We start from the raw sequence: 102,600 nt of genomic DNA on the forward strand, positions 1-102,600 counted from the left end.
TCCGAAGTGGACTTGTACCAGGCCCTGGAGGTCGGCCAGCCTGCGCCAGGCGGACGCTCCGGGCCGCGCACAGGCCTGACAGTCTCGAAGATCGGCAAGGTCACCTTCGTCGCGACGAGTTACCGCGCCGCCGACCTTCCCGCCCAGAACGACTGCGGCGTGCCGCCAAGACAGGTTTCCGCCCTCTCTGGGGAGAGGACCCTCCCCAGCTGCTCGATCCAATGGAGCACGTGGGTTCCACCGATCCTCGACACGGCTCCGGACACGCGGAGCTGCGCGATCGCGTTCTCAAGGCCGACGCCGAGAAGGACATCTCACTCGCGTACGTAGCAGCTGGGGCCCGTGTCGCCCAGCTCTGCGGTACGCGTTGCCACCTGGACGCCACCCCGCGCACCTACGAGTGTCGGGCACACCCGGACGCGATGCCGCTTGCCGCTGGGCGGCGCACGAAGTTGGTGACGCAGCTCGGCGACTGTGGAAAGTGTCGGCGGTCCCGGACGACGGAGTAGCTCCGGGTCATGTCTGCGGGCCGGCCGGGTGTCGCCGGCTCAGAGCTGGGGCCGGGCATGAGCCAGGTGCGTTGGGCGAGGTGGTGGCGCAGGGCGTCGAGCCGGGCGAGGTGGGTGTCGAGGACGGCGTTGACGGTGCTCGTGGTGGCGGCGACTCGTGCTTCGAGGTCGTGGATCCGGTCCAGGAGGTCCTGCCAGCGCTTCTCGGCGGCGGCGACGGGGTCAGGCGCGGCGTCGGGTGCTGTCATCGCGAAGCTGGGTGGTGTGGTGGGTGAGGGCGTCCAGGCGGGTGGCGAGGTCATGCTGGCTGGTGCCGAGGTGGGGGCGGATGGCGGCGAGGGGCTCTATGAGGTCGGCGGGGTCGGTGGTGCCGAGGGCGGCGGTGAGCGCGGCCTGGGCGGGGCGGGCATCGGCTGCCAGATCGGTCACGGCGGTGATCCGAGCGGCGAGGACGCGCAGTTCGGCGGCGTTGTCGCGGGCCCAGGCGACCACGGTGCGGTCGGCGGCGCGGCGGTCGCGGACGGCCTTGACGCGTTCCGTACCGGTTTCGGCGGCAGGGGTGGTGGCATTGGCGGGGCGCAGGCGCAGGTAGCGGTTCTCGGCGGCCTGGCGGCTGGCGACGCCCATGGGGTGGGCGAGGTCGGCCCAGGTGGCGCCGGCGTCGCGGGCGTTCTCGACGAGGCCGGCTTCCCAGCCGGCGAGCTGGATGCGCAGTTCGCGCAGTAGCACCAGGGCGGCCAGCGCCTGTCCGGGGCCGGCTTCCTCGGGACTGTGGGGCCCGGCGCTTGGGCCGGGCGGGGTGGTGTCTGGGGCTTGGGCGGTGCGGACGGCGTCGTCGATGGCGGCTAGAGCCGCGGCGGCGGCGAGGAAGGAGACGGGCTCGGCAGCTCCGGCGGGGCGGGCCACAACCCTCTGACCGCACCGCTCAGGCGACGCCCGGGCCCCGTCCGCTCCTCACCCACAAGGAGGACCCGCGGTGACACTTCGGTGGGAGGCGTTCTTGGACCAGGTCCAAGAACGCGGCGAATACGACACACCCGAAGAGGCCGACCGCGCCGCCCGCGTCGTGCTGGCCCTGCTCGGCGCCCACCTCGTGGGCCAGGTCCGCGCGGAGCTGGCGGCCCGCCTACCCGAGACCATGGCCCTGATCCTGCTCAACCCCCTTCAGGCCGCCGAACCGCTCGATCCCGAGCGGTTCGTGCGCGCCACCGCGGCCTGGATCGAGGGCGCCACCGAGACCACCGCCCTGTGGGACATCGGCGCCGTCCTGTCCACCGTCGCCGACGCCGCCGGCGACCAGCTCATGGACCGCGTCCTGTTCCAGCTCCCGCCCGGCTACGACCTCCTCTTCGGCCGCCCCCGAGCCGGCCACCGCCCCTGACCCCGCCGCCGCGCCGACCGCGCGGCCCCACCCCGGAAGGCCGCCCGCCATGACCCGCTACCGCCGCCTCCTCCAGCAGGTCCGCACCAGCGGCCGCTACCCGAGCGACGAGGAAGCCGAACGCGTCCTGGATGCCGTCCTGGCCCTCCTCGGCTCCCAGCTCACCGGCGACGTGGCGCAGGGCGGCGGGGGTGTTCTGGTGGTTCTCGGGGATGCCGTCTTCGGCCAGGGTGGTGCGGGCGGCGCGGGTCAGGGCGGTGACCGGATCGCTGGCACCAGTGGCCTGGGGGGCGGCGGTGGCGCTCAGGCACCCGTTCGCCTCCGAGGCACTGAACGAAGGTGTGGACGTCTACACCCTGGCGGATCTGCTCGGCCACGAGGACCCGCCTTCACGCTCCGTAGGTACGTACACCGTGTCGCCCGGGTGCTCGACAAGGCCCGGGAGGCGATCGGGCGGCGCTACCGCACAGCGGCGTGACCTGACCCCGGCCGGATGTGCACCGGATGTGCACCGGGTTCGCGAGCACCACCTGACCCGAACGGGTCAGGTGGCAGGGGCCCGATGACTCGGATGGACCACCTGACGGGCGAAGCAAGGAAGTTGGACCTACGGTGCGGTGCGAGGGGGCCACACAAGCGAAAGGCTGTTTCGGCATGGCTGGGAAGTTCGAGCTGTACAGGGACGAGAGCGGAATGCACCGGTTCCGGCTCAAGGCGAGCAACGGGTCGGTCGTGGTGACGGGCGACCCGCAGGAGAGCAAGGACGACTGTCTGAAGAGCATCGAGTCGATCCGCAAGCTCGCGCCGTACGCGGAGCTCAAGGAGGCGGCCGGGTCGGCCTGAGCCGGACAGGGCCTGTCTCTCCGTGGTTCTGGCGGAACCGGCAAGGACCCGAGAGACAGGCCCTGGCGCTGAACACGCGGGTCGGTGGTGCAAATCGCCGACCCGCGTTCGCTTGTGCGACAGATCCCTTTGGCCGGAAGCATGCCGGGCACGGACAGAACACTGGCATGCGCGTCGTCATCGTCACCGAATCCTTCCCGCCCGAGGTCAACGGAGTCGCCCACAGCGTGCTGCGGACGGCCGAGCACCTGGTCCGCCGGGGCCACCAGCCCCTCGTCGTCACCCCCGCGCCGGCGCGGGGCGCCCAATGCCCACCGCAGACCTTCGGCACCGGCGCCGAGGCGGAGCGGATCCCCGTGGTGCGGATCCCCTCGATGCCGCTGCCGGGCTACCCGCAGGTGCGGATCGCGCTGCCGAGCCGGCGGCTGGCGGCCGCCGTCGCCGGGCACCGGCCGGACATCGTGCACCTGGCCAGCCCGTTCGTGCTGGGCGCGCGCGGGATGCAGGTCGCGGCGCGGCTCGGAGTGCCCGCCGTCGCCGTGTACCAGACCGACCTGGCCGGATACGCGCACGCCTACCGGGCCGGACGGGGGCTCGGTGAGGCCGCGGCCTGGCGGCGGATCCGGGCCGTGCACCGGGCGGCCGCCCGCACCCTGGCGCCGTCCACCCCGGCCTCGCAGGACCTGACCGCGCACGGGGTGCCCCGGGTGCAGCTGTGGCCGCGCGGGGTGGACTCGGTGCGCTTCCACCCCCGGCACCGGGACGAGGCGCTGCGCCGGGCGCTCGCACCGGGCGGGGAGGTGCTGGTCGGGTACGTCGGGCGGCTGGCGCCGGAGAAGCGGGTGGACCTGCTGGCGGCGGCCTCCGCCCTGCCCGGGGTGCGGGTGGTGGTGGTCGGGGACGGACCCTCGGCGCCGGGACTGAAGGCCTCGATGCCCGGTGCGGTGTTCCTCGGCCGCCGCACCGGCGAGGAGTTGGCGCGCTGTTTCGCGACGCTGGACGTGTTCGTGCACACCGGCCCGCTGGAGACCTTCTGCCAGACCATCCAGGAGGCGATGGCCAGCGGCGTGCCGGTGATCGGCCCGGCGGCCGGCGGCCCGCTGGACCTGGTCGCCCACCACCGCACCGGCCTGCTGGTGCCGCCCCGGGACGGCGCGGCGGTGGCCCGGACAGTGGCCGAGCTGGCCGCCGACCCGGCCCGGCGGGCCGCGTACGGGAAGGCCGGACGGGCCGAGGTGACCGCCCGGACCTGGGAGGCGGTCGGGGACCTGCTGCTGCGGCACTACGACGAGGTACTCGCCGAGCACCGGGGGCTGCCGCTGCGGGCCACTTCCCCGGCCTCGGAGTCGGGCCCGGCCTCGGCCCCGACGGCGCCGGTGGTGCCCGTACTGCCGGAGGAGCTGCCGGCATGACCGACCTGCCTCGCTCCGAGGGGTTGACCATCGTCCGGCTGGCCAACTTCGTCACCCCGGTCTCCGGCGGCCTGCGCACCGCGCTGCGCCACCTCGGCGCCGGGTACCGGGCGGCCGGTCACCGGCCAGTGCTGATCGTGCCCGGCGAGCGGCGCTCGGTGGCGGACACCGGGCAAGGCCTGGTGGTCACCCTGCCCGGCCCGGTGCTGCCGGCCAGCGGCGGCTACCGGCTGCTCGCCGACCGGCGGGCGGTGGAGGCCGAGCTGACCAGACTCAGCCCCGACCGGCTGGAGGTATCCGACCGGACGACCCTGCGCTGGACCGGCGGCTGGGCCCGGCGGCACGGCGTCCGCTCGGTGATGGTCTCGCACGAGAGCGCCACCGGGCTGCTGCGCACCCGGGGCCTGCCCGGTCCGCTGGCCTCGGCGGCCGCCGACCGGCTGAACGCGGCCACCGCCCGCGCCTACGACTCGGTGCTCTGCACCACCGACTGGGCGGCGGCGGAGTTCCGCCGGATCGGTGTGCCCAACCTGGTCCGGGCCCCGCTCGGAGTGGACCTGACGGCGATGCGGCCGCTGCCGCCGACCGTACGGGCCGAGGAACGGGCCCGGTACGCGGCGCCGAAGGACGTGCTGCTGGTGCTCTGCTCGCGGCTGTCGGCGGAGAAGCGGCCCGAGCGGGCGGTCGAGGCACTGGCCCGGCTGCGGGCACTGGGGCTGCCCGCCGTCCTGGTCGTGGCCGGGACCGGGCCGCTGCGGGAACGGCTGACCGCCCGGGCGGCCCGGCTCCGGCTGCCGGTGCGCTTCCTCGGGCACCTGGGCCGACGCGAGGCGCTGGCCCGGCTGCTGGGCTGCGCGGACGTGGTACTGGCGCCCGGGCCGGTGGAGACCTTCGGGCTGGCCGCGATGGAGGCGCTGGCCTGCGGCACCCCGGTCGCGGTCAGCCGTTCCTCCGCGCTGCCCGGGCTGATCGGGCTCGCCGGGGTGGCGTCCGTCGACACCGGGTCCGGATTCGCTCTCGCCGTCCGGGAGTTGCTCGGGCGACCGGAGGAGGTGCGGCGGGCCGCCGCCCGGGCGCAGGCCGAGCGGTACGGCTGGCCGGCCGCGGTGGCGGCCTTCCTGGCGGCCCACGGGGTACGGAACTCGGGAGCGATGGACGGGGGTTGGGATGAGCCTGCTGAACGCCGGGCCTGACCGGTCGGCGGAGGAGCGGCCCGCGACGGGCGAGCTGCTGCGCTTCGTCGCGCTCGGGGACTCGCTCACGGAGGGGATCGGGGACCAGGTCGGCGAGGAGTGGCGCGGCTGGGCCGCCGTGCTGGCGTACTCGCTGGCGCCCAGGGGCCAGAAGGTCGAGTTCACCAACCTGGCGTACAGCGGGGCACTGACGGCCGATCTGGCGGCTCGTCAGCTTCCGGCGGCGATGGCACGGCGACCGCAGCTCGCCGCGGTGGTGGTCGGCGGCAACGACACCCTGCGGTCGGGCTTCGACATCCGGCGCACCGCCCTGGAGTTGGACGCCACCATGGGCGAACTCTCCGCCCACGGCGCCGTGTTGCTGACCGCCTGCCTGCCCGATCCCGGCACCCTGCTGCGACTCCCGGCCCCGCTGGCCCGCCCGCTGGCGCGGCGGATGCGGGCGGTCAACACCGTGGTGCACGCGCTCACCGCGCGGCACCGGGCCGTGCACCTGCACATCGTCGAACTGCCCTGGTGCGCGCAGCGCCGACTGCTGAGCGTGGACCGCCTCCACCCCAGCGCCGAGGGGCACCACCTGATCGCCCGCCGATTCCACGACCTCCTCACCGAGGCCGGCCACCCGCTCGGCCCGCCGCCCACCACCGAGGCGGCCGAACCCCCGCCGGGCCGGGCCGCCGACCTGTGGTGGATGGCCACCAAGGGCACCCGCTGGGTCGTCGCCCGCAGCACCGACCTGCTGCCGGGCCTGCTCGCCCTGGCGGCGGCCGATGGCCTCGCCCGGTTGCGCGGGGCGAGCGGGCGGCACGACGAGCGGATGGCCCGGGCGGCGGCCCAGGCGCTCGCCTCGCTGGGGTGAGTCGTCAGCCCTCGGCGTGCCGCTGGATGCCGTCGAGGAGGTAGCCCAGGCCGAGGGCGAAGGTGCCGTCCCAGTCGCCGCCGACTCGTCGCCGGTCTGCCAGGTGGTCTGCATCAGCGCCGAGCCGATCACCTCGTCGGACAGCCCGTACGCCGCCGCGGTCGGGTGCGGCTCGGCGAACCCGGCCGCGAGCAGCGTGGCGTGCCGGAACTCACTGCGGGCGAGCACACGGGGCCGAGCATCGGCCGCCCGAGCAGCCCGGCCGACCGGGGAGGGGCCCGCCGGGTACTCGGGCACGGTGCTGGCAGTGGCCCACGACCGGTGGTTCGCGGCGGACTTCGCCCGGTACCTGGTGTTCGGCGCGGGCGGGGAGGTGCACGAGAGCGCGGAGCCGGTGCGGGACGAGGGGCGGGTGAAGCGGTGAGCACGGGGCTCCCGGGGGAACCATGACTGCGGCCGGGGGTGTCGTCCCCGGGTGGAGCAGCGTGCTGGAACGGCTGCTGGAACAGCGTGGCCGAACAGCATGGCGGAGGGAGCTGGGGTGGAAGCGTCTGGTAGGCCGGGCCGGGGGATCCTCGCGGCGGCGGGGGTGTTGTTCCCGGACGTGGACGGGCGGGTGCTGGTGGTGCGGCTGCCGTACGACCGGAAGCATCCGGTGGCGATTCCGGGTGGTGGCTGGGACCCGACCGACCGCTCGCCGAGGGAGACCGCCGCACGCGAGATCGCCGAGGAGCTCGGGTTCACACCCCGGTTGGGTCCGCTGGCCTGCGTCGACTGGGCGATGTCCCGGACCCGGCCGCCGATCGTGGCGTACCTGTACTGGGGTGAGCCACTGACGGCGGAGCAGGTGGCGGCGATCCGGCCGGACGCGGCGGAGGTCGGCGGATGGGTCTGGCTGACGACGGAGGAGGCGGGGCATGCGCTGCCGCCCCGGCTGTCACGGCGGGTGACGGCCTGTCTGCGGGCGCCACGGGCGGCCGGGCCGCTGGAACTGGAGGACAGCCGGCCGGTCGGGCACACGCTGCGGGAGCTGCCCGCCGACGGTCCGGTGCCCGAGTACACCGGGCTGGCCGCCGCGCCCGGTTTGGGAGCGGCGGACGCGGGGGTGGCGCAGGAGCAGCGGCCGGAGCCGCCGATGGACCGGGACACCTACTACGCCACCCGGCCGCGGATCCGGGCGAAGGCGCGGGCGCTGTTCACCGACGGTGACGGGCGGGTGCTGCTGGTACGGCTGCGGCCCTGGGACGGGCCGCGCGGGCAGGTGCCGTACTGGACGCTTCCGGGCGGCGGCGTCGAGGCGGACCGGGAAGGACCCCGGGCCGCGGCGCGACGGGAGATCCGCGAGGAACTGGGCTGGGAGGTCGAGCCCGGGCGGCTGCTGGTGCTGGACTGGCAGCCGGGGATGGCCGCAGACCCGGGGGCCGACCCGGCGACCGGTCGGGACACCGCCGTACTGGTGTACGTGTTCGACGGCGGCACGGTGACGGAGGAGCTTCTCGGCACGATCGCGCTGCAGGAGCACGAGTTGGTCGAGTGGCGGCTCTGCGACCCGGCCGAGGCGCGGGCGCTGCTGACCGGGCCTTCCTGGGACCGTACGGCCGCCGCGCTGGCCGCCCTGGAACGGGCGGGCGGCGGGCCGGTCGAGCTGGTGCGGGGGCGACCCGTCGGCCAGGAGGTGGCCGGTGGAGGACACTGGGGGCATGCCGAAGGGAATGCGGAACGGGATCAGTGAAGTGCTGACCGGTCGGCGGGTGGCCGCCGTCAACGGCGGCGGACGGCTCGACCTGCGGCTCGACGGCCCGGTGACCGTCCGGGTGGCGCACGAGTTCCGCTTCGCGGCGCCGTCCTTCGCCGCGCCGGAGGAGGTCGAGCACTTCTTCCCGGCGCTGACCTTCCGTCCGACCCCCACCCTGCTGGCGCTGGTCGGCCGGACCGTCGACACCGCCCGGATCACCCTGGCCGGCGGCCTGGAGCTGGGCTTCGCCGAGGGCGGGGCCCTGTCCGTCGCGCCGCATGCGCTGCTCGCGCCGTGGAGCGTGCTGACCGCCGACGGGGCGGTGTGCGCGGGGCTGCCGGGCGGCGAGGTGCGATGGACGGAGCCCGGCGGGGCGTGAGCCGCCGCCGGGGCCTCGTCCTTCACGGATGGTCTCAGACCTCCAGGTCGGCCTCGATCTTGGTGAGCTGGTGGCGGGCCATCGCCAGGTTGGCACGCCCCTTGTCCAGCGCGAGGTAGAGAAACAGGCCCTTGCCGGTACGGCCGGTGAGCGGGCGGATCAGGTGGTACTGGCTGGACAGGGTGATCAGGATGTCCTCGATGCCGTCCTGGAGGCCCAGCATGTCCATGGTGCGCATCTTGGCGCGGACCACGTCGGTGTTCCCGGCCGCGGCGACGCTGAGGTCCAGGCCACCGGGTCCGTCGAGGGTGGCGAGCGCCATGCCGCTGTTGTAGTCGACCAGGGCCGCGCCGATGGCGCCCTCGATGACGGTCATGGCCTGCTTGAGCGCGCTGGCTGCGTCGGTCATTTCTTTCAACTCCTGTTGGGTTGCGGGTTGCTGGAATGGTGGGTTTGGTGAGTCGGGCGGTCTCGGGTGGCCGGGCGGTCTCGGGTGGCCGGACGGTTCGGCGGTCGGGTGTTTCGGCGGTCGGGGTCAGATCGCGTCGCGCGGGTCCTTGGGCACCAGGGCGTCGTCGAGCAGTCCGGCGATACGCCGGGCGCAGCGGCGGGCCTCCAGGTGGAGCCGGCCGACGTTGACGTCCGGGTGCGCCAGCAGGGTCAGCACGCAGCTGCCGCCGGCCGCGTAGGTGGCGACGTAGCCGTGCTCGCCGCGCACCAGTGACTCACGGAAGTCCCCCTGGCCGGTGGTGTCGGCGAGCCGTTGGGCCAGCGAGAGCGAGGCCGCCGTCATCGCGGCCAGGCCGGAGGGTTCGGTCCCGTGGGTGTCGTGCGCGACCAGCAGGCCGTCCACGCTGGCCACCAGGCCGCCCGCGAGGTGCGGGACGCGCCGCTTGACGGCGCGGAGTTCGGCGAGCAGCTCGGTCTCCAAGGCGATCAGTTGTCTCCTTCCGACACGCTGCTTGAGCGCCCGCCTCATGGCCGGTACGGCGGGGTCGCGGGCGGAGAACTGCTCAAAGTCGGGCCTCCAGAAGGTCTCGGACCCGGGTCAGCAGCGCGATGTCCGGGTCGGGGACGGTCAGCGGGTGGGCCGCTGCCGTGATGGGCGGGCGGTCAGGGCGGGTCAGCGCGGTTGCTGTCGTTGCCGGGGTTGCCGGGGTTGCCGCGGCTTCCAGGCGGCCGGTGGCCGGCGTTCCAGGGTGACCGGTGGCCGGGGCACCCGGGTGGCCGGTGGCCGCGAGGCTGCGGAGGGTGGCGCCGGGGACTCTGCGGTGCAGGCCCTCGGCCGGTCCCCGCCGTCCCTGCGGGGGGACTTCGGGCGTCGCGGCCGGCGGCGCGGCGTGCCGCGGGGCGTCGGAGCGAGGCGTCGCGCGGCGGGGGGCCTCGGGTAGGAGCGCCTCGGGCCGGTGTACCTCCGGTCGGGCGGCGTCCTTTCGCGGGACGTCGAGCAGTCCGGCGGCGGCCAGACGACGGACGTCCGCGGTCACACCGAAGCCGGAGCGGCCTAGCAGCCGGGCCAGGTCCGCCGGCGTTCTTCGGCCGTCGGCGTGGTCCAGCAGTTCGCGCCGACGGCGGCCGGGCGGGCGGTGGGAGGGGCGCCGGGTGTGCTCGACCGGTCGGACGGGCGCGGTGTCGAGCTGCGGCCAGGGCCAGATCCGATCGAGGAGTCGGCCCCGGCGCTCGACCTCGCGGTGCAGCCGCGCCGGGTCGACGGCCGCCACCGGTCCGAGCCAGTGCCGGACGTCGGGCTCGAAGCGCCAGGTGCCGCCGGCCCGGTCGGCGAGGACGAAGTAGGCGGCGTCGAACAGCGTTCCCAGGTGGCCGAGTTCGAGTTCGCCCCGGGTGAGCAGACCCTGATCGACCAGCACCTCGCCGACCCGGCCCTGGGCGCTGTGGAGGCGGAGGAGTTCCGCCCAGCCCTCGGGGGCGATCCGGCCGCAGCCGGTGAGCAGGTCGGCCAGGCCGGGCGCGCGCAGGGACTCGGCGGCGGTCACCTGACCGTCGACCAGGTGGAGACTGCCGAGCGGGCCGTACAGGGCGCCGGTGGCACGGCGGGCGGCGAGCAGGGCCACCGCTTCACCGGGGGTCCTCGGCGCGACCTGGCCCCTCGGAGCAACGGGGCTGGTCGGTGCGACGGGGCCGGTCGGCGCGTCAGGGCCGGCTGGCATCGCCGGTTCCGTCGGTCCTGTCGGTTCCGTCGGTCCTGTCGGTCCCGCCGGCTCCGTCGCGGGCGGGGCGGTGGTGGGCGGGGTCGTGGTGGGCGGGGCGGCGGAGGGCGCTGCGGTCACGCGGGCCACCGCCGAGGGGCGTCCGTCCGGCGGGCTGGCCGGAATGCGATGCTCGGTGCGGGAGTCACGCTCACCCCAGCACCAGCTCCTCGGCGAGCGCCTGGAGGCGGAAGCGGGCGACGGCGAGGTTGCCCTCCTCGCGGTCCAGCCAGAGGTGCAATACCAGACGACTGTCGAAGACGGTGTCGATGAAGCGGATCAGGTGATAACTGCGGCCCGCGGTGACGATGATGTCCTCCAGCGGGGACCGCCGGTCCTCCGCGACGGTGAACGTCTGACTCTCAACGGCCGCGCGCACCAAGTCGGTTGCCTCGGCAGCGGAGGTCTCGTGCTCACCGGTCGGGCTGTCGCCGAGGCTGCCGAGGGCGAGTCCGCTGCTCCAGTCGACCAGGCTCGCGGCGCGGGCGCCGGCGATCTCCATCGCCCCGGAGAGGCATTCGTCGATACCCGGCACACCGGCTCCTTCGCGGGGTCTGGGGTGGCCGGGCGCAGCGCGGTTCCGACCGGATCGCCACCAGCAGTGGCAGGTTCGACACGGAAGGCTACTGCCGGATTCCGTATGACGAACATTCCAATGGCATATTCACACCAGTAGCAGTGAGTTCCGGCCAAGGTGTGACGATGCATCAGACCGGCCTGGCGGGCAAAGTCGCTGGCCGGCCGGCCGCCGCGGAACGCCATCCGTCGGCCACCTGGCACGGGACCTTGGCCGATACCCGGCCACGCCACAGGGTTTCGGGCCAGAAAGTGCGATAAGAGGACGCACCCCGTGGAGCGTCGCCGTCACGCCGACGGCGGCCCGGGTCACGCGGACGGCGGCCGGGGTCACGACCGAAACGACGAAGGGGCCCGTTCCGTTGGACGGAACGAGCCCCTTCGGGTGGAGCGCCAGGCCCGGGTTGCACGGACTCTTCCTACTGAAAGTAGGACGTGCTCTGGTAGCACCGCTGACGCCTGTTCGAGAGATCCCCTCTGCTGAAGATCACTCCCTCTCGACGGAAGGAACAGTAGCAGGTCATCACCCCTGGTCAGAAATCCCCGCCGGACGGACGGGTCCGGTCCGGTCCGGTCAGGTTCGAGGCCACCACGGTCGGGCTGAGCAGGGGGCGGCGGGGCGACGGCTCATACCTGCCCGACGGCCTCGGCGAGCAGCCGGTAGGAGTCGAGCAGCGCGGTGCGGTCGTAGGTGCTGGTCACGACCAGGAACTCGTCCGCACCGCTGCGCTCCACCAGGGCGGCGAGCTCGGCGGCGGCCTGCTCCGGGATGCCGACGATATGGCCCTTCAGTGACTGCTCGAACGCCGCCCGCTCGCGCGCGCTCATCGCCCGCGCCCGGATCTCGGCGGCCGGGGCCAGCGGCGGAAACTCCCCGTGGGTGCGGGAGTACGCGCCGGCCCAGGCCTCCGGCACGAGCAGCTCGCGCGCCCGCTCCTCGGTCCTGGCCACCGCGACCGTGCCCGAGACCACCACATACGGCTCGGCGGCCTGCGCCGAGGGTCGGAACCGGCTGCGGTAGCGGTCGATCGCCGCGAGCATCCGCTCCTCCCCGCGCGCGGCGGCGATGACCAGCGGCAACCCGGCGTCGGCGGCCAGGTCGGCGCCCGCACCGGTGGCCAGGACGAAGGCCGGGACGTGCAGGCCCTCGGCCGGGCGTGCGTGGACATCGCGGTGCACCTGCTGCGAGCCGTCGAAGTAGCCGAGCAGTTCGGCGAGCTGGGCGGCGAAGTCGTCCGCGACGTCCTTCTCCCGCCCGAGCGCCCGCCGGACGCCGTCGGTGAAGCCCACCGAGCGGCCGAGCCCCATGTCGATCCGTCCGGGGAACAGCGCCGCCAGCACCCCGAACTGCTCCGCCACCACCATGGGTTGGTGGTTCGGCAACATCACCCCGCCGGTGCCGACCCGGATCCGCGTGGTGGCCGCCGCCACCGCCGCGGCGAGTACCGTCGGCGCCGAGCCGGCCACCCCGGGCACGCCGTGGTGCTCGGAGACCCAGAACCGGTGGTAGCCCAGCCGCTCGATCTCCCGGGCGAAGGCCACCGTGTCCCGCAGCGCCTGCGCCGGCTCCTCGCCTCGTCTGGTCCGGGAGCGGTCGAGGACGGAGAGCCTGGTCACGGGCTTGGCGCTGGTCACATCGGTGGACAACACCCACCCGCCGCGCGGGCATTCCCCGCACACCGCCCGCGCATGCGGTCGCCCCGGGTGCCCTCGGCTCAGACGCCCGCCCGGGGCGGCCGGGGTATTCGGCCCGGGCGCTCGGCCGCGGCCTTGCGGCGGCCCCAGGGCTTGTACACCGACAGGATGACGTTGAACAGGTAGCGCGAGAGGGCCACCGCCGGGACGATCACCGCCTCTCGTACTCCCGCGCGCGTACGCGCCCACGCCCCACGCCGGGCGACGGACTCCCCCGGACGTAGCCGCAGTCCCCCACCCCACTCCTCCGCCCCAGCCCGGCCTCAGTCGGTCACCGCGAAGTCCTGTGCCGTGCCCAGCCGGTGGAGCGAATCCCGGCCGGGGATCCCGTCCGCGGCCCCCGCCGTGTACCCGCACCGGCGCTGCCAGCCCGCGTACGCCGTGACCGTACGACTGCCGAAGGAGCCGTCCACCCAGCGCTGTTCGAGCAACCCCTCGTCCGCCAGCGCCTGTTCGACGATCGCCACCTCGGCCCCGTACGTCCGGTGCCCCTGCTCCGCCCCCGGGTCGCTGCGCGCCGCCGCCACCACGTGCGCCAGCGAGACCGTGCGCGGCCCGGGCAGGTAGCCGAGCAGCCGGCGCAGCGAGCCCTCGCCGGGGACGCCGTCCGCCGCCTGCCCCGTGTAGCCCAGGCTCCGCTGGTAGTCCGCGTAGTTCTCGGTGTCCGCGTCCGTCCAGTCCGGCCCGGGCCCGGAGTGGTAGTGGGTGCCGAAGCCACCCGCGACCAGCGCCCGCCCGACCGCGGTCACCTGGTAGCCGTGGGCGCCGTAGCCGTACGCCAGACCATTGAGGGTGACCTGGTAGCGGGCCGGGCCCGGGTCCACCGGCGGCGGCGCGCCGGGGCCGCCGGTGAAGGCGGGCCAGGAGCCGGGGTCGACGTGGTCGTTGAACGGCACGTGGGCGTGCGCGTACCAACCGCCCCGGGTCTCCCACACCCGCTCGTCGCGGTGCTCGGAGAAGTCGGTCGGACGGCCCATCGGCCACACGTCGGGCACGCCCCAGGAGGAGATCCAGGCGTGGATCCGGTCCCAGCCCGCGCACGGGGTGTCGACCAGCCGCGGGTACACCGCCCCCTGGTAGCGGCAGTACGGGAAGAACACCGCCTCGATCTGGATCACCACCCGTCCGGCCCGGTTGGTGCGGGTCGGGCTCTGGGCCGGGCTGAGCAGGCTCTTGGAGCGGGAGTCGGCCGGGAACAGCTGCGCCGTCCGGCCGCTGAACGGGTCCCAGACCAGGTGCGGGGCGTCGCCGGCGCCGCTGCCGGTGAAGTACCCCACCAGGTCCTCGTAGGGGCACCAGTCCTGCGGTGCGGAGGCGGTCGCGTCGCGATCCCAGGTGATGTGCGCGATGGCCTTCGGCGGGTACTGCTGGTCGGTCGGCGCGTGGTCGCCGAGGTCGTGGATCTCGGCACCGGGCAGCCACAGCTCAGGCATGCGGGCTCCTCCGAACGGCGTAATGACGTTGTTACGGGTATCGGCAGATCCGCGGTCCGGAATTACCCCGATGGCATAATGCGCGGCATTGAACCGCCGGAGCTCGCACGGCCGTTCGGAGCAACGACGGGAATTCGTCCTGGCATACGGATCGGTGGCCGCGCCGCGCGCCGCCGGATCCGCGCTCCACCCTCCCCGGAAGGGGGCCCGGGAAACGCCCGCGAGGCCCCGGAAGCCGCCGCGCGGGGGCGCATTCCAACCCGCCGCAGCCGCCCTGCAACCGGGTCTTCCCGGCTGCGGCCGCCCTCGACCGCACCTCGGTGCACCGGTGCGCCGACCCGCGGGGATACGGATGCACTCGTTCGGAGTAGCCAGCGCCGCGAAGATCACTCCATCGGGTGAAACTGCCGGCGGCGGCGCCCTACCCGCGGCCGCCGAGCCCCGCCCCCGCACGGCCGTGACGGGTGGAACCCGTGTGCCTCAGGGTATCCGGGATTCTCCGTCACGTCCGGGGGCGGTTGCAGTTGCGTCTCCGTTCGACGCGATAGGGGTGTGGAGCGGCCGGCGGTCCAGGACCGTAGGGGGCAACGACTCGTGCGGCGGGGGGAGTTGCCATGGGGGACGGTCAGGAGCTGGTACCGGGCGTGGTCGGGGCGCTGGTCCGGCTCGCTCAGGGGACGGCCGGCGGTCCGGGGCAGGCGGTGGCCGAGGTGGTGTGGGCCCGGCTCCGGCTGATGCCGGACGGGGCTCCGGCCGTGGCGGCGCTGGAGGCGAGCCCGGACGATCCGCGGGCGCGGGAGGGCCTGACCGCCGCCGTCACCCGACTGCTGGCCGGCGACGTGGCGTTCGCCCAGTACGTGGCCACCACCGAACTCGGAAGACCCGCCGACCCGACGACCGTCCGGCTACGGGTGGGCCCCATGGCCCCCGCGGACCCGACCACCGTCCAACTCCGAATGGACCCGCCGGCCCCAGCCGACGCGAGCACCGTCCAGCTCCGGGTCGACCCGGCGGTCGCCAACGCGCGGGCCCTGGCCGCCCGGCGCAGCAACACCGGGATCATCGTCGCGCTGGCCCTGGTCCTGATCGCCGCCCTGGTCGGCCTCGGGATCAACCTCGGCTCGCGCCCGCTGCTGCACCCCAACGGCCCCGACTTCGCCCACGCCGCCCGGACCGTCCGCGACCCCGCGCAGCTGCAGGGCGTGCTGCCGGACGTAGCGGCGATGCCGGGCGGCTGGCAGGTGGAGAGCGCACCGGAGTCCGGGGCCGGCTCGGGGTACGCGGTGGCCTGCCTGCTCCCGGACTCGTGCGACCAGCAACTCGCCTACGCCACGGTGACCTTCCACGCTCCACCCGCCCAATCCGTGAAGTTCACCGTGGTCGCCTTCGCCTCCGCCGAGGCGGCCGGCCGGGCCTTCGCCACCGGCCTCGACCGCGTCAGCGGCCCGGGCCCGACGGCCGCGGCGGCGATCCCGCCGATCGGCGACCAGAGCACGGCCCGCACCCGGGGTTCGACGGGCGTGGAGGCGCTGGTCCGGGTCGGCCCGACGCTGCTGTACGTGCGCGACGACGGCCCGGGCGCGGCCGTCGCGACGCCTGCCCTGGTCCTGTTCGCCCGCCTGCTCGTCGAGCGCGCCCGGCAGGCCCAGGACGGCCGCACACCGGACGCCGCCTTCCACGCCGACGTCAGCTGAGCGCCGATCCTGATCGGACGCCCCGCAGGCCCCACCGGCCCACGGGGCGTTCCGTTTGCAGCACCGCACCCCGCCGACCCCCGTCACACCAAGGCGCCCCGCCCCCTGTCGCGCCCGGCGCCCATCCACCCCTGCCACCCCCGCCGCGCCCGGCACCCCACCACCCCCGTCAGCCGAATGCATGTATCGCTCTCTTGACTGGCGTCACGGGCGCGCCATACTGGCTCTACTCCCCGCTCGCACGATGAGGTGCCCGCCCATGGAGCTCTTCCCCTCAGCACATGTGGACACGTTCTGTCGCGACCATCTCCCGCCCATCGATCAGTGGCCCGAACTCCTCTTCGATCTACCGGAGTTGGCCTACCCCGACCGCCTGAACTGCGCGGCCACCCTCCTCGACGACCCGATCGCCCGCTTCGGCCCCGACCGCCGCTGCCTGCTCACCCCCACCGGGCAATGGAGCTACGGCGAACTACGCGACCACACCGACCGGATCGCCCGCCTGCTGACTGACGACCTGGGTCTGGTCCCCGGCAACCGGGTGCTGCTACGCGGCCCCAACAACCCCTGGCTGGCGGCCTGTTGGCTCGGTGTCCTGAAGGCCGGCGGGGTGGTCGTCACCACCATGCCGCTGCTGCGCGCCGCCGAGCTGACCGAGCTGATCCGGATCGCCAGACCCTCCGTCGCCCTGTGCGACCACCGCTTCCTCGCCGAGCTCCACCAGGCGAACGCCCCGGACCTGCGCATACTCCCCTTCGGCGGCACCGGTCCCGAGGACCTGACCGTCCGCTCCGCCACCCGGCCGCCCGGCTTCACCGCCGTTCCGACCGCCGCCGACGACGTCGCACTGATCGCCTTCACCTCTGGCACCACCGGCCGCCCCAAGGCCACCCTGCACTTCCACCGCGACGTGCTGGCCAACGCCGACACCTTCTCCCGGCACCTGCTCCGGCCCACCCCCGACGACCTGTTCACCGGCACCCCGCCGCTGGGCTTCACCTTCGGCCTCGGCGGACTGCTGGTCTTCCCCCTGCGGGCCGGCGCCGCCAGCCTGCTGCTGGAGCAGGCCAGCCCCGAGCAGCTGGCCGAGCAGGTGGCCCGCCACGGCGTGAGCGTGCTGTTCACCGCGCCGACCGCCTACCGGGCGATCCTGGCCACCGGGCTGGCCGACCGGCTGGCGGGCGTCCGCCGCTGCGTCTCGGCCGGCGAGCCGCTGCCCGCCGCCGTCTGGGAGGCCTTCCACGCGGCCACCGGGCAGCGGCTGATCGACGGCATCGGCGCCACCGAGCTGCTGCACGTGTTCATCTCGGCCGCCGACCAGGACGTCCGCCCCGGCTCGACCGGCCGTCCCGTCCCCGGCTACCGGGCGGCGATCCTGGACGAGCACGGCGACCCGGTGCCGGACGGCCGACCCGGGCTGCTGGCGGTCAAGGGCCCCACCGGCTGCCGCTACCTGGACGACGAGCGCCAGCGCGACTACGTCCGGAACGGCTGGAACCTCACCGGCGACACCTACCTCCGCGACCGGGACGGCTACTTCTGGTACCAGGCGCGCAACGACGACATGATCGTCTCGGCCGGCTACAACATCGCCGGGCCCGAGGTCGAGCAGGCGCTCGCCACCCACGCCGCGGTGGCCGACTCCGCCGTGGTCGGCGCGCCGGACGAGCGGCGCGGCACGGTGGTCAAGGCGTACGTGGTGCTGCGCGAGGGCGTGTCGGCCGGGCCGGAGACGGTCAAGGAGCTCCAGGAGCACGTCAAGTGCACCATCGCCCCGTACAAGTACCCGCGCGCGGTCGAGTTCGTCGACGAGCTGCCGCGCACCGCGACCGGCAAGCTGCTGCGCGCCGAACTCCGTAGGAGGGCCGCCTTGCACCCCGCCAGCGTCACCATCGAGCGCCGGGTCGAGTGGTCGGACACCGACGCCGCCGGGCATTACCACTTCTCCGCCGTGCAGCGCTGGGCCGAGGCGGCCGAGGCCACGCTGCTGCGCCGGCTCGGGCTGGCCGAACTGTTCGGGCGGATCCCCCGGGTGCACTTCGAGGCGGACTACCGCGAGCGGCTCTGGTTCGGGGACGTGGTCCGCACCGAGCTGCGGGTGGTCCGGGTCGGCGGCTCCTCGCTGCACTACGCCTTCGAGGTGCACGGCCCACAGGGGCTGGCCGCCAGCGGCCGGATGTCGGTGGTGCACGCCGCCCCGCACACCAAGGGCGCCGAGCCGTGGCCCGCGCCGGTGCGCCGGGCGCTGACCGAGGCCGGGCCGCAGCGGGCGGAGGTGCTCGGATGACGGCCGCGGCCCGCCGGATCGCGGTGATCGGCGCCGGCCCGGGCGGGCTCTACTTCGCCACCCTGGCCAAGCAGTTGGCGCCGCACCGGGAGATCACCGTGTTCGAACGGGATGCCCGGGAGGACGAGTTCGGCTTCGGCGTGGTCTTCTCCGACGAGACCCTGGACGGCATCGCCCAGGCCGACCCGCAGGTCTTCGCCGCGATCAGCGCCGAGTTCGCCCGCTGGAGCGACATCGACATCCGCTTCGCCGGCCAGGTCCGCACCAGCGGCGGGCACGGCTTCGCCGCCCTGGACCGCAACCGTCTGCGCGCGATCCTGCGACAGCGCTGCGCGGAGCTGGCGGTGGACGTGCGCTACCGCACGCCCGCCCCGCCGGTCGACCGGCTCTCGGCCGAGTACGACCTGGTGGTGGCCGCCGACGGCATCCACTCGGCCACCAGGGCGGCCCACCCGGACACCTTCCGCACCGAACTGGACGAGCGGAACTGCCGCTACATCTGGCTCGCCACCGACCGGGTCTTCGAGGCCTTCACCTTCATCGTCGAGGAGTTCGACTTCGGCGTCCTGCAGGTGCACGCCTACCCGTACAGCGCGACCCGCTCCACCTTCATCGTCGAGATCGCCGAGGACGCCTGGCGCCGCGCGGGCTTCGACGCCTTCGCCGCCCGGGAGTCGACGCGCGGCGAGAGCGACCACGAGAGCGTGGACCGCTGCGCGGAGCTGCTCGCCGGGCACCTGGACGGCCATCGGCTGATCCCCAACGCCTCCCGCTGGATCCGCTTCACCACGGTACGGAACGCCAGTTGGCGCCATGGCAACACGGTGCTGCTCGGCGACGCCGCGCACTCCGCGCACTTCTCGATCGGCTCGGGCACCAAACTGGCCCTGGAGGACGCCCTCGCCCTGGCTGCCGCGCTGAGCGAACAGCCCACCCTGGACGGCGCCTTGGCCGCCTACGAGGCCGAACGGCGGCCGGTGGTGGAGTCCACCCAGCGGGCCGCGCAGGCCAGCCTGGAGTGGTTCGAGACCATCGGGCGCCGTACCGGGCAGGGCATCGACCAGTTCGCCTTCAACCTGCTCACCCGCAGCCGTCGCGTCACCTACGGCAATCTGCGCGCCCGCGACCCCGGATTCACCGACGCGGTGGACGCCGCCACCGGCGGATCACCCGGGGTACCACCGATGTTCCGGCCGATGAAGCTCGGCACGCTGGAGCTGCGCAACCGCGTCGTGGTGCCCCCGCTCGCCACCTTCACCTCCCCCGACGCGCTGCCCAGCGCCTTCGACCGGGCCCAGTTGACCGCCCACGCGCTCGGCGGCGCCGGGCTGGTGATCGCCGGGATGACGGCCGTCAGCCCCGAGGGCCGGGCCACCGACCGCTGCCCCGGGCTGTGGAGCGACCGCCAGGAGGCGGCCTGGACCGAACTCCGCGACGCGGTAAGGGCGGTGAGCGACACCCCGGTCGGCCTCCAGCTCACCCACGCCGGCCGCCGGGCCGCGACGACCGTTCCCGGACCGGACGGCATCGGCCGCCCGCTCGCCGAGGGCTGGCCGCTGATCGCCGCCTCGCCGCTGCCCTGGGACACCGACAGCCCGACCCCGCACGAGGCCACCGACATCCAACTGACGGCCATCACCGCCGACTTCGCCGCCTCCGCCGAGCGCGCCGCCCGGGCCGGCTTCGACGTGCTGGAGCTGCAGTTCGGCCACGGGCACCTGCTCTCCTCCTTCCTCTCCCCGCTCACCAACCACCGCACCGACCACTACGGCGGCCCGCTCGCCCACCGGCTCCGGCTGCCGCTGGAGGTGCTGGCCGCCGTGCGCGCCGTCTGGCCCGCCGGCCGGCCGCTGCTGGTCCGGATCTCGGCCGCCGACTGGGCCCCCGGCGGCACCACCGAGGCCGAGGCGGTGGCGATCTGCCGGGCGCTGGCCGACGCCGGGGCGGACGCGGTGGACGTGTCCACCGGCGAGGTCGTGGCGCACCAGCGGCCGCCGTACGGGCGCGGCTACCAGACGCCGTTCGCCGAGCTGATCCGCGCCGCCACCGGTCTGCCCACCGTCGCGGTTGGCGCGATCTCCGGGCACGACGACGCCAACTCCGTCCTGCTCGCCGGCCGTGCCGACCTGGTCGCGATCGGCCGGGCCCAACTCCACGACCCGCTCTGGACCCTGCACGCCGCCGCCGACCAGGGCCACACCGGCCCGGGCGCCCGCTGGCCCGAACCCTGGCGGGCGGGCAGCCGCAAGCCGCCGGGCCCGGGCGCCGACCGGGTCGCCCCGCGGCTGCACCTGCTGCGCGAACCCGCCCCTCCCGTCCACCGCCGCTGGCTGCCCGATCGAACCGAGGAGTGAGCATGCCGGACCTGCCCCGCTTCACCGCCGCCGCCGTGCAGGCTGCCCCCGTCTACCTGGACCCGGCCGCCACCGTCGACAAGGCCGTCGCCCTGATCCACGAGGCCGCCGGACACGGCGCCCGACTGGTCGTCTTCCCCGAGGTCTTCGTCCCCGGCTACCCCTACTGGAACTGGACGATGACCCCGGTGCAGGGCTCGCCCTGGTACGAGCGGCTCTACCGCTCCGCCGTGGACGTCCCCGGACCGCACGTGGACACCCTGCGCGCCGCCGCCCGGCAGACCGGGGTGGTGCTGGTGATCGGCGTCAACGAACGCGGCCGACACAGCCTCGGGGTGCTCTACAACACCCTGCTGATCATCGGCTCGGACGGCGAACTCCTCGGTGTGCACCGCAAGTTGGTGCCCACCTGGGCCGAGAAGCTGACCTGGACCCAGGGCGACGGAAGCTCGCTGCGGGTGCACCGTACGGCCGTCGGCCCGCTCGGCGCGCTGGCCTGCGGTGAGAACACCAACACCCTGGCCCGCTTCACCCTGCTGGCCCAGGGCGAACTCGTCCACGCCGCAAGCTACATCGCCCTGCCGGTGGCCCCCGAGGACTACGACATGGCGGAGGCCATCGCGCTGCGCGCCGCCGCCCACTGCTTCGAGGGCAAGCTGTTCACGGTGGTCTCCTGCTCCACCATCTCGCCCGAGATGGTGGACCTGATCGCGGGCGAGGACCAGCAGGTACGGAAGCTTCTCGCCCGCCCGCGCAACGCGCTGTCCGGCGTCTTCGGCCCGGACGGCCGGGCGGTCACCGAGCCGCTGGTCGACGAGGAGGGCATCGTCTACGCCGAGATCGACCTCGGCCGCTGCATCCAGCCCAAGCAGATGCACGACATCGTCGGCCACTACAACCGCTTCGACGTCTTCCGGCTGCACGTGGACAACCGCCCGCTGCGGCCCCTGGTGTTCCCCGAGGAGCAGGCATGACCAACCACGACGACGACCGGATCGGCCGGGCTCGGGTCAACGACAGCCCGGAACTGCTCGCCTACTACGAGGAGTTGGCCAAACACGAGGCCGGCGCCCTGTGGACGGTGGCGAACGAGATCGAGCCCTGGTACCCGCAGCCGAAATCCGTCCCGGCGCTCTGGCGCTACACCGACCTACGTCCGCTGGTACGCAAGGCGCTCCCGCTGGTGAAGGCCGACGACGCGGGCCGCCGGGTGGTGATGCTGGTCAACCCGGGGCGCCGTGAACTCAGCGCCGCCGTCGGCCTGTTGTACACCGGCCTGCAGATCATGGGACCCGGCGAGGCGATGACCGCGCACCGCCACCAGGCCTCCGCGCTGCGCTTCGTCCACGAGGGCGCCGGCGCCTGGACCGTCGTGGACGGGCAGAAGCTCAAGGTCGGCCCGCGCGACTTCGCGATCACCCCCAACAACACCTGGCACGAGCACGGCAACGAGGCCGACGACAACCCGGTGATCTGGCAGGACGGCCTGGACATCCCGCTGGTCAACACCCTCGACGCCAACTTCTACGAGGTCCACCCCGAGCTCTACCAGCGCCCCGGCCCGGTGGTGAACTCCTCGCTGCTCAGCTACGGCGGCAACCTGCTCCCGTACGGCGTCGAGAAGTGGACCAGGCCGTACTCGCCGCTGCTCGGCTGGCCCTGGGAGCCCAGCTACCACGCGCTGTGCCAACTCGCCGGCGCCACCGAGGGATCACCCTACGACGGCGTGGTGATGGAGTACACCAACCCGGTCACCGGCGGCTCGGTGATGCCCACCATGGGCGCCCACCTGCAACTGCTGCGCCCCGGCCAGGCCACCCGCGCCCACCGGCACACCGGCTCGGTGGTCTACACGGCGGCCAAGGGGCGCGGCGTCTCGGTGATCGCCGGACAGCGCTTCGAGTGGGAGCAGGGCGACATCTTCGTCGTCCCGTCCTGGGCCTGGCACGAGCACGCGAACCTCGACCAGGGCGAGGACGCCTGCCTGTTCTCCTTCAACGACTTCCCGGTGATGCACTCGCTCGGCCTCTACCGCGAGGAGGCCTACCCGGACCACGACGGACACCAGCCCACCACCGCCTCGTAACAGGAGCCCCCGAGCCATGCACCTGCTGACCTACCGCACCGACGACGACGACACCCCGCGCCTCGGCGCCCGGATCGGTACCGACCGGGTCGCCGACCTGACCGCCCTCGCCACCGGCGCCGGGGTACAACTCCCGGGCGACCTACTCGGGTTGATCCGGGCCGGGGTGCCCGCGCTGGCCACCGCCCGGGAGCTGCTCGCCGGAGCGCCCGACACCCGGCCGCTCGCCGAGGTCTCGCTGCGCGCTCCGCTGCGCCCCGGCAAGATCATCGGCGTCGGCCTCAACTACGTGGAGCACGTGGCCGAGTCACACCGCACCCTGGACACCGAGCGCGAACTCCCGGACCGCCCGGTCCTGTTCGGCAAGCCCGCCACCGCCGTCACCGGGCCCGGCCAGCCGATCCTGCACAACGCCGACCTCACCAAGCAGCTCGACTGGGAATGCGAACTCGCCGTGGTGATCGGCGAACCCGCCTTCCGGGTGGCCGAACAGGACGCGCTGCGGCATGTGTTCGGCTACAGCATCGTCAACGACGTCAGCGCCCGCGACCAGCGCCGCTCCGGACAGTGGTTCTTCTCCAAGGGCCAGGACAGCTACGCCCCCTTCGGCCCGGTCGTGGTCACCGCCGACGAGATCCCCGACCCCCAGCGACTCGACCTCTCGCTGAAGGTCAACGGCGAGCTGCGGCAGAACTCCAACACCCGGCACATGCTGTTCGGCATCGCCCGGCTGATCGCCGACATCTCCTCCGGCATGACCCTGGAAGCGGGCGACGTGATCGCCACCGGCTCCCCCTCGGGCGTGGGAGCGGGGATGGTCCCGCCGCAGTTCCTCCAGCCCGGCGACCTGGTCGAAGCCACCATCGAGCGGATCGGCACCCTCGCCAACCCCGTGATCGACGCCCGCTGACCCCGTGACCGAAGCCCGCCGAAGGGAGCACCCGCTGATGCCGACGTACCGGATCGGCCAGATCGTCCCGAGCTCCAACGTCACCATGGAGACCGAAGTCCCCGCCCTGCTGCGGGCCCGCGAGACCGTCGCCCCCGAACGGTTCACCTTCCACTCCAGCCGGATGCGGATGACCAGGGTCACCCCGGAGCAGCTGCGGGCCATGGACGCCGAGTCCGACCGCTGCGCCGCCGAACTCTCGGACGCCCGGGTCGACGTGATCGGCTACGCCTGCCTGGTCGCGGTGATGGCCACCGGTCCCGGCTACCACCGCGAGGCCGAGCAGCGGCTGCACCGGCGCACGGTCGAGAACGGCGCCCCCGCACCCGTGGTCACCAGCGCCGGCGCCCTGGTCACCGGCCTGCACACGCTCGGCGCCAAGAAGGTCGCCATGGTCACCCCGTACCTGCGGCCGCTGGCCCGCACGGTGGTCGACTACCTCGCCCAGGAGGGCATCGAGGTACTCGACCACGCCGCCCTGGAGATCGCCGACAACCTCGACGTGGCCGCCCATGACCCGGCCCGACTGCCCGCGATCGCCAAGGGCCTCGCACACACCGAGGCCGACGCCGTGGTGCTCTCCGCCTGCGTACAGATGCCCTCGCTGTCCGCCGTCGAGGAGGCCGAGCAGCAACTCGGCAAGCCGGTGGTCTCGGCCGCCATCTGCACCACCCACCAACTCCTGCGCGCCCTCGGCCTGCCCGCCCACGCCCCCGGCGCCGGGCACCTGCTCTCCGGCGCCTACGCCTAAGGCGCCTGCACCCGGCACCGTCGCCACCGCTATGATCACCGCCAGTCGTCGGGGAGGAGGGCCCACGCATGTCGGAGACCGCACCCCGGCCCAGCTCCCTGATCCACACGGTCTACGGCGAGTACGTCCGCCGCCTCGGCGGCTGGATATCGATCGCCGACCTGATCGCGCTGATGGCCGAGCTGGACGTCGACGCCCAGGCCGTCCGCTCGGCGATCTCCCGGCTGAAGAAGGGCGGCACCCTGCTCCAGGAACGCCACGCGGGCACCGGCTACCGCCTCGCCCCCGCGATGGACCCGGTGTTCGAGGAGGGCGACCGCCGGATCTTCCACAGCCTGGAGCCCGCCGAACTCGCCGACGGCTGGGTGGTGGCGGTCTTCTCGGTGCCCGAGTCCGAACGCGCCCACCGCCACCAGTTGCGCTCCCGGCTCAGCTGGCTCGGCTTCGGCAACGCCGCCCCCGGCGTCTGGCTGGCGCCCGCCCGGTTGCTGCCGGACGCCCGCCGCCTGTTGGAGCGCCTCGGACTGAGCGCCTACGTCCACCTCTTCCTCTCCGCCGAGTACGCGGGCTTCGCCGAACTCCCTACAGCGGTGGCGAGTTGGTGGGACCTCCCGGCGATCGAGGCGCAGTACGCGGCCTTCACCGACGCCTGGCGCCCGGTCGCCGAGGAGCTACGCGGGCAGGAGCGGACCGACCCGGTCGAGGCGTTCCGGGACTACGTGCCGATGCTCACCGAGTGGCGCCGGCTGCCCTACCTCGACCCAGGGCTGCCCGAGCCACTGCTGCCCGCCGACTGGAACGCCGTCCCGGCCCGCGCCGTCTTCACCGAGTTGCACGAACGGCTCGCCGAGCCCAGTCTGCGGTACGTCGAGAAGGTCACCGGACTGTCCCACTCCTAGGGGCGTGTCCTGCGGATCTTCGCCGGGTCCACGACGCTCCCCCGGCCTCCGGCCGGGAGGTGCCCCCCAGGGCACGAGACGCCTCGCCGCGGCCTGATCCGACAAGACCCGCAAGACACGCCCCAGGAGCCGCCATGTCCACCGGAAAGACCGACCACACCCCCGCCGACCTGCTGATCCGCGCCGCCGCCGTCCACACCCTCGACCCCGGGCGCGCCCCCGGCGAGCCGCCGCAGCGGGCGGTCGCCGTCACCGGCGGCCGGATCACCGCCCTCTCCCCCGAGCCCGACGGCCTGGACGCCCTGATCGGCCCCGACACCGAGCTGGTGGACGCCCCGGACGCGACCGTGCTGCCCGCCTTCGACGACACCCACACCCATCTGATCCTGGCCGGCCACAGCGTCCACGGCGTCCCCGTTCACCGGGCCCGGAACCTCGCCGAGTTCCTCGGACTGATCCGCGAGCGCGCCGCCCGCACCCCCGCCGGGGCGTGGATCCGCACCACGGTCAACTGGCAGGAGGTGCTGCTGGCCGAACAACGGCTGCCCACCACCCGGGAGTTGGACACCGCCACCGTCGACCACCCGGTGCTGGTGCGCCGCGGCGCGTACAACATGGTGCTCAACTCCGCCGCGCTGCGGCTGGCCGGGATCACCGAGGCCACCGAGGCACCGCCCGGCGGGATGATCGAGCGCGACGAGCAGGGGCGACTGACCGGCCGGCTGATCAACCGGGCGATCGAGCTGGTCGAGCGGGTGCTGCCGCGCCCGGACCTCACCGAGCGGATCGCGGGCCTGCGCGCGGCGTCCGAGGACTTCGCCGCGACCGGGATCGGCACCGTCCGCGACTGCCTGGTCCCGGTCGAGGACCTCGACGTGCTGGACGCGGCCCGCGCCGAGGACGCGCTCGCCGTCCGGGTCCGGGTGCTGGTCTCCGGCTTCGCCGCGCGGACGCCCGAGCAGGTGGACGCACTGCTGGACCGGATGGACGAGTGGCAGGCGAACGGCCGGGACGACGACCGACTCCGCCTGTGGGGTGTCAAGTTCGGCATCGACGGCGGCTTCGAGGCGGGCGCGCTGGAGGAGCCGTACCGGGGGCAGCCCTGCTACCACGGGCGGCTGCTCTGGGAACCGGAGGACCTGCTCGCCGCGGTGGACCGGGTGGTCGAGCGCGGCCGGCGGGTCGGTGTGCACGCCTGGGGCGACCGCGGCCTGCGGGTGTTGCTGGACGTCTTCGAGCAGGTGCTGAAGCGCCGCCCCGGCCTGCCGCCCGGCACGCTGGTGGTCGAGCACGGTGGACTGGCCCGGGCCGACCAGCGGGCCCGGGCGATCGCGCTCGGCATCCCGGTGACGGTTCAGCACCCGCTGCTGCACGACGGCGCGCTCACCCAGCAGCGCGTGTGGGGAGAGGAACGCACCGCCGCGCTGTTCCCGCTGCGGGAGTGGCTGGACGAGGGGGCGCAGCTCTCGGCCGGCTCGGACTTCCCGGTCGGCCCGTACGGGGCGATGGTGTCGGTGTGGGGCATGACCACCCGCGACACCACGGCCGGGGTGGTCGGCCCGGAGCACGCGATCGAGCGGGCCGAGGCGATCGCGCTGCACACCGTCAACGCCGCCCGGCTGACCGGCGAGGGCGGCAGGCGCGGCAGCCTGCGGCCGGGCCACCTCGCCGACCTCACACTGTGGCCGCTGGACCCACTGAACTGCCCGGTGGACGCGCTGCGCGGGCTGCGGCCCGTCCGCACGGTGGTCGGCGGGCGGACCGTGCACCGGAGTTGACGGTCCGTCAGGCAGCGATGAGCTCCCGCAGATCGATGCCGCGGTGCAGCGCGCGCAGGTCATCGTGCAGGGTGGACGGCGGGACGACGAGCACGCCGCACGGCGCGTGGTCGAGGCAGTAGCGGCTGACCGAGCCGCGCACCAGTCGGCGCAGCCGCCCGCGCGCCGAGCCATGGCGGCCGGCACTGATCACCAGCAGGTCGCCCGGCCGGTCGGCCATCTCGGCCAATACCCGGCCGGCCTCGCCGCGCATGACCAGCGGCCGCACCGGCACGCCGACCGGCAGGCCACCGAAGGCCTGCTCCAGCGCGCGCTCCAGCCGGGCCTCGGCGGCGTCCCGCCAGGCACGGAGCAGCGGCGGGCACGGCCGGGCGCGGTAGTTGCGCTCTCCGCCGACCGGGGTCCAGGCGAGCACCGGGACCAGCACGGCCCGCCGGGCCCGGGCCTCCTCGGCCGCCCGGTGCAGGGCGGTGAGGCTGTGCAGCGAACCGCTGACTCCGACGATGACGCGCGCGACGTCCGACATGATCCTTCGCTTTCCGATACCGAGGCTGTTCAGTGTCTGCGATTATGCTGCCATCATCTCACCTCAACCTGCAAATCAAAGGCATTAACTGAATATGGCCTTGCATCGCCCGTTGAACGGCTTGGCTTCCCCTACCTCGGCCGGACCTCCTGCAACAGCCCCCAGGTGAAGTCGGCCGTACACGAGCGCACCCGCCCGTCCGCGTCCGGCGCCTCGAAGTCCAGCTGGAACCGGTTCGGCGCACTCCCCTCACGCGGCCGGGCCCCCGGGAAGGCGGCGCCCACGTCGCCCACCACACAGCTCCACGGCACCAGGTCGGCCAGCGTCCGCAGCTCGGGCGCGGGGGCGCCCGCCGCCCGGACCAGCCACTCGTTCAGCAGCGGCACGCCGATCTCGGCCGGGCCGAGCAGGATCTCGAAGCGCAGGTCCGGCCAGAGCGGCAACACCCATTGCCGCGCCACGCACGCCAGATCCCCGATCCGACGCGGCAGGCCCGCCTCCGCCGGCCCGAGCACGGCGGCGTACCGAGCGGCGCCACGCGGGAACCGGGGCGCGCGGACCATCGCCTGCCAGCGCTTGTTCGCCTCCCGCATCGAGGCACGGGTGGCGCCGAGCCGCCGCACCGCGTCCTCGACCAGGTCGGGGCGGTAGTCGGCCATCCGGCGCAGCAGAACGAGCTGGAACTCGGTGACCCCGAAGCCGTTGATCGCCATACCGGCAGGCTAGGACCTGCCCCGACGCTCAGGCCCGGCACCCGGGCCCGGCTCCCAGAACTCCGGGGCCCTCCGAGGCCGGCGACCAGCGTTCGAGCACCTGTTCGATTAGAGGCGTACGCTGGCCCCATGCACAGCACCGTCCACCTCCAGCCCTCGCTGTTCGACGACGCCGACACCGGGGACATCCGCCTCGGCCGGCTCGACGGCCTGCGGCGGCTGGTGCTCGGCGACGGTGCCTGGCTAGACGTGCTGCCCGGCTGGCTGCACGGAGCGGACCGGCTGTTCGAACAGCTGGCCGCAACCGTGCCCTGGCGGGCCGAGCGGCGCGAGATGTACGAGCGGACGGTCGACGTGCCGCGACTGCTCGCCTCCTATCCGGCGGAGGCCGAGCCGCCGCACCCCGTCCTCGGCGAGGCCCGGACGGCGCTGAGCCGGCACTACGCGAAGGAACTGGGCGAGCCGTTCCGCACCCTCGGGCTCTGCTACTACCGGGACGGCCGGGACAGCGTGGCCTGGCACAGCGACCGGATCGGGCGGGGAGCCCGCGAGGACACCATGGTGGCGATCCTGTCGGTCGGCGAGCCGCGCATCCTGGCGCTGCGGCCGCGGTTCGGCGGCGGAGCCGTCGTTCGCCGGCCGCTCGGCCACGGGGACCTCGTGGTGATGGGCGGCTCCTGCCAGCGCACCTGGGAGCACGCGGTCCCGAAGACGGCCCGCCCGGTGGGCCCGCGGATCAGCATCCAGTTCCGGCCGCGCGGGGTCGCCTGAGGCCCCGCTTGCCGCCCGCCGGTCGGACGCGGAGGCTGGCGAGTGGGGCCGACGGCACCAGGAGGGCGTATGCCGAAGGCGGGCAGGTACCGCGAGGGCGTCCCGTGCTGGGTCGTACTGACCACCCCGGACGTCCCGCGGGCGGAGCGCTTCTACGGCGCGCTGTTCGACTGGGAGTTCGTCCCGACCGGCCCCGGCGAGGCGGTCGCCACCCGCCACGGCGCCCAGGTCGCGGCGATCACCTCGTCACCCGTCGCCCCGGCCGCCGCCTGGACCACCTACCTCGCCTGCCCCGACCTGCGCCGCACCACCGCGCAGATCCGGGCCTCCGGTGGCCGGATCACCCGCGAGCCGTACGAGGTGCCCGACCAGGGCCGCGCGGCCCTCGCCGTCGATCCGCTCGGCGCGCCCTTCGGCCTCTGGCAGGGCGAGGCCGTCGAGGGCGCCGGACTGGTCAACGAGCCGGGCACACCCACCTGGAACGAGCACCTCTCCCCCGACCCGGACGCCGCCCGCGCCTTCTACCGCCGCGCCTTCGGCTACGGCTACGACCGCCCCCGCGCCGGCCACACCCTCGCCCGGGTCGCGGGCCTGCCCGCCTGCAGCATCGGCCCCTCCGGCGCACCGCAGGCCACCGCCGCCTGGCGCATCCAGTTCGGGACGGCCGACGCCGACCGCACCGCCGCCCGACTCCGCGCCCTCGGCGGCACCGTCCTCACCGACCCCGCACCCACTCCCTTCGGCCGCTCGGCGCTGGTCCGGGACGGCGCCGGCGCGGAGTTCGTCCTGATCGCCGTCCCACCCGACGAGTCCGCGGAGGCCGCCTGAGACGACCGGCAGCCACAACCGCGCAAGGGCGAACCGGTGCGCGAGCGGCTCGACCCGGCCGCCCCAACTCCACTGCCCCCAACTCGCCGGTGAGGAGCACGCGTTCGCCCACGGCCACCGCCGACCCACCGGGCCCATGAGCAGGCTGTCCGTCACTGCCGCTACGGTGAGCCCATGAGTTCCTTCCTGACCGTGTATCTGACCAACCTCGAGGACAAGCACACCCTGGCCGGCTGCGCCAGCGAGGCCGTGCTCGAAGAGGTACGCGGGTTCTTCGGCACCGGCCTGGACCGCGCCGACCAGGAGTTCGCCGACCAGATCGCGGACGGCGCCCCCAGCGCCTACGAAGCACTGCGCGCGGTGGTGTACGGCGGGCCGTTCGACAAGGAGCACGCGTTCCAGTACGGGTACGCGTACCAGCGCCTCTGCAGGATCGACGCGTCCGTCCTCGACAACCGCTCCTTCGGCCCCTTCCGGGGCCTGTGGCTGGACGAGGTCGACCAGGGCCTGCGCGCGTACGGCGTCACCGCCGTCTCGGTCTCGGACTTCCAGTACGGCAGCGACTTCCCCACCGAACTCCCCTACTGCGCCGAGGTGTCCTGCGGCGAGTGGTCTCCCGAGCAGTGCCGGGGGGCGCTCCGGCAGTTCGAGCTCGCCGAGCGCGAGGGCCGCACGCCGGCGCTGGAGCGCGAGGTGGCCGAGGCCGTCGGGGAGGTCCTCGGCTGGCTCCGCAGGGCGCAGGAAGTCGAGGAGTACGGGGTCATCGGCTTCGTCTCCTGAGCCGCCCGAACCGCGCCGGCTACGCCCTCAAGGCCTTTCGGGACTTCCCGTCTCCGACGGGACCCCGGCTGCCCGCCGACCTCGCCCAGGTCGGCCTGCGGATCTCCCACGAACTGGGCTCCGACCGCCAGCCGTCCTGAACCCGGCTCCGCCCGGGAACGCGCACGGGGTCCGATACCTGAATAGGTACCGGACCCCGTCCGACAGTGGAGCGCCAGGCCCGGGTTGCACGGACTCTCCCTACTGAAAGTAGGACGTGCTCTGGTAGCACCGCTGACGCCTGACGAGGAATCATCTCCCTCGCGACAGGAAGTACAGTAGCAGCTCCGTGATCAGGCACCGAATCGGAGGCGAAACCGGCATGACGAGCGCTCAACCCGAGGTCGTTCCGTATGCGGACGGACGGCTGCTGGACGTCCACCGCCCGACCGCCGGCACCGCCGGGCCCGCCCCGGTCGTGCTGCTCTGGCACGGCTCGGGCCCCGACGAGCGCGACGTGATGGGAACGCTCGCCCAGGAGGCCGCCGGGCTCGGCCTGTTGGTGCTCGTCCCGGACTGGCGCTCCGACCGCGAGGACGGCGGCCGCGCCGAGCTGCTCGCCTCCCTCTCCTTCGCCCGCCGCAACGCCGGTGCGTACGGCGGGGGCCCGGAGCGCTTCGTCCTGGCCGGCTGGTCGCTCGGCGGCCGGGAGGCGATCGCCGTGGCCACCCACCCCGGGACCCCCGCCGAGCTGCGTCCCACCGCCGCCGTCGGCATCGCCTCCGCGTACGGCCGCCCGGCCGCCACCACCGGCGACTGCCCGCTGGACCTGCTCACGGCAAGCCCCTCCCCCGTCCCGATCCACCTGGTGCACGGCACGGCGGACGAGGTGGTTCCGGCGGAACTCACCCGCCGATTGCACGCCGTGGTACCGACGGCCGAGTTGCTCGAACTCCCCACCGACCACGCCGGCGTGATCATGACCGCCTACAGTCCCGAGGCCAAGCGCTGCCTCCCCGCCACGGACCCCGACACCCTGAGCGCCGGCCGCCGCACCGCCGCCGTCCTCGCCCGGGCCGCCGGACTGCCGTAGCCGGACGCCCCGGACGCCTCCGACCGCGCTGCGGGCCACCGACCGTAGGACGGGTCCACCGGCCGAAGGACGCTCCACCGGCCGCAGGGCTCAGTTCCCCGCCACCAACTCCCGCAGCCCGTCACCGCGTTCCAGCGCCTCCAGGTCCCGCTGGAGCGGCGGCCGCGGCACGGTCAGCACCGGGCAGGTGGCGTGCCGCACGCAGTAGGCGGTGACCGACGGCCGGATCAGCCGGGACAGGCAGCCGCGCTCCCGGCTCGCGCCGAGCACCAGGACGTCCCCGGGCCGGTCGGCGCAGCGCACCAGGCTGTGACCGGTCTCCCCGCGGACGGCCTGGCAGCGCAGCCGGGCGCCGGCGTGGCGCCCGGCGAAGGCCTCGTCGAGCGCCCGCCGCAGCCGCGCGACGGCGGCGTCACGGCCGGTGTTAAGCACCGGCGGGCAGACGGAGCGGCGGTATCCGAGTTCGTCACCGGGCGGGGTCCAACAGAGCACCGCGAGCACCTCGACGTCCACGCGCCGGGCCTCGGCGACCGCGTGGTGGAGGGCGGCGAGGCTGCCGAGTGAGCCGCTGACGCCGACCACGAGCCGGCCCCCGTCCGCACCCGTGTCCGCCATGGCCCGCCCCTGCCTCTCCGCCCGCGTCACCGAACCAAACCGATCCGATCCGGACCATGTCGTCCGCACCCGACCGGTCCCTGCTGTGTGACCCCAGCAAAGCCGCCGACACCCGCCCGGCCCCGCCCGTTGACACGGCTCTGACGCCGCGCCCGACGTTCCGTACGCGTCCCTGATGCCCGCGGGGCCCGTCAGGCCTCCGGCGGCTCCGTCTCCCACAGGTCGGCGAACATCCTGTCCAGGTGCTCCTCGCCGATCGGCGGGACCGGCAGCGGGTGGGTGGCCTGCGCGCGGAAGCCGTCCAGCAGCAGGGCGAGGTAGCGGCGCCAGAGGTCGGGGCGCAGCTCGGCGGCGGCGGGCAGGGCGCGGCAGAGCGGGCCGAGCAGGAAGAGCAGGTCCATGGTGACGACGTCGCGCCGCATGGTGCCCTGCTCCTGGGCGCGGGCGATGAGGGCACCGACGGTGGCGGCGTGCCCGCGGCTGATCTCGATCATGCCGGGGATGGTGGGGATGGCCTGGGTGACCAGGTCGTTGATGCCCCGGTCGGCGGCGACGAGTTCGAAGATCCCCCCGAAGTAGCGTTCCAGTCCGGCCCAGGCGTCCTCGGAGGCGAGCGCCTCCTCCCCCGCTGCGGCCAGACCGGCCCCGGCGTCCGCGAAGACCTCGGCAATCAGCGCCTCGCGGGTCGGGAAGTGCCGGTAGAGGGTGGCGTTGCCGACTCCGGCCTCCTTGGCGATCTGGTCCAGGGGGACGTCGAGGCCGTGGCGGGAGAACATGTCGCGGGCGGCGGCGAGCAGCAGGTCGCGGTTGCGCTGCGCGTCGCGCCGGAGCCGTCCCGGGGGGTTCGCGCTGCTCGGTGCCATGCCCCGACCCTAGCAACCGGACGGCCCCCCGGCGTTCAGCGGCTCGACACCCGCGCCGACAACTACCCTGAGGGGAAACGGAGAAGTCAAGTCCGAAACGGCCGGAGGGTACGGGGGATTGATGGCCACGGTGACGGAGTTGCGGTACTACCCGGTGAAGGGCTGCGCCGGGGTGGTGGTGGAGCAGGCGGAACTCACCCGGGCCGGGCTGGCCCATGATCGCTCGTTCATGGTGGTGGACGCGAAGGGCGTGTTCCGCTCCCAGCGCCGGGACCGGCTGCTGGCCACGGTGCGTCCGAGCGTCCTCGGCGACGGCGATCGGCTGGCCCTGGCCGCGCCCGGGGTGGAGCCGGTGGCGTTCGCCGTGGACACCGGGGGTCCGCGCCGCGAGGTGCGGATGTTCGACAGCCCCTATCTGGGCATCGACCAGGGCGAGGAGGCCGCCGGATGGCTCTCCGAGGTGCTGGGCGCCCCCAGCCGGCTGGTCCGGGTGCCGCCGGAGCACGACCGGGTGACCGACGGGCTGACCCCGGGGACCTCAGGTTTCGCCGACAGCTCCGCCGTGCACCTGCTGTCGCGTTCCTCTCTGGACGACTTCAACGCGCGCTCCGGCGAGGCCCCGCTGTCGCTGGACCGGTTCCGTCCGAACCTGGTGGTGGACGGCTGGCCGGAGCCGCACACCGAGGACCTGCTCCGCCGATTCGCCGTCGGCGGAGCCGAGTTGGGGTACACCAAGCTGGCGATCCGCTGTGCGGTGACGCTGGTGGACCAGTCGACCGGCGCCAAGGCCGGCCCGGAGCCGCTGCGCACACTGGCCCGCTACCGTCGGGCGGCGGCCGGCGGGGTGGCGTTCGGCAGCAAGTTCGCGGTGCTGCGGCCGGGCACGCTGCGGGTCGGGGACGAGCTGGCGGTGAGCGCCTGGGGGGCGTCCGAACTGTAGGGCACGTCCTGGACCGTTCCCGGTACGCCCGTGGCCCCGGCGGGGAGGTCCGCCGGGGCCGCGGTCGTGCCGGGAGGTGTCAGCAGGTCTGGTCGATCAGGGAGAACGTGGCGTAGTGGTCGCCGGTGTAGTAGTCCTCCTGGTCCTGCTGGCCGGTCACGATCCGGCGGGCGCCGCGGGTCGGGGCGCCCGGGGTGATGACGGTGTACTCGTGGTAGTACCCGTAGGACTGGCCGGGCAGGACGCTGTCTCTGTTCTGGAACACCACGCCGTCCTGCGAGTACGGGAACGGCCCGCCGGTGGCGATCAGGTTGAGGGTGTCCGTGGCCTCCGGCGGAAGGGTGGACAGGCACACCGTGCCGCTCACGTCGGCGTGCGCGTCGGTGGCGACGGCGACGGGGGCGAGGGTCATCAGGGCGACGGCGGTGATGGCGGCGGCGCGGGTCTTCCACGCGCGTAGAGTGCGGGTCATGCCCATCAGTGTGGCGGGCCACCGACAACTCCGGAAGCCCTCAGTCAACTTTTTACCCACGGGTAACTCACCCGCCCCACCAGCGACTTCACCCGTACGCCCACCCCCAGGAGCCCCCTCCCCGAAGCCGTCCACGAACCGTCGGCACCGCCCTTGGGTCGACCGCCGTCGAACTACCGAGAGCGGCCCTGTCGGCCTGCTCACACCTTCACGGCCCTCCCACAAGGCGTCACCGACGCCGCATAGAGTGGCGCACCGTGTCGGGCCGGAACGATCTCTGACGGGGTGGACATGGGTACGGGAGCGGGCACTTCGCTGACGGCGCACCAGCTGATCGGACTGCTGGTCGACCCGGGCGGCTTCCGCAGCTGGGACGAACCTCCGGCCGGGCCACTCGCCGACCCCGGCTACCGCGCCTCACTCGACCGGGCCCGCGAACGCACCGGCCTGGACGAGGCCGTGCTCACCGGCCTCGGCCTGATCGACGGACGGCCGGTCGCCCTGGTCGCCTCCGAGTTCCGCTTCCTCGGCGGCTCGATCGGCGTCGCCACCGCCGAACAGATCACCCGGGCCGTCGAGCGCGCCACCGCCGAGCGGCTGCCGCTGCTCGCCCTGCCGGTCTCCGGCGGCACCAGGATGCAGGAGGGATCGGCGGCCTTCCTCTGCATGCTCCGCATCACCGCCGCCGTCCAGGCGCACCGCGCGGCCGGCCTCCCCTACCTCACCTATCTACGCAACCCCACCATGGGCGGGGTCTTCGCCTCCTGGGGCACGCTCGGCCAGCTGGTCTTCGCCGAGCCCGGCGCCCGGCTCGGCTTCCTCGGCCCGCGGGTCTACGAGGAGCTGCGCGGCGTGGAGCTGCCGGCGGATGTCCAGCGGGCGGAGACGCTGGCCGAGCGCGGGCTGGTGGACGCCGTGGTGCCACCGCAGGAGCTGCGCGAGCTGCTCCGCCGCACGCTCGCCGTCCTCGGCACGACTCCTCCCCCTCATCCGGACGCCGCCCACGCCGGTACGGGCGTCGCCCACGTCGAGGAGGTCGAGGCCGACGAGCACCCCGACGCGTGGGACTCCGTCCGCCGCACCCGCCGCCCCGACCGCCCCGGCACCCGCGAGCTGCTCCGCCGCACCGCCGAGGAGCTGGTGCTGCTGGACGCGCCCGGCGGCCGCGGCGGTGCGCTGGTCCGGGCCCTCGCCGTACTCGGCGGCCGGCCCGTCCTGGTCGTCGGCCAGCAGCGGCAGAGCCCGGAGCACGAGCGCCCCTTCACCGCCGCCGACCTGCGGGCCGTCCGTCGCAGCGCCCGGCTCGCCGAGCAGCTGGGGCTCCCGCTGGTCACCGTGGTGGACACGGCCGGGGCCGAGCTCTCCGCCCAGGCCGAGCTGGACGGGATCGCGGTGGAGATCGCGCACTGCCTGACCACCCTGCTCGCGCTACGCACGCCCGTCCTCGCCGTCCTGCTCGGCCAGGGCTCCGGCGGCGGCGCGCTGGCACTGCTCCCGGCCGACCGCGTACTCGCCGCCGGGCACGCCTGGCTCGCGCCGCTACCGCCGGAGGGCGCTTCGGCGATCGTCCACCGGGACGGCGAGCACGCCGCCGAGCTGGCCCGCGCCCAGGGCATCGGCGCGCACCAGCTGGCGGAGGTCGGGCTGGTGGACCAGGTGGTGCCGGAGCTGCCGGACGCCGCCGAGGAGCCGAAGGCCTTCTGCGCCCGGATGGGAGCCGCCATCGGTACGGCGCTCGACACCCTGGCCGCCACCGGGGAGACGGACCGGCTCGCGGCCCGGGCCGCCCGGCACCGGCGGCTGGGCGACGCTCGGCGAGGCGACACCTCCGGGCTGTGACGCCGAGGTGTGGCGCCGGGCACAGATCGTCTGCACCCAAAGTGGCGTGACCGGGCCGTCCGGTGACAGCCGCCGTGCCCGAACGGTGAGTGCGCTCACAGACGAATCGAGCCTACGACGGGCGGTAGTGGCGACTCCCCGGTGCTTGACAGGCCATCGCCCGGGACGCCGCCCGACCGATGCTTTCCCAGGTCAGCACCGGTCCGGGCACCCACCACCGCCGCCCCTTCGAATCCACGGCGCCCGCCGCGCGTACGACCGGGCGTCGTAACCAGGGGGTCTTGGCTGCAGCCTCCCCGGTCTGGCAACAATGGCTCTCGTCGTCAGCCGCACCGGCCCCTGTCCCGCCGGTGAACGGCTCACCGCCAAGTCACGCCCCTGCGACCGTCATGGCCCCTGTCCGGCCGCGGTCCTGGGTGGGGCGTGACTCGGCCCAACCTGATTGAGGTCCCGTTTTACATGCCCGCTTTCAAGCTCCGTATGCGCACTTCCGCCACGATCCTCGCCGGCACCGCCGGTCTGAGCGCCCTGGGCGCAGGCGTTCTGCCCGCCACCGCGAACGCCGCCACCGTGTCCCCGAAGACCATCGCCGCCCAGATCGTCCCGGCGAACCAGCTGGCCTCGTTCAGCCACATCATCTTCCACGAGTCCAGCTGGAACGTGCACGCGACCAACCCGAGCTCGGGCGCCTACGGTCTGGGTCAGGCGCTGCCGGCCTCCAAGATGGCCTCCGCGGGTAAGGACTGGAAGACCAACCCGCGCACCCAGATCAAGTGGGCGCTGAACTACATGAACACCCGCTACGGCAGCCCGAACGCCGCCTGGGCCTTCTGGCAGACCCACCACTGGTACTAAGCCGACCGACCACCGGCGTACCGGCTTCCACCCGTCTCCTGACCACTCTCCCCTCACCCCGGGGGTCGGACAGGGACCACCGGGGTGACCCGAGAGGGCCCGGGCCCGCGCGATCCGCGTGGCCCGGGCCCTCCCGTGGTTTCCCAGCCGCTCACAGCTCCCCGGTTCGGGGCTCTCCGGTTCACGACTCCCGGCTGACAGCCCGCCGTTCGCAGCCCCCCGGTTCACCGCCCGCCGTTTCACAGCTCCCCGGTTCACAGCTCGCCGGTGAGCCCGAGCAGCTCGCGCATCCGCGCGTATTTGGCGGCCAGCCGCTCGGCGGTCGCCCGGTCCAACGAGGCCAGCCGGGCCGGGTCGGAGTTGTGCGCCAGATCGGCCCGCTTGACCAGCAGCGCGCCGGGCGTGGCCAGGATGCGCGCGGTGTACTCCTCCACCGGCTCATCCGGGCGGCGGGTGAGCGCGTCCACGATCGCCTTGGTCTCCGCCGGCAGCGCGGCCGCCGCCAGCCACTCCCGGCTCAGCCGGTCGTCCTCGACGGTGTCGTGCAGCCAGCCTGCCGCGATCTGCGCCTCACTCCCGCCGCGTGCGGCCGTCCCGGCGGCGACCGCCACGATGTGCTCGCTGTACGGATGCCCGTTCTTGTCGACCTGCCCCTGGTGGGCGCGACGTGCGACGTCCTCCACCTCGGACAGGCTCAGATACTGCTGCTCCATCGGCTCATCGTAGGCCCGTGATCTTCGCGGTGGCGGCTGCTGGTTAACTGCCCCGGGGCTCCGACGGCGCCTGGGGGCCACCGCCCCGGGGGTTGGCGGCCCTCTGGCGGGCTACCCATGCCGCCGCACCCGGCAGACCCGTCCGAGCGACCCGAGGAACCATGCCATCCCTGCATCCGCTGCTGTCCGGCTTCGCCCCGATCTGGGTCCTGACCGGGATCGGCTACCTCGTCGGCCGCACCGGACTGCTCGGGCCGCAGGCCGAAGTGGTGCTGAACCGGTTCGTCTTCCACGTCGCGATGCCGGCCGCGCTCTTCCTGATGATCGCCCGCACCCCGCTGGACCGCTTCGCCAACTCCTCGATGCTCGCCTTCGCGGCCGGCACCGCCGTCGCGACCGGCCTCGGACTGCTCGCCGGACGCCTGCTCTTCCGACGCAAGCCCGGCGAACTGGCCATCGGCGCGATGGCCTCCGGCTACGTCAACTCGGCCAACCTCGGCATACCCGTGACCATGCAGGTCCTCGGCGACGCGTCCTTCGTCGCTCCCGTGGTGCTGTTCCAGATCCTGCTGGTCACCCCCGCCGTCCTCGCCGTCCTGGACAGCGGCGCGGCCGGCCGCCGGGCCCTGCTCACCCTGCCGCTGCGCAACCCGATCCTGCTCGCCACCGCACTCGGCGCCGTCGTCTCCGCGACCGGGCTGCACCTGCCCGCCGAGCTGAACCGTTCCGGCGAACTGCTCGGCGGCGCCGGAGTACCCACCGCCCTGATCGCCCTCGGCATGTCCCTGCACAACCGCCCGCCCGCCGACGGCCGTTCGCGCCGTACCGAGGTCGGGCTGACCGTCGCGATCAAGACCCTGGTCCAGCCGCTCGCCGCCCTCGCCGTGGCGGGCCCGCTGCTCCACCTGCCGCCCCATCAGCTGCTCACCGTGGTGCTCTTCTCCGCGCTGCCGACGGCGCAGAACGTCTACACCTACGCCCGCGAGTACGGGCAGGGCTCCGTCCTCGCCCGGGACGCGGTGCTCTGGTCGACGCTGATCTCGATGGCGACCCTGTCCGTCATCAGCTGGGCCCTCGGGCCCGCGTAGCCCGTCTCAACTCCCGCCCCGGGCGGCGGCCACGACAGCGGTCATCGCCTCCAGAAAACGCCGGGCCGTCGCCAGCTCCGCCGGGTCGAACCGGCCCATCTCCGCCACCAGGTCCCCGATCAGGCCGCCGAAGAAGCCCTGCCCCAGCTCCATCGCCCGCTCCTCCACCACCAGCCGGACCTTCCGCCGGTCCCGCGGATCGCGCTCACGGCGGATCAGCCCGAGCCGCTCCAGCCGGTCCACCAGCCCGGTGGTCCCCGCCGAGTTCAACCGCAGCGCCTCCCCGAGCCGCCCCGGGGTGACCGCCTCTCCGGCCCGGGCAGCGTCCAGCAGGTGGATCAGCGCCCGCAGATCGGTCGGATGCAGGCCGTTCCGGGCCGCGAACTCGGCCCCGAACAGGTCGAGTTCGACCGTCAGACCACGCAGCAGATGGACCAGCCGCATCGGCTCCTCAACCTCGGACACCCTGTCGTCCTTCCTCGGGCAGTCGCATGCCAGTATTCTCTCGTTCAGCGAGATACTCGCCCAACAAGTGATTCATTATCCGACCCAGTCGGTGATCACACCACACTGCGGAGGCCCATCATGTCCACCCGCACCGCCCCCTTCCTCGCCGCCTACGACGCCTTGCTCGCCCGCTGGCCCGTCCCGGTCGAACCCCTCGCCGTCCGCACCCCGCACGGCACCACCCGGATCAACGCCTGCGGCCCCACCGACGGCCGCCCCCTCGTCCTCCTCCACGGCGGCGGCGCCACCTCCACCATGTGGTTCGCCAACGCCGGCGCCTGGGCCGAGGCCGGCCACCGCGTCCTCGCCGTCGACCTCATCGGCGACCCGGGCCGCAGCATCCACGACGGCGCCCCACTGCGCGACCTCCCCGGCCTGCTCGGCTGGCTGGACGCCGTCCTCGACCAACTCGGCGTCCCCGAGGCCGACTTCTGCGCCCACTCCTACGGCGCCTGGATCACCCTGCAATACGCCCTGCACGCCCCCACCCGGGTCGGCCGCCTCGCCCTCCTCGACCCCACCCAGTGCTTCACCGGCTTCCGCCCCGGCTACCTCCTACGCGCCCTCCCCCTCTTCCTCCCCCGCCGCACCCCGGCCCGCGCGCGCTCCTACCTCGACTGGGAATCCGCCGGCGGCCACGGCCTCGACCCCGCCTGGCGCGACCTGTACGCCCTCGGTTACGCGGACTTCCCCGCCTCCCCCGTCATCACCGGCCCCCGCCCCACCCCCGCCCGCCTCCACAGCCTCACCACTCCCCTCCTCACCCTCTACGCCGCCAACTCCCGCCCCCACAACCCCCACCACACCGCCGAAGCCACCCGCCACGCCGTCCCCCACGCCACCATCGCCATCCTCCCGGGCACCTCCCACCACTCCCTCCCCACCGCTGCCGCGCCGGAGGTCAACCGCCACGTCCTGGACTTCCTGCGCCCCGCCCGCCCCTGAACCGGTGCGGCGCAGCATCACAACGAGCCGAGCGAACGCCCCAAGCCGACGCCCCCACGCCTACGCCTTTCCTTCGCCGCGCCTCGAAGCCCGCCCGGGAAGTCGGCGGGTCCGACTTCCCGCGCAGGAGGACGTTCGGCCGCCCTCGACCGATCAGCGGCTTCGAGCCCATGCCGGTTCATCCGGTGGCTCGTCGAGTAGACCGTGGGGAAGGGGCCACCGTCGGTGTCGGTGTCGGACGACCGGGTTCGAATCCGCCTCCTGCCGTGGACGCGGGGCATCAAGCCGATCGCCGCCCGCCGGAGCATGCCGCGCGGCTCCGATCTCGGAGCCGCGCTACCGCGTACAGCGCATCTGCGACGGCCTCCTGGCCAGTCGCGCGTAAGCGGCCCGCGCGGCCTGTGGGTGCCTTCGTCGCAGCCGCATCCGGGCCGTCATCCCACCAGCCCGCCGACACGGTCGGTCACCGCGTGCGGCCGACCCCGCCGGAGCCGCCGGAGCCGCCGGAGCCCGCCCGCCAGGCTTCCATGTCGTTGCCCGGTTCCGGGGCAGCCGAGCTCACGATCGCCCGTCAAGCCGCTCTTCGACTCCGGGCCGTCCTCAACGGGTCCGTCAGGTCAACGGGTGGACGACGAGCCGGTTCTGCTCCCCGTCGAAGATCTCGGCCAGGACCTGGGCCGTCTGCCGGTTCCCTGCGAAGAGTCCCCGCTGGTCGACGTGCACGGTAAGGACGTCGTGGCTGTCGATCACCTCGGAGATGCCACGGGTCTCGATCGTGTCCGACCACGCGTCCAGGTTCCGGCCGAACCACGTCGGCAGCCCGCACGGCTCGCTCACCGCGTCCCAGAAGTCGTCGAGTGTCTCGATCGGTCGGCCGCGCAGGTCCACGATCAGTTCGCTGTCCGTCATCGCAGCAGACTACTCAGCCCCACCCTGGTGTTGCCGGGTGACCGAGACCACGGCGTGCGGCGGATCGCAGGTGAGTGCTGCTCATGTGACGGCGCCGACGGTGGTGTGCGCGATTCGGGTGCTGAAGTCGGCGTGGACGTTGGGGGCGGGGACGCGGCGCGGGATGCGTTGTCGGCGATGGGGCCCGCCCGTTGGGTCGGTGTCGTCATCGGGACGTTCCTGGCCGAGCCGGTGTTGGCGGCTGTGTTGGCCGCTGTGACGTCGCATGTCACGTGGGCGGTGTCGGCGGCCCGGGGTGGGGCGGCTCGGCATCAGGGCGGGCGTCGCTGGAGACGGCGGCGCGGGCGGCGATCGTACCGGGGGCGCCGGGGGTGGCGCGGTCGGCCGCCACCGGGCACCGGACCGGGCGGCCCGCCGAGGTGATCCGGGTCGCGGCGCTGCTGCTCGCGCTGGCAGCTCGGTGCACATCGGGACCGACAGCCTCAGCAACCCCTACCTCGGGGACACCGGCCCCGGGACCGAACTGCCGGTGCCCTGCAGCCGGGTGAACGGCCGACCGGCCCCGGACGGGATCCCGGCCACCGGCTTCCACAGCTGGGCGGGCGGCGAGGTGGCGGCGACCACGCCGACGGTCGGCTCCGAGCTGACCAGCCGGGAGGTCGCCGACGAGCTGTGCGCGGACTCCTTCGGTGGTGACTGTCGGATGGCCGCGTTCCACGGCGGTGAGGGCTGGTCGCTCCGGCGCCACCGGCAGCCTCACCGCCGACACCCGCTTCTGGACGGTCACCAGCGACCAGCCGGCCAACCCCTGGAGCTGAGCCGGTCCTGTTGTACCCGGGGCAGGGCGGCCGCGCTTGTACGGCCGCCCCGACCCCTTGGAAGGGTCTACGAGTCGACAAGGCGGAGAGCCGCCAGGGTCAGTAGATCAGGTAGCCCGGGCGGTGCCCCTCGTCCTCTATCTCCCCGGTGGCCTGGGCCCGCAGCTTGCGGGACAGTTCCTCCAGCGCGCGGGAGGCCGCGTACTCCTCGCCGATCCTGGCGAGCGGACGGTCCTCCGCACTCTTCACTGCCTCGCCGTGCGCGCTCAGGCCCGGCGCCCTCGCACCGACCAGCCTGGCGTTGCACGCCGTGTGCACGCCGTCCTCCTCGAAGCTCAGCTCCACGTCCCACTGGTTGTGCATGCCACACCTCCTGGCGCCGGCCCCCGTCGCGCCTGTCGGGACCGGCACGGACGGAGGGCCCGTGGCGGCCGCTCACACCAGCGTGCGCCTGCCCCACCCGTAGCGGCAAGCGCGGCCGTTGCGACGCCCGGGCCATCGTGTGCCTGATCCCCGTGTCGCGGTGTCGCCGACCCCCGAAACCGCAGTGTCGCCGGTTCCCGGGCCGCCCTTTCCTCGGCCCCGGGCCACGGTCTTTCCGCGCCGATCGGCCTGGCCCGTGCCCCGGGCGGTACGCTGACGGAAGCGCGCCGCGACCGCCGACCGCACCCGGACCAGCCGGCGCGGCGCGGGGGCAGCGACAACCTGGTGGTCCCTCCGTGGCGGTCTTCCTCCTCGCCCTCAGCGCGGCCTGCTGTCTGGGACTCGGCTTCGTCCTCCAGCAGCACGCGGCGCAGCGGGCCCCGCGTACCGACCTGCTCCACTGGCGTCTGCTGCTGGACCTGATGCGGATGCCCGAGTGGCTGCTCGGCACCGGGTTCATGGTCAGCGGGCTGCTCCTTTCCGCGCTCGCGCTCAACCAGGGCCAGGTGTCCCTGGTCGAGCCGCTGCTGGCGACCAACCTGCTCTTCGCCATGGCGCTCTCCCGGGTGCTGACCCGTCAGACGCTGGGCCGCTCCGGCTGGGCCGGAGTGCTGCTGCTCGGCCTCGGGGTGACGGCGTTCATCGTGGCCGGGCAACCCACCGGGGGCGGGCCACCCGCCGGGGAGCTGCGGCACTGGCTGGTGGTCGGCACGGTGGTCGGGCTGACCCTGCTGTTGGTCTCGCTCGCCCGGCGGCTGCCGTTGTTCGAGGAGGCCACGCTGCTGGCACTCGCCGCCGGGCTGCTCTACGGTCTGCAGGACGCACTGACCCGCACCACCACCCAGCGCCTCGACCACGAGGGCTTGGCCGCGGTGCTGCGCACCTGGCAGCCGTACGCGGTGGTGGCGGCGGGCGTGATCGGACTGCTGCTGGTTCAGAGCGCCTTCGAGGCCGCGCCGCTGCGGATGTCCCTGCCCGCGTTGACCGCCGCCCAGCCGCTGGCCGGGATCGCCTGCGCGGTCGGCTTCCTCGGCGACCGGCTGCGGGTGACCCCGGGCGCGCTGGCCTGGCAGGCGGCCGGGCTGCTGGCCATCGTGATCGGGGTGATCGTGATCGGACGGCACCCGGCGATGCCGGGCACCGTCCGGGAGACCCTGGAGAGCGTCGGGGTGTTGCCGGAGGACGAGCCCGGCGACAAGAGCGAACAGGACCGGGACGCAAAGGACAGGGACGAGAAGGACAGGGACGCGAAGGGCCGGGACAGGACGGGCGAGTAGGCGGACCGATGTCCCGGAGCGCGCAGGCGGACGCCGTGGTCCACGGGTGGTCGCGGGCGTCGGGGTGGCGTGCCTGGTCCGCGCCCGACGGTCCGGCTGACCGCAGCGGGTGGTCGATCGGGTAGTCGGTGGACTATGCGCGAGCCTGCCCGACAGCCGCGGTGTCCCCGTGCCCCCGCGATCGGTCCATCTCCCGCCACTCCGGCCGCAGCCCGGTCAGCGTCGTGGTGGCGAAGTACAGGACCCCGACCGTGAGCAGGCTGGGTATCAGGCCGACCAGTGCGACGGCGCCGCCCGCGAGGAGACCGCCCAGGGGGATGCCGGCCCAGGCCAGGGAGTCGCCGAGGGCGTGGACGCGGCCGAGGAGGTGGCGGGGCACCCGTTCGAAGAGGACGGCGCCGAGGATCGGATTGAGGAAGCCGGAGCCGAAGCCGCCGACCGCGAAGACCGTGACCACCACCCACATCGGCACACCGAGGGCGAGCACCAGGATGCGAGGCGCGCCGCACAGCAGGAAGCCGACGAAGAAGACCGTCCGCCGGGGCAGGCGCGAGGCGACGGCCGCCGCGATCAGGCTGCCGACGACTGCCGTGGCACCCATGACACCGGCGGTCAGACCGATGGCGGCCGGGCCGTTGCCGGACTCCCGTGCCCAGACCGGGACGAGGACGGTCGAGAAGCCGGCGTCGAGCAGATTGGTGATGCCGACCATCACGATCACGGCGAGCAGCAGCGGCTCGGACCGCAGGAAGGTGAAGCCCTCGCGGAACATCCGCCAATAGCCGCCATGCTCCCCCTCCCTCGTCGGCCCGGACGACGACGCGACCGCACCGGGCACCGCCGGACGCCCCATGCCGCGCGGCAGCGCCAGGGCGATGATCAGCGAGCCGAGCGCGAAGGTGCCCGCATTGACCGCCAGCCCGGCCAGCGGCCCCAGCAGCGCGACCAGCCCACCGCCGACCGCCGGACCGACCGTGGAGGCCAGCCGTTCGGTGACGCCGGAGAGCCCGGTGGCACGCTCCATCGGCACGCGGGCGTGATCGGCCGCCTCCGGGACCATGACCGACTTGGCCAAGTCACCCGGGCCGCGCATCGCACCGATCACCGCGACCATCGCGAGCAGCAGCCAGAACGGCAGCAGTCCGCGCGCGTGCAGCAGCGGAACCAGGCCGGCCGCGACGGCGCTCACCGCGTCCGTCGTCCAGGACACCACACGCGGCCCGAGCCGGTCGACCAGGGGCCCGGTCAGCGCCTTGACCAGCACGTACGGTGTCATCTCGGCGAAGGCGACCAGGCCGGTCATGGTGGCGCTGCCCGTGGTCGCCAGAACGAACCACGGCAGAGCGATGGCCGAGACGCGCGTCCCGGTCAGGGAGACCGCCGTGGCGGCGAGCACCCCGGCCAGCGGCCGGAAGCTGCGCACGGGCGGATCGACGGCGGTGGTGGTCATACGGTTTCCCCCTCGGTCGTGGTGGTGCTCGGGTCCGGCAGGACGTGGACGATCACGGCGACCTGCTCGGCGCCCTCCGGGACCGGCTCACCGACGTCGATCCGGCGGTAGCGCCCGATCACGTCGGACAGCTCGCCGGCCAGCTGCTCGGCCTCGGCGGGAGTGAGCTGCAGGATCCGGTCGCTGAAGTCCGTCACCCGGCGCCACTCGCGCGGCATGGTCTCGAAGGCGTCGAGCGTGCGCTGGCCGGTCATGGTGTGCGCGGCCAGGACGGACCGCAGGATGCCGACGGCCGTGTCGGGCTCCTCGTCCGCCATGTCGTCCCCCGTCCAAACGGTCAGCCGGTGGGCCGAACGCCACCAGCGCTCACGGGCGTTGCCCCGCTCCCGGTCCTCCTCGACGAAGCCCGCAGCGGCGAGCTGGCGCAGGTGGTAGCTGGTGGCCCCGGAGTTGAGCCCGAGCTGCGCGGCGAGCCTCGTCGCCGTGGACGGGCCGTGCTTGCGCAGCAGCCCGACCAGCTGCATGCGCACGGGGTGCGCCATCGCCCGCATGCCCTTGGCGGTGATGGCGATGTGCGGGTCCTCGCTGTGCTTCCAGCCGCCTTCTTCGGTCATGGACAGGAGCGTAGGACCGCAAAGAAGAGTTTGCAAAGGTTTTTTGCGAAGAGTTCTTTGCAGTGGAGCGGACGGCCCCGCCGGTCGGCGGGTGCCAGGCCTGCCGCTCGGCGGGGGCCGGTGCCCGGTTTGCGTCCCGAAGCCGGATTGTCACCCGGGCGGACGAGGAGCAGGCTGGCAGCAGGGCCCGGGAGCGGCCCGTCCCGGTCGGCCGCGGAAACGATGACGGCCGCCGGTCAGGCACGAGGGGCAGGGCGATGGCACGCGGGAAGCTCTGGGGCTACGTCGCTTCGGGGGCCCGGGCGCTCGGCGCGCTCGGCGGCGCGGGCGGCACCGAACGCAAGGGCATCGAGGCCACGCCCGAGGGCCTCGGCCAAGTCCCGCCGGTCGCGATGGCCTCACCCCGGACGCTCTCCCGCACCGAGATGGAGCGGCTGCGCTGGACCGGTCGGCACGCCGGGTGCGAGCCCCAGGCGCGACACGTCCAGGTCGCCGAGGTGGTGCGCCGGGTGGTGCGCGGCGGTGGCCGGGCGACGGCGGTCACGGTCCGGGTGGCGCCCGGGCTGCCGGTGGTGGCCGGGGACGCCCGGCGGATGGAGGCCGCGATAGCCGGGCTGGTCGACCACGCGATCCGGCGCAGCCCGCTGGGCGGCCGGGTGCTGGTCCGGGCCGAGGTCGCGCGCACCGGCCCGACGGCACCCCGGGCGGCGGCCGGGCGGGGTACCACGGCGCACCAGCGGGAACGGGTCGAGATCCGGATCTCCGACCGCGGGTCGTACGAGCCGCCCGAGGCCCGCGAATGGCTGCTGGCGGGCGTACGCGCCACCGGGCCGGTGGGCCCGGCGTTGCACAGCCTGGTGCTGGCGGCGGGCGGCCGGCTCGCGGTCGAGCCCACTCCCGGCGGCGGCCTGACCGTGGTCCTGCTGCTGACGGTCGCGCACGACTGACCGACCGATTGCCCGACTGCCCGACCGCACGGCGAGTAGCGGCCACCGAACCTAGACTTGCCCCATGCCCCGGCTCAACGACCAGGTCAGGGAGCTGCTCCAGGAGTACGCCGACCTGATCAACATCACCGGCGGGGACGCCTTCCGGGCCCGCGCCTACGAGAAGGCCGCCCGCGCGGTCGGCGGCCACCCCGAGGACCTGGCCGACCTGGACGTCAAGGGACTGCAACAGATCCCCGGCGTCGGCAAGTCCACCGCCGAGAAGATCGCCGAGTACCTCGCCACCGGAAAGATGACCGCCCTGGAGACTTTGCGCGCCAAGATCCCGTCCGGCGTACGGGAGATGATGGCCGTCCCCAGCGTCGGCCCCAAGCGCGCCCTCTCCCTCTACCGCGACCTCGGCATCGCCTCGGTCGACGAACTCGCCGAGGCCGTCCGCGCCGACAAGTTGTCCGACCTGGCCGGGTTCGGCGAGCGCAGCGGCGAGAAGATCCTGCACGGCATCGAGCTGATGCGGCGGTCCGGCGGCCGGACCCTGCTCGACACCGCCACCGAACTGGCCGAGCAGCTGGTCGAGGCACTCTCGGCCGTCCCCGGCTGCACCCGTTGCGCGTACGCGGGTTCGCTGCGCCGGATGCGCGAGACTGTGGGCGACATCGACGTCCTGGCGACCGCCGCCGACTCCGCCCCGCTGATGGCCGCGCTCACCGAACTCCCGTACGTGACCGAGGTGATCGCGAGCGGACCGACCAAGACCTCGGTCCACACCACCCAGGGCGTCCAGGTGGACCTGCGGGTCGTCCCCGAGGAGGACTGGGGTGCGGCGCTGGTCTACTTCACCGGGTCGAAGGCGCACAACATCAAGCTGCGCACGATGGCGGTGCGGGCCGGGCTGAAGCTCTCCGAGTACGGCCTGTTCGAAGTCGACGGCGGAGCCGGGAAGGACGGCAGAGCGAAGGCGGGCGGCAAGGAGGCGGGCGTCAAGGTCGTCTCGGAGACCGAGGACGAGGTCTATGCCGCACTCGGCCTCCCCTGGATCCCCCCGACACTGCGCGAGGACCGGGGCGAGATCGAGGCCGCACTGAACGGTGAACTCCCCGACCTCATCAAGGAGTCGGATCTGCGCGGCGATCTGCACACCCACACCGACCTGACCGACGGGCTGGCCACCCTCACCGAGATGATCGACGCGGCGGCCGCGCGCGGCTACTCCTACTACGCCGTCACCGACCACGCGCCGGATCTGGTGATGCAGCGGATGACCGACGAGAAGATGCTGGCCCAGCGCGAGCAGCTGCGCCGACTGGCCGACCGTCACAAGAAGTTGCGCCTGCTGCACGGCACCGAATTGAACATCGGCCCGGACGGCGGGGTGGACTGGCCGCCCGAGTTCCTGGCCGGCTTCGACGTCTGCGTGGCCTCCGTGCACTCGCATTTCACCCTCGACCGCGCCGCCCAGACCCGCCGGTTGATCCGCGCCTGCGAGAACCCGTACGTGCACGTCATCGGCCACCTCACCACCCGCCGGATCGGCCGGCGCGGGCCGATCGACGTCGACCTGGACGCGGTGTTCGCGGCCGCGGCGCGTACCGGCACCGCGATCGAGATCAACAGCTCCCCGCAGCGGCTCGACCTGCGTGACGAGGACATCCTGCGGGCCAAACGGCACGGCGTGCGCTTCTCGATCGACAGCGACGCGCACGCCACCGGCCACCTCGCCTACCCGCGCTTCGGCATCGGTACGGCGCAGCGCGGTTGGCTCACCGCCGAGGACGTGATCAACGCCTGGACGTGGCAGAAGTTGAAGCACTTCCTACGCAAGGACGCCCTGCGCGAGTAGCCGGCCCGCCGCACGTAGGCGGCCCGGCGCGCGCAGCCGGCCCCGCACGAGCAGGCGGCCCGCGCAGCCGAACCGTCCACCCCGACAGCCGCCCGCCCCGTCAGCCGCCCGCCCCACGGCTAACACCCGCCGAGCGAGGCCCCCGGCGAGGCCAGCACCCGGGCCGCGCTGCGGTGCCCGAGCCCGGCCGCCAGGTGCAGGTCCCCGGTGTCCAGGAAGCCGGCCAGGAAGCCCGCCGCGAAGGCGTCCCCGGCCCCGGTGAGGTCGCGCACCTCCGCGACCGGAGGCACCGGCACGGTGAACAGGCCCTCGCCGGGCACATCGACGGTGGTCGCCTCGGCGCCGGACTTGGTGACCACGGTGGTGGCCGCCAGCCGGGCGCGCTCGGGCCCGGGCAGGCTGTCCACCAGCAGGCCGAGGAAGGCCGACTCGGAGCGGTTGGCGAACAGGAAGGTCGGCGCCAACTCGTCCAGCAGGGCGAGGAACCGCTCCCGTCCGAACTGCTCCAGCATGCCGGTCGAGGAGGCGTCCACCGAGGTGGTGCCGCCCGCCTGCCGGACCCGCGCGAGCGCGTCCACCGCCGTGGCGCCGACCGGCGCGCCGTCGAAGGAGTAGGCGGGCACGTGCAGGTGGGTGAGGCCGGTCAGCCACTCGTCCGGGAGGCGTTCCAGCAGCGTGGCGGCGCCGCGGTCGGGAAGCATGGTCCGCTCGCCGTCCTGGTCGATGAGGACCACGATGCTGCCGGTCTGGCCGTGTCGCTGCACCCGTACGTCCACGCCGTGGCCGCCGAGTTCGGCGACGATGCCGTCCCCGACCGGGTCCGGGCCGACGCAGCCGAGGAAGCGTGCCGGGTACTGCCCGACGGCGAAGCAGGCGACGTTGGCCGCGCTGCCGCCGCGCCGCCGGAAGACCCGGGCGCTGGAGTCGGTGCCGTGGCGCAGCGGGCCGTCGACCCAGACCACGATGTCCTCGACGAGGTCGCCGAGCACCCCGAGCACGGGTCAGGCCCCGGTCGACGCGCTGGCGGCCAGGGCGGTCGCGATCTCGCCGCCGAGGCGCACGTTGCCGCGGTAGACCTCGACGTTGACCTCCAGGCTGCGGCCGCCGGTGTCGCGCTGGATGTAGTCGAGCAGGAAGGGCGTGGAGGCGTTGCCGGTGACGCCCCGGCGCTCGGCCTCGGCCCAGGCGCGGGCCAGGATGCCGTCCAGCTCCTCCGGTGGCAGCTGCTTGGCCGGGTCGACCGGGTTGGCGATCAGGACGGCCTGCGGCAGGTCGAGCCGGTCGCGGGCGTCGATGACCCTGGCGGCCTCTTCGGGCGACTGGACCGCGTAGTTGATCTCGTGACCGGAGTCGGTGATGTAGAAGCCGGGGTACTTGGTGGTGCGGTAGCCGATGACGGGGATGTTGAAGGTTTCGAAGCGCTCCAGGGTGGCCCGGATGTCGAGGATGGACTTCACCCCGGCGCTGATCACGGTGACCGGGGTGGCGGCCAGGGTGGTCATGTCGGCCGACTCGTCGAAGCTCTCGGAGGCGCCGAAGTGGACGCCGCCGAGGCCGCCGGTGGAGAAGACCCGGATGCCCGCGCGGTGGGCCAGGAAGGCGGTGGCGGCGACGGTGGTGCCGCCGTGCCGGCCGAGCGCGGCGACCACCGGCAGGTCGCGCAGGCTGACCTTGTCCAGGCCGTCGGTGGCGGCCAGTTCGGTGATCTGCTCGGTACTCAGACCGACCGTGGGCACGCCCGCGTGCACCCCGATGGTCGCCGGGACGACGCCCGCCTCCCGCAGCTGCCGCTCGGCCTCCAGCGCGACGGCCAGGTTGCGCGGCCGCGGCAGGCCGTGGGTGAAGATCGTCGACTCCAGGGCGACCACGGGGCGGCCGCCGGCGACGGCCTGCGCGACCTCATCGGAGACCTTGATGGCGGGGGTGCTGGTGGGCAGTCCGGTCATGATGCGAGCTCCCTGTGAGATGCCACTGCGATGGGGCAACGTGCGATCAGCGTATGGACGGTTCACATCGGAATCCAGAATGACTCCTGGGGCTTCTGATAGCCTTTCACCTATCAGTTCGTACTAGACTGACCGGCATGGGTTTCACCTTGCGTCAGCTGGAGGTCTTCCTGGCCGTCGCCGAGACGCTGCATTTCGGCCGGGCCGCCGAACGGCTGCACATCTCACAGCCGACGGTCAGCCAGGAGGTCGCCCGGCTGGAGCGGACCGTCGGCGTCGAGCTGTTCGACCGCAGCCGCCGCTCCGTCGCCCTGACCGGGGCGGGCGAGGTGATGGCCGCCGAGAGCACCCGACTGCTCAAGCAGGCTGACGCGCTGCTCACCCGGGTCCGGCTGCACGAGGAGTCCCGGCTCGGGACGGCCCGGATCGTCGCCTCCCCTAGCGTGGTGAACCGGCTGCTGCCCGCCGTGGTCAGCCGGGCCGAGCAGGAGCTGCCCGCGCTCACCACCGCCGAACTCGCCGTCGACACCGGGCAGGTGTCCACCACGCTGGCCGCGGAACTCGCCGACATCGGCCTCGGCCGGTTCCTGGAGGACGTGCCCGGCTACCGGCTGGAGCGGATCGCCGACGAGCCGGTACGGGTCGCCCTCGGCCGGGATCACCCGCTGGCCGGCCGGACCGGTCTGCGGCTGGCCGAACTGCGTGACCTGCCGCTGCTGTTGTGGCCGCGCGAACAGCACCCCCGCTACTACGACCACGTGCTCGGCCTGTGCGCGGAACACGGCATCGACCCGCCGGTGCTGGTCAGCCCGCCGCGGATCGTCGGCTCCCGGCTCTACCTGCTCGCCCGCAACCGCGCCTTCTCACTGGTGCCCGGCTCGATGACCGGCCACCTCACCGAGGACGTGGCCACCGTACGGCTGGAGGGCCGGGCCACCCTGCCGCTGGAGATGCAGTGGCGGACGGACGACCGGCGCCCGCCGCTGTCGGTGCTGCGCAACCTGATCCGGCAGGAGGCGGCGGCACTGGAAGAGCTGTAGGAGCACCAGCGGCGGCATGGAGGAGCCGCACGAGCACCGGAGGAGCCGTGGGCGCCCCACGAGAAGCCTCCGCGGCAGCTCTTGACGCTCACATGCCACCGCCGAAAGGATGCCCGGATCACCCACCCGGCCCGTCGCGCGCCGACGGGCCGCCCGACCCCGGGGATCCGCCTTGGCCCTGCGCTCGCTGCTCCGCCGCACCGACGCCCGCCGCGCCGACGCCGGCGGCACCGCCGCCCGCCGCACCGTCCTGCGCCGCGCCGCCCGCTTAGTCGGCGCAGCCGTCCTGACCCTCGCCGGCACCCTCATCGCCGCCGGGCCCGCCCACGCCGACTTCGGCACCGACTACCACGACCCGGTCACCGCCACCAAGCCGCTCACCCGCCCCGACACCCGCTCCTGCACCGTCGAGGTGATGCACGAGCGCGAGTTCCGCAACGGGTACGGCAACCCGCCCGACACCCCCTACACCACCACCCTCACCCCGCCCGCCGACTGCGCCGGGCCCTGGTCGGCGGTGGTCATGGACCTCCACGGGCAGGTCGCCGGGCGGCAGTTCGACCGGATCTTCAGCGTCCGCGTCGGCGGCGTGCAGGTCCTGCTCTCCTCCACCCCGGAGCCCTCCAAGGACGGCATCCAGTGGAACGTCGAACGCGACCTCACCCGCTACGCCCCGCTGTTCACGGCCGGGCCGCAGCCCTTCTCCTTCGACCTCGCCAATGTCACCGACGCCACCTACACCGGCGTCTACAAGATCACGGCGAGCCTGACCTTCTACACCGCGAACGACCGCTGGCCCGCCGCCTCCGGCGCCGACCGGCTGCTCACCACCGGCCCGTTCGCACTCACCCAGGCCGCCCCGACCGCCGGTCGCGAGCTCACCTTCCCGCAGAACCTGGAGCGGCTGACCGCCGAGGTCTACGCCCGGGGCGGCGGTGCCTGCGAGGAGTTCGCCTACGCCTCCGCGCCGGACGCCTTCGTCGCCGCCAACCCCTCGATCGGCGCCTGCGGCAAGGGCCCGTTCCGCGAGCTGCGGCTCACCGTGGACGGCCGGGTGGCCGGCGCGGTCTGGCCCTACCCGGTGATCTACACCGGCGGCTGGGACCCGCTGCTGTGGCGGCCGATCCCCGGCATCTTCGGCTTCGACCTGCCCGCCTACCGGCTCGACCTCACCCCGTACGTCGGTCTGCTGTTGGACGGGCGCCCGCACACCGTCGGCATCACGGTCAACGCGAGCGAGGCGCAGAGCAACGACGTCTGGACCGGCCAGGTCAACCTGTTCGCCGAGGTCGACCACGGCACCGACCGCACCTCCGGGCGGCTCACCGACTACCGGGTCGCCCCCGAGGCCACCGTGGGCACCGAGCTCACCGACCACGGCGGCGGCAGCGGCGACTGGACCGTCACCGCCGCCCGGCACGACCTCGCCCGGGGCTGGGTACAGACCTCGCACGGCCGGATCACCACCGAGGTCCGCGACGACCTCGCCTTCAGCTCCGCCCAGCAACTGCGCGACAGCGGCAACGACGTAACCCTGCACAACGGCACCGACCTCACCCGCACCACCGCCACCTGGGGCGGCGGACCGCACCGCACCACCACCGTGCACGAGGGCGAGCCGCTGGACGTCACGTACAAGGTGACCCACGACGCGGCCGGGAACACCGATCAGCGCACCGCGATGGACCTCGGCTACCACCGCGAGGCCACCACGGCCACCGGCGGCCACGTCACCGAGCGTTCCACCGTGGACCACACCCTGCGGCCCACCGCCCAGCGCCACGACGGGGACCGCACCGTACGGACCGGCAGCAGCACCGAGGACTACCGCAGCACCGGGCCGGAGGGGCCGTACCACCGGACGCTGAGCTTCGTGGACGGCTGGTAGCGCCCGACCGAGGCCTCCAGACTTGCGAAATTTGCCCGAATTCGAGCCTTTCACCCCTGGTGCACGCGGCGTAGGAGGCGCATGATGGGAGATGGACCTGCGAGGTAGCTGAAGGAAGTTCGACCGCAGGAGGCAGTGGCGACAGATCGAGACGGATCAGGGTCTGCCGCTGGGCACTACCTCGGTCGACGATCGAACTACCGGCTGGAGGACACAACGTCCGGAAGCCACCCCCACCTCGCAGGTTCCGCGCGTCCACGGAGCATCCCCTCGGCTCCGTGGACGCGCTCTGCGCATGAACCGGGCCACTGCGGCACCGGGTAGCCCCGCTCCCAGGCACACCAGCCGGACATCCGCCGGGTCACCTCCAGCCCGTCCAGCCTCGGCGTCCGGATGCCCACCAGCGCGACGTCCGGCCGCAGTTCGGCCGCCGGCTCCAGCACGTCCTGCGCGTCCGGCACGTCCAGCCACAGTTCGGCCGTTGGCCCCAGGGCGTCCGGCCGACGCGCGGGAAAGTTCACGCCGAGGATCCGGCGCGGTTCACCTCCGTCCGGTGAGGCTGGCCGCCATGAAGGCTTCCAGTGGACGTCCCCCCGTCAGCAGGCGCGGGCTCCTGGCCGGGGCGACCGGCCTCGGCCTCGGCGGCGCCGTCTCCCTCTCCGGCATCGCCCCCACCCCCGCCGTCGCCTCCCCGCTGTTGTGGGAGCGGCCGGACCGCTCCGGCGCCCCGCGGGTGGCCGGACTGCACCTGCAGTTCGGCTCGGACGCCTCGCGCGAGGTCACGGTCTCCTGGCACACCATCAAGTCAGTCTCCAACCCCCGGGTGATGTACGGGACTTCGCACGGCGGCTTCGGCCGCAGCGAGCGGGCCGAGACCCGCACCTACCGGGACGCCGCCTCCGGCACCGAGGTCCAGGTGCACCACGCCAGGCTCACCGACCTGCACCCCGACACCGACTACGTCTACGCCGCCGTCCACGACGGCGCCACCCCCGAGCTCGGCACCGTCCGCACCGCCCCGCGCGGCCGGGCCGCCTTCACCTTCACCAGCTTCGGCGACCAGGGCACCCCCACCCTCGGCAAGCAGACCGCCAACGGCTACGCCAACGACAACCTCGGCAGCCCGGTCGCGGGCGACACCACCGCCGGGGTCGAGCTGGTCGCCCCGCTGTTCCACCTGGTCAACGGCGACCTCTGCTACGCCAATCTCGCCACCGACCGGGTCCGCACCTGGTCCGACTGGTTCGAGAACAACACCCGCTCGGCCCGTCACCGCCCCTGGATGCCCGCGGCCGGCAACCACGAGAACGAGCGCGGCAACGGCCCGATCGGCTACGGCGCCTACCAGGCCTACTTCGACCTGCCGGACGCCGGCTCCGACGACGAAGTGCACGGCCTCTGGTACGCGTTCACGGCCGGCTCGGTCCGGGTCATCAGCCTCAACAACGACGACGTCGCCTACCAGGACGGCGGCAACTCCTACGTCCACGGCTACTCCGGCGGAGCCCAGCAGCGCTGGCTGGAGCGCGAGTTGATCGCCGCCAACGCGGACCCGGGGATCGACTGGATCGTGGTCTGCATGCACCAGGTGGTGATCTCCACCGCCGACAAGTTCAACGGCGCCGACCTCGGCATCCGCGAGACCTGGGTGCCGCTGTTCGACGAGTACGGCGTCGACCTGGTGGTCTGCGGCCACGAGCACCACTACGAGCGCTCGCACCCGATCCGCGGCCAGCAGCCGACCGACACCCGCACCCCGATCCCGGTCGCCACCGACACCGAGACCGTCGACACCACCCGGGGCACCGTCCACATGGTCATCGGCGGCGGCGGCACCTCCGCCCCCTCCAACCACCTCTTCTTCAGCCCCGCCAAGGCCCGCGTCATCGCCGGCGTCGGCCCGGTCGACAAGGCCACCGGCAAGCGGCCCCCGGTCTACGTGATCGAGGACGCCCCCTGGTCCGCCGTCCGCGACGCCGACAACCCCTACGGCTTCGCCTCCTTCGACGTCGACCCGGGCGAGCACGGCGGCGACACGACGATCGACGTGACGTACTACTCCGTCAGCGGCCCGTACGGCGACCTCGTCCCGGTCGACCGCTTCACCCTGACCCGCCCGCGCGGTGCCCGGGGTGGCAGTCGCGAGCGTTGAGGCCTCCGCCGGGCCGCCGGACGCCCCTGTCCGGTTGCGCCGGCCGTGCATGACGCCGCCGCCTCCCCCGCGGCCGACCGACCTTCCCGGCCGACCTTCCCGGCCAACGCCACCAGCCGCCCGGGCAGCATGCAGACCACCCGCCAGCCGGACGGGCTGGTCGGGCCCGAGGTCACAGTGCCGCCGTGGGCGGCCGCCCAGGCCGTGAGGCCGGCCAGGCCGGTGCCTCCGGAGCCGGCGCCAGCGGCAGGAGGGCGGCGACGGCGGCGAGCCCTCGCCGGGACCGGACAGGGCCGGGCTGGGAGTCGGTGCGCACACAGCCGACTACGGGCAGCTCTCCCGGGGGAGGCGGGCTCCTCCCAGCGAGGGAGGCGACTCCCCTCCGAGGCGGGAGGCCTGGTCGGCGACCCTGGGAGCAGAATCGGTGCACGCCCGACGCGGCGGTGCCGGGCAGCCGGGGCGCGGCGGTACCGTTCATGCCCATGATCGGTGTCCGACCGCGCCCCTGGAGGCCCGCCTCGATGCCCCTGCACCGCCGCCCGACCGCAGCCGGGCCGACCGAGCGTGGCGTGGGGTTCAACGACCGTACCGGGGAGGGCCGTTGAACCCCGCGCCCGACGACCACCGCCGACCCGACGACCACCGCCCTGCCGACCGGCGCGCCGACTACGGCCGACTCGCCGCCGTCGGCCCGTACTTCGCACTCGGCACCTCCCCGGAGGGAACCCCGCCGCCCGGCTTCCGACCGCTGCCGGAGCTGTACGGCACCGGGACGGACGCGCCGCTCGCCGCCCGGATCCGGGTGGTGGCACAGCGACTGGGCACCGCCGAACCCCGGGTCGCGGCTTCGATCCTGCACCTCGGGCTGGCCGCCCGCTTCTGGTCGGTGGGCCTCGGCTCGGCCGTCCTCCTGGGGGCGGTCCCGACCCTGGAGCACGCCTGGGTGCGGATCCCCGACCAGGGCCCGATCGACCTCTGGACCCCGCCGGAGCCGGAGTCCGAGTCGGAGCCGGCCGCCGTCACCACCGCGAGTCTCGCCGATCAGCTCCATCAGGCCGTCCTGCTGGGCCAGTTGGAACCGCTGGCAGCGGCGGTCCGAGCCGCCGTCCCGCTCTCCGCCCGCCTGCTGCTCGACAACGCCGCCTCCGCCCTCGCCGGAACCCTACGGGTGCTGGACGCCCATGCGCCGGCCGCCGGTCGGGAGTTGGTCGCGGAGCTGCTGGACCGCCCACCGCTCGCCGGATCCGGCACGCTGCGCACCGGCCCGCACGGCACGGCCTTCCGACGCACCAGCTGCTGCCTCTACTACCGGCTCGGGCCAGGCGCCGGACTCTGCGGGGACTGCTGCTTCACCCGACCACCGACCCCCGGGAAGCGAGACCGCTGAGCAAGACCGTTGAGACCTCACACCACTGACATCCGGACAGCATGAACCGCTTCACAGCCCGCGCCCGACGTGTCCAAGGCCAGGCGCGGGCCGCCGGCCCCCACCCGGCGCCGATGCCCCTGGCGCCGGGTGAAGCGACTTCTCGGTCAAGGTGGTGAATGCAACCAATACAGATGGCAAATGCAACCACCTGTGGATGCGGCCTACAACCATCCGACGTCGATCGAAAGCCGGGCCGACCCCGGAACGCTCAGGACGACACGCCGGGCCCGGATCAGCCCAGCTCGAACACCCCGTACGAGAAGCCGTCCGCCCGAAGCTCGCCGTCCGCCACCCGCACGCCCTGCGCCTCCAGCGGCCGCACCACGCGCTCGCCGTCCACCAGCCGCACCGCCCCCGGCTCCCGCCGCGGGTTGACCGCCACCAGGTACCGCCCGGACCGGGTGTACACCAGCGGGTACCCGGCGTTGCGCACCTCCACCCCGCCGGACGCGCCCAGCCCCGGGTGCGCCCGGCGCAGCGCGATCAGCCGCCGGACGGTGTGCAGCAGCGAGGTGGGGTCGGCGCGCTGGGAGAGCACGTCCGGGCGCTGCGGGTCCGGGTCCAGCGGCAGGTAGAACCGCTCGGGCGGCCCGCTGGAGAAACCGGCGGCAGGACCGGGCGTCCACTGCATCGGGGTCCGCGAGCCGGCCCGGTTGTAGCGCGGCCCGAGCACACTGCCCTCGACGTCCGGCAGTCCGGGCAGGTAGCGCATGCCGATCTCGTCGCCGTAGTAGACCGCGGGCAGGGTCGGCCAGGTGAACAGGAAGGCGAAGGCGGGGGCGAGTTGCTCGCCGCCGCGCGGGCCGGTGGCCAGCCGGGAGAAGTCGTGGTTGGCGGTGGGCAGCACGATGTGCCCGTCGCCCTCGGTCAGCTCGGCGGCCGAGCGCCAGGCGTCCAGGAAGGGCTGCGGGGTGCCGCGCCCCTCGGCCTCGAAGTAGCACGGGCCCTGCTGCCAGAACTCCTCCACCGTCCCGGCGTTGTTGTTCCAGAGCGACCGCAGGGGTAGACCGTCGTCGTTCCCGCCGAAGTGCAGGAAGAAGTCCGCGTGGAACCCGGCCGCGACGGCGGCGGCGGGCTCGCCCCACTCGGCGAGCAGCGCGGCCCCCGGGTGGGTGCGGTCGAGCCAGTCGCGCAGCTCGGTCCAGACCTTGGCGGTCTCGACCTTGCCCGGGTCGTCCTTGACCAGCGAGTACGCCATGTCCACCCGGAACCCGGCCACGCCGAGGCCGAGCCAGTGCGCCATGATCCCGCGCAACGCCGCCCGGTTGGCGCGCGGGCCCTCGGCGTCCACCGGCTGGCGCCATGGCTCCGCTGAACTGCTCTGCGCATAGCCGAAGTTGAGCGCCGGCTGACAGTCGAAGAAGTTCGGCCGGTACCAGCCGGGGCGACTGCCGGGCGAGGCGACGAAGCCGTCCACCCGCCGGTCGGACCAGATGTAGCGGTGGTCGGACGGGTCCTCGGCGGCGGCCAGGAACCAGGGGTGGCGGTCGGAGGTGTGCCCGGCGACCAGGTCCAGCAGGATCCGGATGCCCCGACGGCGCGCCGCCTCGACCAGCGCGACCAGGTCCTCGGTGCGGCCGTAACGCGGCGCGGGGGTGAAGTAGTCGGTGACGTCGTAGCCCGCGTCGCGGAACGGCGAGGCGAAGCAGGGGTTCAACCAGACGGTGTTCACGCCGAGCCAGACGAGGTGGTCGAGGTGCTCGGTGATGCCGGCGAAGTCTCCGATGCCGTCACCGTCGGAGTCGGCGAAGGTCTGCGGATAGATCTGGTAGAGGACGGCGTCGGCCAGCCAGTCCGGGCCGGGGCGGGTCGAGGTCATGGGGTGGGTCCTCCTACCGGGTCCGGGGGCCGTACGGGCCGGGGCCGAGGGGTCGGGCTCGCCCGGGCCGAGCCGGGTGCCGACGATTCTCGTCCGATCCCGGCCGCCACGCTACGACGCCGACGCCTCCGTGAAAACCCCGGCCCACCGGGTGATCTCCGCCCAGCACCTCGCCACGACCGCCTCCGGCGGCACCACGTCAGTCCCCGCGCACACCGATCCAGATGATCCGTCACATCCGGCGCGGGGTAGGCCGCCCGGGCCGCCATCACCCGAGCCGCCCGGGCGGCCCACTTGCCACACCCCGACACGAACATTAGGTTAGGCTCACCTAACTATCGGGAGGTCCGTTCATGAGCGATCGCAGCGAGCGAATCCATCAAAGGTGCGCGTGGGCGAACGCCCCTGCCGAGCGGTGGGGGTACCCCCGGCCGGAGGCTGGGGAAGAGGTGGGCGCATGAGCGAGCGCAGCGGCGACGCCGAGGTGCCCGAGCCCACCACCGCCGAACGGGTCCACAGCCTGCTCAGCACGACCTCCTCGCTCACCGTCCGCGCCCTCGGCGAGCACCACGACCTGGACACCCCGGTCTCCGTGCACGGCTCCCGGCTGCGCCTGCGCGCCCCGCTGGACGCCCCGCTCACCGCGGCCGCCGCCGGCGCCACCGAAGGCCTGGCCGTGGTCGTCGACGTCACCGACGTCTCCCCGGTCGCCGTCCGCGACCGGATCCGCGGCCGCCTCACCCTGGCCGGCCGACTGCACCTGGCCCACCTCGCCGACGACGGCCTCAGCGTCCACCTGCGCGTGGACGTCGCCCACGCCGTCCTCGCCACCCCGTACGGCACCGGCGCGCTCACCGCCGACGATCTCGCCCTCGTCGCCCCCGACCCGCTGGCCCGGCACGAGGCCGCGCTGCTCACCCACCTGGCCGACGAGCACGCCGACGCCATCGACCTGCTCACCCGGCTGCTCGACCCGGCCCTGCTCGCCGGGCATCCGGACATCCGCCCGCTCGCCCTGGACCGCTACGGCCTGGTGCTGCGCCTGGACCACCGACACGGTCACCGCGACGTCCGCCTGGTCTTCCCCGAACCCGCCGCCGACACCGAGGACTTCGGCCACCGGATGCACGAGCTGCTGGCCGCCGCCGAACTCGGCCTGCCGGTCCACCGGGGCTGACCGGCCTCCGGCTCAGCGCTCCACGGCCTCCTCCAGCACGATCCGCCCCATCCGCGCGTACCGCTCCGGCCGCCAGCGCCGCATCGCCAGCGCCAGCCCGATCCAGCCCAGGAACACCCCGATCACCAGGTACGGGATCAGCCGGAACAGCAGGGTGCCCGAAGCCGCCCCGGCCGCCGCGTCCTCGTTGACCACCAGCAGCGCCACCACCCCGGCCATCGCCACCCCGCCCACCAACGGCGCGACCAGCGTCCGGCACCAGTGCGCGGTCTCGGGGTGTCTGCCCCGCACATGGAAGTATCCGACCACCGCGAAGGAGCAGAGCGTCTGCACGACGAGGATCGCCATCGTCCCCAACAGCGCCAACAGCGTGTACAGATGAACGTACGGGTCCATCCCCGCCGCCAGGAACGCCAGCACCAGCCCGGCCGCGATCACCGACTGCACCACCGAGGCGACGTACGGCGAGCCGTGCCGCGGGTGGGTGCGGCCGAGCGCCGGGTGCAGGAAGCCCTCCCGCCCGATCGCGTCGAGGCCTCGAAGACGATGTACGCCATGACCGCGAGCAGCCCGGAGGCCATCCCGGCGACCCTGCCCAGCCCGTGCGAGACGTACCCGTAGAACGCCCCGGCCGCCGTGATGTGCCGGGCCATCGCCACGTACCCGACCGAGAACACCGTGAGCACCACGGTCGCCACGATGTACGCGGCGGGCGCGCCGACCCCGTTGCCCTGCCCGATCACGATCGGCAGGTTCCCGGTCATCGCGGTGATCGGTGCGGCGGTGGCGATCGCCATGAACACCACGCCCGTCAGGCCCACCGAGCCCGCCTTCAGCCGGTCGACCCGGCCCGCTCCCCGACCGCATCCCCGCTCCCGACCGCCATCCGGCCTCCTCGTCCGCCCACACCCGTCCGCCCACACCCGTCCGCCCGCCGGAGAAGGGCTGGGCGGTGACTGCCCGACAGCATCGCGCGACCGGGGCCGCACCCGAAAGACGACGAATCTCGCCAAAGGCAGCAGGAGTTGACGCCAGGTTCGACCGCTCGAACACGCCCGGAGCCGGAAACGGCAGCGGCCGGCCCGGCTTCGCGAGGAATCCTCGCGAAGCCGGGCCGGCCTTGGGCGTGTCCCGCGCCCATGTCCACTGATGCGGCGATCACCCGGTCGAGCGGTCACCCGACATGACCATCCCGGGCGGTCGATTCGCCCCGCAACAGCGGTGGTTCCTGAAACCCGCGGTCAGCGCAGGGTCAGAGCGCGACGCCGTGCGCCCGCAGGTAGGCGACCGGGTTGATGTCCGAGCCGTACTCCGGACCGGTACGGATCTCGAAGTGCAGGTGCGGGCCGGTCACGTTGCCGGTGGCGCCGGAGAGGCCGAGCCGCTGGCCGACGGTGACGGTCTGACCGACCTTCACGCCGATCACCGACAGGTGCGCGTACTGCGCGTACTTGCCGTCGGCGAGCTTGATCTCGACCTCGTTGCCGTAGGCGCCGCCGTTGCCGGCCTTCACCACGACACCGTTGGCGACCGCGCGCAGCGGGGTGCCGGTGGAGGCGACGAAGTCCTGGCCGGTGTGGTGGCCGGAGGCCCACATCGAGCCGGCCACGCCGTACGCCTCGCCCAGCACCGGGTTGGCCAGCGGGGCGACGTAGCCGGAGGTGGCGGCGACCGGGGCGGCCGGCTTGGCCGGGGCGACCGGGGCCGGGGCGGCCGGCTTGGCCGGGGCGGCGCTCTGCACCTGGGTCTGGAGCTGGGCGCCCGGCTTGGCGGCCTCGGTCTTGACCTGCAGCTGGGTGTCCGCGGCCGCGGCGGCGCTCTGGGTGACCGGGGCGGCCGGCTTGGCCGGGGCGGCCGGAGCTGCCGGCTTGGCGGCGTCCGCCGCGAGCGAGAGCTGCTGGCCCGGGAAGATCAGGTCCGGGTTGGCGCCGACCACCGAGCGGTTCCGCTCGTACAGCGCGTGCCAGCCGCCCTCGACCTGCTTGGCGTCGGCGATCGTGGTCAGGGTGTCGCCGCTGACGACCCGGTAGCTATCGAACGCGGCGGCCGGAACGGCCGGCTTGGCCTCCGCGGCGGCGGTGTGCTGCGCGACCGAGGCGGCCGGCGCACCCGGGGCGGTGTGCGCCTGGGCGCCCATCGCGGTCACGAGCGGCAGGGCGAAGGAGGCACCGGTGACGGCGATGCCGATGCCGAAGCGGGCGGCGCGGGGCAGGGCGATACGACGGGCCTGAGCAGGCATGGATTTCCTCTCCGACGCCTGCGAGGTGAGCTGTCGGGTTCGGGCTGGAGTTGCCCGGCCGCATGCGCGGCTTCACCCCAAGCCGGTCCTGGACGTTCGCGCTGAGAAGCGCGAACTCCGGACCGGCGACTTACCTGTGGGTCCCCCGCTCCTGCCGTACAGAGCTCAGTTCGAACCATCGGGCAGCGGCAGGACTCGGCGTTCCACCCGGTGGATCCACCCGGGCTGGCCGGGCGGTCGCTGAACTAAAACCCATCCGTTCGGGTGAAGCAATGTCGATCTCTTGAACCGGCGACATCCCCCCGGAGGGTGGTGACCCTCCGCATGACCCGCCGCACGGTGCGTACACAATCCATTCACCGAGCGCCACTGATCCACGACCCTGTGCCGATCTCCACGCCCCAGCGCGACCGTGCGCTCACGCACCGCTCGCCACGGACGCGCCACGCGGTGACCCTTGTCACGTACGCCCCGCCGGGAGCAGGATCGGGCCGTGGCCACCTCAACAGCCGGCACCTTGCGCCTGGGCACCGCGCAGGGTCGCTGGGTACTCCTGGCAACCGTGCTCGGCTCCAGCATGGCGATGCTCGACGGCACCGTGGTGAACGTCGCCCTGCCCCGGATCGGCGCCGACCTCGGCGCCTCCCTGGCGTCCCTGCAATGGACGCTGAACGCCTATCTGCTCACCCTGGCGGGCCTGATCCTGCTCGGTGGCGCGCTCGGCGACCGGTACGGAAGGCGCCGGGTCTTCCTGATCGGCGTGGTCTGGTTCGCCGCCGCCTCCGCGGCCTGCGCCGCCGCCCCGAACATCGAAGTGCTGATCGTGGCCCGCGCCGTCCAGGGCATCGGCGGGGCACTGCTCACCCCCGGCTCGCTCGCCATGCTCCAGGCGGTCTTCCATCCTGACGACCGCTCGGCGGCGGTGGGCCTGTGGTCCGGCCTCGGCGGGGTCTCCGCCGCCGTCGGCCCGTTCCTCGGCGGCTGGCTGGTGGACGGCCCCGGCTGGCGCTGGATCTTCCTGCTGAACCTGCCGCTGGCCGCCGCCGTGGTCGCCGTGACCTCCCGGTACGTCCCGGAGAGCCGCGACGAGTCCGCCTCCGGCCGCTTCGACGTGCCCGGCGCACTGCTCGCCGCGCTCACCCTCGGCGCGATCACCTACGCGCTCACCGCCGCCGGGGAGGGTCTGTCCCCCGCCGTCTGGCTCACCGGCGCGATCGGCCTGCTGCTCGGCGCCGCCTTCGTCGCCGTCGAGCGCCGCACGCCCGAACCGATGCTGCCGCTCGGGCTGTTCTCCTCCCGGCTGTTCACCGCCGTGAACCTGGTCACCCTCTGCGTCTACGCGGCCTTCAGCGGGGTGTTCTTCCTGCTGGTGGTGCAGCTGCAGATCGTCTCCGGCTTCTCCCCGCTGGCCTCGGGCTTCGCCCTGGTGCCGATCACCGTGCTGATGCTGACGTTCTCGGCGCGCGCCGGGCGCCTCGGCAAGCGGATCGGCCCCCGTATCCCGCTCACGGTCGGCCCGCTGCTGTGCGCCACCGGGGTGCTGCTGATGCTGCGCATCGGCCCCGGCTCCTCCTACGGGGCGGACGTGCTGCCCGCCGTCGCCGTGATGGGCAGCGGGATGACCCTGCTGGTCGCGCCGCTGACCGCGACGGTTCTGGCCGCCGTCGAGGTACGGCACGCGGGCATCGCCAGCGGCGTCAACAACGCCGCCGCCCGCGCGGCCGGCCTGCTCGCGGTGGCCGCCCTCCCGGCGCTGGCCGGGCTGAGCGGCGACGCCTACCGGGTGCCGTCCTCGGTGGACTCCGCCTTCCACACCGCGATGCTGATCTGCGCGGGTCTGCTGGCCGCCGGCGGGCTGATCGCCTTCGCCACCGTCCGGGGCAATGTGCTCGCCCCCGAGGAGCACCCGGTGGCCGAGCCGAACTGCGACTGGCCCTGCGCCACCACCACCCCGCCGCTCGACCCCGGACACGCCCGGACGCACGAGGGCCCCGCCACCGGAACGGCGGCAGGGCCCTCGGAGAGTTGACCGATCGTCAGGGAATGCCGCTCTCCTAGAGGATGTCGGCCGGCGCGTACTTGGCCGCCTCCGGGTAGGCCGCCGCGACGGTCTCCACCTGGCGGACCACCTCGGCGACCTGCGCCCCGGCCGCACCGGTGAACGACAGCCTGTCGGCCAGCAGCGCGTCCAGCGCGGCCCGGTCCAGCGGGATCCGCTCGTCGGCGGCCAGCCGGTCCAGCAGCTCGTTCTCGCGGGCGCCCGCGCGCATCGCCAGCGCGGAGGCGACGGCGTGCTCCTTGATGACCTCGTGCCCGGTCTCCCGGCCGACGCCCGCGCGCACCGCGCCCATCAGCACCTTGGTGGTGGCCAGGAACGGCAGGTAGCGGTCCAGCTCGGCCTCGATCACGGCCGGGAAGGCGCCGAACTCGTCCAGGACGGTCAGGAAGGTCTCCAGCAGGCCGTCGAAGGCGAAGAAGGCGTCCGGCAGCGCGACCCGGCGCACCACCGAGCAGGAGACGTCGCCCTCGTTCCACTGGTCGCCGGCCAGCTCACCGGTCATCGAGGCGTAGCCGCGCAGGATCACGGCCAGGCCGTTGACGCGCTCGCAGGAGCGGGTGTTCATCTTGTGCGGCATCGCGGAGGAGCCGACCTGGCCCTCCTTGAAGCCCTCCGTCACCAGCTCGTGACCGGCCATCAGGCGGATGGTCTTGGCCAGGCTGGACGGCGCGGCGGCCAGCTGGACGAGGGCGGTGAGCACCTCGAAGTCCAGCGAGCGCGGGTAGACCTGGCCGACGCTGGTCAGCACGTTGTCGAAGCCGAGGTGGCCGGCGACCCGGCGCTCCAGCTCGGCCAGCTTCTGGGTGTCGCCACCGAGCAGGTCCAGCATGTCCTGGGCGGTGCCGACCGGGCCCTTGATCCCGCGCAGCGGGTAGCGGGCGATCAGCTCCTCCAGACGGCGGAAGGCGACCAGCAGCTCGTCGGCGATCGACGCGAAGCGCTTGCCCAGCGTGGTGGCCTGCGCGGCCACGTTGTGCGAGCGGCCGGCCATGACCAGCTCGGAGTGCTGGGCGGCGAGCCGGGCCAGGCGCACCAGGACGGCCACCGTGCGGTCGCGCACGTGCTCCAGGGACTGGCGGATCTGCAGCTGCTCGACGTTCTCGGTCAGATCCCGGGAGGTCATGCCCTTGTGGATCTGCTCGTGGCCGGCGAGGTCGCTGAACTCCTCGATCCGGGCCTTCACATCGTGGCGGGTGATCCGCTCACGGGCGGCGATCGAGCCGAGGTCGACCTGGTCGATCACCCGCTCGTAGTCGGCGACGGCGTTGGCCGGCACCTCGACACCGAGGTCCTGCTGGGCCTTCAGGACGGCGAGCCACAGGTGGCGCTCAAGGACCACCTTGTGCTCGGGGGACCACAGCTGGGCCAGGGTCGCCGAGGCGTACCGGGAGGCCAGGACATTGGGGATCTGGGGCTTCGCGCTCACGCTTCGCAAGCCTAACAGCCGAGGTCACGCCGGACGTCGGCGGATGGGGTAGGCTGCGCCGATTGAACGCCCGTCAGGTGACACCAAATAAACTTCTCGCGGCAAGGATACCACAGCAATGAACGGAACGCCAGCGAGTACATGGAGCTCCAGCGGCGCCCTTGCCGAGGCGCTGCGCACCGAACAGGTCCACCTCGACCGGCTCTACGCCCGCCTGGACACCGTCCGGGAGCAGGCCCGCCGCACCCGGGACGGCGCCCGCGACGGCGCGGGCGCCGGCGGCACCCACCAGGCCCGGCTGGAACGTGAGGTGCGCGCCCGCGAGGCCGCCCGGCGCGCCGCCCGACTCGACGCCGTGGAGCGCGGCCTCTGCTTCGGCCGGCTCGACCAGCGCGACGGCACCGTCCACTACATCGGCCGCGTCGGCCTGGTCGACGAGCGCTACGAGCCGCTGCTGCTCGACTGGCGCGCCCCCGCCGCCCGGCCGTTCTACACCGCCACCCCCGCCAACCCGGGTGCCGTGCTGCGCCGCCGCCATCTGCACACCGCGGGCCGCACCCTCACCGGGCTGGACGACGAGGCGCTCGACCTCGCCGCACTGGACGAGTCCGGCCGGCGCACCCTGGTCGGCGAGGCCGCCCTGCTCGCCGCCCTCGCCCGCGAGCACACCGGCCGGATGGGCGCCGCCGTCGCCACCATCCAGGCCGAGCAGGACCGGGTGATCCGCTCCCCGCTGCCCGGCGCCCTGGTCGTCCAGGGCGGCCCCGGCACCGGCAAGACGCTCGCCGCACTGCACCGCGCCGCCTACCTGCTGTTCACCCACCGGGCCGCACTGGAGCGCCGGGGCGTGCTGGTCATCGGCCCCAACCCGGGCTTCCTCCGGTACATCGAGGAGGTACTGCCCGCCCTGGGCGAGACCGAGGTGGTGCTGCGCACGGTCGGCGATCTGTTCCCCGACGTCACCACGGCCCTCGGCGACACCCCCGCCGCCGCCTTCGCCAAGGGCGGACCCTGGATGACCGAGGTGCTCCGCCGTGCCGTCGCCGCCCACCAGTCGGCCCCCGCCGAAGGCCTCGACCTGGGCGAGGGGTTGCGGGTCTCCGCCCGCGCCTGCGCCGAGGCCCGGGACGCCGCGCGCGGCCTGCGGGTACCGCACAACCGGGCCCGGGCGTTCTACCTGCGCACCCTGCTGGACGCCCTCGCCATCGCCCAGGCGCTCGCCCTCGGCCGCCCGTACGACGAGGAGGAGGCGCACTATGCCCCGCGCGAGCTGTGGGCCCGCGAGGACGTCCACGCCGCGCTCGACCCGCTCTGGCCGGCCCTCACCCCCCAGCAGCTGCTCCAACGACTGCTCACCGACCGGGAGTTGCTCGCCGAGGTCGCCCCCGAGCACGCCGACGCCCTGCTCCGCCCGGCCGACTCCCCCTGGACGGTCGAGGATGTCCCGCTGTTGGACGAGGCCGCCGAACTGCTCGGCGGACCCCACTCGGCCACCGAGCCCGATTCCGACCACGACCCGGATGAACTCGACTTCGCCCAGGGCGTGTTGACCATCACCGGGCAGACCGACGACGCCCTGCTCGACGCCGCCGCACTGGCCGAACGCTTCCAGGACGACGGCCCGTACCGCTCCACCGCCGAACGAGCCGGCGCCGACCGCACCTGGGCCTACGGCCACGTCGTGGTGGACGAGGCGCAGGAGCTCTCCGCGATGGCCTGGCGCACCGTGCTGCGCCGCATCCCGACCAACTCGCTCACCGTCGTCGGCGACCTCGCCCAGACCGGGTCCCCCGCCGGTGCCCGCAGTTGGGCCGAGATGCTCGACCCTCACCTGCCCGGCCGCTGGCGCGAGGAGCGGCTCACCGTCAACTACCGTACGCCGGAGCCGATCATGGCCCTCGCCGCCGCCGTACTGCGCACCGCCGCACCCGACCAGCAGCCGCCCGAGTCCGTCCGCCCGGGCACCGAACGGCCGCGCGCCGTCCTCATCCAAGACCGCGACTTCGCCGCCGCGCTGGCCGAACTGCCCATGCCGGGCGGCACCTTGGGCGTCATCGCGCCGGATGCGCTGGCACCGGCGCTGGGCGCGCTGACGGTCACGGCGGCCAAGGGCCTGGAGTTCGACCACGTCGTGGTGGTCGAGCCCGCGGACCTCAGCCCGCGGGAGCGCTACGTCGCGCTCACCCGTGCCACCCGCACGCTCACCCTGCTGCACCACCGACCGCTGCCGCCGGAGCTGGCCGAGGCGCTGTCACCCGAGACGCCCTGAGCGGCGCCGGGCGGGCGGCCCGCTACTGCTGCACGCCGCCCGTCCGGCCGGCCAGCACCGGCAGGACCTGCGCACAGATCGAGTGGAGGGCGACCCGCTGCTCGTCGGTCATCGCCTCGAAGGCCTGGTGGGTGCGGCTCATCTCGCCCCGGATACGGTTCAGGATCTCCCGACCCTCGTCCGTGATCACCACGATCTTCACCCGGCGGTCACCGGCCGCCGCCTCACGGTTGGCCAGACCCAGCGACTCCAGCCGGTCCACTATCCCGGTCACGTTCGACGCGTCGCAGCCCAGCCGCCCGGCCAGCGCCCGCATCGGCACCGGTTCCTGGACCGCGCCCAGCGCCTTCGCCTGCGAGGAGGAGAGCCCGTGCCGGGCCGCGGCCGCCGCGAAGTCCTGGAAATACGCGGCGCCGACGGCGGCCAACGCCTCCATCAGCTCGGCGTTGGTCGGTACGGTCGTCGTCGAGGTCGAACCCATGGGGCCAGCGTACGACCGAGTGCTTCAGTAACTCAAGCTTTGACCACGGCAACCGTCGGCGAGCCGCCTCACAGTACCGCCATCCGCAGCAGGATCAGAGCACCAGCTGGTCGAACAGCCGCCGCAGCTCCGTCTCCGGGTCCGCGGTCAGTCCGGTGTGCACCGGCCCCGGTTGGACGATCGCACTGCGCGGCGCGGTCAGCCAGCGGAACCGCTGCCCGGGGCTGTCCGAGGCCGCCGGACCGGCCTGCGGCCCGCCCAGGCAGACCGCCTCGATCCCCTGCAGCGCCCGCCGCACCCCCTGCACGTCCGCCACCGGGTCCAGCGCCAGCAGCCGGGCCTGGTCCAGGTGCGTCCGCGCCGCCAGGTGCGCGCTCTGCCGGCAGTACAGCAGCACCCCGACGTTGACGCACTCGCCCCGCTCGACCCGCGGCACCGCGCGGATCACGGCGTACTCGTAGTCGTACAGCTCGACGACGGCCGGCAGCGCGGCCGACAGCGGCTCGGTCATGCGGGCACCTCCGGCAGCCAGTCGCGCGGACCGGCCAGTCGCTCGGTCAGCTGGGCACGGTAGGCGGCGCGGACCTCCTCGGGCGAGTCGAAGCCGAACTCGTCCAGCAGCCAGACCTCGGGGATCTGCGCCACGGCCGCCTCGATCGCCGCCTCCGCGAGCGGCGCCAGCACCTTGTCCGCCGCCGCCAGGTCCGGCCGGGCGCGCAGCAGCGCGTGGTCGGAGGCGTCGTACGGGCGGCGCGCCCAGGCGCCGGCGCCCGCCCAGTTGTGGTGGAAGATCAGGCTCGCGCCGTGGTCGATCAGCCGCAACCCACCGATCGCCACCAGCAGGTTGGGGTTGCGCCAGGAGCGGTCGACATTGCCGATCAGCGCGTCGAACCAGAGCACCTGACCGGCGAGTTCGGGGTCCACGTCGAAGCAGAGCGGATCGAAGTTGAGCGCGCCGCTGACGAAGGCCATCCCCAGGTTGGTGCCGCCACTGGCCCGCATCTGGTCCTGGATCTGGTGGTCCGGCTCGCTGCGCGCGAGCACCGGGTCCAGGTCGACGGTCACCAGCTCCGGCACCGGCAGCCCGAGCCGCCGGCCCAACTCCCCGGCCAGCACCTCCGCCACCAAGGCCTTGCGGCCCTGCGCCGCGCCGACCCATTTCAGCGCGTACAGCCGCCGGTCGTCGGCCTCGACCAGGCCCGGCATCGAGCCGCCTTCTCGCAGTGGCGTCACATACCGGACCGCCGTCACCTCGGGGAGCACGCTCGACAGCTTATCGGTGCCCACGCCCCTCCTCACGACCCGAGCCGCTCCCCGCTCACTCAGCCGCCCGCCCCCGGTGGCAGCCTCCGCTGCTCCGTGCGAGTGTGGCGGACAGCAATGGGGCCCCTCACGGTACGACCAGTACGACAAAGGGATGAGCGATGGAACGACCTCGGATCCTGATCGTGGGCGGTGGCTTCGCCGGCCTGGAGTGCGCCCGCCGCCTCGAACGCAAGCTCTCGCCCTCGGAGGCCGAGATCACGCTGGTCACACCGTTCAGCTACCAGCTGTACCTCCCCCTCCTCCCCCACGTCGCCGCCGGCGTCCTCACCCCGCAGTCCGTGGCCGTCTCCCTGCGCCGGTCCCTGCGCCGCACCCACATCGTCCCCGGCGGTGCCATCGGGGTGGACCCGGCCTCCAAGGTCTGCGTCGTCCGCAAGATCACCGACGAGGTGGTCGCGCGGAAGTACGACATCCTGGTGCTCGCCCCCGGCAGTATCACCCGCACCTTCGACATCCCGGGCCTGACCGACTACGCCCGCGGGATGAAGACGCTCGCCGAGGCGACCTATGTCCGTGACCACGTGATCGCCCAACTCGACCTGGCCTCGGCCACCTTGGACCAGCGGGAGCGTGAGTCCCGGCTGCAGTTCGTGGTGGTCGGCGGCGGCTACGCGGGCACCGAGACGGCCGCCTGCCTGCAGCGCCTCACCACCGCCGCCGCCCGCCGCTACCCGCGGCTGGACGCCCGGCAGATCAAGTGGCACCTGATCGACATCGCCCCCAAGCTCATGCCCGAGCTCGGCGACGTGCTCGGCACCGCCGCCCTGGAGGTGCTGCGCAACCGCGGCATCGAGGTGTCACTTGGCGTCTCGGTGGCCGAAGTCGGCGCCGAGTCGGTCAAGTTCACCGACGGCCGGGCGCTCCCCTGCCGCACCCTGATCTGGACCGCCGGCGTGGCGGCGAGTCCGCTGATCGGCACCCTGGACGCGGAGACGGTCCGCGGCCGGCTCGCCGTGACGGCGGAGATGCGGGTGCCGCAGTTCGAGGGCGTGTTCGCGCTGGGCGACGCGGCCGCCGTCCCGGACCTCGCCAAGGGCGACGGCGCGGTCTGCCCGCCCACCGCCCAGCACTCCGCCCGGCAGGGCCGCGCGGCGGCCGACAACGTGATCGCCTCGCTCCGCAACCAGCCGCTGGAGCCGTACTACCACAAGGACCTGGGCCTGGTGGTCGACCTCGGCGGCAAGGACGCGGTCTCCAAGCCGGTCGGCGTCGAACTGCACGGCATCCCGGCCCAGTTGGTGGCCCGCGGCTACCACCTGATGGCGATGCGCACCAACGCCGCCAAGTTCCGGGTGAGTGCGAACTGGCTGCTCAACGCGACCGCCGGGGACGACTTCGTCCGCACCGGATTCCTGGCCCGCCAGCCCGCCCGACTGCAGGACTTCGAGTACACCGACGCCTATCTGACGAAGGATCAGGTCAGGGCCCACGCCCAGTCCCTGCTCGCCAAGGGCTGACCACGGCGGCACACCTCGGCGCCCCGCTGCGGAGAGCACCGCAGCGGGGCGCCGAATCACGCGGTCAGCGCGCGGCCAGGTACATCCCGCTCGCGTCCTGCCCGGCCGTGTTGCGGCAGGCGTAGTCACCGCTGGTCCGCCCCCACAGCAGGGTCAGGCAGCGCCCGAGCGCCAACTGCCCGTAGTAGTTGGGGTGCATCGACTCCTGCAGTGCGCCCTGGGTGGTGTTGAGTCCACCATCCAGGAACCGCGCCCACTCGCCGCTGGTCGCGGACGGGCCGCTGGTCGCGGTCGGCTGCCGGGTGGCCGTCGAGCAGACCTCGCGGCCCTGCAGCATGTCGGACAGGTCCAGGAACTGCGCGCCCTTGGACGCCGCGACTCCGGCCAGAGCCTTGGAGATCTCGGGCACCATCGTGTCGCGGGCCCAGTCGGCGTCCGCGTTCCAGAACGGGCAGCCACCGGTGTTCGACCGGGTCCAGCCGCTCTCCGGGTAGCGCATCTCGGCACTGCGCGGGATCGGCGACGGATAGGACTGCAGCACCAGCCGGTAGTCCGACTGCGCGTAGCCCGCGTCGGACATCACCGCGCGGATCTCGTCGATCGCCTTGCCGACCCCGGCCATCGCGGTCGGCATCTGCGCGTCGATCTGGGACTGCGCCGAGTCGTGGCAGTACGAGTACCAGAACAGGTAGTCCTGTACGCAGTCGGAGATGATCCCGGAGAAGCCGAGGTCGTTGCCGCCGATCGACAGCGTGATCAGCTTGACGTTGTTCTGCTGTGCCACGGTGGCGAGCTGGTCGGCCTGCGGGGCCTCGCCCTTGAGTGACTGGCCGCCGTTGGAGGCGCGGAAGATGTTCGCGGTGACGGCCCCGGAACAGGCCAGGTTGATCTGGTTCTGCGCCACGGTGGGGGCGCCGAGCACCTCCGCGACATCGGAGCGGTCGCAGCCGCTCACCGCTGTGGCGCCGTAGACGACCGACGGATCGGCCGAACTGCCGTTCCAGGCCCGGTCGGTGCCGTTGTGACCGCCGCTGGTGCCGGCGGCGTTACCCATCCAGCGCCCGGCCTCGCCGGAGATGTAGCTGTCTCCGAGGGTGACGCTCGCGGTGGGGCCGGCCGGGGCGGCGGCCGAGGCGGGCGCGGCGACGGCCAGTCCGGCCACGGTCAGCGGCAGGGCGAAGGCCGCGGCAAGCAGCCGACGGCCGAGTCGAGGGGCGCTGCGGGTGATGCTCGAACGGTTTTCGGGCACGGCGGAACTCCTGCGGCTCGGTCTCCCCGCGGTGTGGGGACGGGAAGACGCATAGGTGGGGGTGGGCCGCCGGCCGGTGGCGCGATGAAGATGACATGGCCTCGCCCGCCACCGCTAGGCGTCTGCGCCAGGTTTCCGCATTTGTTACCGACGGGTTCAGACCAGCCCGCACCCGCGGTTCACCGCGCCACCGGACTCCGCTCGCGATCCACCCCGTCCCCGTCAACCCCGGCCGCCCCGCTCACACCAGCCGAGAACCGACCCCGCCCGACCCCAGCACCTCCGCCAGGTCCTCGGCCAACCGCCGCGCGTCGGTCGCCTCCAGCCGGGCCGTGGTGAACCGCAGCCCGGGCGGCGACTGGATCCGGTACCGCGCCCCGGGTGCCGCGACCCAACCGCGCTGCACCAGCGCCGCCAGCGCCGAGGTCTCGTCCGGTACCGGCACCCAGACGTTCAGCCCGCTCTCCCCGTGGGCCGCGATCCCGCGCGCCGCCAGTTCGCCCAGCAGCGCGTCCCGCCGCGCCCGGTACGTGGCGGCCACCCGCGCGACCGGAGCCGCGTCGGTGCGCCACAGCTCGGCGACGGCGCGCTGCAGCAGGTGGCTGACCCACCCGGCGCCCAGCCTCAGCCGTCCGGCCACCCGTCCGATCGTCTCCTCGTCGCCGACCGCCACCGACACCCGCAGGTCCGGCCCGTACGCCTTGGCCGCCGAGCGCACCACCACCCAGTGCCGCGAGCCGGCGCCGACCAGCGGGTGGTAGGGCTGGTCGACCATGCCGTGCCCGTGGTCGTCCTCGATCAGCAACACCCCGGGGTGACCGGCCAGGACGGCTCGCAGCTCCTCGGCCCGCCGCGCGGTGAGCGCCGCGCCGGTCGGGTTCTGCGCCCGGCTGGTCACCACCACCGCGCGGGCCCCCTCGGCGAGCGCCGCGGCCAGCGAGTCCGGCAGCGGCCCCTCGTCGTCCAACCGCACCGGCGCGGGCCGCAGCCCCATCGCGGGCAGCAGGTCGAGCAGGCTGCCCCAGCCCGGGTCCTCGACCGCCACCGCGTCGCCGGGGCGCAGGTGGGCGCCGAGGGTGCGCTCGATGGTGTCCAGCGAGCCGGAGGCGACCACGATCGGGCCGCCGGGCAGCCCGTCGGCCTCGAAGGAGGTACGGGCGAGCGCGAGCAGTCCGGCGTCGATGTTCGGATGCCCGTAGAGCACGGGCTCGGCCCTGGCCGCCTCGGCGGCGGCCGCGAGGGCCTGGGCGAGGTCGGGCAACAGGGCCGGATCGGGGTTGCCGGCGGACAGGTCGCGGGCGTGCGGCGGCACCGGGATGCGGATCTGGTCGCGGGGGGTGAGTGCGGGCCGGGGCAGGATCCGGCTGCCCTTGCGGCCGCCCGTCTCGATCACGCCCCGGTCGCGCAGCAGTCGGTAGGCGGCGGCCACGGTGTTGGGGTTGACGCCGAGTTCGGCGGCGAGGTCGCGCAGCGGGGGCAGCGCGGTTCCGGGTGCGAGCCGCCCGCTGCTCACGCCCTGTTCGATGTGGGCCGCGATTTCGCTGGCGCGTCGCCCTTTCAGCGGATAGTCTCCTAGCACAAAGAAGATTATGCACTAGTACATAGAGGTTGTCATGCCGGACACGCCGACACCCAGCGCCACCACGCCGACCAGCGACGCCGTCTACTCCCGCACCCCCCGCACCACCCCCACCCGGTACAAGGACCGGGCCACCTGGGAGCAGGAGGCGATCCACGCCATCCTCGACAGTGCCTACATCTGCCACCTCGGATTCATCGCCGACGGCGCGCCGGTCGTACTGCCGACGATCTTCGCCCGGGTCGGCAGCCGGCTCTACGTCCACGGCTCCACCGGCAGCCGTCCGCTGCGCGGCGCCTCCGGCGAGCAGGGCATGCCGGTCTGCGTCACCGTGACCCAGGTCGACGCCCTGGTGCTGACCAAGTCCGCGTTCAACCACTCGGTGAACTTCCGCTCGGTGGTCGCCCACGGCACCGCCTACCAGGTCACCGACCCCGAGGAGCTGGACATCGCACTGGCCGCCCTGGTCGACCATGCGATCCCCGGCCGCTCCGGCGAGGTCCGCCCGGCCAACGCCAAGGAGCTCGCCGCCACCGCCGTGATCCGGCTGGAGCTGGACGAGGTCTCGGCCAAGACCCGTGGGGACGGCGCCGACGACGACCCCTCGGACGCCGACCTGCCGTACTGGTCCGGCCTGATCCCGGTCACCACCGTGCACGGCACCCCCGTCCCGCACGACGAGTCCGTTCCACTGCCCGCGCACCTGCGCGGCTACCCCCGCTGAGGAGAGGCGCACCGATGCTGATCAGGTCCTGGGACCGCGGCGACGAGGACGAGTGGCGCGCCTGGCTGGCCGAGGGCCGCGACTTCGGCCTGATCGCCGCCAACGGCCGCCCCGGCGAGGGCCCGGTGCTGGTCCCGACGCACTTCCTGCTGGACGCCGAGCTCGGCGAGATCCTGCTCCACCTCGCCGCGCCCAACCCGCTGCTCGCCGCCGTCCGGGCCGACCCGAACGTCACCCTCGCGGTCACCGACGGCTACGCCTTCGCCCCCGGCCACTGGCGCGGCGCACCCGGCACGCCCACCAGCTACTACGCCTCGGTCCACTTCCACTGCACGGCCGAGATCGTCGAGTCGGCCGCGGGCAAGGCGGAGCTCCTCAACCGGCAGCTGGCGCACTTCCAGCCGGAGACCCCGGAGGTCCGGGTGGTCCCCGGCGAGGGCGAGTTCGCCCGGCTGCTGCCCGGTCTGCGCGGGCTCCGTCTGACGGTCCGCGAGGTGCGGGCCAAGTTCAAGTACGACGACAAGAAGCCCGCCGAGGAGCAGCACGCCATCGCCGAGCGCCTCACCGAGCGCGCGAGCGGCCCCGCCCGCCGCCGCGACCAGGACACCGCCGCCCGCACCCAGCTGCTGCGGCGCCACCAACGGCGCGCGGCCAGGGCACGCGCCGCCGACTGACCCCGGATCACCCGATCGGCCATCAACTCGGGCAGGTCGGCCGCCGCGCTGCTCGAATGTGAGACGAGTCCTGCCCTGCCGTCGGCCCGGGCCCGTCCACCTCGGGGAGCGCACGTGTCCACAGTCCACAGTCAGCGGGCTTCCGGCGAGGCCCACCTCGGGCACGTGGTGTTCATCTCCGCGGCGGCCGCCATGGGCGGCTTCCTGTTCGGCTACGACAGCGCGGTGATCAACGGTGCGGTGACGGGCATCCAGAAGCACTTCGGGGTGGGCCACGGCACCACCGCCTTCGTGGTGGCCATCGCGCTGCTCGGCTCGGCCGCCGGCGCGGTGGTCGCCGGCCGGTTGGCCGACCACCTCGGCCGGGTGCGCACGATGCTGCTGGCCGCCGTACTCTTCGCGGCCAGCGGCATCGGCTCGATGTTCCCGCCGAACATCGAGCTGCTCGCCGCCTGGCGTGTGGTCGGCGGCGTCGCGATCGGCATCGCCTCGGTGATCGCGCCGACCTACATCGCCGAGGTCGCCCCCACCGCCTACCGCGGCCGGCTCGCCTCCTTCCAGCAGATGGCGATCGTGCTGGGCATCACGGTCTCCCAGCTCGCCAACTGGGCGCTCAACCAGGCCGCCGGCGGCGAGTCCACCGGCCACCTCGCCGGCATCCAGGCCTGGCAGTGGATGCTCGGCGTCGAGGCCATCCCGGCCCTGGTGTACGGCCTGATGGCGCTGTCCATCCCGGAGTCGCCGCGCTTCCTGATCGCCGACCACCGTGAGGCGCAGGCCCGCGAGGTGCTGGTCGAGGTCGAGGGCGAGGGCGTCGACCTGGACGCCCGGGTGGCGGAGATCCGCGCGGTGCTGGAGTCCGCCCACAAGCCCCGGCTGAAGGACCTGCTCGGCGGCCGCTTCGGTCTGCTGCCGATCGTCTGGGTGGGTATCGGCGCCTCGGTGTTCCAGCAGTTCGTCGGCATCAACGTGATCTTCTACTACTCCTCCTTCCTCTGGCAGTCGGTCGGCATCAACGAGTCCAACTCGCTGCTGATCAGCCTCTCCACCTCGATCATCAACGTGATCGGTACGGTGATCGCGATGGTCCTGGTGGACCGGATCGGCCGCAAGCCGCTCGCCCTGGCCGGCTCCGTCGGCATGGCGATCGCGCTGGGCACGGCCGCCTGGGCGTTCTCCTACCGGCACGGCACCGGCAACACCGCCACCCTCGACACCACCCACGCCACCGTCGCCCTGATCGCCGCGCACGTCTTCGTGCTCTGCTTCGCCTTCTCCTGGGGCGTGGTGGTCTGGGTGCTGCTCGGCGAGATGTTCCCCAACCGGATCCGGGCGCTGGCGCTGTCGGTCGCCGCCTCGGCCCAGTGGATCGCCAACTGGGCGATCACCGTCAGCTTCCCGAACCTCGCCGACTGGAACCTCTCCGCGACGTACGTCATCTACGCGGCCTTCGCGCTGCTCTCCATCCCGTTCGTGGCCTTCTGCATCAAGGAGACCAAGGGCCGCGCCCTGGAGGAGATGGGCTGAGAAGCCGCTCCCTTCCGCACCCACGCCGCACGCGGCCCGACCCACCGAGAGGAAGCCATGCCTGACCAGGGCGGCTCCCGGCAGAACGTCACTTTCCCGAGCAACGGCCGCACCGCGCACGGGTACCTGGCCCACCCTCCGCAGGGGGTCGGGCCCGGCCTGGTGGTGGTGCAGGAGTGGTGGGGGCTCACCTCGCACGTCGCGGACATGGCCGACCGCTTCGCCGCCGAGGGGTTCACCGTCCTCGCCCCCGACCTGTTCGGCGGCGCCACCACCCACGACCGCGCCGAAGCCGCCCGCCTCAAGCGCGAACTCCCGGTCGAACGGGCCGTCGAGGACCTCTCCGGCGCCGTCGACTACCTGCTCTCCCTGGACGGCACGGTCGGCGACGCGGTCGGCGCGGTCGGCTTCTGCATGGGCGGCGGCTTCGCCCTGCTGCTCGCCGCCCGGTCCGGGGACAAGGTGGCGGCCGTGGTCCCCTTCTACGGCCTGCCGCCCGACCCGGACTTCGACTACCGCGGTCTGACCGCCCACGTCCTGGGGCACTACGGCGAACGCGACGGCTCGATCCCGATGGCTGCCGTGGACGAGGCCGCGATCCGGATCGGCGAGGCCACCGACGTCCGCCCCGAAATCCACTTCTACCCGGCCGGGCACGCCTTCATGAACGACGAGAACCCGCTCGGCACCTACGACGCCCTGCAGTCCCGGATCGCCTGGCGCCGCACCGTCACCTTCCTCCGGGGCCACCTCGGCTGACCGCCGTCCAGGTGTCAAAACCCCATGGACACCTGTACGAACTCAAGGCCATAGTCGCTGGGTGCCGACCCCACCCCCACTGACGGCCGCCCGCCGCTTCGCCTGGGCGAGCCGCGACTTCCGCATCCAGACCGCCGCCACCGTGATCAGCGGCCTCGGCAACGCCGGCGCCCCCATCGCCACCGCCTTCGCCGTCCTCGGCAACGGCGGCACCACCGCCGAGGTCGGCTACGTCACCGCCGCCCGCCTGCTGCCCACCGTCCTGCTCCTGGTGGTCGGCGGGGCCCTCGCCGACCGGCTGCCACGCCACCACATCATGGTCGCCGCCAACCTGTTCAGCGGCGTCGCCCAGGCCGTCCTGGCCGCGCTGGTGCTGGCCGGGAACGTCCAGCTGTGGCACCTGCTGGTGCTCTCCGCCGCCGGCGGCGCCGGATACGCGCTCTACTCCCCCGCCGCCGGCGGCATGATCATGCAGGCCGTCCCCCAGGAGCACGCCGCCCGCGCCTTCTCGGTGTTCCGGATGGGCCAGAACGCCTCCCAGATCGGCGGCGCCGCCCTCGGCGGAGCGCTCACCGCCGCCTTCGGCCCCGGCTGGGTGCTCGCCCTGGACGCGCTGTGCTTCCTGATCGCCGCCGCCCTCCGGTTCTTCCTGGAGCCCGGGTCCGCGCCCGCCCCTTCCGGCGCCAGCATGCTGCGCGACCTGCGCGAGGGCTGGCAGGAGTTCGCCTCCCGCCGCTGGCTCTGGGTGATCGTGCTGCAGTTCTCCGTGCTGGTCGCCTGCATCAACGCGGTCGAGGCCGTGTACGGGCCGACCGTGGCCGAGGACCGGCTCGGCGGCGCCGGCGCCTGGGGCCTGGCGATGTCCGCCTACGGGGCCGGCCTGGTGGTCACGGGCCTGCTGATGGCGCGTTGGCGCCCCCGCCGGATCCTGCTGGTCGGCAACTGGGGCGTGTTCCTGTTCGGTGCGCCCGCCCTGGCCCTGGCCGTCTCCGCACCACTGCCGGTCCTGGTCGCCGCGATGTTCCTGTCCGGGGCCGGCGTCACCGTCTTCGGCGTCAACTGGATGGTCGCGCTCCAGCAGGAGATCCCGGAGGAGATGTTCTCCCGGGTCACCGCCTACGACGAGCTCGGCTCCTACTCCCTGGCCCCGGTCGGCACCGCGCTGGCCGGCCCGGCCGCCACCGCGCTCGGCCTGTCCGGCGCGCTCTGGGCCTGCGCCGTGCTGTGCCTGCTGCTCAGCGCCGCCGTCCTGCTCGACCCCCAGGTCCGCCGGCTCACCCGCCGGAGCCCCCACCGAAGCACCCCGGACGCACCGGTGCCCGCCCCGGAGCCCGCACCCGCGCCGTGAGCGCCCTGTGCGCCCCGCGTGCGCCCGCCGACGAGCAACCAGTGCTGCCCGTGGTTCGTCCGAGCACGTAGGACACACCATCCACTCGGGGAGCCCACCGGTGCCGAAGCCACTGCTGTTCCTGGACGTCGACGGGGTGCTGAACCCGGTCTGTCCGCATCCGGACGCCGGGTTCGACTCCCATACCCTGCTCGGCTACGCCGTCCTGCTCGCCGCCGAGCACGGCCTGTGGCTGCGCGAACTCTCCGGAACGTACGAGCTGGTCTGGGCCACCACCTGGGAGGAGCAGGCCAACACCCACATCGCCCCGGCGATCGGCCTGGACCCGCTCCCCTTCGTCCGCTTCACCGGGTACGTCCCGCAGCCCGGCGACCCGCGCGTCCCGCTGATGGGGTTGTTCTCCGCCCGCAAGTGGGCCCCGCTGCTGCGCTACGCCGACGGCCGTCCGTTCGCCTGGGTGGACGACGTCATCCCGTCCCGGCTGGTCCGCAGGTCGCTGTGGCGCCGCGACCGGTTGCTGCTGCCGATCGATCCCGGCCAGGGCCTGGAGCGCCGGCACGTCGACCGGCTGCTCGCCCGCCCGCCGCGCGGCCGGGCGTCGGCGGCCAAGGGAGCGGCGGTCAGGGGGTCGGCAGCCAGCTGACGTGCCCGGCGAGCAGCGCGTACCCGACGAAGGCCACCGTGTCGATCAGTGCGTGCGCCGCCACCAGCGGCATCACCCGCCCCCAGCGCCGGTACAGCAGGCAGAACACCGCCCCCATCACCATGTTGCCGACCAGCCCGCCGACCCCCTGGTACAGGTGGTACGAGCCGCGCAGCACCGAGCTGGCCACCACCATCGCCGGCCAGGACCACCCCGACTGCCCCAGCCTGCGCAGCAGGTAGCCGAGGACGACGACCTCCTCCAGGATCGCGTTCTGCCAGGCCGAGAGCACCAGCACCGGTACCCGCCACCAGACGTCCGGCAGCCCGGAGGGCGCGACCGTCAGGTTGTACCCGGCCGCCTGCGCGGCCAGGTACAGCACCAGCCCGGAGCCGCCGATCACCGCCGCGACGGCCGAGCCCCGTCCGAGGTCGCGCAGCTTCTGGCGCAGGTCGAAGCCCAGGACCCGCAGCGACGTTCCCTCGCGTACCAGTAGGTAGCCGACCAGCACCACCGGCATCAACCCGCGCCCGATGTAGTAGAGCTGCCACACCAGGTCCAGCCAGGGCCGCCCGGGCGCGCGCGAGCCGTTCAGCGTGGCGACCTGCTGGCCGAGCTTGAGCGGTTCGGTGAGCGAGCCCGCGAAGCTGATCAGCGCGCCGATCCCGCTGGCCCCGAGCGAGAGGCCGAGGACGATCAGCAGCTCCACGCCGAGCAGCCGGCGGGTGGGCTGGACGGTCTCCGGCGCGGTCGGGCGGGTTGTCACGAAGGCTCCAGCGGACGGGCGGTCGCTCGGGTGGTCGGCCGACCACCGGAGCGATCATCCTGACACAGCCGAGGCGCTAGCCGACCGGCCAGGTGTGCACCGGCTCGCCGCCGCGCATGTGCTCGGCGTAGCGCCTGGTCATCGCGGCGAGCGCGGCCGGGCGGTCCATCCCGTACCGCTCGCGCAGCCGGTGGAAGGTCGCGCTCTGCCAGGCCGCGCCGTTGGTGCGGCGCAGACAGCGCTGCTCGATGATCCCCAGGTAGCGGTCCCGGTCGGCGGGCTCCACGCCCCACTCGTCCAGCCCCTGGTAGGCCATCGGCAGCAGCTCGCCCAGCACCAGGTCGACGGCGGAGACGGTCTGCAGCCCGCCGCCGCGGCCCGCCCGGCCGGGGCGCGGCCACTGGAACACCGCGTCGATGCCGTACCGGGCGCCCTGGCGGAAGTTCTCGTCCGCCCGCTCGAACGGCAGCCGGGTCCAGACCGGCCGGGGCTGCTCGGCGAGCACCCGCACCAGCCCGTAGTAGAAGGCGGCGTTGGCCAGCGTGTCGGCCACCGTCGGGCCGGCCGGCAGCGCCCGGTTCTCCACCCGCAGGTGCGCGACCCCGCCGGAGACGTCGTAGACCGGCCGGTTCCAGCGGTAGATGGTGCCGTTGTGCAACCGCATCTCGGCGAGCCGGGGCGCACCGCCGGAGGCCAGCACCTTCAGCGGGTCCTCGTCGTCGCAGATCGGCAGCAGCGCCGGGAAGTAGCGCAGGTTCTCCTCGAACAGGTCGTACGCCGAGTCCACCCAGCGCTCGCCGAACCAGGTGATCGGGCGCACGCCCTGGGCCTTGAGCTCCGCCGAACGGGTGTCACAGGCCTGCTGGAAGAGCACCGGACGGGTCTCCCGCCACAGCTCCCGGCCGAACAGGAACGGGGAGTTGGCGCCGAGCGCGAGCTGCGGACCGCAGATCGCCTGGGCGGCGTTCCACACCGAGGAGAACCGCTCCGGGGTCACCTGCAGGTGCAGCTGCAGCGAGGTCGCGGCGGCCTCGGCCACCATGGTGATCGACTCCAGCTGGAGGTGCTCGACGCCCTCGATGTCCAGCGCGATGTCCTCGCCCCGGGCGGCCAGGATCTGGTCGCTGAGCAGGCTGTACCGCTGGTTGAGGCTCATCGCGTCCAGCCCGGTGTGGTCGTGCTCCAGGGTCGGCAGGATGCCCACCATGACGATCCGGGCGCCGGCCTCGGCCGCCCGCCGGTCGGCGTAGCGCAGCCCGGTGTCGATCTCCTCGCGCAGCTCCTCGAAGACGTGCCCGCAGAGCCGGTGCGGCACGATGTTGACCTCGATGTTGAACTGACCCAGCTCGGTCTGGAAGTCACTGGAGCCGATCGCGCTCAGCACCTGGGCGTTGCGCATCACCGGCAGGCCCTGCTCGTCGGCCAGGTTGAGCTCGATCTCCAGCCCCATCACGGCCCGCGGCCGGTCGAAGCGGTCCTCGCGCAGCATCCGCCCGAGCGCGTCGAGGCAGGCCTGGAGCTTGAGCCGGTACTGCTGCCGGTCCGCCAGATCCGCCCGAGTCGCCACGACCTTCTCGCCCATGGTCCCCTCCTCCTGAGACACCCGGCCGACCGACCGTGCAAGCATCATGCCCACCTCGAAGATCGATACCCGAATGCCTGTACTGGCTTGCAATGCAAGGCAACTGACGGAAATTCAGACCATCTGCAGACTTGCCCGACGCCACGGCCTGTGATAAACAGATCACCCTGCGCATTTGTTCGATGAATTCGAGGAATCCGCACTGCGCTCCGGCCGGTCCCTTCCCGCCCCGAGTCCCTCGTCGACGGCGGCGACCGTGCCGGCTCCGCGATCCTGCACAACCGGACATGGCCAGGCCCCGTCACCGTAGACGCACCGCGCCACGCCGGTATGCCGCACTCGCACGCCGATCTCGCTTGGAGAGGCGGACCCCGCCATGACCCTGCAGACCCCCCAGCCCCCGCCGAGCGCCCTGCGCGCGGTCCTGGGCGCGCTCGACTCGGACACCGCGCTGCGCCAGCCCGCCGCCGCAGCACTGCGTCACCCGACCGGACCACTGCTCCCCGCGCATCCACTCGCGGTGCACGTCCTGGACGGCCCGCGCCCCGATCTCCCCGCCGCCCACCGGACCGGCTGGCGCTTCCTGATCAAGGACGGCGCCGACGTGGCCGCCGCCGCCGAGGTGGTGCAGAGCGCAGAGGGCCACACCTTCTCCCACTTCACCGCCGGCCCCTACCTCTCCTCCACCGTCCGGGCGCTGCGCGAGGCCTGGCAGCTCGCCCAGAGCTCCCGCGCCCGTTGCCAGCCCCGGCTGCTCACCTTCCCCGGCCAGTACGCGACGGCGCTCTGGTTGCACAGCCCCGACGCCGGCCCGACCGCCGACCTGCTGATCCCGCTCGCCCCGGCCCCGCTCGGCGTCACCGCGCACCGCGCCTACCCGGCCGCCGAGCTGCTGCCGCTGCTCGCCCGCGCCCCGCTCGCCGGGCCGCTGCTCCTCGGCTCCTCCTGAATCGGCGCGCTCCCGCCCCTCCGCACCGGCCGCCGGGCCGCCCGCCCGGCGGCCCTTCGCCGTACGCACCCCGCTCGGCGGTTTCACCCGAACGGCCGATGGATTCACCCGAACGGCCACCACCGAAACGGGCCACTCGCAATGGCCCCACCGGGCCATGCCCCGGCTGACCCATCGGTGCGCGATTTTCCCCCGGCCCCACCTGAACGGGTGATCTCTGCCCGGTAGTTGTGGCGCATGTCACGAAATCGCTGCGCGCGCGCCCGTAGATGCCGACACTGGGAACCAGCGTGGAAGGACCACCTGTCCTACCCACTTGAGCGCTGGTCAAACCTGGCTGGCGCGCGGACAGGATCCGACTGCCGCGGCGGCCCCGGACGGCACCACCTCCGGGACCGCACCACGGGGAGGATCGCAGAGCGAAGCGAGGGTACGCGTATGTGCCAGCACCGTCCTGAGTGCCCGTCGGCCGAGTCCGAGGACCGCGAGGCGGCCGTGCCGGTGGCCTGCCACCCGGAGCAGGGCTGGAGCCTGCTCTGCAACGGCGTCGTGCTGTTCGAGGACACCGGAGAGCTGCTGCCCGACGGCCGGGTGATCGCCCCGCGCCGTCCCGTCGCCCACGCGGCCTGAGAGACCACGGGCCGGGACAGCACTGACTGAGAATGGGGGGCGGACCGCTCCGTACGGCCGGAACCGTACGGCCCGGAACCGCCCCGCGGGGGCAGCCGCCGCCCTGATAGCGCGGGACACGGGGCAGGGCCCCGGCGGAAACGATCCGCCGGGGCCCTGCCTCATTGCCCGTCCGATGAGGATCAGACGCCGTACTCGTCCAGCGGCGGGCAGGAGCAGACCAGGTTGCGGTCGCCGTACGCGCCGTCGATCCGGCTCACCGGCGGCCAGTACTTGTCCGCCGGGTTCACGCCGGCCGGGAAGACCGCCTCCTGCCGCGAGTAGCCGTGCGCCCAGTTGCCGGCCAGGGTGGCGGCGGTGTGCGGGGCGTTACGCAGCGGGTTGTCCTCGGCGGCCCACTCGCCCGAGCCGACCTTGTCGATCTCGGCGCGGATCGCGATCATCGCGTCGCAGAATCGGTCGATCTCGTGGAGGTCCTCGGACTCGGTCGGCTCGATCATCAGCGTGCCGGCCACCGGGAAGGACATCGTCGGCGCGTGGAAGCCGTAGTCGATCAGGCGCTTGGCGATGTCGTCCACCGTCACGCCCGTCTCCTTGGTCAGCGGGCGCAGGTCGATGATGCACTCGTGCGCGACCAGCCCGCCCGGGCCGGTGTAGAGCACCGGGAAGTGCGGCGCCAGCCGCTTGGCGATGTAGTTGGCGTTCAGCACCGCGACCTGGGTCGCGTGCTTGAGGCCCTCGCCGCCCATCAGCCGGACGTACGCCCAGGAGATCGGCAGGATCGCCGCCGAGCCCCACGGCGCGGCCGAGATCGGGCCGACGCCGGTCGCCGGGCCGGCCTCCTCCTGCAGCGGGTGGTTCGGCAGGTACGGCGCCAGGTGGGCGCGCACCGCGACCGGGCCGACGCCCGGGCCGCCGCCCCCGTGCGGGATGCAGAAGGTCTTGTGCAGGTTCAGGTGCGAGACGTCCGCGCCGAACTTGCCCGGCTTGGCCAGGCCGACCAGGGCGTTCAGGTTGGCGCCGTCCACGTAGACCTGGCCGCCGGCCTCGTGCACCAAGGCGCAGATGTCGGTGATCTGGGTCTCGTACACGCCGTGGGTCGACGGGTAGGTGACCATCAGCACCGAGAGGTTGTCGCGGTGCTGCTCGATCTTGGCCTTCAGGTCCTCGACGTCCACGTCGCCGTCGACCAGGGTCTTCACCACGACCACGCGCATGCCGGCCATCACCGCGGAGGCGGCGTTGGTGCCGTGCGCCGAGGACGGGATCAGGCAGACATCGCGCTGGGTGTCGCCGTTGGCGTGGTGGTAGGCGCGGACGGCCAGCAGGCCGGCCAGCTCGCCCTGGGAGCCGGCGTTCGGCTGGATCGAGACGGCGTCGTAGCCGGTGACCTCGACCAGCTGCTGCTCCAGCTGGCGGATCAGCGTCAGGAAGCCCTCGGCCTGGTCGATCGGGGCGAAGGGGTGCAGCTGGCCGAACTCCGGCCAGGTCACCGCCTCCATCTCGGTGGTCGCGTTGAGCTTCATGGTGCAGGAGCCCAGCGGGATCATGCCGCGGTCCAGCGCGTAGTCCCGGTCCGACAGGCGACGCAGGTAGCGCAGCATGGCGGTCTCCGAGCGGTGGCTGTGGAAGACCGGGTGGGTCAGGTACTCGTCCTCGCGCAGCAGCGCGGCGGGCAGCGTCTCGGCGGCCTCGGCCACCTCGACGGCGGGAACGCCGAACGCGGCCCAGACACCGGCCAGGTGCTCGCGGGTGGTGGTCTCGTCGGTGGAGATCGAGATCCGGTCCGCACCGTCCTGGTGGACGTTGATGCCGTGGGTGCGGGCGGCGGCGGCGATCTCGGCGGCGCGACCCGGGACGACGGCGGTGACGGTGTCGAAGAACTCGCCGTGCAGCAGCTCGACGCCGCCGGCCCGCAGGCCCTCGGCGAGGCCGGCGGCGTAGCGGTGGGTGCGGCGGGCGATGTCGGCCAGACCGTCCGGGCCGTGGTAGACCGCGTACATCGAGGCCATCACGGCGAGCAGCACCTGGGCGGTGCAGATGTTGCTGGTGGCCTTCTCGCGGCGGATGTGCTGCTCGCGGGTCTGCAGCGCCAGGCGGTAGGCGCGGTTGCCGTCGGCGTCGACGGACACGCCGACCAGGCGGCCGGGCAGCGAGCGGGCGTACTCGGCACGCACCGACAGGTAGCCGGCGTGCGGGCCGCCGAAGCCCATCGGCACGCCGAAGCGCTGCGAGGTGCCGCAGGCGATGTCGGCGCCCAGCGAGCCCGGGGACTTGAGCAGGGTCAGCGCCAGCAGGTCGGCAGCCACGGCGACGATCGCTCCCAGCCCGTGCGCCTGCTCGATCACCGGGGCGAGGTCGCGGACCACACCGGTGGCGCCCGGGTACTGCAGCAGTACACCGAAGACGCCGCGCTCGACGATCTCGGCCGGGATGCCCTCGGACAGGTCGGCGACGACGACCTCGACGCCGGTCGGCACGGCGCGGGTGTTGATCACCGCGACGGTCTGCGGCAGAGTCTCTGCGTCGACCAGGAAGACGCCGCCCTTGACCTTGGTGACGCGGCGGGCCAGCGCCATCGCCTCGGCGGCCGCGGTGCCCTCGTCCAGCAGCGAGGAGCCGGAGGTGGGCAGACCGGTCAGGTCGGAGACCAGGGTCTGGAAGTTGAGCAGCGCCTCCAGGCGGCCCTGCGAGATCTCCGGCTGGTACGGGGTGTAGGCGGTGTACCAGGCCGGGTTCTCCATGACGTTGCGCAGGATCACCGGCGGCGTGAAGGTGCCGTAGTAGCCCAGGCCGATCATCGGCTGGAGCACCTTGTTGTGGCTCGCCAGCTCGCGCAGCTCGGCGAGGACCTGCGCCTCGCTGCGGCCGGCGGGCAGGTCCAGGGCGGTGATGGAGCGGATCGCCTCGGGAACGGCCGTGGCGGCGAGCTCGTCCAGCGAGCCGTAGCCGACGGACGCCAGCATCTTCTCCTGCGCGGCGGCGTCGGGGCCGATGTGGCGGTTCTCGAAGGGGCTGGCCAACTCAAGCTCGGTGAGGGTCGAGGCGCCGGTGGGGCGTCCCGCGTTCGGCTGGGCGTTCATGGTGGTCGAGGCCTCCTGGTCACGGACCGGCGGGGGCACGCACGCCGAACGGCGTTCACCGCTGCGGACAGCGGATCGGCCTGGGCGGACGAACCCGAAAGGCCTCCCCCTCTGTCATCGGGACCTGAGAGCTTCGCCCGCACGTCGCGCTGGTGGCGCTCCGTCGGCTTGCACCGTCGGTGAGGGTGGTGATCGCCGGCTCACGCGCCGGCGGTCCTGCCCTGCTTTCCAGAGTGACCTATCCCGCACGGTACGGATGCCTGAGAGATTCCGGGGAGGAGTTGCTCCTTCGGCGCCCCGACCAGCGGTTTTCGCCGTCGGGGACTCTCCCGAGCGGGCTCGGCGGTCGCCGCCCAGGGTACCAGCGGGAGGGCTTCCGATCACGGGTGTGTCAGGTCACTCGAGGTCTACGCGCGTCCCCCGAACGGCCCAGCGCGGAGCCCGTCCGGCGCACCCCGGTCGCGCCCGTCCGATTCATGCCGTTTGGTGTGAAGTGGCGGACGGGACGGTGCTCCGACCGCCGTACCTGCGGGAGTTCCGCAGGCGCAGCGCACTGGAGGCAAGAGTGCAGACCGACATCGACCCCCGGGACCTCATCGGCCACAAAGCGGTCGACCGCAACGGAGACAAGATCGGAACGGTCGACGAGGTGTACCTGGACGACGCCACCGGCCAGCCGGAATGGGCCGCCGTCCGGACCGGCGTCTTCGGCCGGGACGCCTTCGTCCCGCTCGCCACCAGCGAGTTCTCCGACAACGAGCTCCGGGTGCCGTACGACAAGTCGCTGGTGAAGGACTCGCCGGACTTCGGTGTGGGCCAGCACCTCTCGCCTGCCCAGGAGCTCCAGCTCTACCGCTACTACGGCCTGGACACCCGGGTGGACGGCCGCCCGGCCGCCGAGGAGGGCGGCCGGACCGCCCAACCCGACCTCGACTTCGGCGCCACTCCAGCCGCCGAGGAGAGCGGCCGGACGGCCCGACCCGACCTCGACTTCGGCACCACTCCGGCCGCCGAGGCCACCAAGCCGCTCGCCTTCCGCGCCCCCGAGCCCGGCCCGACGACGACGAGCACCACCACCAGCAGCACCGCCGAGGCCACCAAGCCGCCCGCCTTCCGCGCCCCCGAGCCCGGCCCGACGACGACGAGCACCACCACCAGCAGCACCGCCGAGGCCACCAAGCCGCCCGCCTTCCGCACCCCCGCACCCACCCCCACCGTCGAGCCCAAGCCACGGTCCACCGAGACCAGGACCACCCACGCGCCCGCCACCGGCGCCGCCGCCCCCTCGGCCCCGAGCGGCCCGGTCGAGATCACCTGCCGCGAGGAGCGGCTGGACATCACCACCCAGTGGCACATCCTGGGCACCGCGAAGCTGCGCAAGTACGTGACCACCGAACAGGTCGAGCGCCGCGTCCCGGTGGTCCGCGAGCGTGTCCGGGTGGAGCGCATGCCGGTGAGCGAGGCCGAGCGCTCCGCCCTCACCGAGAAGGCGATGGCCGAGGCGGTCGAGCAGGTCACCCTCCGCGAGGAACGCCTGGTGGTCCGCAAGTACCGCGCCCCGATCGAGCGGGTCCGCCTGGTCGTCGAGCGCTACACCACCGAGGAGATCATCCGCGAGGAGCTCCGCCGCGAACACGTCGAAGTCCACGACAACACACCCACCACCCCCACCCCGCCGACGAACGCTCCTTCGCCACCCCCCACCTCGCCACCCCCTACCCCGCCGCCCCCTACCCCCGACTCGCACGCCGCCCCACTTCGCACCCTTCCCTGACGCCTCGCCCCGATGGCCCCGGACACCGTCCGGGGCCATCGCCATGCCCTCACTCCCCTCCCCACAAGCCCGCCGCAGGCGCCCCCTCCCCGGCGCCCCCTCCGCACAAGCCCGCCGCAGGCGCCGACCGTTCGCCTTTGCCAAAGCTTAACCACTCGATATTTGACACTCTGAAGTATCTCCCCGCATGATTACTTCAGTTCATTCACTATGTACGGGAGGAAGCAACCGTGAGTGAGGCACCCCAGCCCACCACCGCGGCCGAGAAGCAGAGCAACGCCCGGGTCCTGCCGGCCCTCATCCTGGCGATGCTGTCGTTCAGCGTGGTGCAGACCGCGGTCGTCCCGATCCTGCCCTCGCTGGCCAAGGAACTGGACGTCTCCGCGTCCAACATCACCTGGCTGATGACCGCCAACCTGCTCTCCGCAGCCGTGCTGACTCCCCTGCTGGGCCGCTTCGGCGACCTCCGGGGCCGCAAGCCCATGCTGCTCATCTCACTGGTCGGCCTGGTCGCCGGGTCGGCGCTGGCGGTCAGCACCCACTCCTTCACCTGGCTGATCGTCGCCCGCGTCCTGCAGGGCGCCGGCGGTGGCGTGATGCCGCTGGCGATCAGCATCGTCCGCGACGAGCTGCCCAAGCAGAAGGTGACCGGCGGCGTCGCCGCCATCAGCGCCTCGATGGGCGTCGGCTCCGGCCTCGGCCTGGTGGCGACCGGTCTCCTGCTGGAGCACTGGAACTACAAGTCGATCTTCTGGATGGGCCTGGTCTTCGGCCTGATCGCAGTCGCCCTGGTGGCCTTCCGCGTCCCGTCCGACCCGGTGACCGACAAGGACGGCGGCGCCGACCCGCTCGGCGCGATCACCCTGGCCGGTTGGCTCTCCGCCCTGCTGGTCGCGGTCAGCCAGGGCAACCACTGGGGCTGGACCTCCACCAAGACCCTCGGCCTGTTCGCCGTCGCCGCCGTGGTCGCCCTGATCTGGGGGATCATCGAGACCAAGGTCTCGCACCCGCTGGTGGACCTGAAGATGATGTCCCGTCCGGCCGTGGCCTTCACCAACCTGGCCGGCCTGCTCATCGGCTTCGGCATGTACGGCTCGTTCATGGTCATCAGCAACTTCGCCCAGACCCCGGAGAAGTTCGCCCACTACGGCTTCACCGCGACCGTCCTGCACGCCGGTGTGATGCTGCTGCCGTCCGCGATCGGCTCGATGGTGGCCGCCCCGCTCGGCGCCCTGCTGATCGCCCGCCGCGGCCCCCGTCTGCCGCTGGTGCTCGGTGGTGTCCTCGGCGCCGTCGCGATGGCCTACCTGGCCCTGCGTCACAGCCACGAGGGCGACATCTACACCGCCGCTGCCGTCTTCGGTCTCGGCATCGGCCTCGCCTTCGCCGCGATGCCGGCCTTCATCAACGGCGCCGTCCCGGTCGAGCAGAGCGGCATCGCCAACGGCATGAACTCCGTGCTGCGCACCGTCGGTGGCGCGATCGGCACCGCCGTGATGACCGCCATCCTGACCGGCGACACCATGAAGCTCCCGATCAAGATCCCGGTGCTGCTGCCCACCCTGGACGCCTACAAGCACGCCTTCTGGACCACGGCCGTCGTCTGCATCGTCGCCGGTGCCGTCCCGTTCCTGATCCGCACCGTCAAGCCGGCCGCCACCGCCCTCGGCGGCTCGGCCCCGCAGGACTCCAGCGCCAAGCTGGTCAAGACCGACGCCTGACCAGGCGTCCGGCCCGCGCGCTCAGGGACAGGGCGCGCGGGCCCGGCCTCCATACGTCGCGAGGGCATCACGAACGTGCGGAGTCCGGCACGGTATGCGGCCCCACCCGGTATCCCCACCGGGTGGGGCCGTTCCGCGTCCCGAACCCGTCAGCCCGCCGAGTCCCCCGCAGCATCCGTGCCCTCAACCCGCCGCAGCGGCAACGGCCGCGCCGGTTCCAGCGCCGGGTCGTCCACCGCGAAGGTCCGCACCCGCCCCGGTTCGCTCCACGGCGTCTCGAACCGTACGGTGACCCGACCGACGCCGCTGCCCTGCACCCACCCCGGCCCGAACTCGCCGTGGTGGACGTCCTGTCCGGGCATCCAGCGCCGCACCACGACCTCCTCCGGCTCGTCCTCGACCTCCGCCGTCCCGGCCGCCTCGGCGTGCTCCGCCTCCTCCTCCCGCAGCGCCTGCGCGAACAGGTCCTCCTGGGTGTAGTCGGCCAGCTGGGCCACGCCCACGCCGAGCAGCCGGATCCCGCCGGTGATGTCCACCTGCTCGGCCAGCCGTCGCGCGGTCGCGGTGATCACCGCCTCGTCGTCGGTGGGCCCGCCGAGGGTTTCCGAGCGCGTCAGCGTCGAGAAGTCGAACCGCCGGACCTTGAGCACCACCGTCCGCCCCGAACGCCCGGCCGCCCGCAGCCGCCGCACGCACCGCGCGGCCAGCGCCTCGACCTCGCGCAGCACCCGGTCCCGGTCGGCCAGGTCCACCTCGTAGGTGTCCTCCACCGAGACCGACTTGGCGTCCTGGTCGGCGACCACGGGCCGCTCGTCCAGGCCTATCGACATCTGGTGGATCCCGGCGCCGTGCGCCCGTCCGAGCAGCGCGACCAGCTCCGCCTCCCCCGCCTCCGCGAGGTCCGCCACGGTGCTCAGCCCGGCCCGCCGTAGCACCTGCTCGGTCGCCGGCCCGATCCCGGGCAGCGCCCGTACCGGCATGGGCCCGAGCACGGCGCGCTCCTGCCCCGGCTCGATCATCACCAGCCCGTCCGGCTTGGCCCGCTCGGAGGCGATCTTCGCCATCAGTTTGGAGCCCGCCGCCCCGACCGAGCCGGTCAGCCCGGTGAGCCGGTGGATGTCCGCCCGCAGGTCCTCCGCCAGGGCGAGCACCAGCCGCTCACCGGTGTCGTGATCCGCCTCCGCCAGCACCGGGCCGTACGGACCGGCCTCCAGGTCGACGAAGGCCTCGTCCAGGCTCAGCGGCTGTACCAGCGGCGACAGCTCCCGCAGCAGCCCCATCACGATCTCGCTGTTCCGCCGGTACGCCTCGAAGCGCCCGGACAGGAAGGCCGCGTTGGGGCACAGCCGCCGCGCCTGAACCATCGGCATCGCCGAGTGCACCCCGAACCTGCGTGCCTCGTAGGAAGCCGTGGAGACCACCCCGCGCCCGCCGAGCCCGCCGACGATCACCGGCTTGCCGCGCAGGCTCGGCTTGGCCGCCTGCTCCACCGCCGCGAAGAAGGCGTCCATGTCGAGGTGGATGATGCTCGGCAGAGATCGCACCCGCTGATCATCGCGCACGGGTCCGACAGTGCGTACGAACCCGGCCGGGTCCCGGCGGCCGACCCCCGGCGGCTACCGCTCCGCGGCCTGCGCCAGCGCCTTCGGGATGCCGTCCTCCTTGGGCCCGAGCAGCGCCGGGTCCGGCCGCAGCCAGGCGTTCACCGCTGCCTTGCCCGCCCCGGCGATCTCCCGCAGCCCGCCGTACAGCCAGGTGGCGTCGTGCAGCTCGGGCACCCCGACCGCGTACGACCGGATGCCCGCCGCCTCGCACAGCGCCAGCGCCCGCCGGACGTGGAAGTCCTGGCTGACCAGCACCGCGCGGTCCACCCCGAAGATCCGGTGCGCCCGGGTGCAGGAGTCCCAGGTGTCGAAGCCGGCGTAATCCCGGACCACCTTCTCCTGCGGTACCCCGTGCTCGGTCAGGTACCGGTACATCGCGTCCGGCTCGTCGTACGAGACCCGCCCGTTGTCCCCGGTCACCAGGATGGCCTGCACCTTCCCCTCCCGGTACAGGTCCAGCGCCGCCGTCAGCCGGTGCTCCAGGTACGGCGAGGGCTTGCCCTGGTCCAGCCCCGCACCGAACACCACCGCGACCGGCGCGGACGGCGCGCTCTCCACCGTGCCCACCCGGTCCCCCGCCGCGATCCACAGCCAGGCGCTCGGCGCGAGCGCCAGCGAGCACAGGAGCGTCGTCACCTGGAAGACCCTGCGCTGGGTACGGCGCTCCCGCAGCCGCACCCGCATCCCCACCGCCCGGCGCCGCAGCAACCCCGATATCCCGGTGCCGACCCTCACGTGCCCTCCCTCGACCGTTTCACCAGGCAACACGACGAGGCCGTGGGCCCGAACGGTTCCCCGTCCGGGCCCACGGCCTCGTCAAGATCGGTGGCCCACCACCGGCCGGTCAGGCCGGTGCCTCAGACCGCCCGGTTGCGCCGCTGCGCCAGCTCGTCCGCCGGGTCGTTCCCGACCAGCGTCTCGCCGGTGTCGGTCCGCTCCGCGTGCAGCCGACCGAGGGTCAGCTCCAGCTCGTGCCAGACCGCTCCCACCGCGATGCCGAAGACCCCCTGACCGCCCTTCAGCAGATCGACCACCTGCTGCGGCGTGGTGCACTCGTACACCGTCGCGCCGTCACACATCAGCGTCAGCCCAGCCAGGTCGCCCTGGTCGGTGGACTGCAGATGGGCAACGGCCACCCGGATGTTCTGCAGCGAGACGCCCGCGTCCAGCAGCCGCTTCACGATCTTGAGCAGCAGGATGTCACGGAAGCTGTAGAGCCGCTGGCTGGTCGCCGGGTACGCCGTCCGGACGCTGGGCTCCAGCAGTCCGGTGCGGGCCCAGTAGTCCAGCTGGCGGTAGGTGATGCCGGCCGCCGCACAGGCCGTGGGGCCGCGGAAGCCGAGCAGTTCGGACGTCGGGGCCAGCCGCTCGATGGCGGGCTGACCCGGCTGTACGGCCGGGAACCTGCCCATCCTCGGCAGGTCGGTTACGGTGCGAGCGGTGCGGGGCACGTGCACGGCGCACAGGCCTCCCGCGGCCGCGTCATCGCCGGTGCTGCTCATGCCTACCTCCGTCCACTTGTGCTGCGGGCAACCCGACTGCGGGCATCGGCCACCCGGACAGCCACTCCTGACGGTAGGCAGTCCCCTATGACCCGTCAACGATCGCCACGCCGGGCCAGACAAACCACATCACTCAGGAGAGTGGTTTTTCGTGCCCCTAGTGTGGGTAGGTCGACGGTTTTTGGCAAAACGGCGCGTGAAACAGCCACTCAGGCCGTCCGCGCTACTGCGGACCGCTGCCCCCGAAGTCCTCGGGCGACACCTGGTCGAGGAACTCGCGGAACTTCTCGACCTCGTCCTCCTGCTCGTCCGGGATCGCGATGCCCGCCTCCGCGAGCACCTCCTCGCTCCCGTAGATCGGCGTGCCGGTGCGCAGGGCGAGCGCTATCGCGTCGGACGGCCGGGCACTCACCTCGACCCCGCCGGCGAACACCAGCTCGGCGTAGAACACACCCTCCCGCAGGTCGGTGATCCGGACCTCGGTGAGCTGCTGACCGAGCGCTTCCAGGACGTCCTTGAACAGGTCGTGCGTCAGCGGGCGCACCGGAGTCATGCCCTGCTGGGCGAAGGCGATCGCGGTCGCCTCGCCGGGGCCGATCCAGATCGGCAGGTAGCGATCTCCCCCGACCTCCCGCAGCAGCACGATCGGCTGGTTGGAAGGCATCTCCACTCGGACACCCACGACGTCGAGCTCATTCACACAGGCAACCCTATGGCTCCGACCCCGGATATGAAAGCGCAGGACCGACGCCGCTGGTCAGCGCGATGCACCCCCGGCGGGCGGGGACGCTTCGGACGCTATGCGCGGGTCCGCAGACCGGCCTGGACCATCGCCGCGTGCAGCCGTACCGACAGGGTCGCGAGCTCCCGCGCGGTGGCCTCCGCGTGCGCCCGGGTCTGCGGGTTCCGGTGCCGCCTCAGCGGCGCCACCACCTGCTCCACCAGCGCGATCTCGCGGTCCGCAGCCGCCTTCATGGCTCTCAGGTGCCGGGGCTCCAGCCCGTACCGGCCGAGCTCCGCGACCAGCCGGGCCACCTGCAGCGCCTCGCCGTCGTACCCGCCGTCCGGGCCCGGCGCCACCAGCCCGTACGACTCCCACTCGGCCAGCTCCCGCTCCCCGGCCTCGGCGGCGGCCAGCAGCTCGGCGCGCCCCAGTCGGACCCTGGACGGGACGTCGGCCGAGGCCACCAGTTCGCGATCGGCCTCCTCCACCGGCCCGGGTCGGTTGTCGGAGGCGGTGGGCAACGCGGGCGGGGCCTCGCCGCGCTCGATCGCGTCCAGGTGCTCGCGGATCACCCGCAGCGGCAGGTAGTGGTCGCGCTGCATCCGCAGCACGTAGGCGAGCCGCTCGACGTCGGCCGGGCTGAACTTGCGGTACCCCGAGGGAGTCCGCTGCGGCTCCACCAGCCCCTCCGCCTCCAGGAAGCGGATCTTGGAGATGGTCACCTCGGGGAAGTCGTCACGCAGGAAGGCCAGCACCGCGCCGATGCTCAGCAGTTCGTCACCGCCGTGCCGCCGCCCGACGGGCCGATCCGGCTGCCTGGGTCCCGCGACCACCCCGCGCCCGCCCCGGTCCGACTGCGGACCGGACGACGCGGGGTAGGCCGCCCCGAGAGAAGAAGAGGTATCGCTGCTCACTCGGGCTCCTGCCGACGTTGGATTCAGTACCCCCGGTTGTGGCCGGCGAAGAACACCAGCCGGTACTTCCCGATCTGCACCTCGTCGCCGTTGTTCAGCGACACCTCGTCGATCCGCTCCCGGTTGACGTAAGTGCCGTTCAGGCTGCCCACGTCCGCGACGCTGAAGCCGGCCGGGGTGCGGCGGAACTCCACGTGGCGGCGCGAGACCGTGACGTCGTCCAGGAAGATGTCGCCCTGCGGGTGGCGGCCGGCCGTGGTGACGTCCGAGTCCAGCAGGAAGCGGCTGCCCGAGTTCGGGCCGCGCTGGACGATCAGCAGGGCCGAGCCCGGCGGCAGCGCGTCGATCGCCGACAGCACCTCGGCCGACAGGGCCGGCGTGGTGCCGGTGCCGGTCGTGGTGTTGGGGTCGTAGGACTCCAGGCCGGAGATCGAGATGGTCGAGGTGGTCTCCGCCGCCCCCTCGGGCAGCAGACCGCCACGCAGCGCGGTCCCGCAGTTGGAACAGAAACGGGCCGCGGCCGGGTTCTGGTTACCGCACCGGGGGCACGGAGTGGGGCCAGCCATGTTCACAGCCTCCTGGCGCGGCACACCCGACGGGTTGTGCCCGGCGTACGGGTCCGGAGCAAACCCTCCACCAGAGGTTGAGGGTGCTGACGGGAAACCTATGCGCGGGTCGTCGGAAGGGTCAACCGACACGCCGTAGCCCGCCGAATTCCCCGTGTACTGGGCGGCGCCGCCGTCCCGGTACAGCTGCTGTCCGGCGTACGGTGCGGCCTCGGGAGCGGGGCGCATGCCCGGCACTGCGGGCTCGTCCTCCGGCCGACGGTGCCGGGCGGTGGGCGCCTCGACGGCGGCCGCGTCACGGTCCTTGTTGCGACCGAACAACTTCGAGAAGAAACTCACGGGCGAATCCCCTTGCGTGTGACAGACCCGCCCGCGGGGCAGGGTGAGAACCTCGGACAGGCTGCGGGCCCGCTTGCGGCTCGGGCCTGCTGGAGTGGTACTCCGACGGTTGGTACTGCGGTTGGTGCTACGGAGCGTACTGGTGCGAACCAGTCTCCCCCACGCGACGGCGGCACTCCGCACCGGGTGCCGCCCGCCCGTGACGGGCCGTTCGTCGGGCGCCCCGTCACTTCGAAGCCGGCTTGGCGTACTGCGGCGTCTTCGGATCCACGAGGGCGTCCACGACCACCTTCTGCTGCTGGGTGATCGTCGCCCGCGCCTGGTGGCTCTCCAACGTGCGGACGACACCACCCGGGATGTTCAGCGCGGGAGTCAGGTCCTGCGGGTTCCCCACGACGGTGAACCGATAGGGCGGCGAGACCTTCTTCCCGTCGATCTGCACCCCACCGCCCGACAGGTCGGTGAAGTAGGTGTCGACCACCACGCGCACATCGTTGATCTGAATCGCCTCCGCCCCCGCCGCTCGAAGTTCCTGCAGGGTGTCCAGCAGCATATCTGCCTTCACCTGCCCTTGGGGATCATCGACCGTGAGTACGATGCCCGGACCGGTGGCCTTGACCGTACCGGCCAGCACGCCCAGTTCGGTCATCTTCTTCCTGGTCTGTTCCTGGGCTTCCTTGGCCTGGTTGGAGCTGTTCTCCAACTTCGCCAGGGACTGCTCGAGCTCCGCCTTCTCCTGTTGGAGACGCTGCTGACGGCTGTCCAGTTCGTCGAGGATCCGAACCAGGTCCTCCTGTCGGGCCCCGCGCAGCTGGTTGTGGTGGTCGTTGGTCGAGCGCACCTGGATCGCCAGCCCCAGGCCGAGGGAGAACAGCAGCAGCGCCACCACCAGCTGCCCACGCGACAGGCGCGGCGGCCACAGCGCGGCCTTCAGCCGCCGCCGACCGGCGCTCCGGTCCACGGCGACCTCCGGCTCAACACCCTCGGGCTCTGCGGGCTCCGGTTCGGCGGATTCGGCGGGCTCGGCCTCGGCCGCTGCCTTCGACTCAGCCTTCGACTCGGCCTTCGGCTCGGCCTCGGGCTTCGGCTCCTCGGAAACCGGCTCCGCCTCAGCGGCGGGCGCGGGCTCCACGGCCTTCGTCAGCCGTACCACCGGCTCCGGTTCCGCCGCCGCGGCCTCAAGCCCAGCCCTAGCGTCAGACATCTCCGGCTCCGCCGACTCGGCCTCCGCCTCGATCGCCCCGGGCTCCTCCCCCGCCTCCGCGGGCTCGACCGGAGCGGCCTTCTCGGCCTTCTTCCCCGCGAACGCCTCGACAGCCTTCCCAGCCGCCTTCTCCCCCGGCTGCTCAGCCGACTTCGCCGCCTCCGCCTTCTCCGCCGCCGCCTCGCGGCCCGACTCAGGCACGGAAGACATGGCGCCGGATCGCGGCCGCGTTGGAGAAGATGCGGATGCCGAGGACGACGACCACACCCGTGGACAGCTGCGAGCCGACGCCCAGCTGGTCACCGAGGAAGACGATCAGTGCCGCGACCACCACGTTCGACAGGAACGAGACGATGAACACCTTGTCGTTGAAGATCCCGTCCAGCATCGCCCGGACGCCGCCGAACACCGCGTCGAGTGCCGCCACCACCGCGATCGGCAGGTACGGCACGACGGCGTCCGGCACCTCGGGTTGGACGAAGAGCCCGACGACCACCCCGATCACGAGACCCAGTACGGCAATCACGGTCTAGCTGCTCCTGTCCCTGTCGTGGTCTTGGCGGATCCGCTGGACGGATGCCGCTTCGGGGTCGGACCACCGCTGCGCGCGGATGGTGAAACGGACGCGCTGGGGCTCTCCGAGGTTCCGGGATTGCCCGAGGAAATTCCGCTCGGGCCGGCCGACGAGGTGGCCGGTGCCGTGACCGACGGGGTCGCCGTGGGCGTGGGCTCGGGCGTGACCGGCTGGGCGGTCCGCAGCGTCACGCCCACCGCCGCCGGCAGCGTCAGGCTCTTCTGCACGGAGAGCGTCGACTTGATGCCGTACTTCTCCTGGAGCAGTCGCAGGTACTGCCCGGCCATGTCGTTCTCGAAGGCGCTCAGGAGCTTCGGCCCGTCCCCGATCGCCTGGATGTTGTACGGCGGGACCAGCGGCCGGTTGTCCACCAACACCGCCTCGCCCGCGGCCCGGATCGCGGACAGCGCGGTCAGCCGCTGCCCGTTGATCGAGACCGCCTCCGCGCCGGATCCCCACAGACCGTTCACCACCAGCTGCAGATCGCGGTCACGCAGCCGGCCGCTGTTGGAGAAGCCCTGGCCGGCCCGCGGGTCGACGTTGCCCCCGCTTCCCGTCCCCGGGGCGTCCTCCAGGACCAGCTTCACCCCGGGCCCGGTGACCTCCCCCAGGCCCACCATGCCGGTCAGGCCGCCCGTATCGCCGTCCCCCGAGGGGAGCGCCTGCTGCTGCGTGTCCTCGACCTTGCGCCGCAGCTCCTGCACCTGCTTCTGCAGATGGTCGGCCGAGCCGTTGCTGTCGTTGATCCGGTGGATCAGCGCGTCCCGTTCCTTGGCGAGGCTGGGCTCCGCCTTGTGCGCGTTCACCGCGCCGACCGTCACCACACCCCCGACCAGCGCCAATCCGGCGCCCAGCGTGAGCAGACCCCGCAGGGTCCGGGGTATCCGGCTGTCGTGCTCACCGCCCCGCGCCGCGGCCGCCTCGGCGTAACCCTCGTCCAGGCTGTGGTCCATCACGTTCGTCAGCAGGGACATCGAGGCGTCCGGACGGTTGTACCGTCCGTTCGGGGCACTCGGCGTCGGCGTCGCTGGCATGCGGACCATCGTCCCATGACGGCGAGCGGCCCCGTGCACGGCCCCTGAGCTGCGCACACGTTGCACACACCCCCGGGAAGCGACAGACCGTTCCGAAAGTCGTGAAAACGGACAGCGGGGCGTGCGGGCCAGGCCGCACGCCCCGCCGATCAGGCGCTCGTACGCTCAGGCCGTCACCGCCCAGCGCCGTCGACCACCGCCGCCCACTCGTCCAGCAGCGCCTCGGTGGCCTCGTCGTCCGGGCCCTCGGCCCACAGGTGGGTGATCGCCTCGGCCGGGTCCGGCAGCACCAGCGTCCAGCGCCCGTCCGCCTCGACCACCCGGACGCCGTCCGTGGTGTCCAGCCGCCGACTGCCGGCCGCCTCCACCACCGAGCGCATGACCATGCCCTTGGCCGCCCACGGCGTCGCGATGTCCCGGCGCCGGATGTGCGCCTGCGGGATCCGCGCGTCGATCTGACTCAGCGTGAGCTGGGTCCGGGCCACCAGGCCGACCAGCCGGACGAAGGCCGCGGCACCGTCCAGCACCCCGCTGAACTCGGGCACCACGAAACCGCCACGCCCGTCGCCGCCGAACACCGTGCCCTCGGCGGAGGCCGCCTTCGCGAGGTCGTCCGGCGTCGTCGTGGTCCAGATGACCTGGGTGCCGTGGTACGCGGCGACCTGCTCGGCGATCCGGGTCGTGGTCACCGGCAGTGCCACCTGCCCGCTGCGCCGCTCGGCCGCGACCAGGTCCAGCAGCACCAGTAGCGCCCGGTCGTCGTCGATCACCCGGCCCAGCTCGTCGACGAACGCAACGCGCTCACCGACCGGGTCGAACCGGACACCGAAGGCCGCCCGTGAGGAGGCCACCAGCTCACCGAGCCTGGCCAGCCCGGCCCTCCGCGTCTCCGCGTCCTCGGTCGGCCGCGCCTCGTCCAGCCCGCTGGAGACGGTGAGGGCCTCCACCCCGAGCCGGCCGAGGATGCTGGGCAGAACCAGCCCCGCGCTGCCGTGGGCGGTGTCCACGACCACCTTCAGCCCGGCCTCCCGGACCCCGGTGGTGTCCACCGTCCGCAGCAGGTTGCCCGCGTAGGAGTCGAAGACGCTCGACGGGAAGGTGAGGTCCCCGATCTCGCCGGGGAAGGCCCGCCGGAACTCCTGGCGCGCGTAGACGCGGTCGAGCTTGCGCTGCCCCGCCTGGGAGAGGTCCGCGCCGCGCTCGTCGAAGAAGAGGATGTCCAGGGAGTCCGGCACCCCCGGCGTGGTCCGCAGGAAGATCCCGCCCGCACTCCCCCGTGCCGTGTGCTGCCGGGCCACCGGCATCGGCACGTTCTCCAGGTCGCGGACGTCGATCGCGGAGGTCTGCAGCGCCGAGATCATCGCCCGTTTGAGCGCACGCGCACCACGCGAGTGGTCACGCGCAATGGTGACGGTGGCACCCTTCTTCAACGTCGTGGCGTACGCGCCGGCCAGCCGGACGGCCAACTCGGGGGTGATCTCGACGTTCAGGATGCCCGAGACGCCGCGGACGCCGAAGAGGTGCTCCTGGCCGCGGGACTCCCAGATCACCGAGGTGTTGACGACGGCACCGGCCTCGATGGTCTTGAACGGGTAGACCCGGACGTTCGCCGCGATGATCGACTCCTCGCCGATCAGGCACTCGTCCCCGATCACCGCGCCGTCCTCGATCCGGGCGGCCCGCATCACGTCGGTGTTCTTGCCCACCACACAGCCGCGCAGATTGCTCTGCGGCCCGACGTATACGTTGTCGTGCACCACCGCCTTGTGCAGGAAGGCCCCGCGCTTGACGACCACATTGCTGCCGAGCACGGTGTGCTCGCGGATCTCCACCCCGGCCTCGACCTTGGCGTAGTCCCCGATGTACAGCGGCCCGCGCAGCACCGCCTCGGGGTCGACCTCCGCCCCCTCGGCCACCCAGACGCCCGGCGAGATCTCGAAGCCGTCGATCTCGACGTCGACCTTGCCCTCCAGGACGTCCGCCTGGGCCTTGCCGTAGCTCTCGTGGGTGCCCACGTCCTCCCAGTAGCCCTCGGCGACGTAGCCGTAGACCCGCTTGCCCTCCTTCAACAGCTGCGGGAACACATCGCTCGACCAGTCGACGGACTCACCCGCCGCGACGTAGTCGAAGACCTCGGGTTCCATCACGTAGATACCGGTGTTCACCGTGTCGGAGAAGACCTGCCCCCAGGTCGGCTTCTCTAGGAAGCGCTCGACCCGCCCGTCGTCGTCCGTGATCGTGATACCGAACTCCAGAGGATTCGGCACCCTGGTGAGACAGACGGTGACCAGCGCGTTCTTGCTCCGGTGAAAGTCGATCAATTCAGAGAGATTGAAGTCGGTCAGCGCGTCACCGGAGATCACTAGAAAGGAGTCGTCCCTGAGCGCGTCCTCGGCGTTCTTGACACTCCCCGCAGTGCCTAGTGGCGTCTCCTCATGGGCATACGTGAGATGCATGCCCAGTTCCTCACCGTCACCGAAGTAGTTCTTGACCAGTGACGCCAGGAACTGGACGGTGACCACGGTGTCGGAGAGGCCGTGCCGCTTCAGCAGCCGAAGCACGTGCTCCATGATCGGCCTATTGGCGACCGGAAGCAGCGGCTTCGGCATGCTGGAGGTCATCGGGCGGAGTCGGGTACCCTCGCCCCCTGCCATTACAACGGCTTTCATTACGGGTGCGTCCTCCTTCGCGGTGGTGGACCTGCAGGTCCATCAAACCGTTCCAGAGGGTTCTCTACCCGGAAGGTATCGTCCGACGCACCGGTACGGCGTGGGACTTCTCTCAGATCACGTCTCAGGCTGTGGACGCCGAGGCCGCGGAGCTCGCCTTGATGATCTGTCGCGCCTGCACCGCGTAAAGAATGGCCGACCACCAGTACAACGTGGTCCCCCACCAGATGAAGGCCCAGCTCACGACCTCAGCCGGCCGCGCGATCCAGCTGTCGATACCGCCGAGCAGCAGAAGCGGAAACGCGTACATCAGATTGAAGGTCGCGGCCTTCCCGAGGAAACTCGTCTGCAGCGGCCCGTAACCGTGCCTGTTCAGAATGGGCAGCAGAGCCGCGATAAAGACTTCCCGGGCCAGCAGAATCGCCGTCACCCACCACGGCAGAAAGTTACGCCACGTCAATCCGATCAGCGTGGACAGCACATAGAGCCGGTCCGCCAGCGGATCCAGCAGCTGTCCCACTCGACTGATCTGCCCCCACCGCCGGGCGAGCTTTCCGTCCAGGTAGTCACTGACACCGCTCAGCGCCAGGATCAACAGCGCCCAACCGTCATTCTTCGGCCCACCGAAGACCGGCCACAGGATGAGCCAGAGAAAGATCGGAACGCCGACCAGCCGGCCCATGCTGAGCAGGTTGGGGATGGTGAAGACCCGATCGGTCTGGACCCGCGTCTCCTGGACCTCCACCCGGGGGCCTCCTGTTCCGTGTAACAACAATGCATGTTGACCTTACAACAGAAAAGCCCCCGTCCGGTTCACCCGGCGGGGGCTTCTCTCGAAGAATTGTTCGGCGGCGTCCTACTCTCCCACAGGGTCCCCCCTGCAGTACCATCGGCGCTGTGAGGCTTAGCTTCCGGGTTCGGAATGTAAC

At 73.1% G+C, this 102,600-nt stretch carries 90 protein-coding genes, 1 rRNA gene, 5 pseudogenes and 2 riboswitches; of the genes and pseudogenes, 49 read left to right on the plus strand and 47 right to left on the minus strand.

The window, feature by feature from the left end:
- Positions 1 to 394: 394 nt before the first annotated feature.
- Positions 395 to 757, minus strand: coding sequence for a hypothetical protein (locus tag ACH4E7_RS26140; protein ID WP_396251477.1), 363 nt, complete (start codon positions 755 to 757; stop codon positions 395 to 397).
- Positions 732 to 1,415: a hypothetical protein gene (locus ACH4E7_RS26145; protein ID WP_396251478.1), complete on the minus strand. Its 684-nt coding sequence runs from the start codon at positions 1,413 to 1,415 to the stop codon at positions 732 to 734. Before ACH4E7_RS26145 ends, ACH4E7_RS26140 begins: the two co-directional genes overlap by 26 nt.
- Positions 1,416 to 1,485: 70 nt before the next feature.
- Here ACH4E7_RS26145 and ACH4E7_RS26150 point away from each other — a divergent pair, with 70 nt between their 5' ends.
- From ACH4E7_RS26150 to ACH4E7_RS26185, 8 genes are all read left to right on the plus strand, one after another.
- Positions 1,486 to 1,890: a DUF2267 domain-containing protein gene (locus ACH4E7_RS26150; RefSeq protein WP_396251479.1), complete on the plus strand. Its 405-nt coding sequence runs from the start codon at positions 1,486 to 1,488 to the stop codon at positions 1,888 to 1,890.
- A gap of 654 nt (positions 1,891 to 2,544) precedes the next feature.
- Entirely contained in the window at positions 2,545 to 2,733 is a 189-nt protein-coding gene (locus ACH4E7_RS26155) for a YegP family protein (protein ID WP_396251480.1), read from the plus strand.
- A gap of 167 nt (positions 2,734 to 2,900) precedes the next feature.
- Positions 2,901 to 4,145, plus strand: coding sequence for a glycosyltransferase family 4 protein (locus ACH4E7_RS26160; protein ID WP_396251481.1), 1,245 nt, complete (start codon positions 2,901 to 2,903; stop codon positions 4,143 to 4,145).
- Positions 4,142 to 5,338: a glycosyltransferase gene (locus tag ACH4E7_RS26165; RefSeq protein WP_396251482.1), complete on the plus strand. Its 1,197-nt coding sequence runs from the start codon at positions 4,142 to 4,144 to the stop codon at positions 5,336 to 5,338. Before ACH4E7_RS26160 ends, ACH4E7_RS26165 begins: the two co-directional genes overlap by 4 nt.
- Positions 5,313 to 6,197: an SGNH/GDSL hydrolase family protein gene (locus ACH4E7_RS26170; RefSeq protein WP_396251483.1), complete on the plus strand. Its 885-nt coding sequence runs from the start codon at positions 5,313 to 5,315 to the stop codon at positions 6,195 to 6,197. Before ACH4E7_RS26165 ends, ACH4E7_RS26170 begins: the two co-directional genes overlap by 26 nt.
- Before the next feature lie 16 nt (positions 6,198 to 6,213).
- The gene (locus ACH4E7_RS26175; protein ID WP_396251484.1) at positions 6,214 to 6,621 is read left to right on the plus strand and encodes a hypothetical protein; all 408 of its coding nucleotides are present in this window, start codon (positions 6,214 to 6,216) and stop codon (positions 6,619 to 6,621) included.
- Positions 6,622 to 6,738: 117 nt separating this feature from the next.
- Positions 6,739 to 7,929 (plus strand): NUDIX hydrolase, encoded by a 1,191-nt coding sequence (locus ACH4E7_RS26180; protein ID WP_396251485.1) that lies wholly within the window; start codon positions 6,739 to 6,741, stop codon positions 7,927 to 7,929.
- Positions 7,898 to 8,311, plus strand: a complete 414-nt coding sequence (locus tag ACH4E7_RS26185; RefSeq protein WP_396251486.1) for a DUF6188 family protein — start codon at positions 7,898 to 7,900, stop codon at positions 8,309 to 8,311. Before ACH4E7_RS26180 ends, ACH4E7_RS26185 begins: the two co-directional genes overlap by 32 nt.
- 34 nt (positions 8,312 to 8,345) lie before the next feature.
- Here ACH4E7_RS26185 and ACH4E7_RS26190 read toward each other — a convergent pair whose 3' ends face one another.
- The 6 genes from ACH4E7_RS26190 to ACH4E7_RS26215 form a co-directional block, all read right to left on the minus strand.
- A complete protein-coding gene (locus ACH4E7_RS26190; RefSeq protein ID WP_396251487.1) occupies positions 8,346 to 8,720 on the minus strand; it encodes a hypothetical protein in 375 nt (124 codons plus the stop codon).
- Between the two features lie 126 nt (positions 8,721 to 8,846).
- Complete coding sequence (locus tag ACH4E7_RS26195; protein ID WP_396251488.1) at positions 8,847 to 9,242, minus strand: roadblock/LC7 domain-containing protein; 396 nt, start codon at positions 9,240 to 9,242, stop codon at positions 8,847 to 8,849.
- 82 nt (positions 9,243 to 9,324) lie between these two features.
- Entirely contained in the window at positions 9,325 to 10,479 is a 1,155-nt protein-coding gene (locus tag ACH4E7_RS26200) for a hypothetical protein (protein ID WP_396251489.1), read from the minus strand.
- Positions 10,480 to 10,669: 190 nt separating this feature from the next.
- On the minus strand, positions 10,670 to 11,053 hold the full coding sequence (locus ACH4E7_RS26205; RefSeq protein WP_396251490.1) for a hypothetical protein: 384 nt from the start codon (positions 11,051 to 11,053) through the stop codon (positions 10,670 to 10,672).
- A 668-nt stretch (positions 11,054 to 11,721) separates the two neighbouring features.
- Positions 11,722 to 12,729, minus strand: coding sequence for an MsnO8 family LLM class oxidoreductase (locus tag ACH4E7_RS26210; RefSeq protein ID WP_396251559.1), 1,008 nt, complete (start codon positions 12,727 to 12,729; stop codon positions 11,722 to 11,724).
- 323 nt (positions 12,730 to 13,052) lie between these two features.
- On the minus strand, positions 13,053 to 14,222 hold the full coding sequence (locus ACH4E7_RS26215; RefSeq protein ID WP_396251491.1) for a peptidoglycan-binding protein: 1,170 nt from the start codon (positions 14,220 to 14,222) through the stop codon (positions 13,053 to 13,055).
- A 614-nt stretch (positions 14,223 to 14,836) separates the two neighbouring features.
- Between ACH4E7_RS26215 and ACH4E7_RS26220 the strand changes: the two genes are divergently transcribed.
- The 10 genes and pseudogenes from ACH4E7_RS26220 (at position 14,837) to ACH4E7_RS26265 (ending at position 27,020) form a co-directional block, all read left to right on the plus strand.
- Entirely contained in the window at positions 14,837 to 15,916 is a 1,080-nt protein-coding gene (locus ACH4E7_RS26220; RefSeq protein ID WP_396251492.1) for a hypothetical protein, read from the plus strand.
- A 259-nt stretch (positions 15,917 to 16,175) separates the two neighbouring features.
- Positions 16,176 to 17,786: pseudogene (locus ACH4E7_RS26225) on the plus strand (AMP-binding protein); the annotation flags it as partial.
- A 93-nt stretch (positions 17,787 to 17,879) separates the two neighbouring features.
- Positions 17,880 to 18,203 (plus strand): annotated as a pseudogene (locus ACH4E7_RS26230) (acyl-CoA thioesterase); the annotation flags it as partial.
- Entirely contained in the window at positions 18,200 to 20,557 is a 2,358-nt protein-coding gene (locus ACH4E7_RS26235) for an FAD-dependent monooxygenase (RefSeq protein ID WP_396251493.1), read from the plus strand. The pseudogene ACH4E7_RS26230 and the gene ACH4E7_RS26235, both read left to right, overlap by 4 nt.
- Positions 20,558 to 20,559: 2 nt before the next feature.
- On the plus strand, positions 20,560 to 21,531 hold the full coding sequence (locus ACH4E7_RS26240; RefSeq protein ID WP_396251494.1) for a carbon-nitrogen hydrolase family protein: 972 nt from the start codon (positions 20,560 to 20,562) through the stop codon (positions 21,529 to 21,531).
- Complete coding sequence (locus ACH4E7_RS26245; RefSeq protein ID WP_396251495.1) at positions 21,528 to 22,643, plus strand: cupin domain-containing protein; 1,116 nt, start codon at positions 21,528 to 21,530, stop codon at positions 22,641 to 22,643. Before ACH4E7_RS26240 ends, ACH4E7_RS26245 begins: the two co-directional genes overlap by 4 nt.
- Before the next feature lie 16 nt (positions 22,644 to 22,659).
- Positions 22,660 to 23,553 carry a fumarylacetoacetate hydrolase family protein gene (locus tag ACH4E7_RS26250; RefSeq protein ID WP_396251496.1) on the plus strand — a complete coding sequence of 298 codons (894 nt, stop codon included), beginning with the start codon at positions 22,660 to 22,662 and terminating at the stop codon, positions 23,551 to 23,553.
- Between the two features lie 37 nt (positions 23,554 to 23,590).
- Positions 23,591 to 24,343 (plus strand): Asp/Glu racemase, encoded by a 753-nt coding sequence (locus tag ACH4E7_RS26255; RefSeq protein WP_355675399.1) that lies wholly within the window; start codon positions 23,591 to 23,593, stop codon positions 24,341 to 24,343.
- A gap of 68 nt (positions 24,344 to 24,411) precedes the next feature.
- Positions 24,412 to 25,242: a PaaX family transcriptional regulator C-terminal domain-containing protein gene (locus tag ACH4E7_RS26260; protein ID WP_396251497.1), complete on the plus strand. Its 831-nt coding sequence runs from the start codon at positions 24,412 to 24,414 to the stop codon at positions 25,240 to 25,242.
- A 134-nt stretch (positions 25,243 to 25,376) separates the two neighbouring features.
- Entirely contained in the window at positions 25,377 to 27,020 is a 1,644-nt protein-coding gene (locus ACH4E7_RS26265) for an amidohydrolase (RefSeq protein ID WP_396251498.1), read from the plus strand.
- A 7-nt stretch (positions 27,021 to 27,027) separates the two neighbouring features.
- Here ACH4E7_RS26265 and ACH4E7_RS26270 read toward each other — a convergent pair whose 3' ends face one another.
- Both ACH4E7_RS26270 and ACH4E7_RS26275 read right to left on the minus strand, forming a co-directional pair.
- Complete coding sequence (locus ACH4E7_RS26270) at positions 27,028 to 27,546, minus strand: universal stress protein (protein ID WP_396251499.1); 519 nt, start codon at positions 27,544 to 27,546, stop codon at positions 27,028 to 27,030.
- Between the two features lie 131 nt (positions 27,547 to 27,677).
- Positions 27,678 to 28,259: a hypothetical protein gene (locus ACH4E7_RS26275; RefSeq protein ID WP_396251500.1), complete on the minus strand. Its 582-nt coding sequence runs from the start codon at positions 28,257 to 28,259 to the stop codon at positions 27,678 to 27,680.
- 129 nt (positions 28,260 to 28,388) lie between these two features.
- Here ACH4E7_RS26275 and ACH4E7_RS26280 point away from each other — a divergent pair, with 129 nt between their 5' ends.
- From ACH4E7_RS26280 to ACH4E7_RS26295, 4 genes are all read left to right on the plus strand, one after another.
- Entirely contained in the window at positions 28,389 to 29,030 is a 642-nt protein-coding gene (locus tag ACH4E7_RS26280; protein WP_396251501.1) for an alpha-ketoglutarate-dependent dioxygenase AlkB, read from the plus strand.
- A 69-nt stretch (positions 29,031 to 29,099) separates the two neighbouring features.
- On the plus strand, positions 29,100 to 29,858 hold the full coding sequence (locus ACH4E7_RS26285) for a VOC family protein (RefSeq protein WP_396251502.1): 759 nt from the start codon (positions 29,100 to 29,102) through the stop codon (positions 29,856 to 29,858).
- Positions 29,859 to 30,032: 174 nt separating this feature from the next.
- Positions 30,033 to 30,638 carry a hypothetical protein gene (locus tag ACH4E7_RS26290; RefSeq protein WP_396251503.1) on the plus strand — a complete coding sequence of 202 codons (606 nt, stop codon included), beginning with the start codon at positions 30,033 to 30,035 and terminating at the stop codon, positions 30,636 to 30,638.
- Positions 30,639 to 30,999: 361 nt separating this feature from the next.
- On the plus strand, positions 31,000 to 31,710 hold the full coding sequence (locus tag ACH4E7_RS26295) for an alpha/beta hydrolase family protein (RefSeq protein ID WP_396251504.1): 711 nt from the start codon (positions 31,000 to 31,002) through the stop codon (positions 31,708 to 31,710).
- Between the two features lie 90 nt (positions 31,711 to 31,800).
- Here the strand turns inward: ACH4E7_RS26295 and ACH4E7_RS26300 are convergent, their stop codons facing one another.
- Positions 31,801 to 32,325, minus strand: coding sequence for a universal stress protein (locus tag ACH4E7_RS26300; RefSeq protein WP_396251505.1), 525 nt, complete (start codon positions 32,323 to 32,325; stop codon positions 31,801 to 31,803).
- A gap of 191 nt (positions 32,326 to 32,516) precedes the next feature.
- On the minus strand, positions 32,517 to 33,188 hold the full coding sequence (locus ACH4E7_RS26305) for a TetR/AcrR family transcriptional regulator (protein ID WP_396251506.1): 672 nt from the start codon (positions 33,186 to 33,188) through the stop codon (positions 32,517 to 32,519).
- Between the two features lie 121 nt (positions 33,189 to 33,309).
- Here ACH4E7_RS26305 and ACH4E7_RS26310 point away from each other — a divergent pair, with 121 nt between their 5' ends.
- Positions 33,310 to 34,128, plus strand: a complete 819-nt coding sequence (locus tag ACH4E7_RS26310) for an MOSC domain-containing protein (RefSeq protein WP_396251507.1) — start codon at positions 33,310 to 33,312, stop codon at positions 34,126 to 34,128.
- A gap of 79 nt (positions 34,129 to 34,207) precedes the next feature.
- On the opposite strand, the gene ACH4E7_RS26315 is transcribed toward ACH4E7_RS26310, so the two are convergent.
- Positions 34,208 to 34,600 carry a ribonuclease gene (locus ACH4E7_RS26315; protein WP_396251508.1) on the minus strand — a complete coding sequence of 131 codons (393 nt, stop codon included), beginning with the start codon at positions 34,598 to 34,600 and terminating at the stop codon, positions 34,208 to 34,210.
- Between the two features lie 291 nt (positions 34,601 to 34,891).
- Between ACH4E7_RS26315 and ACH4E7_RS26320 the strand changes: the two genes are divergently transcribed.
- On the plus strand, positions 34,892 to 36,439 hold the full coding sequence (locus ACH4E7_RS26320; RefSeq protein ID WP_396251509.1) for a carboxyl transferase domain-containing protein: 1,548 nt from the start codon (positions 34,892 to 34,894) through the stop codon (positions 36,437 to 36,439).
- 480 nt (positions 36,440 to 36,919) lie between these two features.
- On the plus strand, positions 36,920 to 37,294 hold the full coding sequence (locus tag ACH4E7_RS26325; protein WP_396251510.1) for a transglycosylase SLT domain-containing protein: 375 nt from the start codon (positions 36,920 to 36,922) through the stop codon (positions 37,292 to 37,294).
- A gap of 254 nt (positions 37,295 to 37,548) precedes the next feature.
- Here ACH4E7_RS26325 and ACH4E7_RS26330 read toward each other — a convergent pair whose 3' ends face one another.
- Complete coding sequence (locus tag ACH4E7_RS26330; RefSeq protein ID WP_396251511.1) at positions 37,549 to 38,007, minus strand: HD domain-containing protein; 459 nt, start codon at positions 38,005 to 38,007, stop codon at positions 37,549 to 37,551.
- Positions 38,008 to 38,168: 161 nt separating this feature from the next.
- On the opposite strand from ACH4E7_RS26330, the gene ACH4E7_RS26335 reads away from it, so the two are divergent.
- Positions 38,169 to 39,095 carry an AEC family transporter gene (locus ACH4E7_RS26335; RefSeq protein ID WP_396251512.1) on the plus strand — a complete coding sequence of 309 codons (927 nt, stop codon included), beginning with the start codon at positions 38,169 to 38,171 and terminating at the stop codon, positions 39,093 to 39,095.
- 6 nt (positions 39,096 to 39,101) lie between these two features.
- Here the strand turns inward: ACH4E7_RS26335 and ACH4E7_RS26340 are convergent, their stop codons facing one another.
- Positions 39,102 to 39,539 (minus strand): MarR family winged helix-turn-helix transcriptional regulator, encoded by a 438-nt coding sequence (locus ACH4E7_RS26340; RefSeq protein ID WP_396251560.1) that lies wholly within the window; start codon positions 39,537 to 39,539, stop codon positions 39,102 to 39,104.
- Positions 39,540 to 39,680: 141 nt separating this feature from the next.
- Here ACH4E7_RS26340 and ACH4E7_RS26345 point away from each other — a divergent pair, with 141 nt between their 5' ends.
- Positions 39,681 to 40,547 (plus strand): alpha/beta fold hydrolase, encoded by an 867-nt coding sequence (locus tag ACH4E7_RS26345; RefSeq protein WP_396251513.1) that lies wholly within the window; start codon positions 39,681 to 39,683, stop codon positions 40,545 to 40,547.
- Between the two features lie 612 nt (positions 40,548 to 41,159).
- Here ACH4E7_RS26345 and ACH4E7_RS26350 read toward each other — a convergent pair.
- From ACH4E7_RS26350 to ACH4E7_RS26360, 3 genes are all read right to left on the minus strand, one after another.
- Entirely contained in the window at positions 41,160 to 41,456 is a 297-nt protein-coding gene (locus ACH4E7_RS26350) for a barstar family protein (protein WP_396251514.1), read from the minus strand.
- A 268-nt stretch (positions 41,457 to 41,724) separates the two neighbouring features.
- Complete coding sequence (locus ACH4E7_RS26355; RefSeq protein WP_396251515.1) at positions 41,725 to 41,922, minus strand: hypothetical protein; 198 nt, start codon at positions 41,920 to 41,922, stop codon at positions 41,725 to 41,727.
- 451 nt (positions 41,923 to 42,373) lie between these two features.
- Positions 42,374 to 42,637 carry a dsRBD fold-containing protein gene (locus ACH4E7_RS26360; protein ID WP_396251516.1) on the minus strand — a complete coding sequence of 88 codons (264 nt, stop codon included), beginning with the start codon at positions 42,635 to 42,637 and terminating at the stop codon, positions 42,374 to 42,376.
- A 356-nt stretch (positions 42,638 to 42,993) separates the two neighbouring features.
- On the opposite strand from ACH4E7_RS26360, the gene ACH4E7_RS26365 reads away from it, so the two are divergent.
- Positions 42,994 to 43,974: a DMT family transporter gene (locus tag ACH4E7_RS26365; protein WP_396251517.1), complete on the plus strand. Its 981-nt coding sequence runs from the start codon at positions 42,994 to 42,996 to the stop codon at positions 43,972 to 43,974.
- Between the two features lie 133 nt (positions 43,975 to 44,107).
- On the opposite strand, the gene ACH4E7_RS26370 is transcribed toward ACH4E7_RS26365, so the two are convergent.
- On the minus strand, positions 44,108 to 45,424 hold the full coding sequence (locus ACH4E7_RS26370) for an MFS transporter (protein ID WP_396251518.1): 1,317 nt from the start codon (positions 45,422 to 45,424) through the stop codon (positions 44,108 to 44,110).
- Positions 45,421 to 46,038, minus strand: a complete 618-nt coding sequence (locus tag ACH4E7_RS26375) for an ArsR/SmtB family transcription factor (protein ID WP_396251519.1) — start codon at positions 46,036 to 46,038, stop codon at positions 45,421 to 45,423. The genes ACH4E7_RS26370 and ACH4E7_RS26375 overlap by 4 nt, the downstream gene beginning before the upstream one ends.
- A gap of 257 nt (positions 46,039 to 46,295) precedes the next feature.
- Here ACH4E7_RS26375 and ACH4E7_RS26380 point away from each other — a divergent pair, with 257 nt between their 5' ends.
- Positions 46,296 to 46,985, plus strand: a complete 690-nt coding sequence (locus tag ACH4E7_RS26380) for a hypothetical protein (RefSeq protein ID WP_396251520.1) — start codon at positions 46,296 to 46,298, stop codon at positions 46,983 to 46,985.
- A gap of 64 nt (positions 46,986 to 47,049) precedes the next feature.
- Positions 47,050 to 48,825 carry a DNA polymerase/3'-5' exonuclease PolX gene (polX, locus tag ACH4E7_RS26385; RefSeq protein ID WP_396251521.1) on the plus strand — a complete coding sequence of 592 codons (1,776 nt, stop codon included), beginning with the start codon at positions 47,050 to 47,052 and terminating at the stop codon, positions 48,823 to 48,825.
- A 119-nt stretch (positions 48,826 to 48,944) separates the two neighbouring features.
- On the opposite strand, the gene ACH4E7_RS26390 is transcribed toward polX, so the two are convergent.
- Positions 48,945 to 49,814: a carbohydrate kinase family protein gene (locus ACH4E7_RS26390; RefSeq protein ID WP_396251522.1), complete on the minus strand. Its 870-nt coding sequence runs from the start codon at positions 49,812 to 49,814 to the stop codon at positions 48,945 to 48,947.
- Positions 49,815 to 49,826: 12 nt separating this feature from the next.
- On the minus strand, positions 49,827 to 50,771 hold the full coding sequence (locus ACH4E7_RS26395; protein WP_396251523.1) for a pseudouridine-5'-phosphate glycosidase: 945 nt from the start codon (positions 50,769 to 50,771) through the stop codon (positions 49,827 to 49,829).
- A 137-nt stretch (positions 50,772 to 50,908) separates the two neighbouring features.
- Here ACH4E7_RS26395 and ACH4E7_RS26400 point away from each other — a divergent pair, with 137 nt between their 5' ends.
- Positions 50,909 to 51,811, plus strand: coding sequence for a LysR family transcriptional regulator (locus tag ACH4E7_RS26400; protein ID WP_396251524.1), 903 nt, complete (start codon positions 50,909 to 50,911; stop codon positions 51,809 to 51,811).
- Positions 51,812 to 51,983: 172 nt separating this feature from the next.
- Entirely contained in the window at positions 51,984 to 53,699 is a 1,716-nt protein-coding gene (locus ACH4E7_RS26405) for a peptide-N4-asparagine amidase (RefSeq protein WP_396251525.1), read from the plus strand.
- A 197-nt stretch (positions 53,700 to 53,896) separates the two neighbouring features.
- On the opposite strand, the gene ACH4E7_RS26410 is transcribed toward ACH4E7_RS26405, so the two are convergent.
- Positions 53,897 to 54,220, minus strand: a complete 324-nt coding sequence (locus tag ACH4E7_RS26410; RefSeq protein ID WP_396251526.1) for a hypothetical protein — start codon at positions 54,218 to 54,220, stop codon at positions 53,897 to 53,899.
- 47 nt (positions 54,221 to 54,267) lie between these two features.
- On the opposite strand from ACH4E7_RS26410, the gene ACH4E7_RS26415 reads away from it, so the two are divergent.
- Both ACH4E7_RS26415 and ACH4E7_RS26420 read left to right on the plus strand, forming a co-directional pair.
- Positions 54,268 to 55,851, plus strand: a complete 1,584-nt coding sequence (locus ACH4E7_RS26415) for a purple acid phosphatase family protein (RefSeq protein WP_396251527.1) — start codon at positions 54,268 to 54,270, stop codon at positions 55,849 to 55,851.
- Positions 55,852 to 56,452: 601 nt separating this feature from the next.
- Entirely contained in the window at positions 56,453 to 57,238 is a 786-nt protein-coding gene (locus ACH4E7_RS26420) for a (2Fe-2S)-binding protein (RefSeq protein ID WP_396251528.1), read from the plus strand.
- A gap of 274 nt (positions 57,239 to 57,512) precedes the next feature.
- Here ACH4E7_RS26420 and ACH4E7_RS26425 read toward each other — a convergent pair whose 3' ends face one another.
- Positions 57,513 to 59,099, minus strand: a complete 1,587-nt coding sequence (locus ACH4E7_RS26425) for an alpha-amylase family glycosyl hydrolase (protein WP_396251529.1) — start codon at positions 59,097 to 59,099, stop codon at positions 57,513 to 57,515.
- Positions 59,100 to 59,556: 457 nt separating this feature from the next.
- Between ACH4E7_RS26425 and ACH4E7_RS26430 the strand changes: the two genes are divergently transcribed.
- Entirely contained in the window at positions 59,557 to 60,276 is a 720-nt protein-coding gene (locus ACH4E7_RS26430; protein WP_396251530.1) for a DUF2470 domain-containing protein, read from the plus strand.
- A 12-nt stretch (positions 60,277 to 60,288) separates the two neighbouring features.
- Here ACH4E7_RS26430 and ACH4E7_RS26435 read toward each other — a convergent pair.
- Together ACH4E7_RS26435 and ACH4E7_RS26440 are read right to left on the minus strand one after the other, a co-directional pair.
- Positions 60,289 to 61,073: pseudogene (locus tag ACH4E7_RS26435) on the minus strand (hypothetical protein).
- 455 nt (positions 61,074 to 61,528) lie between these two features.
- On the minus strand, positions 61,529 to 62,515 hold the full coding sequence (locus ACH4E7_RS26440) for a peptidoglycan DD-metalloendopeptidase family protein (protein ID WP_396251531.1): 987 nt from the start codon (positions 62,513 to 62,515) through the stop codon (positions 61,529 to 61,531).
- Between the two features lie 2 nt (positions 62,516 to 62,517).
- Positions 62,518 to 62,696, minus strand: a riboswitch (cyclic di-AMP (ydaO/yuaA leader).
- 312 nt (positions 62,697 to 63,008) lie between these two features.
- On the opposite strand from ACH4E7_RS26440, the gene ACH4E7_RS26445 reads away from it, so the two are divergent.
- Positions 63,009 to 64,544, plus strand: a complete 1,536-nt coding sequence (locus ACH4E7_RS26445; RefSeq protein WP_396251532.1) for an MFS transporter — start codon at positions 63,009 to 63,011, stop codon at positions 64,542 to 64,544.
- A 25-nt stretch (positions 64,545 to 64,569) separates the two neighbouring features.
- Here ACH4E7_RS26445 and purB read toward each other — a convergent pair whose 3' ends face one another.
- Complete coding sequence (gene purB, locus ACH4E7_RS26450; RefSeq protein ID WP_396251533.1) at positions 64,570 to 66,009, minus strand: adenylosuccinate lyase; 1,440 nt, start codon at positions 66,007 to 66,009, stop codon at positions 64,570 to 64,572.
- Positions 66,010 to 66,118: 109 nt separating this feature from the next.
- Between purB and ACH4E7_RS26455 the strand changes: the two genes are divergently transcribed.
- The gene (locus ACH4E7_RS26455; RefSeq protein ID WP_396251534.1) at positions 66,119 to 68,269 is read left to right on the plus strand and encodes a HelD family protein; all 2,151 of its coding nucleotides are present in this window, start codon (positions 66,119 to 66,121) and stop codon (positions 68,267 to 68,269) included.
- Between the two features lie 22 nt (positions 68,270 to 68,291).
- Here the strand turns inward: ACH4E7_RS26455 and ACH4E7_RS26460 are convergent, their stop codons facing one another.
- The 3 genes from ACH4E7_RS26460 to ACH4E7_RS26470 form a co-directional block, all read right to left on the minus strand.
- Positions 68,292 to 68,750, minus strand: coding sequence for a MarR family transcriptional regulator (locus tag ACH4E7_RS26460; RefSeq protein ID WP_355675195.1), 459 nt, complete (start codon positions 68,748 to 68,750; stop codon positions 68,292 to 68,294).
- A 94-nt stretch (positions 68,751 to 68,844) separates the two neighbouring features.
- A complete protein-coding gene (locus ACH4E7_RS26465) occupies positions 68,845 to 69,261 on the minus strand; it encodes a DUF3037 domain-containing protein (RefSeq protein ID WP_396251535.1) in 417 nt (138 codons plus the stop codon).
- Positions 69,258 to 70,013 (minus strand): HipA family kinase, encoded by a 756-nt coding sequence (locus ACH4E7_RS26470; protein ID WP_396251561.1) that lies wholly within the window; start codon positions 70,011 to 70,013, stop codon positions 69,258 to 69,260. Before ACH4E7_RS26470 ends, ACH4E7_RS26465 begins: the two co-directional genes overlap by 4 nt.
- A gap of 161 nt (positions 70,014 to 70,174) precedes the next feature.
- Here ACH4E7_RS26470 and ACH4E7_RS26475 point away from each other — a divergent pair, with 161 nt between their 5' ends.
- Complete coding sequence (locus tag ACH4E7_RS26475) at positions 70,175 to 71,533, plus strand: NAD(P)/FAD-dependent oxidoreductase (RefSeq protein ID WP_396251536.1); 1,359 nt, start codon at positions 70,175 to 70,177, stop codon at positions 71,531 to 71,533.
- A 64-nt stretch (positions 71,534 to 71,597) separates the two neighbouring features.
- On the opposite strand, the gene ACH4E7_RS26480 is transcribed toward ACH4E7_RS26475, so the two are convergent.
- Positions 71,598 to 72,782: a GDSL-type esterase/lipase family protein gene (locus ACH4E7_RS26480; protein WP_396251537.1), complete on the minus strand. Its 1,185-nt coding sequence runs from the start codon at positions 72,780 to 72,782 to the stop codon at positions 71,598 to 71,600.
- Positions 72,783 to 73,023: 241 nt separating this feature from the next.
- The gene (locus ACH4E7_RS26485) at positions 73,024 to 74,361 is read right to left on the minus strand and encodes an aminotransferase class I/II-fold pyridoxal phosphate-dependent enzyme (protein ID WP_396251538.1); all 1,338 of its coding nucleotides are present in this window, start codon (positions 74,359 to 74,361) and stop codon (positions 73,024 to 73,026) included.
- A gap of 34 nt (positions 74,362 to 74,395) precedes the next feature.
- Here ACH4E7_RS26485 and ACH4E7_RS26490 point away from each other — a divergent pair, with 34 nt between their 5' ends.
- From ACH4E7_RS26490 to ACH4E7_RS26515, 6 genes are all read left to right on the plus strand, one after another.
- Positions 74,396 to 75,085, plus strand: a complete 690-nt coding sequence (locus ACH4E7_RS26490; protein WP_396251539.1) for a pyridoxamine 5'-phosphate oxidase family protein — start codon at positions 74,396 to 74,398, stop codon at positions 75,083 to 75,085.
- A gap of 14 nt (positions 75,086 to 75,099) precedes the next feature.
- Positions 75,100 to 75,759, plus strand: a complete 660-nt coding sequence (locus tag ACH4E7_RS26495) for an FMN-binding negative transcriptional regulator (RefSeq protein ID WP_396251540.1) — start codon at positions 75,100 to 75,102, stop codon at positions 75,757 to 75,759.
- A 114-nt stretch (positions 75,760 to 75,873) separates the two neighbouring features.
- Positions 75,874 to 77,286, plus strand: a complete 1,413-nt coding sequence (locus ACH4E7_RS26500) for a sugar porter family MFS transporter (protein ID WP_396251541.1) — start codon at positions 75,874 to 75,876, stop codon at positions 77,284 to 77,286.
- Positions 77,287 to 77,343: 57 nt separating this feature from the next.
- Positions 77,344 to 78,045: a dienelactone hydrolase family protein gene (locus ACH4E7_RS26505; protein WP_396251542.1), complete on the plus strand. Its 702-nt coding sequence runs from the start codon at positions 77,344 to 77,346 to the stop codon at positions 78,043 to 78,045.
- Between the two features lie 61 nt (positions 78,046 to 78,106).
- Complete coding sequence (locus ACH4E7_RS26510) at positions 78,107 to 79,393, plus strand: MFS transporter (RefSeq protein ID WP_396251543.1); 1,287 nt, start codon at positions 78,107 to 78,109, stop codon at positions 79,391 to 79,393.
- Positions 79,394 to 79,493: 100 nt separating this feature from the next.
- On the plus strand, positions 79,494 to 80,036 hold the full coding sequence (locus ACH4E7_RS26515) for an HAD domain-containing protein (protein ID WP_396251544.1): 543 nt from the start codon (positions 79,494 to 79,496) through the stop codon (positions 80,034 to 80,036).
- Here ACH4E7_RS26515 and ACH4E7_RS26520 read toward each other — a convergent pair.
- Together ACH4E7_RS26520 and ACH4E7_RS26525 are read right to left on the minus strand one after the other, a co-directional pair.
- Positions 80,014 to 80,802: a CPBP family intramembrane glutamic endopeptidase gene (locus ACH4E7_RS26520; protein WP_396251545.1), complete on the minus strand. Its 789-nt coding sequence runs from the start codon at positions 80,800 to 80,802 to the stop codon at positions 80,014 to 80,016. The genes ACH4E7_RS26515 and ACH4E7_RS26520 overlap by 23 nt on opposite strands.
- A 76-nt stretch (positions 80,803 to 80,878) precedes the next feature.
- Positions 80,879 to 82,384: a glutamate--cysteine ligase gene (locus ACH4E7_RS26525; RefSeq protein WP_396251546.1), complete on the minus strand. Its 1,506-nt coding sequence runs from the start codon at positions 82,382 to 82,384 to the stop codon at positions 80,879 to 80,881.
- A 376-nt stretch (positions 82,385 to 82,760) separates the two neighbouring features.
- Between ACH4E7_RS26525 and ACH4E7_RS26530 the strand changes: the two genes are divergently transcribed.
- Positions 82,761 to 83,333: a hypothetical protein gene (locus tag ACH4E7_RS26530; RefSeq protein ID WP_396251547.1), complete on the plus strand. Its 573-nt coding sequence runs from the start codon at positions 82,761 to 82,763 to the stop codon at positions 83,331 to 83,333.
- A gap of 438 nt (positions 83,334 to 83,771) precedes the next feature.
- Positions 83,772 to 83,963, plus strand: coding sequence for a DUF5999 family protein (locus tag ACH4E7_RS26535; protein WP_380613480.1), 192 nt, complete (start codon positions 83,772 to 83,774; stop codon positions 83,961 to 83,963).
- Positions 83,964 to 84,145: 182 nt separating this feature from the next.
- Here ACH4E7_RS26535 and gcvP read toward each other — a convergent pair whose 3' ends face one another.
- Positions 84,146 to 87,046, minus strand: a complete 2,901-nt coding sequence (gene gcvP, locus ACH4E7_RS26540) for an aminomethyl-transferring glycine dehydrogenase (RefSeq protein WP_396251548.1) — start codon at positions 87,044 to 87,046, stop codon at positions 84,146 to 84,148.
- Between the two features lie 238 nt (positions 87,047 to 87,284).
- Positions 87,285 to 87,388, minus strand: a riboswitch (glycine riboswitch).
- A 223-nt stretch (positions 87,389 to 87,611) separates the two neighbouring features.
- Here gcvP and ACH4E7_RS26545 point away from each other — a divergent pair.
- From ACH4E7_RS26545 to ACH4E7_RS26555, 3 genes and pseudogenes are all read left to right on the plus strand, one after another.
- Positions 87,612 to 88,007, plus strand: a pseudogene (locus ACH4E7_RS26545) (PRC-barrel domain-containing protein); the annotation flags it as partial.
- 360 nt (positions 88,008 to 88,367) lie between these two features.
- A pseudogene (locus tag ACH4E7_RS26550) lies at positions 88,368 to 88,820 on the plus strand (DUF2382 domain-containing protein); the annotation flags it as partial.
- Between the two features lie 230 nt (positions 88,821 to 89,050).
- The gene (locus tag ACH4E7_RS26555) at positions 89,051 to 90,541 is read left to right on the plus strand and encodes an MFS transporter (protein ID WP_396251549.1); all 1,491 of its coding nucleotides are present in this window, start codon (positions 89,051 to 89,053) and stop codon (positions 90,539 to 90,541) included.
- A 149-nt stretch (positions 90,542 to 90,690) separates the two neighbouring features.
- On the opposite strand, the gene ACH4E7_RS26560 is transcribed toward ACH4E7_RS26555, so the two are convergent.
- The 12 genes from ACH4E7_RS26560 to rrf form a co-directional block, all read right to left on the minus strand.
- Positions 90,691 to 92,085: a DNA polymerase IV gene (locus ACH4E7_RS26560; protein WP_396251550.1), complete on the minus strand. Its 1,395-nt coding sequence runs from the start codon at positions 92,083 to 92,085 to the stop codon at positions 90,691 to 90,693.
- Positions 92,086 to 92,157: 72 nt separating this feature from the next.
- Complete coding sequence (locus ACH4E7_RS26565) at positions 92,158 to 92,829, minus strand: vancomycin high temperature exclusion protein (RefSeq protein ID WP_396251562.1); 672 nt, start codon at positions 92,827 to 92,829, stop codon at positions 92,158 to 92,160.
- Positions 92,830 to 93,002: 173 nt separating this feature from the next.
- A complete protein-coding gene (locus ACH4E7_RS26570; protein ID WP_396251551.1) occupies positions 93,003 to 93,647 on the minus strand; it encodes a MerR family transcriptional regulator in 645 nt (214 codons plus the stop codon).
- A gap of 223 nt (positions 93,648 to 93,870) precedes the next feature.
- Complete coding sequence (locus tag ACH4E7_RS26575; protein ID WP_030303568.1) at positions 93,871 to 94,347, minus strand: bifunctional nuclease family protein; 477 nt, start codon at positions 94,345 to 94,347, stop codon at positions 93,871 to 93,873.
- Positions 94,348 to 94,445: 98 nt separating this feature from the next.
- A complete protein-coding gene (locus tag ACH4E7_RS26580; protein WP_396251563.1) occupies positions 94,446 to 95,141 on the minus strand; it encodes a MerR family transcriptional regulator in 696 nt (231 codons plus the stop codon).
- Between the two features lie 167 nt (positions 95,142 to 95,308).
- Positions 95,309 to 96,190 (minus strand): FHA domain-containing protein, encoded by an 882-nt coding sequence (locus ACH4E7_RS26585; protein ID WP_396251552.1) that lies wholly within the window; start codon positions 96,188 to 96,190, stop codon positions 95,309 to 95,311.
- A 226-nt stretch (positions 96,191 to 96,416) separates the two neighbouring features.
- The gene (locus ACH4E7_RS26590) at positions 96,417 to 97,697 is read right to left on the minus strand and encodes a DUF881 domain-containing protein (protein ID WP_396251553.1); all 1,281 of its coding nucleotides are present in this window, start codon (positions 97,695 to 97,697) and stop codon (positions 96,417 to 96,419) included.
- The gene (locus tag ACH4E7_RS26595; RefSeq protein WP_030062488.1) at positions 97,588 to 97,920 is read right to left on the minus strand and encodes a small basic family protein; all 333 of its coding nucleotides are present in this window, start codon (positions 97,918 to 97,920) and stop codon (positions 97,588 to 97,590) included. The genes ACH4E7_RS26590 and ACH4E7_RS26595 overlap by 110 nt, the downstream gene beginning before the upstream one ends.
- On the minus strand, positions 97,917 to 99,002 hold the full coding sequence (locus tag ACH4E7_RS26600; RefSeq protein ID WP_396251554.1) for a DUF881 domain-containing protein: 1,086 nt from the start codon (positions 99,000 to 99,002) through the stop codon (positions 97,917 to 97,919). Before ACH4E7_RS26600 ends, ACH4E7_RS26595 begins: the two co-directional genes overlap by 4 nt.
- A 173-nt stretch (positions 99,003 to 99,175) precedes the next feature.
- On the minus strand, positions 99,176 to 101,671 hold the full coding sequence (locus ACH4E7_RS26605) for a sugar phosphate nucleotidyltransferase (protein WP_396251555.1): 2,496 nt from the start codon (positions 101,669 to 101,671) through the stop codon (positions 99,176 to 99,178).
- 124 nt (positions 101,672 to 101,795) lie between these two features.
- Complete coding sequence (locus tag ACH4E7_RS26610) at positions 101,796 to 102,416, minus strand: CDP-alcohol phosphatidyltransferase family protein (protein WP_355675172.1); 621 nt, start codon at positions 102,414 to 102,416, stop codon at positions 101,796 to 101,798.
- Positions 102,417 to 102,514: 98 nt separating this feature from the next.
- Positions 102,515 to 102,600, minus strand: a 5S ribosomal RNA gene (gene rrf / locus ACH4E7_RS26615); the annotation flags it as partial.

This window comes from Kitasatospora sp. NPDC018058 (genome assembly GCF_044327205.1).
Classification (GTDB): Bacteria; Actinomycetota; Actinomycetes; order Streptomycetales; family Streptomycetaceae; genus Kitasatospora.

What these genes read in the sequence shown, in the direction of transcription:
- ACH4E7_RS26140 (WP_396251477.1), bottom strand. Translation starts at nt 757, where the DNA reads ATGACAGCACCCGACGCCGCGCCTGACCCCGTCGCCGCCGCCGAGAAG.
- ACH4E7_RS26155 (WP_396251480.1), top strand. Translation starts at nt 2,545, where the DNA reads ATGGCTGGGAAGTTCGAGCTGTACAGGGACGAGAGCGGAATGCACCGG.
- ACH4E7_RS26160 (WP_396251481.1), top strand. Translation starts at nt 2,901, where the DNA reads ATGCGCGTCGTCATCGTCACCGAATCCTTCCCGCCCGAGGTCAACGGA.
- ACH4E7_RS26165 (WP_396251482.1), top strand. Translation starts at nt 4,142, where the DNA reads ATGACCGACCTGCCTCGCTCCGAGGGGTTGACCATCGTCCGGCTGGCC.
- ACH4E7_RS26170 (WP_396251483.1), top strand. Translation starts at nt 5,313, where the DNA reads ATGAGCCTGCTGAACGCCGGGCCTGACCGGTCGGCGGAGGAGCGGCCC.
- ACH4E7_RS26185 (WP_396251486.1), top strand. Translation starts at nt 7,898, where the DNA reads ATGCCGAAGGGAATGCGGAACGGGATCAGTGAAGTGCTGACCGGTCGG.
- ACH4E7_RS26190 (WP_396251487.1), bottom strand. Translation starts at nt 8,720, where the DNA reads ATGACCGACGCAGCCAGCGCGCTCAAGCAGGCCATGACCGTCATCGAG.
- ACH4E7_RS26200 (WP_396251489.1), bottom strand. Translation starts at nt 10,479, where the DNA reads ATGCCAGCCGGCCCTGACGCGCCGACCGGCCCCGTCGCACCGACCAGC.
- ACH4E7_RS26215 (WP_396251491.1), bottom strand. Translation starts at nt 14,222, where the DNA reads ATGCCTGAGCTGTGGCTGCCCGGTGCCGAGATCCACGACCTCGGCGAC.
- ACH4E7_RS26220 (WP_396251492.1), top strand. Translation starts at nt 14,837, where the DNA reads ATGGGGGACGGTCAGGAGCTGGTACCGGGCGTGGTCGGGGCGCTGGTC.
- ACH4E7_RS26235 (WP_396251493.1), top strand. Translation starts at nt 18,200, where the DNA reads ATGACGGCCGCGGCCCGCCGGATCGCGGTGATCGGCGCCGGCCCGGGC.
- ACH4E7_RS26240 (WP_396251494.1), top strand. Translation starts at nt 20,560, where the DNA reads ATGCCGGACCTGCCCCGCTTCACCGCCGCCGCCGTGCAGGCTGCCCCC.
- ACH4E7_RS26245 (WP_396251495.1), top strand. Translation starts at nt 21,528, where the DNA reads ATGACCAACCACGACGACGACCGGATCGGCCGGGCTCGGGTCAACGAC.
- ACH4E7_RS26250 (WP_396251496.1), top strand. Translation starts at nt 22,660, where the DNA reads ATGCACCTGCTGACCTACCGCACCGACGACGACGACACCCCGCGCCTC.
- ACH4E7_RS26255 (WP_355675399.1), top strand. Translation starts at nt 23,591, where the DNA reads ATGCCGACGTACCGGATCGGCCAGATCGTCCCGAGCTCCAACGTCACC.
- ACH4E7_RS26260 (WP_396251497.1), top strand. Translation starts at nt 24,412, where the DNA reads ATGTCGGAGACCGCACCCCGGCCCAGCTCCCTGATCCACACGGTCTAC.
- ACH4E7_RS26265 (WP_396251498.1), top strand. Translation starts at nt 25,377, where the DNA reads ATGTCCACCGGAAAGACCGACCACACCCCCGCCGACCTGCTGATCCGC.
- ACH4E7_RS26270 (WP_396251499.1), bottom strand. Translation starts at nt 27,546, where the DNA reads ATGTCGGACGTCGCGCGCGTCATCGTCGGAGTCAGCGGTTCGCTGCAC.
- ACH4E7_RS26275 (WP_396251500.1), bottom strand. Translation starts at nt 28,259, where the DNA reads ATGGCGATCAACGGCTTCGGGGTCACCGAGTTCCAGCTCGTTCTGCTG.
- ACH4E7_RS26280 (WP_396251501.1), top strand. Translation starts at nt 28,389, where the DNA reads ATGCACAGCACCGTCCACCTCCAGCCCTCGCTGTTCGACGACGCCGAC.
- ACH4E7_RS26285 (WP_396251502.1), top strand. Translation starts at nt 29,100, where the DNA reads ATGCCGAAGGCGGGCAGGTACCGCGAGGGCGTCCCGTGCTGGGTCGTA.
- ACH4E7_RS26290 (WP_396251503.1), top strand. Translation starts at nt 30,033, where the DNA reads ATGAGTTCCTTCCTGACCGTGTATCTGACCAACCTCGAGGACAAGCAC.
- ACH4E7_RS26295 (WP_396251504.1), top strand. Translation starts at nt 31,000, where the DNA reads ATGACGAGCGCTCAACCCGAGGTCGTTCCGTATGCGGACGGACGGCTG.
- ACH4E7_RS26300 (WP_396251505.1), bottom strand. Translation starts at nt 32,325, where the DNA reads ATGGCGGACACGGGTGCGGACGGGGGCCGGCTCGTGGTCGGCGTCAGC.
- ACH4E7_RS26305 (WP_396251506.1), bottom strand. Translation starts at nt 33,188, where the DNA reads ATGGCACCGAGCAGCGCGAACCCCCCGGGACGGCTCCGGCGCGACGCG.
- ACH4E7_RS26310 (WP_396251507.1), top strand. Translation starts at nt 33,310, where the DNA reads ATGGCCACGGTGACGGAGTTGCGGTACTACCCGGTGAAGGGCTGCGCC.
- ACH4E7_RS26315 (WP_396251508.1), bottom strand. Translation starts at nt 34,600, where the DNA reads ATGACCCGCACTCTACGCGCGTGGAAGACCCGCGCCGCCGCCATCACC.
- ACH4E7_RS26320 (WP_396251509.1), top strand. Translation starts at nt 34,892, where the DNA reads ATGGGTACGGGAGCGGGCACTTCGCTGACGGCGCACCAGCTGATCGGA.
- ACH4E7_RS26325 (WP_396251510.1), top strand. Translation starts at nt 36,920, where the DNA reads ATGCGCACTTCCGCCACGATCCTCGCCGGCACCGCCGGTCTGAGCGCC.
- ACH4E7_RS26330 (WP_396251511.1), bottom strand. Translation starts at nt 38,007, where the DNA reads ATGGAGCAGCAGTATCTGAGCCTGTCCGAGGTGGAGGACGTCGCACGT.
- ACH4E7_RS26335 (WP_396251512.1), top strand. Translation starts at nt 38,169, where the DNA reads ATGCCATCCCTGCATCCGCTGCTGTCCGGCTTCGCCCCGATCTGGGTC.
- ACH4E7_RS26340 (WP_396251560.1), bottom strand. Translation starts at nt 39,539, where the DNA reads ATGCGGCTGGTCCATCTGCTGCGTGGTCTGACGGTCGAACTCGACCTG.
- ACH4E7_RS26345 (WP_396251513.1), top strand. Translation starts at nt 39,681, where the DNA reads ATGTCCACCCGCACCGCCCCCTTCCTCGCCGCCTACGACGCCTTGCTC.
- ACH4E7_RS26350 (WP_396251514.1), bottom strand. Translation starts at nt 41,456, where the DNA reads ATGACGGACAGCGAACTGATCGTGGACCTGCGCGGCCGACCGATCGAG.
- ACH4E7_RS26360 (WP_396251516.1), bottom strand. Translation starts at nt 42,637, where the DNA reads ATGCACAACCAGTGGGACGTGGAGCTGAGCTTCGAGGAGGACGGCGTG.
- ACH4E7_RS26370 (WP_396251518.1), bottom strand. Translation starts at nt 45,424, where the DNA reads ATGACCACCACCGCCGTCGATCCGCCCGTGCGCAGCTTCCGGCCGCTG.
- ACH4E7_RS26375 (WP_396251519.1), bottom strand. Translation starts at nt 46,038, where the DNA reads ATGACCGAAGAAGGCGGCTGGAAGCACAGCGAGGACCCGCACATCGCC.
- ACH4E7_RS26380 (WP_396251520.1), top strand. Translation starts at nt 46,296, where the DNA reads ATGGCACGCGGGAAGCTCTGGGGCTACGTCGCTTCGGGGGCCCGGGCG.
- polX (WP_396251521.1), top strand. Translation starts at nt 47,050, where the DNA reads ATGCCCCGGCTCAACGACCAGGTCAGGGAGCTGCTCCAGGAGTACGCC.
- ACH4E7_RS26395 (WP_396251523.1), bottom strand. Translation starts at nt 50,771, where the DNA reads ATGACCGGACTGCCCACCAGCACCCCCGCCATCAAGGTCTCCGATGAG.
- ACH4E7_RS26400 (WP_396251524.1), top strand. Translation starts at nt 50,909, where the DNA reads ATGGGTTTCACCTTGCGTCAGCTGGAGGTCTTCCTGGCCGTCGCCGAG.
- ACH4E7_RS26415 (WP_396251527.1), top strand. Translation starts at nt 54,268, where the DNA reads ATGAAGGCTTCCAGTGGACGTCCCCCCGTCAGCAGGCGCGGGCTCCTG.
- ACH4E7_RS26425 (WP_396251529.1), bottom strand. Translation starts at nt 59,099, where the DNA reads ATGACCTCGACCCGCCCCGGCCCGGACTGGCTGGCCGACGCCGTCCTC.
- ACH4E7_RS26430 (WP_396251530.1), top strand. Translation starts at nt 59,557, where the DNA reads ATGAGCGAGCGCAGCGGCGACGCCGAGGTGCCCGAGCCCACCACCGCC.
- ACH4E7_RS26440 (WP_396251531.1), bottom strand. Translation starts at nt 62,515, where the DNA reads ATGCCTGCTCAGGCCCGTCGTATCGCCCTGCCCCGCGCCGCCCGCTTC.
- ACH4E7_RS26455 (WP_396251534.1), top strand. Translation starts at nt 66,119, where the DNA reads ATGAACGGAACGCCAGCGAGTACATGGAGCTCCAGCGGCGCCCTTGCC.
- ACH4E7_RS26460 (WP_355675195.1), bottom strand. Translation starts at nt 68,750, where the DNA reads ATGGGTTCGACCTCGACGACGACCGTACCGACCAACGCCGAGCTGATG.
- ACH4E7_RS26465 (WP_396251535.1), bottom strand. Translation starts at nt 69,261, where the DNA reads ATGACCGAGCCGCTGTCGGCCGCGCTGCCGGCCGTCGTCGAGCTGTAC.
- ACH4E7_RS26475 (WP_396251536.1), top strand. Translation starts at nt 70,175, where the DNA reads ATGGAACGACCTCGGATCCTGATCGTGGGCGGTGGCTTCGCCGGCCTG.
- ACH4E7_RS26490 (WP_396251539.1), top strand. Translation starts at nt 74,396, where the DNA reads ATGCCGGACACGCCGACACCCAGCGCCACCACGCCGACCAGCGACGCC.
- ACH4E7_RS26495 (WP_396251540.1), top strand. Translation starts at nt 75,100, where the DNA reads ATGCTGATCAGGTCCTGGGACCGCGGCGACGAGGACGAGTGGCGCGCC.
- ACH4E7_RS26505 (WP_396251542.1), top strand. Translation starts at nt 77,344, where the DNA reads ATGCCTGACCAGGGCGGCTCCCGGCAGAACGTCACTTTCCCGAGCAAC.
- ACH4E7_RS26525 (WP_396251546.1), bottom strand. Translation starts at nt 82,384, where the DNA reads ATGGGCGAGAAGGTCGTGGCGACTCGGGCGGATCTGGCGGACCGGCAG.
- ACH4E7_RS26530 (WP_396251547.1), top strand. Translation starts at nt 82,761, where the DNA reads ATGACCCTGCAGACCCCCCAGCCCCCGCCGAGCGCCCTGCGCGCGGTC.
- ACH4E7_RS26535 (WP_380613480.1), top strand. Translation starts at nt 83,772, where the DNA reads ATGTGCCAGCACCGTCCTGAGTGCCCGTCGGCCGAGTCCGAGGACCGC.
- gcvP (WP_396251548.1), bottom strand. Translation starts at nt 87,046, where the DNA reads ATGAACGCCCAGCCGAACGCGGGACGCCCCACCGGCGCCTCGACCCTC.
- ACH4E7_RS26565 (WP_396251562.1), bottom strand. Translation starts at nt 92,829, where the DNA reads ATGCGGGTGCGGCTGCGGGAGCGCCGTACCCAGCGCAGGGTCTTCCAG.
- ACH4E7_RS26570 (WP_396251551.1), bottom strand. Translation starts at nt 93,647, where the DNA reads ATGAGCAGCACCGGCGATGACGCGGCCGCGGGAGGCCTGTGCGCCGTG.
- ACH4E7_RS26600 (WP_396251554.1), bottom strand. Translation starts at nt 99,002, where the DNA reads ATGCCAGCGACGCCGACGCCGAGTGCCCCGAACGGACGGTACAACCGT.
- ACH4E7_RS26605 (WP_396251555.1), bottom strand. Translation starts at nt 101,671, where the DNA reads ATGAAAGCCGTTGTAATGGCAGGGGGCGAGGGTACCCGACTCCGCCCG.